Raw genomic sequence first — 113,512 nt, forward strand, 5'->3', positions numbered from 1 at the left:
AGCACGACATGACCACTACGGACCAGCGCTGGTTCCACCGCCGGGGCGACCTCGCCCGCGACGGGTGGGAGAGCGTCGTCGACGCGACCACTCCCGGGTGGGAGCACACCGGCATCCGCATCGCCGACCTCCACGAGGGGGAGACGCTGCCCCTCGAGGACCGCGGTGTCGAGCGCATCGTGGTGCCACTCGCCGGTGAGTTCCGCGTCGTGCACCACCACTTCCCTGGGGAGTGGGAGACGCGCCTGCACGGTCGCGCGTCGGTGTTCGACGGCCCGACCGACGTGCTGTACCTGCCCACCGGCACGACCGCCGAGGTCCGCGGCCACGGACGTGTGGCGGTCACCGAGGCTCCGACGGCGGAGGCCCGCCCGTGGCAGTACATCCCGGCATCCGACACCCCGGTCGAGCTGCGGGGCGCCGGTCGCTCGAGCCGCCAGGTGCACAACTTCGGCACGCCGCAGGCGCTGGACGCTGCGCGGCTGATCGTGTGCGAGGTGATCACGCCGGCCGAGAACTGGTCGTCGTACCCGCCGCACAAGCACGACGAGCACGTGCCGGGTCACGAGTCGCGCCTCGAGGAGATCTACTACTTCGAGACGGCGCCGATGGCGGGATCGGATGCTGCGGCCGAGGCCTCGTTCGGCATGTTCAGCACGTACTCGTCCCCGGCGGGCGACATCGACATCAACGCGATGGTCCGCACCGGCGACATCGCGCTCGTGCCCTACGGCTATCACGGCCCGGCTGTCGCCGCCCCGGGCTACGACCTCTACTACCTGAACGTCATGGCCGGCCCCGATCCCAAACGGGAGTGGCTGATCAGCGACGATCCCGAGCACACCTGGGTGCGCGACACCTGGACCGGACAGGCATTCGACGACCGACTCCCGTTCACGAACGACAAGGAAGGCGACCGCTGATGGGCGCGACGAGACGGATGACGGTCAGCCAGGCGCTCGTGGAGTTCCTTGCCCGCCAGTGGACCGTGGACGGCGACATCAGGGAACGGACGATCCCCGGCATGTTCGGCATCTTCGGCCACGGCAACGTGGCCGGCATCGGGCAGGCGCTGAAGCAGTTCAACGTGCAGCAGCCCGACCTCATGCCGTACTACCAGGCGCGCAACGAGCAGGCGATGGTGCACCAGGCCGTCGGCTACGCCCGTATGCACCGCCGTCGCGGCACCTACGCGTCAGCCGCGTCAGTCGGCCCGGGCGCTGCGAACATGCTCACCGCCGCGGCCCTCGCCACCACCAACCGCCTTCCGGCGCTGCTGCTGCCCAGCGACACCTTTGCGACGCGCGTCGCCGACCCGGTGCTGCAGCAGCTCGAGCAGCCGTGGGACATCGGCCTGCAGGTCACGGACGCGTTCCGCCCGCTGTCGCGCTTCTTCGACCGCGTGCAGCGCCCCGAGCAGCTCTACTCGATCGCCCTCGGCGCGATGCGCGTGCTCACCGACCCGGCCGAGACCGGCGCGGTGACGATCGCGCTCCCCGAGGATGTGCAGGCCGAGGCGCTCGACGTTCCGGTGGAGTTCCTGCAGGACCGCGAGTGGCACCTCCGCCGCCCGCTGCCCGAGCGCGGGCCGCTCGCCCGCGCCGTCGCTGCGATCCGAGGCGCGAAGAACCCGTTCATCGTCGCCGGCGGCGGCGTGATCTACTCCGGCGCCGAGGACCAGCTGCGCGCACTCGTCGAGGCCACCGGCATCCCCATCGGCACGTCGCAGGCCGGTGGTGGGGTGCTGAACTGGGACCACCCGCAGAACCTCGGCGGCGTGGGCGCGACCGGCACCCTCGCGGCCAACCGCCTCGCGGCAGAGGCCGACGTCATCATCGGCATCGGCACGCGGTACAGCGACTTCACGACCGCGTCGCGCACCGCGTTCCAGAACCCCGACGTCATGTTCGTCAACATCAACGTCGCCTCCTTCGACGCGTACAAGCACGGCTCGCAGCTGCCGGTCATCGCCGACGCCCGCGAGGCTCTGGCGGAGCTCGCCATCGAGCTCGAGGGCTTCGAGATCTCGCGCGAGTACAGCGGGCGCATCGCGCGTGAGAAGGCCGAGTGGGACAAGACGGTCGACAACGCCTTCGCGCCGTCCGGCCTCGAGCTGCCCGGCCAGCCCGAGATCATCGGGGCGGTGCAGTCGACCAGCGCACCGGAGGACGTCATCGTGCAGGCGGCCGGGTCGCTTCCCGGTGATCTGCACAAGCTGTGGCGCGTGCGCGACCCGCTCGGGTATCACGTCGAGTACGCCTTCTCCTGCATGGGATACGAGATCGCCGGCGGCCTGGGCGCCAAGCGCGGTCTGCTCGCCGACGGCGACGACCGCGACGTGATCGTGATGGTCGGCGACGGCTCGTACCTCATGCTCAACACCGAGCTCGTCACGGCGGTGGCCGAGGGCATCAAGCTCATCGTCGTGCTCATCCAGAACCACGGCTACGCGTCCATCGGCCACCTGTCCGAGACCGTCGGCTCCGAGCGCTTCGGCACCTGGTACCGCGAATACGACGGCGAGGCCCGCAACTTCCAGGGCGAGAAGATCCTCCCCGTCGACCTCGCGATGAACGCCCGCAGCTACGGCCTCGACGTCATCGAGATCACCCCCGGCGCCTCGGCCATCGACCACTTGAAGGCAGCCGTGGCGCAGGCGAAGGCCTCCGACCGCTCGACCTTCATCCACATCAACAGCGACCCGCTCGTCTACGCGCCCGACGGCGCCGGCTGGTGGGATGTGCCGGTGCCGGAGGTCTCGACCCTCGAGAGCACGCAGCGCGCGCGCGACGAGTATCTGACCCAGCAGGCGAATCAGAAGCCGCTGCTCGGCTGACCGAACCACCTCAACGGAGACTGAAATGACTGACACTATCCCCGCCGACTCCGACATCGTCGTCACCGACGGTCCCGGCCTGCGCATCGGCACCGCCCCCGACTCGTGGGGCGTCTGGTTCCCGGACGACCCCAAGCAGGTGCCGTGGCAGCGGTTCCTCGACGAGGTCGTCGCCTCGGGGTACACGTGGATCGAGCTCGGCCCGTACGGCTACCTTCCCACCGATCCGCACCAGCTGGAGGACGAGCTCGGCTCGCGCGGCCTGAAGCTGTCGGCCGGCACCGTGTTCACCGGCTTCCACAAGGGCGAGGACCAGTGGCAGCGCGCCTGGGACCAGGCACTCAAGGTGGCCGGCCTCGCCTCGAAGCTCGGCGCCGAGCACCTCGTCGTGATCCCCGACCTGTGGCGCAGCGACGCGACCAGCGAAGTGCTCGAGTCGCGCACGCTCACTGACCAGCAGTGGGCGAAGCTCGCCGCCGGCCACGACCGCCTCGGCAAGGCGCTGCTCGAGGAGTTCGGCATGAAGCAGCAGTTCCACTCGCACGCCGACAGCCACGTGGGCACCACGCGCGAGGTGCTCCGCTTCCTCGACGAGACCGACGTGCGCTACACCAACCTGTGCCTCGACACGGGGCACTTCGCCTACTACGGCGGCGACAACGTCAAGCTCATCGAGGAACGCCCCGAGCGGATCGGCTACCTGCACCTCAAGCAGGTCGACACGTCGCTGCTGTTCGACGTGCTGAAGAACGACGTGCCGTTCGCGGATGCCGTCACCCAGGGCATCATGATCGAACCGCCGCACGGCGTGCCCGACCTGGCACCCATCATCGAGGCCGTTGCCGCGATCGACCACGACATCTTCGCGATCGTCGAGCAGGACATGTACGGCTGTGACGTCGACTACCCGTTCCCCATCGCCAAGCGCACGCGCGAGCACATCTTCAGCTGCACGCACTTCGCCCGGGCCCACTGATGACACTCACTCTTCCCGCACCTCTCGAAGGAACCAAGGACATGACCACCGATCTCCGCATCGGCGTCGTCGGCGCAGGCCTGATGGGCGCCGACCACATCGCCCGCATCACGCACCGCATCGCCGGCGCCGTCGTCTCGGCCGTCATCGAGCCCGACCAGGGCCGCGCCCAGGCGGCCGCGGCGAACGCGCCGGGCGCGGCATCCTTCGCCCGCATCGAGGACGCCATCGCCGAGAACGCCGTCGATGCGGTGCTCATCGCCGTTCCGGGCCCGTTCCACGAGCCGGTGCTGGTGCCCGCCCTCGAGGCGGACCTGCCGATCCTCTGCGAGAAGCCGCTCACGCCCGACTCGGACTCGTCGTGGCGCGTACTCGAGCTGGAGCAGAAGCTCGACAAGCCGCATATCCAGGTCGGCTTCATGCGCCGGTTCGACGCGGAGTACGCGGCGCTGCGCGAGCTCGTCGCCTCGGGCGACGCGGGCGAGCTCATGCTGCTGCGCTGCGCGCACCGCAATCCCTCGGTGCCCGACAGCTACACGCAACCGATGCTGATCAACGACTCCGTCGTCCACGAGTTCGACGTCGTCCCGTGGCTCGCCGGCTCGCCGATCAAGACGGTCGAGGTCAAATACCCGCGGCGCAACTCGCTGTCGCCGGAGCACCTGCGCGAGCCGATCCTCGTGATCATGGAGCTCGAGAACGGCGTGCTCGTCGACGTCGAGATGAACGTCAGCGTGCAATTCGGCTACCAGGTGGCCACCGAGGCCGTGTTCGAGAAGGGGCTCGCCCGCATCGGGCAGCCGTCGGGGCTCCAGACCTGGCGCGACGGCGCGTTCTCGATCGCCGACCACACCAGCTTCGTCACACGCTTCGCGCGCGCCTACGACGAGCAGATCCAGCGCTGGGTGAACGCCGTGCGCGGTGGGACGCTCGTCGACGGCCCCAACGCCTGGGACGGCTACCTCGTCGCCCTCGCCTGCGAGGCCGGCGTCAAGGCGCTCGACGGTGGCGTGATCCCCGTCGACGCCCCCGCCCGCCCCGCGTTCTACGCCTGACGACCGCCCAGGAGACACCATGGTCCGCATCGCGCTCGACCCCACGCCGTTCCACCACGACTTCTCGCTGCTCGAGTTCCCGGAGGTGGCCGCGCGCCTGGGATATGAGCACCTGCAGCTCACGCCGCACGTCGACCTCTCGCCGTTCTTCCGCTACCCGAAGGCCGACGATGACCTTGTCGCGCGCTTCAAGAAGGCAGCGAAGGACGCCGGAGTCGGCGTGCCGGCCATCCTCCCCGTGCAGCGGATCTCGTGGCCCGACGAGCCGCAGCGCGAGGCGGCGGTGCGCAACTTCCGGCGGATCATCGAGCTCGCCGTGCAGCTGGAGATCCCGGTCATCAACACCGAGTTCTCCGGGCGTCCCGAGCGCGCTGAGGACTCCGAGACTGCGTTCTACCGGTCGATGGACGAACTGCTGCCCGTCATCGAGGAGGAGGGGCTTCGCCTCAACATCGATCCTCATCCCGATGACTTCGTGGAGGACGGGCTCGAGGCCTGGCGAGTGCTGCGAGGCCTCAACTCGAAGGCCGTCGGCTTCGTGTACGTCGCCTCGCACACCTTCCATTACGGCGACCGGGCGACGACCCTGCTCCCCGAGATCGGCGACCGGCTGGGCGCCGTGTACGCCGCCGACACGTTCGACCACCGCCGCTCACACGGGTTGCGCTACATCTCGAACCCGCCAGGCAACGAGGCACGTATCCACCAGCACCTGCGCATCGGCGACGGCGATGTGAACTGGGACGAGCTGTTCGACACGCTCCGCATGACCGGCTACCTCGACCGTGAGGACGCGCTCATCGTGTCGAACGTCTTCGCTGAGGACGAGAGGGCCGACGAGGTCTCGCGCTTCCAGCTCCAGCGGCTGCGCGAACTCATCGGCTGACACGACACCTTCCGAACGCCGACGACGCCGAGCGCGACGACACCCTCGAGGAGGTCGCGGCGCTGCCGCGCGAGGTGATCGCATGGTGCACGTGTGCGATGGCCTCGACCTCGACCGCGAGAACGACGTGCCCGATCAGACCGTGCACCGCGACGTCGTGATCGGCGGCGGCGCGATCCCGCCGCAGGAGTGGGCAGGTGCGGTGAAGTCGACCGGCTACGACGGCTGGTGGGCGATTGAGATGTTCTCGACGAAGGCCGCAGAGCACGACCCGGTGCTGGTGGCGTCGACGATGCGCGGGCTCCTCGAGATCTCGTCTCCTGACAGCATGAGATCGGCCCGGGGCGTCGCCCCGGGCCGATCTCATTTGCGGTATCAGATCAGGCGCCGAGGCGCTCGCGACGGGGAACGGTGCGGATCGCCTGGGTGCGGAAGTCCTCCTCGAGGCGCTCCAGCGAGCGGCCCTTGGTTTCGGGCACCGCACGCCACACGAAGACGAACGACAGGGCGTTGACCGCGGCGAACAGCAGGAACGTCGGCGTCGATCCGATGCCCTCGACGATCTGCGGGAAGACGAACGAGATGAGGGCGTTCACCGTCCACAGCACGAACACGGCGAGGCCCATCGCGAGACCGCGGATCGCGAGGGGGAAGATCTCGCTGAGCATCAGCCACACGCCGGTGCCGATGAAGGCCTGCACGAACGCGACGAAGAGCATCATGCCGGCGAGGATCGTGTAGCTCGTGGCATCCGACTGAGACAGCGTGAAGAGGAACGCGAGGAGCAGCTGCGAACCGACCACGCCGCCGAATCCGATCATGAGCATGACGCGCCGCGGCACGAAGCCGAGCAGCCAGATGCCGAGGATCGTCATGACGACGCTCGTGACGCCGACGCCGATGGTGGCGATGAGGGCAGCCTGGTCACCCAGGCCTGACGCGGTGAGGATGCTGGGCGCGTAGTAGTTGACCGTGTTGATGCCGGTCGCCTGCTGGACGGCGGCGAGGCCGAAGCCGATGTAGAGGAGACGGCGCATCCAGCGGTTGTCGCGCAGCGCGTGCCAGGCATGTTTGCGGCTGTCGCCCTCGGCCTTCGCCGTGGCGACGATGTCGGCCACCTCGACCTCGACCTGCTCAGGGCTGCGGCTGAGAGTCAGCACCTGGCGCGCATCGTCGACGCGGCCGCGCGCACCGAACCAGCGCGGGGACTCGGGCAGCAGGAACATGCCGACGAGGAGCACGACGGCGGGGATCGCGGCGACTCCGAGCATGATGCGCCACACGTGGGTGTCTTCGATGGTGACCGCCAGGAGCGCGTTGATCGCGAAGGCGAGCATCTGACCGGTCACGATCATGAGTTCGTTGATCGTGACCATGCGGCCGCGGCGCTCGGCAGGTGCCATCTCGGCGAGGTAGAGCGGGCACGCGACTGCCGCAGCGCCGACGCCGAAGCCCAGCAGGATTCGGGCCGCAACCATGAGTGCGACGTTAGGGGCGAGCGCGCATCCCAGCGCACCGACGAGGAAGATGATCGCGCAGACGATGAGGCTGTTCTTGCGGCCGAGCCAGTCCGCGATGCGACCGCCGAGCAGCGCACCGAACGCGGCGCCGGGGAACAGCAGCGAGCTGACGACCCACGCCTCCTGCGCGGTCGTCATAGCGAGGTCGTCGCGCATGTAGAGCAGGGCGCCGGAGATGACGCCGGTGTCATACCCGAAGAGCAGGCCACCGAGCGTCGAGATGACCGTGAGCCGGATGAGGAAGCCCTTGCCCGCGGTTCCGCCGACTCGGGCGGTGCGGGAGGGGGTGCTGGTATGCGACACGAGGACGCTCCTTTGCGTGAGTCGATCGTGGGCGGACACTGCCCGAGAACTCTTTGTTAGGACATAATGTCATAACTCCCTCGGCTGATGCAACACCGGTGTCGGATTGACGCCGAAAGACCTAAATGTAAGAATGTTCGGACAAACATCTTCCCGAGAAGGAGACATCAATGCCGCTCGTCCGCATCGACCACAGCGACGCCCGCACAAACTCGGCCGACATCGCCGGTGCCATCCACGACGCGATCGTCGCGGTCTACGGCATCCCTGTTCGCGACCGCTTCCAGGTCATCACCTCGCGTCCCGGCACCGCGATCGTCGCCGAGGACGCGGGTCTGGGCTTCGACCGCACCGACCCCGTCATCATCCAGATCTTCACGCAGCGCGGCCGCAGCGACGAGACGAAGCAGCAGCTGTACGCCGAGATCGCGACGCGCTTGGCCACCGTGGGTGTCGATGGCGAGGACGTCTTCATCGGCTACGTCGAGAACGGCCCGCAGGACTGGTCGTTCGGCTTCGGTCGGGCCCAGTACATGACGGGCGAACTCGCCGTGCCGGCGGCCAAGCCTGTGGTCGCCAGCGTCTGAGGGGGCCGGACCATGACGATCGTCACGGATGCCCCTGCCCGGCCCTTCGTGCAGGCTGCCGAGCGGTTTCGCACCGTGCTGTGGAACGATTCAGCCGACCCCGACGAGCTGCGCCGTTCGATCGCGCTCGGGGCGGTGGGCGCCACCTGCAATCCGGTGATCGCGCTGACCGCGATCCGCACTCACCCCGACGTGTGGACGCCCCGCCTCCACGAGCTCGCCGCCGCGCATCCGACCTGGGGCGAATCCGAGCTCGGCTGGCAGGCCGTCAAGGAGCTCTCGATCGAGGCCGCGCGCCTGCTCGAGCCGGCGTTCGCGGCGAGCGGCGGGCGTGACGGCCGCCTGTCGATCCAGACGGACCCGCGGCTGCACCGCGACGTCGACGCCCTCGTCGCACAGGCGGTCGAATTCTCGCAGCTCGCCGAGAACATCATCGTCAAGATCCCCGCGACCGCGACCGGCATCGCCGCGATGGAGGAGGCCGCGTTCCGTGGCGTCAGCATCAATTCGACGCTGAGCTTCACCGTGCCGCAGGCCGTCGCCGTCGGCGAGGCGCTCGACCGCGCGCTCGCCCGTCGCCGCGAGGCTGGCCTCCCTGAGCGGGAGTTCGGCCACGTCGTGACGATCATGGGCGGCCGCCTCGACGACTGGCTCAAGGTGTGGACCGTGAAGAAACGCATCCTCACGACGCCGGGCACACTCGACTGGGCCGGCGTCGCAGCGCTCAAGAAGGCGCACTCGGTGTTCCAGGAGCGCGGCTTCCGCAGCCGCATCCTGTCGGCGGCCTTCCGCAACCACCTGCAGTGGTCGGAGCTCGTCGGGGGAGACCTCGTGGTGTCGCCGCCGTTCGACTGGCAGCACCGCATCGACGCCAACGGCATCCCCGCCGAAGACCGCATCGGCGAGCCCGTGCCCGCCGCCGTCCTCGACGAGCTGGTCTCGCTCAGCGAGTTCCGCCGCGCCTACGACGTGGACGGCATGCGTCCCGAGGAGTTCGCCGACTTCGGCGCCGCGCGCAACACCCTGCGCCAGTTCCTCGACGCCGACGCGCAGCTCGACGCGCTGGTGCGCGACATCCTCGTCCCCGCCGCCTGAGACCCGTCCGGCCGGGCGCCCGACAGTCCGTCCGGCCGGACGCGCTTAATACGACTGTCCGCACCTTTGCCGCGTGGGTAGCCTGAGGCGACCCACCTCGCACCGAAGGGAGTCCGGGCATGGCAGGCTGGCGCATCCGCGACTATCACGCCGACGACGTCGACGGCATCCTGAGACTCTGGGAGCAGGTCATCGGCGAGGGCGTCGAGCCGGTCTACAGCCTCTCCGAGGTGCTCACGTCGTGCGCGAAGGATCACGCCGTGGTCGCCGTCGTCGGCGAGCAGGTCGTCGGTGCCGCGATCGGCCGTGCGGCGCACGCGCAGGGCTGGGTCGTCTTCCTCGCCACCGCCTCCCACGTCCGGGGCGTGGGCATCGGCTCGTCGCTCCTCTCCGCGCTTGAAGCACGGATGGCCCCCCAGGGCATCTCGAAGCTGTCTGCGCTCATGCCCGCCGCCGAGACCCGTATGGGCGCGTTCCTGCACCAGGGGTTCGAGCTCAAGCAGGACCTCCACTACTTCGAGCGGCACATCCCCGTCCAGCGCGAGGAGCTCAAGCGCCTCGCCGAGCTCGGCGGACGCGTGCTGCCCCGCGGCCTCTGGGACGCGGTCGGCGGCATGAACACCGAGAAGGAGCTGCTCGAACGGCGAGTCGTGCTGCCGCTGGCGCAGTCCGAGCTCGCGGAGCGCTTCGGTGTCGTGCCGCCGCGCGCGATCGTGCTGTTCGGCCCGCCCGGCACCGGCAAGACGACGTTCGCCAAGGCGATCGCGTCGCGCCTGGAGTGGTCGTTCGTCGAGGTCTTCCCCTCCCGGCTCGCGGCGAACCCCGGTGGACTCGCCGGCGCGCTGCGTGAGACCTTCGCGACGATCGCCGAACTCGAGCACGCCGTGGTCTTCATCGACGAGGTCGAAGAGATCGCCTCGCACCGTCAGGGCGAGCCGCCTTCGCCCACGCAGGGCGTCACGAACGAGCTGCTCAAGATCATCCCGGCCTTCCGCGAGCAGCCCGGACGCCTCCTGATCTGCGCCACGAACTTCATCAGATCGCTGGATGCCGCGTTCCTCCGGCACGGCCGCTTCGACTACGTCATCCCGATCGGCCTTCCCGACCAGCAGGCGCGCGACGCGATCTGGCGCCGCTACATCCCGGAGGCCGCGGTGGGCATCGACGTACCCGAGCTGGTCGCGATGACCGACGGGTTCTCGCCGGCCGACATCGAATTCGCCGCGCGCAAGGCGTCGCAGTCCGCCCTCGAGAACGCCGTGGACTCGGGCTTATCCGAGCCCGAGGGCCCGTTCATGGACGACTACACCGCCGCCATCGCGGGCACCCGCGCGACGGTGTCGGCACAGGTGGCCGCGGACTTCCTCGAGGACATCGAGACCGTCGGCCGGCTGTAACGGGCTGGTCCGGCCGGAGAGCCTCGGGCTACGCCGCAGGCACGGGACCCGTCGACTCACGCCACACCACGCGCAGCAGGTCGGTCGGCGCGGGGGGAGCGGGCAGACCCCGCACCGCCGCGATGAGGCGATGCATGGAGTGTGCACCGAGCCGCTCGCGATCCTGCCGCACGCTCGTGAGCGACGGCGCGAGGAAGGCGCTCTGGGGGTGATCGTCCCACCCCGTGAGGGTGAGATCCTCGGGCACGCGCCAGCCGCGCCTCGTCGCGGCGCGAAGCGCTCCGGTGGCGATGAGGTCGTTCGCGGCGATCACGGCGACCGGAAGGATGCCGTCGGGCAGGGCGTTCACGGCATCCTCGCCGGAGCGACCGCTCCAATCGCCGTCGATGACGCCCAAGGACTCGAGGCCGAGCCGCTCGATGGTCGCGAGGTACGCCTCGCGACGCGCCAGCGACGAGCGGAAGTCCCGAGGCCCCGCGAGATGCAGGAACCGTCGCTGACCTCCGGCAGCGAGGTGCTCCATCATCGTCACGATCGGCAGGGCGTCGGCCAACGCTCCGGCGGAGTGCATGTCGTCGTCGAACTCGGCGACGGCGAGGACGACGACCTGGTCGGGTTCGCCCTCCTCGGGTCGCGGATCCGCCCTCAGCTCGCGGGCGGGCCCCGAGCCCGCGTGGGCGGACGGGAGGGGAGTGAACGACAGCACACCCTCGTACTGGCCCGAGCCGATCAGCTCGGCGAGGCGCTCGTCGCGCTCGGTCATCTGGTGCGGGAGGCTCACCACCTCGACGACGTACCCCTCCTCCTGCGCCGCCGCGATCGCGCCCGGGAGCAGCGTCAACGGGGTGAGGGTCGCGATCGGCACGACCACCGCGAGCCGGCCCGTTCGCCGGGTGCGCATGGAACGAGCCGCCAGATTCGGGCGATAGTTGAGTTCGGCCGCGGCGGTCAGCACCTTCTGTCGCGTCGCCGGCGAGATCCCGGCGCGACCGGTGAACACGAACGAGACCGTCGACTGCGACACTCCGGCAGCACGGGCCACGTCATGGCTCGTCGGACGCTTCTCCACGCGACTCTCCTTCCGCCGTCGACCGCCCCTGACCCGCTCGCCCGATGGGAAAGCGCTTGACGAAGCCCACGGCCCCCTGCGATAGTACCTACTACGTCTTAGTAATACGTAGTAGTGCGCCGAGGAGGACGCGACACATGCTCAGGATCGGAATCATCGGCACCGGAGGGATCGCGGACGCGCACATCGCCGGGTACCTCGCCTTCCCGGAGCAGTGCGAGATCGTGGCACTCGCCGACGTCATCCCCGGCAAGGCGGCACTCAAGGCCGCCGCGTTCGAACTCGACGGCGCGACGCCCTATGACGACCCCCTCGAGATGATCGCCGCGGCCGCGCTCGACGTCGTGAGCATCGGCACCCCGCCCTCGACGCACGCCGCGCTCGCCATCGCAGCCCTCGACGCGGGCGTGCACGTGCTCGTCGAGAAGCCGATGGCGCCGTCGCTCGAGGAGTGCGACGCCATGCTCGCCGCGCAGGAGCGTTCGGGCAAGATCCTCTCGGTGGTCGCTCAGAACCGCTTCCGCGACGACGTCGCGACCCTCAAGGCCGTCGTCGACTCGGGCCTGCTCGGCTCGATCTCGCATGTGCGCGTCGACTCGTCCTGGTGGCGCGGGCCGGCGTACTACGACCTGTGGTGGCGTGGCACGTGGGAGAAGGAGGGCGGCGGCTGCACCCTCAACCACGCGATCCACCACATCGACCTGCTGCTGTGGCTGCTCGGCCGGCCGAACGAGATCGTCGCGATGCTCGCCAACGCGCAGCACGACAACGCCGAGGTCGAAGACCTGTCGGTGGCGGTGCTCCGCTACGACCGCGGCCTCGCACAGATCACGAGCTCGGTCGTGCACCACGGCGAGGACCAGCAGATCGTCATCCAGGGTGCGGATGCGAGCATCGCGCTGCCGTGGGCTGTCGTCGCCGAGTCCTCGCGCCCCGACGGCTTCCCTGCGGCCGGCGGCGATGCCGAGCGCGTCGACCGCATCGAGGCGCTCGTGGCCGGACGCGAGCCGCTGCCGCACCGCGGCCACGCCGGGCAGATCGGCGACCTGCTGGCGGCGATCCGTGACGGCCAGGCGCTCGTCGCCGACGGCCGCGACGGTCGCAACGCCGTCGAGGTCGTCACCGCGATCTACAAGGCGGGCTTCGAGCGTCGGTTCACCGCGCTGCCGCTGGGTGCCGACGACCCGTACTACCGCGCCGGGCAGCTGGTCGCGCGCGCACCGCACTTCTCAGAGAAGACCCGTTCCCTCGTCGAGGCCGCGTCGTGACCGCGGCATCCTTCCCCGGAGGGATCTCGCTGTCGCACCTCGACGTCTACGACGGCCCGGCGCCGGACGGCGTCTGCGGCGGCAGCCCCCACATGCACCTCGTGTCGACCGAGGCCTATGCGGTCATCGCGGGCGAGGGCGCGCTGCAGACGCTCGACGCCGCAGGCTTCCGCGAGACCCCGCTCACTGCCGGGACGGTCGTGTGGTTCGCTCCCGGCACGATCCACCGCGCCGTCAACCACGGCGGCCTGCGGGTGATCGTGCTCATGAGCAACGCGGGTCTGCCGGAGGCGGGCGACGCCGTGATGACCTTTCCGACGGAGATCGTGACGGATGCTGCGGCCTACGCCGCCGCGGCGGACCTGGGCGATCCGCTTCGCCGCGCAGAACGCGCCGCCCGCCGGCGCGACCTCGCCGTCGCGGGCTTCGGCATGCTGCGGGACGCGGTCGTCGCAGGTGACCGCGGTCCGCTCGACGCTTTCCGTGAAGCCGCCGGCGCCCTCGTCCGCAGTCGTGCGGAGAAGTGGCCCGACATCGTGCGCGAGGGGCCGCTGGCCGAGGCCGAGCGTTCGCTGGCCCTCGCCGAAGCCGTGGCCGCAGGCTCCGTCGCCCACCTCGCCGAAGCGCGCCTCCACGAGGCCGTCGCCTCGGCGGGGGAACGCGGCTTCGGAATGTGCGGGCGACTGCGCACCTACGATGTGACGGGCCAGGAGGACGCACGATGACCCTGAAGTACACCTTCGATCCGCTTCCCGAGCCCGTCGTCGGCCCCGGAGAGTTCGTCTTCGCGGCCGTCGGCCTCGACCACGGCCACATCCACGGCATGGTCGATCAGCTCGTCGAGGCGGGCGCGACGCTGTCGCTCGTCTACGACCCCGACCCTGACAAGGTCCGCGACTTCCTCGAGAGATTCCCGCAGGCGCGCATCGCGGCGAGCGAGCAGGAGGTGCTCGCGGACCCCGAGGTGCGCCTCGTCGCGAGTGCGGCGATCGCCTCCGATCGTGCCCCCCTGGGTCTGCGCGTGATCGAGGCGGGCAAGGACTTCTTCGCCGACAAGCCGGCGATCACGACGCTCGAGCAGCTGACCGCCGCCCGCGAGGCGACGGCGCGCACGGGACGTAAATTCGCCGTGTACTACGGGGAGCGGGTGCATTCCGAAGCGGCGATCCTCGCCGGCCAGCTCATCGGGCAGGGCGCGATCGGCACCGTGCTGCAGGTCGTGTCCTTCGGTCCGCACCGCATCGGCACCGGCCGCCCCGACTGGTTCTACGACCCGGAGCAGTACGGCGGCATCCTCTGCGACATCGGCAGCCACAACTTCGAGCAGATGCTGTACTACACCGGGGCGACCGACGGCGAGGTCGTGAGCGCGACCATCGCGAACTACGCCCACCGCGAGACTCCTGGACTGCAGGACTTCGGCGACGCCCATGTCGTGCTCGACAACGGGATGACGGGCTACGTGCGCGTGGACTGGTTCACACCGGCCGGTATCGATGTGTTCGGCGACGGTCGCACCGTCATCCTCGGCACGGACGGCTACCTCGAGCTGCGCAAGTACATCGACATCACCACCGACAACGGCGGCGGTCAGGTGCTGCTCGTGAACCACGACGGCCAGCAGCGCTTCGACGCGGACGGCAGGACCGGCTTCCCGTTCTTCGGGCAGCTGATCCGCGACTGCCTCGACCGCACCGAGATCGCGATGACGCAGGCGCACGCGTTCAAGGCTGCCGAGCTCAGCATCCAGGCACAGGCGACCGCGCGCGTGCTCGCCGGCTGACGCGGCCGCGCACGACGCGGAGTGCGGGGGAATCGATCAATCTGCTGAGAGTGCCGACGTCGGGGCGCCGCGCGGGAGGGGCACGCCCCTAGGCTGGATCGCACAAGGGGAGTACTCCCGCCTGCGGCACGCTCGTCACTACGGATCCAGCGCTGGATCCCGGGTTGCCGGCCCTTCGGGGCGGAGGAGACCTTGGCGTTCTTCGTCACGCCACGTCTCCGACCCGGAAGGAAACCCCATGAGCTCCCTCAACCGACTCTTCGGCCTTGCCGCCAAGGCTCTCGACTCGTCCGATTCGAAGGGTGCCAAGCCCGGCAGCGGCACGGACTGGCGCGCGATGGTCCGCGATGTCGCCGGGGCCGTCGCCGGTGACCAGCGCTCCGCGGCAGCACCGCCCGCGGCCGCGCCATGGCAGTCGGCGCCCGCCGCGCCGGCGCCGGCGGCTGCGGTCGGCCTCACGCCTCCTCCGGCGTCGACCGCGCCCGGCGCCGCCGCGCCACCCACCGCCCCGTCGCACACGGCGGCACCCGCGACCGCCGCCGACCGGGCCGCGATCGCCCGCTACGAGTACCTGCTCCAGACCTCCGACCCGCACCAGGTCGAGGCCATCCATCGGGAGGCGTTCGCGCGACTGACGCCCGAGCAGCGGGCGCAGGTGCAGGCCGGCATGCGCACCGAGCTGCGTCCGGCCGAGCAGCCGCGCTCCGCCGACGCGCCGGACCTTGCGCGTGCGGCGGCTCGCACCGAGGCGATGCGTCCGGGGGCGATGGCGGGCCTCCTCGCGCGGGTCGGGCGCGGTGGCCGCGGAACGCCGGCCGGTGGAGGCATGGCGCGCAGCGCGGCACTCGTCGGCGCGGGCGGGGTGCTCGGCGCTGTCGCCGGCGCCGCGGTGGTCAGCACCGTCGCCGTCCCGCTCCTCGCCCAGGCGGCGACGCTGGGCATGGACTTCGACGCCATCGCCGGCGGCCTCGACCTCGACGCGATCGCGGGCGGGGTCGACTTCGGCGGCGCGGGCGACCTCGTCGCCGGAGCGTCCGACCAGCTCGCCGGGGCCGGCGAGGCCGTGACAGGTCTCGGCGAGCAGATCTCGAACTTCGAGCTCCCCGGACTTCGCGACCTCTTCGGCTGAGACAGCGGGATCACGGATGCTGCAGCCCGCGGCATCCGTCATCTCCTCTGCGCGAGACCCCCGCCAGCCGGCCGGGGTCTCGCGTGGAAAGCGGTCGCGTCAGAGCGTGGCGGCCAATGGGTCGAAGTCCGCGGGAAGCGAGCCGACCTCGCCGAGCGTGCTCTCGACGTCGACGTACGTGCGCGACGCGGCCGCCTCCTCGATCGACAGCAGGGTGTCGAGCACGTGATAGCCGAACTCGCCGGTGGCGATGTGCGGGCGGCCGCCGCGGATCGAGCGGGCCATGTCGAGCAGGCCCAGACCGCGACCGACGAGGACGCCCTCCTGCGGCACCTGGATGATCTCCTGCTCGCTCACGGACACGTCGGTGAGCGGGCGCGTGATCGTGATGTCGCCGCCGAAGTAGTTCGGGTCGGGGATCACGATCGTGCCCTCGGTGCCGTTGATCTCGACGATGCCGTGGCGCTTCAGCGGCGAGTCGGTGCTGTACAGGCTCTGTGCCTGGCCGCCCCGCTCGAAATCCATCAGCACCGACAGCGTCGAGGGGATCTCGACCGGGAACTCGGTGCCGGCGAGCTCGCCGACCTGCACCCTGCGCGTAGGAGAGCCCTGCAGGCCGAGGGCTGCGACCGACGCGACGGGGCCGAACACGTGCACCAGCGCCGACACGTAGTACGGGCCCATGTCGAGGAGCGGTCCGCCGCCCTTCGCGTAGAGGAAGGCGGGGTTCGGGTGGAAGATCTCCGGGCCCTGCCATTGGAACGACGTCGTCGCGAACAGCGGACGGCCGATGTCGCCGCGCGCGATCGCGCGCTTGGCCGTCTGCATACCCGGGCCGAGCACGGTGTCGGGCGCGACACCGACGCGCAGGCCCGCAGCGTCCGCCGTCGTGAGCAGTCGCTGCGACTCCTCGCGGTCGATGCCGATCGGCTTCTCGGTCCAGACGTGCTTGCCGGCCGCGATGATCGCCAGCGAGACCTCGACGTGCGCCGCCGGGATCGTGAGGTTCACGACGATGTCGACGTCGGGGTCGTTCAGCACGACGTCGATGCCTCCCACGTGGGGCACGCCGTAGGTCGCGGCCTGCGCCTTCGCGCGATCCTCGAGGACGTCGCCGATCGCGATGACGCGCACATCGGGGAAGCTCGACAGGTGGGTCAGGTACTGGTCGCTGATGTTTCCGGCGCCGATGATGCCGACGCCGACGGCCCCAGAGGAAGACGTGGTCATCGGGACACGGTAGCACGAAAACCTCCATGTGGAGGTTTTTCTTCGGTAGCATTGTGCGCATGGCAGAAGAGGAGCACCAGCCGACCCCGCGCGGGTCGTACGCGAAGGGCGTCGCCCGTCGCCAGGAGATCCTCGATCGGGCCATCGAGGTGTTCGCGAAGCGCGGCTCCGACCGCACGAGCCTGCGCGCGATCGCCGAGGAGGTCGGCGTCACGCACGCCGCACTCACGCATTACTTCGGGTCGCTCGAGGAGCTCCTGATCGCCGTCTACCGCCAGTCCGAGGCCCGCGGCGACGACTGGAAGCCCGCTCCCCCCGACGTGACGCCCACCGAGCTCTTGCGCCGGTGGAGCGACGCCAACCACGAGGTGCAGGGCCTCGTGCAGCTGTACTCGTCGCTCGTCGCGTCGGCCCTGGAGGAGGGGCACCCCGCCGCGCGGGAGTTCGCGACCGAGCGCTTCGTGCGCGTGCGCACCGAGATCGCCGAGCGCGTGCGACACAACCAGCGCACGGGCCGCATCCGCGCCGACGTCGACCCGATGGCGGCCGCCGCGCTCATGATCGCGGCATCCGACGGTCTGCAGACGCAGTGGCTGCTCGACCCCGACGCCCCGCAGGACGCTGCGCTCGCCCTCCTCGACCAGCTGCTCTCCGAGCCGGCGCGGGCCGAAGACCCCGCGGTCTGAGACGGGAGACGGATGCCGCAGCACGGCGCCGGCCGGAGGTTCACGGCCGACCTGACCCATGCGGTGTCGAGCCTGTTCCGCCTGGCGCCGGCGCCGGCGCCGCGGTGGGCGATCGGCCTGCGCGCGGCGATCGCGATGGCGGTGCCGATCGCGGTCATGACGCTGTTCGGGCGCCCCGACCTGGGCTTCCAGGCGGCGACGGGCGCGTTCGTCGCCCTGTACGGGACCCACCTGCCCGTGCTCGAGCGGGCGCGCGTCGTGCCGTTCGTCGCCGGCGGACTCGCCGTCGCGGCGGTCCTCGGAGCTCTCGCCGGGCCGTCGGCGGTGGCGACCCTGATCGGGCTCGCGGTCGTCGCGATCGCGGCGGCCGTCGTGATGTTCGGCTTCGCGGTGGGTCCGCCCGGTCCTCTGTTCGTCGTGCTCGTGTACGGGCTGTCGGCGCACATCGTGGCCTCGGGAGCGGATGCTGCCACCTACGTCGCTGCGGTGGCCGGCGGCATCCTGTTCTCCTCGCTCGTGTCGCTCGCTCCGCTGGTGCTGCCGAGCCGCCGGCGCGTCGCTGCGCGGCCGTTGCGCGAGGTGCTGCCCGGCCCGGCGTGGCCTCCGGGGGAGCGGACGCTGGTCGTCCGCGTCGCGATCGTGACGGTGGTCGGGATCGGGGTGGGACTGTTCGTCGACCCGGACCGTGCGTACTGGATCGTGGGCGCGGCGATCGCCGTCGTGGGCGTCGCCGCCGACCGACAGGCGGCGGTCAGCCGCGGCCTGCACCGCATGGTCGGCACGATCCTCGGCGCGGGCGTCTACCTGCTTCTTGCTCCGCTGCCGATCCCGGCACTGTGGCTCGCCCTGCTCCTGGGCGTGCTGCAGTTCACGATCGAGCTGTTCGTCGTGCGCAACTACGCGCTCGCCCTCGGCTTCATCACGCCGCTCGTGCTGCTGCTCACCGGCGCCGCGACCGGCGCGGTCGACACCGTGGCGGTCGCGACCGAGCGCGTCGTCGACACCCTTGCCGGCGCCGTGCTGGGCGCGGCGAGCGGCGTGCTGCACACCCGTGACGAACCGGCGGCCTGACCTCGCCGCGGGTCATGCTGCCGCGAGAGGGTAGATCCGCCGCAGCACGAGGCGTTGCACCAGCGTCCATGCCACGGTCGTCGCGAGGTACAGCGCCGCGGCGAGCGGCACGAACAGGGCGAACACCGCAGTGGTGAACTGCAGGACGCCCGCGAGTCTCGCGATGCCGGCGCCGGCCAGGGGCGCAGCATCCGTTTCCGTCTCGATCTGCGGACGGAACGCGCGCCGCGTGATCTCGGCCACCACGATGATCACGGCGAGGACGCCCGCGAACACGCCGAGGGTCGCCAAGGACGCCGTCCCCGCGGCGACCGCGCCCACGAGGCTGGTGCCGAGCGGCACCGAGACCAGCTCGTGGGAGAGCAGCGCGTTGGCGTGCCCGGCGATGGCGGTGTGCAGGAAGAGCGCGTACACGATCGCGACCACAGGCGCCTGCGCGAGCATCGGCAGACAGCCCGCGAACGGCGACGCCTTCTCGTCGGCATAGAGCTTCATCGTCTCGCGCTGGAGGCGTTCGGGGTCCTTCTGGTGGCGGCGCCGCAGCTCTCGCAGCTTCGGGGCGAGGCGGCTGCGGGTCTGCTCGGCCTTCGCCTGCGCGATTCCCGCCGGGATGAGCGCCGCACGCACCAGCAGGGTCAGGAGGATGACGGATGCTGCGGCCGCGGCCGATCCGGTGAGGGGTTCGAGCAGGGAGGCGAGCCCCATGAGGAGGGAGTATGCCGCGTCGAGGATCGCGGCGACGGGCGGGAAGGCGTAGAGGTCCATCGAAGTGTCCGTTCGTCGGGTGCTGTCACGTGGCGTGCGGCCACGAAGGCACCGGCGAGCGGTCCTCGAGGGAACGGGCGTCGGGGCTAGGCGGCCAGGGCCGCGGAACCCGGGGCGCGTGGACGAGAGTGTCCGGGAGCGTCGGGGTGGGACGCGGTGAGCCGTGTCGCATCAGCGATCGCGCGGCGCGGATGAGCCGCGGTGGCGATCGCTGGAACGGGGGAGAAGAGGACGGCGACCGCGACGGCGAGGAGCGCGAGCGCTGCGACAACCGCGACGGCGATCACGAGGGCGCCGGTCTGCGGGTCGGACGCGGGTGCGACCTCGAACAGCGATCGCGCTGCGGCGCCGACGAGGTCGGCGGCGGGGCGGAGGGCTGCGGCGAGCACCTCGATGACGAGGCGCAGCACCGCGGTGAGGTTCTCGGCCACGCGCACCCCCTTCGTCGCGGCCACGGTAGCACGGGGCGTCGGCGGAAGGTCGGGTGTCAGGGCCATGGGGCAAGGTTTAAGGGTGACAGCGACCACGACGACCCGCACCGAAGCCCTCGACGTGCTGCGCACCCTCGTCGGCCGCGACGATGCCGACTTCCATGAGGGCCAGTTCGAGGCGATCGAGGCGCTCGTCGACGACCGCCGGCGGGCGCTCGTGGTGCAGCGCACCGGATGGGGCAAGTCGGCCGTGTACTTCGTGTCGACGCTGCTTCTCCGGAGACGGGGATCAGGGCCGACCGTGCTGGTGTCGCCCCTCCTCGCCCTCATGCGGGATCAGATCGCGGCGGCCGCGCGCGCGGGCGTGCGCGCTGTGAAGATCGACTCGACGAATGCGCACGAATGGGGTGACGTGCTCGCCCAGCTCGACCGCGACGAGGTCGACGTGCTGCTCGTGTCGCCCGAGCGCCTCAACAACCCCGCGTTCCGCGACGAGCAGCTGCCTCAGCTCGTCGCCCGCATCGGTCTTCTGGTGGTCGACGAAGCGCACTGCATCAGTGACTGGGGGCACGACTTCCGCCCGGACTACCGGCGCCTGCGCGACCTCATCGCGCGCATGCCCGCCGGCGTGCCGGTGCTCGCCACCACCGCGACCGCCAACAGCCGCGTGGTCGCCGACGTCGCCGAGCAGCTCGACGCCGGCATTGCGCAGACGGATGCCGCGACCCCGGGCGTGCTCACCATTCGCGGTCCGCTCGCGCGGGCGTCACTGCGGCTCGGCGTACTGCGCCTGCCGAACTCGCCGAGCCGGCTCGCCTGGCTCATCAGCCACCTCGGCGCTCTACCGGGGTCGGGCATCATCTACACCCTGACTGTGGCGGCGGCGAACGACACCGCACGCCTGCTGCGCGAGCGCGGGTACGACGTGCGCGCCTACACCGGGCAGACCGACACCGACGAGCGCGAGGAGTCCGAGGCGCTCCTCAAAGACAACCGCGTGAAGGCGCTCGTCGCGACGAGCGCGCTCGGCATGGGGTTCGACAAGCCCGATCTCGGATTCGTGGTGCACCTCGGCGCCCCGTCATCGCCGGTCTCGTACTACCAGCAGGTGGGCCGCGCCGGCCGCGCGACCGACTCCGCGGACGTGCTGCTGCTGCCGGGCACCGAGGACCGCGAGATCTGGCATTACTTCGCGACGGCGTCGATGCCCGACCGCGACCGCGCGGAGCGGGTGCTCGCCGCGCTCGCTGCCGCGGCGGGGCCGATGTCGACGCCCGCGCTCGAGGCGGTCGTCGACATCCGCCGCACGCCGCTCGAGCTGCTGCTGAAGGTCCTCGACGTCGACGGGGCCGTCGGCCGCGTGCGTGGCGGGTGGATCGCGACCGGCGTGCCGTGGACCTACGACGAGGACCGCTACCGGCGCATCGCAGCCGAGCGCGTCGCCGAGCAGCAGCACATGATCGAGTACGAAGAGACGTCCGGCTGCCGTATGGAGTTCCTGCAGCGCTCGCTCGACGACGACACGGCGGCGCCCTGCGGCCGCTGCGACAACTGCGCGGGCGCGTGGTTCGCCACGGCGATCGCCTCCGGCGCGACGGATGCTGCGGCCGCCGCACTCGATCGAGTCGGCGTGCCGATCGAGCCGAGACGGCAGTGGCCGACGGGTGCCGACCGGCTCGGCGTTCCGGTGAAGGGACGCATCGCCGGGGACGAGCAGGCCACGGAAGGCCGCGCGCTCGCGCGTCTCACCGACCTCGGCTGGGGCGGTGCGCTCCGCGACCTGCTCGCAGTGGGCGCCGCCGACGCGCCCGTGCCGCAGAACGTGCTCGGCGCGTGCGTGCGGGTGCTCGCCGACTGGGGCTGGGAGAACCGGCCCGTCGCGGTCGTCGCGATGCCCTCGCGGACGAGGCCACAGCTCGTCGACTCACTCGCGCGCGGCATCGCCGAGATCGGCCGACTGCCGTTCCTCGGAACGCTCGACCTCGTCGACGGCGGGCCGACCGGCCAGCCCGGCGGCAACAGTGCCTTCCGCGTCGCCGGGGTCTGGGGCCGGTTCTCCACGGCCGGGCTCGACCTCCCGGCCGGACCGGTGCTGCTGGTCGACGACCGCGTCGACAGCGGCTGGACCCTCACGGTCGCCGCCCGCGAGCTCCGCCGCGGCGGCGCGACCGAGGTGCTCCCCTTCGCCCTCGCCCTCCGCGGCTGAACCCTCACCGCTTCCGCCTTTCCGCCCCGCCTCTCGGTATTCCCCCGGTCGTTGAGCGAGCGAGGAACGAGCGAGTCGAAACGTCGCGAGCGCGGCGCAGAACTCACGGCTCCGCGGGAGGCTTCGGCCGCGGCCGGCGCACGATGAGGTAGATCACCGCGGCCACGACCAGCAGCGCCACGACCACGACCCACGGCACCCAGTTGATCGGCGCGGCGGCGTCGTCGCCCGCATCAGCCGTGGGCGAGGGCGTCGCCGTCGGGCTCGGCGTCGCCGTCGGCTCCGGCGTCGGGGTCGGGGTGGAGGTCGGCGTCGGCTCGGGCGTGGCAGTCGCCGTCGGCTCCGGCACGACGGTGGGCACCGGCACGGGCGTCGTGGGTTCGGGTGTGGGCTCAGGCGCGACGGTCGGCTGCGGGGTGGGCTCGGTCGTCGGCTCCGGCGTCGGCGCGGGGGAGCGCGTCGGGAGGACCCGTGTGGGCTCGGGCGTCGGCTCGATCGTCGGCTCCGGGGACGCCGTCCGGGTCGGCAGGTTCGTCGGCAGGGTCGTGGGCAGATTCGTCGGGAGCGCGGTGGGAAGCGGGATTCCGCCGTTCCCGCATCCGGCGAGGAGTGCGAGGCCCGCCACCAGGACGATTCCAGCGAGCAGCCGAGCTGCGCGGGGACGCCGCGGAGCCCGGGATTCACGTGTCGCGCGAGGGTGCGGCATCCGTTCCTCCATCGGTTCTGGCGGAATCGTACGGCCGGGTGGCCGGCCCGACCCGGATTCGCATCGAGACACTCCGTGCGGGCCAGCCCGTCGCGTCGCCCGCGACGACATCACGGATGACACTGCGTATGACCGCGTGTGACGCTCCGTGTCGTCGCGTCGCGGCGTGTGTCGTCACGACATCCCGGCCGGTCCGCGGCCGGGCGAGCATGGCCGCATGGCATCCCCACTCATCTCGCCGACGGAGCTCGCCGACCTGATCCGCAGCGGCACCCCGCCGCGGATCCTCGACGTGCGCTGGCGGCTCGACCAGCCCGAAGGCCGGCCCGCGTACCTCGACGGGCACCTGCCCGGGGCGGTGTACGTCGACCTCGATCACGAGCTGGCCCGCCGCGGCGACCCGCGCGAGGGGCGTCACCCGCTGCCGCCGCGCGAGCAGCTCGAGGCCGCGGCGCGGCGGTGGGGCATTCGGGGCGGCGACACCGTCGTCGCGTACGACGACGTGCACTCGGTCGCCGCCGCGCGCGCGTGGTGGATGCTGACGCGGTCGGGACTCGCCGACGTGCGGGTGCTCGACGGCGGCCTGCGCGGCTGGCTGGCCGAGCGACTCCCGCTCGAGACGGGCGACGTGCTGCCACGGCCGCCGGGGGATGTCGTGCTCGACGAGATCACCGAGGGCGTCGCCGACATCGACGGCGTCGAGGAGTGGCCCGACCACGGTCTGCTGCTCGACGTGCGCGCGCCCGAGCGCTACCGCGGCGATGCCGAACCGCTCGACCCGGTCGGCGGGCACATCCCGGGTGCGGTGAACCTTCCGACGACGGTGCACCTGACCGCGGGCACGTTCCGCTCGCCCGACGAGATCCGTGCCGAGTTCGCTGCTGCGGGCGTCGTCGACGGCGTCTCGGTGGCGGCGTACTGCGGCTCGGGCATCGCGGCGACGCACACGGCGCTCGCGGGCGCGCTCGCCGGCATCGACGTCGTGGTCTACCCGGGGTCGTGGAGTCAGTGGTCGCGCTCGCGCGGCCGGCTGGCCGCCGTCGGCCCGGCACCGTCGCTCGACGTGATCCCGCTGTGAGCGGCGCCGTCGACAGGCCCGCGACCGGGCCGCTCATCGTCGGCGCCATGGTGCGAACGCTCGGCGCCTACCCGTCGGGCTGGCGGCAGCCGGGGGCGCACGCGGATCCGCAGACGGATGCCTCGATCCTGCGTCGCGTCGCCCGCCTGGCAGAAGACGCCGACCTCGACTACCTCTTCTTCGGCGACTGGCTCGCCACCGGTCCCGACCTCGAGTTCCGCGACCCGTACCTGCTCGCCCGCATCGACCCGGTGAGCGCTGTGCTGTACCTCGCGGGGGTCACCGAGAAGATCGGGCTGATCGCCACCGTGAACTCGACCTACGCCGACCCGTACGCGACAGCGCGGGCGACCGCCTCGCTCGACCTGCTCACCGGCGGTCGTGGCGGGGTGAACCTCGTCACCGGCGCCGAGCCGCGGGCGGCGGCGAACCACGGCCGCGACGCACACGCCGACAACGAGGCGCGCTACGACCGCGCCGAGGAGTTCGTTCGGGCGCTGCGCCTCTTGTGGGAGTCGTGGGACGACGACGCCTGGATCGCGGATCGCGACAGCGGGGTCCTCATCGATGCGGAGCGCCTTCGCACTGCGGCCTTCGTGGGCACGCAGGTGCGGGTCGAAGGACCGCTGAACGTCGCCCGCCCGCCGCAGGCGCACCCGCCGATCGTGCACGCCGGCACCTCGCCCCGCTCCCGCGCGCTCGCTGCGACCGAGGCCGACCTCGCGCTCATCGCCGCCGCAGACCCGGCGTCGGCTGCGGCCACTCGCACCGAGCTGCGGGCTCTGGCCGAGGCATCCGGTCGCGATCCCGACGACCTGAAGGTGATCGTGCCGGTGCTGCCGGTCGTGGCGGAGACGGATGCCTCGGCCCGCGCCGTCGTCGACCGCCTGCTGCTGCTCGTGCCCATCGACGACGGGGCTTCCGGCCATGCGGAGCGTCCGGGTTTCCCCGCGAACCGGTCGCTCGCCGCGTTCCTCGACGCGGCCGGGCTGCCGGCCGACGACCCGGCGCGGCGCGCCGCGGTCGACGACGTCGTGGCCGCGGATGCCGCGGCGCGGTTCGCCGAGGCGGGCGCGCGTGTGCTGGACCTCGTGCGGTTGCGCACCGGGCGAAGCGTCGGCGGCGAGCACCCCGTGACCTGGCGGCACCTCATCGCGGCGCACGCGGTGCCGGCGAACTTCGTCGTCGGAGGGCCTACCGTGATCGCCGATCACTTCGAGCTCTGGCGCGCCGCCGGCGCCGCCGACGGGTTCAACGTGCTCTCGGCGTTCCAACAGGCCCAGTTCGAGGCGTTCGCGCAGCTCGCGGCCCCCGAGCTGCGACGTCGCGGACTGCTCGGCCGCGCCGGTGCGACGCTGCGCGAGCGGTTGTCGCTCGGCGCGCCCCGGCTCGCCTACGCGCCCGCGCTCGCGACCCGCTGAGCAGGCCCCGGGTCGCCGAGCGGACAGGCTCAGCGCCCGGGGGACTGTTACCCCCGATGACCCCCGGTGACGCCCGCTTGCGGACGGTGAACGGGCGTGACATCCCGATCCGTCGGCTCCGCCGGCCCGTCCCTAGCGTTGCCAGCACCTCTTCACCGCACACCCGATCCCACCAGGAGCACCACATGTCCCGTCCCGCATCGCGACTCGTCGCCGGTGCCCTCGCGGCCGCCGTCGCGGCATCCCTCGCCGGCTGCGCCACGCAGCAGGCCGCGAGCACCGACCCGAGCGCCTCGGCCGGCGAGCCCGTCACCGGCGGCACGCTCACGTACCTCGAGCACCAGACCTACACGAACCTGTACCCGCCGCAGGCCGGCTTCTACCCGAACGGCGGCATCGTCAACAACATCACCGCGCGCCTGACGTGGCAGAACCCCGAGACGCTCGAGATCGAGCCGTGGGTCGCCACCGAGTGGACGGTGAACGAGGACGCCACCGAGTACACGTTCGAGCTGCGCGACGACGTCACGTTCTCCGACGGCACAGCGCTCGACGCGGCCGCCGTCGCGAAGAACTTCGACACGTACGGCCTCGGCAACCCCGACCTCGGCCTCACGGTCTCGGAGGCGATCAACAACTACGCCTCGAGCGAGGTCGTCGACGCCGACACCGTGACGTTCCGCTTCTCGGCCCCCTCCCCCGGGTTCCTCCAGGCGACGTCGACGATCAACTCCGGCCTGCTGTCGCCCGAGACGCTCGACAAGTCGCTCGAGGAGCTCGGCGCGGGCAACGCGACCGACATCATCGGCTCGGGCCCGTTCGTGATCACCGACGAGGAGCTCGGCACCGCGCTGACCTTCGAGGCGCGTGACGACTACGACTGGGCGCCGCCGAGCTCCGAGCACCAGGGTCGCGCCTACCTCGACACGATCAACCTGATCGTGACGCCGGAGGACAGCGTGCGCATCGGCTCGCTGCTGTCGGGCCAGGCCGACTACATCCGCTACGTGCAGGCATTCGACGAGGCCCGCGTCGAGTCGAGCGGCTTCGACCTGTACGCGCCGCAGACGCGCGGGGTGAACAACGCGCTGAGTCTGCGGTTCACGAACCCGATCCTCAGCGACATCGCGGTGCGCCAGGCGCTCGTCGCCGGCGTCGACAGCCAGGAGGTCGTCGACACGATCTTCACCGGCAACTACCCGCGTGCGACCTCCGCCCTCAGCTCGTCGGCCCCCGGCTACAAGGACGAGTCGGAGTTCTACGAGTACGACCCCGAGAAGGCCGAGGAGCTGCTCGACGAGGCCGGCTGGGAGCCGGGTGCCGACGGCATCCGCGAGAAGGACGGCCAGCGCCTGTCGCTCGACGTGTACGAGGCGAAGCCGCAGCCGCTGTCGAAGCAGACCCTCGAGCTGGTCTCGCAGCAGCTGAAGAAGATCGGCGTGGAGCTGAACGTGAAGTCGGCGGACGCCGGCACGTACGCCGAAGACATCAAGGACCCGCTGAAGACCCCGCTCTACCACTCGATGGTCGGCCGTGCGGACCTCGACGTCATCAAGAGCCAGTACTTCACGAAGAACCGCAACACGCTGCTGTCGGACGACGCCGAGCTCGACGCGCTGCTGCTCGCGGTCGCCTCGACGCCCGACGCCGACGAGCGGGTCGCCGCATCCGAGGCCGTGCAGGACTACCTCGCGGAGCAGGCGTACGTGATCCCGCTGTTCGAGGAGCCGCAGGTGTACGGCGCCGCGCCGTACGTCCACGGCATCGAGTTCGAGTCGGTCGCGCGTCCGCTGTTCTACAACGTGTGGCTCGACAAGAAGCAGTAGGACACGGGGAACCAAGCCGATGAGCTACGCGCTCCGACGCGCCGGGCAGGCCGCGATCGTTCTGATCGCGGCCTTCACGGCCACCTTCATCCTCCTGCAGCTGCTGCCGGGCGATGCGATCCTGATCAAGTACGAGAACCCCGAGCTCGGGCTCACGCCCGAGCAGATCGAGGCGATCCGGGTCGCGTACGGCGCCGACTCGACGTGGTGGGAGCAGTACTGGGTGACCCTGACCGGCTACGCGCAGGGTGACTTCGGCTACTCGACGCAGTACGGAACGGGCGTGCTGCAACTCATCGGCGAGGCGCTGCCGCCGACCGCGGCGCTCGCCACCCTCGGCTTCCTGCTCGCGGTGGTGATCGCTGTGGCGATCGCCTTCCTCTCGACGCTCGCGCCGTTCGCGTGGCTGCGGCAGGCGCTGCAGGCGCTGCCCGGCGTGTTCGTCGCCATCCCGGTGTTCTGGCTCGGGATCCTCCTCATCCAGGTGTTCTCGTTCGGGCTGGGGTGGGTGCCGATCGTCGGGGCCGACCCGGTTCAAGGGCTGATCCTGCCGGTGATCACGCTCGCGGTGCCGATCTCGGCGCCGCTGGCGCAGATCCTGGTGCGCAGCATCGACGAGGTGCAGCTGCAGCCGTTCGTGACGGTCGTGCGCGCCAAGGGCGCGTCGCCGTCGTGGGTGCTGTGGCGATCGGTGGCGCGCAACGCGCTGCTGCCGACCCTCACGATCGCCGGCGTGCTGTTCGGCGAGCTCATCGGCGGGGCGGTCGTCACCGAGACGGTCTTCGGGCGACCTGGCATCGGCCGCGTGACCGAGCAGGCCGTCGCCAACCAGGACATCCCGGTGCTGCAGGGCATCGTCGTGCTGGCCGCGTTCACCTTCGTCGTCGTGAACCTCGTCGTCGACCTGCTGTACCCCGTTCTCGACCCGCGGCTGCGCAGCGCCAAGCGCGCGGCGCGCACCACGTCGAACCCCGCGCTGCAGGAGGCCCCCGCATGAGCACCCCCCTTCGACAGGCTCAGGGATCGGTGGTGGCGCAGGAGACGGGTGCCGCGACCGCCGCACTCGCCCGGGACGAGGCATCCGGGACCGTCCTCGACCCGGTCGCGCAGGACGCCGGAGCCCCCGGCGGGCAGCCCGAGCGCCGTTCCTCGGTCGCGCGGCTGTTCGCGCTGGGGCGACGCCCCTCATGGACCCTCGCCGCGTCGATCGCCGTCATCGTGATCGCGGTGCTGTGGGCGGTGACGCCCTGGCTGTTCACCTCGTACGATCCGATCGTCGGCGTGCCGGCAGACAAGCTGCTGCCGCCGAGCACCGCGCACTGGTTCGGTACCGACGCGATCGGGCGCGACCTCTACGCCCGCGTCGTCTACGGCGCGATCCACTCGCTGTCGGGGGCACTGATCGCCGTCACCGTCGGCCTCGCCGCGGGCACGCTCATCGGCGTGCTCGCAGGTTCCGTGGGCGGGTGGGTCGACGACGTGCTGATGCGGCTCGTCGACGTGCTGCTGTCGATCCCGGGCCTGCTGCTGATGCTGTCGGTCATCATCCTGCTCGGGTTCGGCACCGTCAACGCGGCGATCGCGGTGGGCGTCGTGAGCGTCGCGTCGTTCGCGCGTCTCTCGCGCTCGGAGGTCGTGCGGGTGCGGCGCTCGGACTACGTCGAGGCCGCGTTCGGCACCGGCGGATCGTTCGCCTCGGTGCTGCGCCGGCACGTGCTGCCCAACTCGCTCACCGCCGTCGTGGGACTCGCCGCCCTGCAGTTCGGCACGGCGATCCTCGCCATCTCGACGCTCGGCTTCCTCGGCTACGGCGCTCCGCCGCCCACGCCGGAATGGGGCCTGCTCATCGCGGAGGGCCGCAACTACGTCGCCACCGCGTGGTGGCTCACCACCCTGCCGGGCCTCGTCGTGCTCGTCGTGGTGCTCAGCGCCAACCGCATCAGCCAGTCGATCGGAAGGGGTTCGCGATGAGCGTCCTCGATGTCCAGGACCTTCGCGTGTCGTACGAGACCCGCAGCGGCCGCCGCGAGGTCGTCCACGGGGTGGACGTGTCGATCGGCGAGGGAGAGGTCGTCGCGCTCGTCGGCGAGTCCGGCTCAGGCAAGTCGTCGACCGCACACGCGCTCATCGGGCTGCTGCCCGAGGGTGGGCGCGTCGACGGCGGGACGATCGCGATCGGCGGCGTCGACATCACCGGGTGGAGTCAGAAGCGCCTGCGTGCGGTGCGCGGCGTGCAGGTCGGGCTCGTGCCCCAGGACCCCGTGTCGTCTCTCGACCCGGTGCGCCCGATCGGCGTGCAGGCGGGCGAGATCCTGCGTCTTCACGGCGTGAGGGATGCCGCCACCCGCCGCACGCGCGTGCTCGAGCTGCTCGAGCGAGTTGGCCTCGACGACCCCGCCCTGCGGGCGAGGCAGTACCCGCACGAGCTGTCGGGTGGAATGCGCCAGCGCGTGCTCATCGCCACCGCGATCGCCCTGCGACCGCGGCTGATCATCGCGGACGAGCCGACGAGCGCGCTGGACGCCACCGTGCAGCGCCGCATCCTCGATCTCATCGACGACCTCCGGCGCGAAGAGGGCACGTCGGTGCTGCTGGTCACGCACGATCTCGGCGTCGCGGCCGACCGCGCGCAGCGCATCGTCGTGCTGAATCAGGGGCGGGTCGTCGAGCAGGGGCCGAGCTCCGGCATCCTGTCGTCGCCCGACGACCCGTACACCCGACAGCTGCTCGCCGACGCGCCGGCGCTCGCGACCGAGGGATTCCGTCGCCCCGCGCCGCCGCTGTTCATCCGGGATGCCGCGGCCGCCGCCGCGGAGAATCCCTATGCCATCACCGCCGAGGGACTCGTGAAGGAGTTCGCGGTCCAGGGGCGCGGGCGCGCGCCGTTCCGCGCCGTCGACGACGTGTCGTTCCAGGTGCGCCGCGGCACGACGCACGCCCTCGTCGGCGAGTCGGGCTCGGGAAAGACGACGACCGCGCGGCTCGTGACGCGGTTCCTCCACCCCGACGCCGGCCGCATCGAGCTCGCCGAGGCGTCCGGCGTGCCGGCCGACATCGCGGGCCTGCGCGGCGAGGGGCTTCGCCAGCTGCGCCGCCGTGTGCAGCTCGTCTATCAGAACCCGTTCTCGTCGCTCGACCCGCGTCAGAGCGTCGCGCAGATCGTGGCCGAGCCGCTGCACAACTTCCGTGAGGGCACGCGGGCCGAGCGCCGGGCGCGCGCCGCCGAGCTGATCGAGCGCGTCGCGCTCCCGGCCGACGTGCTCGAGCGCTCGCCGCGGGAGCTCTCGGGCGGCCAGCGGCAGCGCGTCGCTATCGCCCGGGCTCTCGCGATCCGCCCCGAGGTGGTCGTGCTCGACGAGGCCGTCTCGGCGCTCGACGTCACGGTGCAGGCGCGCATCCTCGAGCTGCTCGAGTCCCTCCAGCAGGAGCTCGGGCTGACGTACCTGTTCATCTCGCACGACCTCGCGGTCGTTCGCCGCATCAGCCACACGGTGTCGGTGATGCGCCGAGGCCGGGTGGTCGAGTCGGGCACCACCGAAGCCATCTTCACGTCGGCGACCCATGACTACACGCGCGAGCTGCTCGCGGCCGTGCCCGGACGATCGGAGGTCGCGGCATGACCGTGTCGTCTCTCGCCTTCTTCACCCGACTGCTCGACGACGCGCCGGCCGCCGAGCGCTACCGGCTCGCGACCGACCAGATCCGTCACGCCGAGCGCTTCGGCATCGGGCGCGCCTGGGTCGCGCAGCACCACTTCCACGCTGCGGAAGGAGGACTGCCCGCCCCGTTCGTCTTCCTCGCGCACGCCGCCGCCGCGACCAGCGAGATCCGCCTGGGCACCGGAGTCGTGACGCTCCCGCTCGAAGACCCGGTGCGGGTCGCCGAGGACGCCGTCGTCGCCGACCTGCTCTCCGGTGGCCGGATCGACCTCGGCCTCGGCAGCGGAGGCACGCCTTCGTCGTTCATCCCCTTCGGGCAGGACGTCGTTGCCAAGGCCGCCGTCTACGACCAGAAGCTCGCGGTGCTGCTCGACGCGCTCGCGGGCCGCGAGATCGGCGGCGGCAACACGCTCTACCCGCCCGTGTCGACAGACGGCCCGTCGCTGGCCAGGCGCGTCTGGCAGGCGACCTTCTCGGCGCCGGGCGGCGCGCGTGCCGGAGTGCACGGTCACGGCCTCCTGCTGTCGCGCACCCAGCCGCGCCCCGCGGGCCGGCCAAAGGCGACGCTCGCCGACCTGCAGCAGCCGATCATCGACCGCTACCTCGACACGCTCCCTGCGGGCGCGAGGCCGCGCATCACGGCCTCGCGGACGGTGTTCGTCGCCGACGACCGCGCCGACGCGCTGCGCTTCGCCGAGGCCGGGCTGCGTCGCGCCGCGGAGGGCTTCCGCCGTTCCGGCCAGCACATCCCCGGCGACTCCCTCGCCGAGCTCATCGAGGCGACGGACACCCACCTCGGAACGCCCGAGGAGGTCGCCGCCTCGCTCGCCGCAGACTCCACCCTGTCGCGGGCGACCGAGGTCGCCTTCCAGGTGCATTCGGTGGATGCCCCACACGACTTCGTGCTGCGCTCCATCGAGCTCTTCGCGACCGAGGTCGCCCCGACGCTCGGCTGGGGTGTGCCCGACCGATCTCTCGAACCACTCGGCCGTCTCGGAAAGGAGACCCCATGACCACCCCGACCATCGATGTCGTCGACGAACTGGTAGGCGTGCGTCCCGGCGACGCGCTCGACGAGCTGCGCCGCCGGCGCCCCGTCACGCGCGACCAGCTGCAGGCGAGCTACGACGCGCTGTTCGCCCCGCTCGACGAAGCCGATTTCCCGCTGGATGAGCGGCTGCTCGTCGCGGCGTTCGCGACCCGTTCGACCGCCGACGACGCCACGGCCGACTTCTACGCGGATGCCGCGCGCCGAGCCGACGCCGAGCGTGCGGCGATCGTGCTGACCGAGGCATCCGTCGCCGCCACGGCCGGTCCGTTCGGCGCGTACCGCGAAGAGGGGCTCCGCGACGAGAGCACCGATGGTCGCCGGTATGAGGCCGGCGGTGAGGTGCGCGAGGTGCTGGGGGAGCGACTCGCCGCGGCTCTCGCGCACACGCACCTGCTCACGTTCCGCCCGCGAGAGGCGGACGTCACCGACCAGAGCCGACTGCTCGACGCGGGCTGGAGCATCGACGGCATCGTGACGCTGTCGCAGCTCGTCTCGTTCCTCGCTTTCCAGCAGCGCGTCGCCGTGGGGCTGCGCGCACTCGCCGCTTCCCCGGAGGTCTCCGCATGACTGGCACCACGACCGAAGTCGTCGTCCTCACCCACGACGCTGCGCACCCTCACGCGTTCACGCGCGCGGAGGTGGGCTGGCTCCCGTGGCTCGAGCCGCTTCCGGTCGACGAGCTCACCGAGCGCCACTACGACGGTCTCGTCGACCGCCCGCGGGCGTCGAGCGACTACTTCCGTCTCCTCGCGCGCGACCCCGAGATCCTCCGGGCCCGCACTCTCGTCGACAAGGACATCTTCTACAACCTCGCCGAGGGACTGCCGCGCGCCGATCGCGAGCTCGCCGCGACCGCGGCGTCGCGCGTCAACGGCTGCGTCTTCTGCGCGTCGGTGCACGCGCGGTTCGCTGCGCACTACTCCAAGGCTCCGGAGCTTGTCGATCGCCTGCTCGACGAGGGCATCGACGCGGAACTGGGGGACCGGTGGGACGCGATCGTCGCGGCGGCGACGGCGCTGACCGCCACACCGGTCGTCTTCGACGAGACCCATGTCGAGCGCCTGCGAGCGGCCGGTCTCGACGACCTCGAGATCGCCGATGTCGTGCACGGCGCCGCCTTCTTCAACTGGGCGAACCGGCTGATGCTGTCGATCGGGCGTCCCGTCGCGCCGCCGGAGGAGCGACCGTGACCGGTCCGGATGGGCGAGTGACCCTCGAGGTCGGTGCCGGCGCCCAGGGAACGCACGTGCCCGAAGCCGCCTCGGCTGCGCCGTCGGCAGCGACCGGCGCATCACGACCGCTGAAGGTGGTGGGGGTATCGGGCTCGCTCCACGAGCCGAGTCGCACCACCGCCCTGGTGCGGACGATCCTCGCTACCGTCGCCCGGCAGCTCCCGGCCGAGACTGAGCTCGTGGAGGTCGCCGCGCTCGGCGCGGGTTTCGCCGGCGCCCTCACGCGCGAGGAGGTCGCGCCCGAGGTCGAAACCGCCCTGCGGGCGATCGAGTCGGCCGACCTACTCGTCGTGGCGAGCCCCGTGTATCGGGCCTCGTTCACGGGGCTGTTCAAGCACCTGTTCGACTTCGTCGGCCAGTACGACCTCGTGGGAACGCCCGTGCTGCTCGCAGCCACGGGCGGCGGCGAGCGGCACGCGCTGATCATCGAGCATCAGCTTCGGCCCCTGTTCGGCTTCTTCCAGGCGCTGACCCTGCCGATCGGCGTCTACGCGTCGAACAGCGACTTCGTGGACTACCAGCTCACCTCACCCGACGTCGCGCGTCGCGTCGTACAGGCAGTCGACCGTTCGCTGCCGCTCATCGAGCAGGCGGCGCTCGTCCGCCGATCGGAGTATGTCGCGACCTGGTGACCAGCGCGCACGGCAAAGGGCTGCGCGCAGTGGCGCGCAGCCCTTTACGAATGCGTCGCGGCGGGAGCCGCGAACCACACCGAAGCTCAGAGCGCGACGGCTGCGGGACGCAGCAGCGGCAGGAGCTGGGAGCCCTGGCGCTCGATCTCGCGTAGGTACGGGGTGTCGGAGAGCACGAAGTGCGTGACGCCGAGCGCCTGGTAGCGGCGCAGGGACCGCGCCACATCTTCAGCGGAACCGACGAGCCACGTCGTGCCCGCACCGCCGCCGCCGAATCTTCCCGGCGCCGTGTAGAGGTTCTCGTCCAGCACGTCGCCGCGCTCGGCCAGGTCGTGCAGCCGCTGCTGGCCGACGGCGGCGGGGCGGTCGCGCGGTAGCCACCCTTCGCGAGGGCCCCGCTCGGCAAGCTCGGCGACCTTGGCCTCGGCATCCGCCCACGCCTGTTCTGTCGTATCGCGCACGAATGTCGTGACGCGGAGGCCGAACTCGAGCGGGGCGTGCTCGCGCCCCAGCTCCGCGCTCAGCCGCTTGAGCCGGTCGATGCGCTCGGCGACGCCGTCGAACGGCTCGCCCCAGAACAGTTGCACGTCGGCCTGCGTCGCGGCCATGCGCTCGGCGGCCGCCGACGCACCGCCGAAGTACAGCCGCGGGTTCCGACGCGCACCACGCACGACCGGCTGCGGTCCGAGGGTCGCGTGGTCGACCGAGAGATGCCTGCCGGTGAACGACACGTGTTCTTCGGTCCACGGGCGGCGCACGATCTGCAAGAACTCGCTGGTGCGCTCGCCTCTCGCCGACTGCTCCTCTTCGGCCTCGCCGTACGCCGCGAGGTCGTCCTTGCCCGACACGATGTTGACGAGCACACGGCCGCCACTGAGATGGTCGAGCGTGGCCGCAGCCGCAGTGAACTGCGCCGGCCGCCAGTATCCAGGACGGATGGCGATAAGCGGCTGGAACGTCGTCGTGCGCGCCGTGAGCGCTGTCGCCACCGTGAACGTGTCGGGGCGACCCCACCCCGTTCCGAGCAGCGCACCCTCCCACCCGTGGCGTTCCAGCGCTTCGGCGTGGGAGGTGAGCGTGTCGAGGCTGTTGTGGTCTTGCACGGTGTCGTCGCCTCGATGACCTGGGCGCACCTGGTTCGGGATGTACCAGAGATGGTGGGCCTGCGGCTGCGGGGTTCGTGCGGCAGGGGACGGGGTGAGGTCGTCGGTCAGCCCCGCACATCGCCGGCGGCTAGCGCGCCGGTCATGCGCGCGCGTCTTCGAGCTCGCGCGCCTGGGCGACAGGCCGGGCCGGGTCGCCCGGCGCGGCGGTCGCGTAGCGGCTCGCCGGGCGGGCCAGCCCGTAGTGGTCGCGCAGCGTTGTGCCCTCGTACTCCTCGCGGAACAGTCCGCGCCGGCGGAGCACGGGCAGCACGTGGTCGACGAACTGCTCCAGGCCCGACGGCAGCACGGCCGGCATGATGTTGAAGCCGTCGGCTGCCTCGGCGTCGTACCAGTCCTGGATGGCGTCGGCCACCTGCTCCGGCGTGCCGGCGAACGTGCGGTGTCCGCGGCCGCCGCCGAGCCGGCCGATGAGCTGGCGCACCGTCAGCCGGTCGCGCCGCGCGAGCTCCACGATGAGCGTGTAGCGGCTCTTCGCGCCCTCGATCTCGTCTTCGGCGGGCAGGTCGGCCGGGAGCTCGCGGTCGAGCGGAAGGTCGTCGGGTGAGAGGCGCAGCGTCTTCGCGAGCTGCACGCGGGCGTACTCCGGCACGATGAGCTCGTCGAGCTCGCGCTCCTTGGCGAGGGCCTCGGCCTCGGTCGACCCGATCACGGGGACGATGCCCGGCAGGATCTTGATGTCGTCGGCGCTGCGGCCCGCAGCGATCGTGCGCGCCTTGAGGTCGGCGTAGAACGCGCGCGCGTCGCCGAGCGTCTGGTGCGCCGTGAACACGGCCTCCGCATACCGCGCCGCCAGCGCCTTGCCGTCGTCCGACGAGCCCGCCTGCACGATGAGAGGGCGCGCCTGCGGCGAGCGGGGCGTGGTGAGCGCGCCGCCCACCGAGAAGTGCGTGCCGACGTGCTCGGCCGGGTGGATCTTCGTCTTCTCGGCCCACACGCCGTTCGCCTTGTCGGCGAGCACGGCGTCGTCGTCCCACGAGTCCCAGAGCTTGAAAGCCACCTCGAGGAACTCGTCGGCACGCTCGTAGCGCACCGCATGGGCGGGCTGATCGTCGAGGCCGAAGTTGCGGGCGATGTCGGGCCCGGCCGTCGTGACGACGTTCCACCCGGCACGGCCACCCGACACGTGGTCGATCGACGCGAAGCGCCGCGCGAGGTTGTACGGCGAGTTGTACGTCGTCGACGCGGTCGCGATGAGGCCGATGCGCTCGGTCACGGCCGCGATCGCGGTCAGCACGATCAGCGGATCCAGGGAGCCTGCCGGCCGGCGTCCGACGTCGGAGCGCAGGCCCGGGCCGTCGGCGAAGAAGATCGAGTCGAGCTTGCCGCGCTCGGCGAGCTGCGCGAGGCGCCGCAGGTGTTCGATGTTCGTCGAGGTCCACGACGGGTCGCTCTCCGGCAGTCGCCACGACGCCTCGTGGTGCCCCGTGCTCATGAGGAAGGCGTTCAAGTGCAGTCGTCCCGGGCGGTGGTTCGCGCTGGCGTATCTCGGTTCGGTCATGGAGGTGCCCTTTCGGCTCGAGTGCGGTGTCGACATCTGCGGGCGGAACCCTCTTCGAGGTGGGCTCACGCGGGCACCACATTGACAGCGCATCCGCGCCCGCCGGAGCGAGATGACCCGGGATGCCGCTTCATGACGCCGCGAAGCGCGGTGTTACCGACGATGACGACGGGGGCTCTCACCCGCATCGTGGACTCGCGCATCATCGCTCCAACGAGTTCCCCCCACCCGCCCTGAAAGGACGAAATGACCGAATCAACGCGCGCATCGTCAGCCGCCAGAACGATCTCGCTGCTCCTGGCGAGTGCGGTGGTCATGACCCTCGCAGGGTGCGCCTCCGCCAGCGCCGCGCCGGCGACCACCGAGTCGTCGGCAGCGCCATTGCCCACCGGAGCGCCGGACCCCGACACCAGCCTGAGTATCGCCGGGCGCACGACGCAGCTGCAGCTCGAGGCGGCCGGCTCGGAGATCGAACCGCTCGACTTCACCGTCGCCGAGTGGGTGAACGTGGGCGCCGGACCGGACGTCATCCAGGCGTTCCGTGCCGGTTCCCTCGACATCGCGTCGAACGCGATCATCCCGCCCATCCAGGCGCACGACATCGACTTCGACGCCACGATCGTCGGGGTGCTCGAACGGCCAGAGCCTTCTTACGTGTTCGCCACGGCGCCGGGCTCCGACATCTCCGACTTCTCCGACTTCAAGGGCAAGAAGATCGCCTTCTCGCAGGGCCAGTCGCAGGGCGACACCGTGCTGCGCACCCTCAAGACGGCGGGTATCTCCAACGACGAGGTCGACTTCGTCGAGCTTCCGAGCACCCAGTTCCTCACGGCGCTGCAGTCGGGGCAGGTCGACGTCGCACCGCTGGGAGAGCCGGCCGTCACCAAGTACATCGATCAGTACGCGCAGGACGGAGCCGTCGCGATCCCGTCGGAGGAGCCCGACCTGCTCACGATCCTGTGGGTGCCGACCGCGGTGCTCGCCGACGAAGACAACGTGCGTGCGGTCCGCGACTACATCCGCGCCTGGGCGCAGGGACAGGTCTGGGCGTGGGAGAACGCCGACGAGTGGAAGCAATTCCACTATGTCGACACCGAAGGTGTGACGGCGGAAGACGCCGACCGCATCTGGGCGAAGGCGAACAAGCCGTTCTTCCCGGCTGACTGGGACAACGCGGTCGATTGGGCGCAGTCCTCGATCGACCTCCTCGTCGAGGGCGGATTCGTCTCGGACTTCGATGCCGAGGTGCTGTTCGACCGCCGGTTCGAAGGCGACGCGGTCGCCGCCGTGGCGGAAGAGTATCGGGGGAACTGATGACTACCACCATCGCACCGTCCGCCGGGCGGACCCACGTCGACACCGCAACGGCTCGCGCGGCAGGCGAGGTCCCGGCCGGCCTCGTCCGCCAATCACGACGCCGGCAGCTCGGGCGCCGACGTCTGATCCCGGGATCGCGCCTGCTGGGACCGTTCATCATCCTCGTCATCTGGCAGTCGGCCGCCTCGTTCGGGCTGCTCGACCCGCGGCTGCTCACCGGTCCCGACGTCGTGCTGGGCACCGCGTGGAGCCTGATCCTCGACGGGCGGCTCGGCGAGAACGTCGCCGCATCGCTCAGCCGTGCCCTGCTCGGCCTCGTGATCGGAACGGTGAGCGGCGTGGTGCTGGCGGTGGTCGCCGGCCTCAACCGCCTCGGCGACTCGCTCATCGACGGCACTCTGCAGGTCAAGCGGGCGGTCCCGAACCTCGCCCTGATCCCGCTGCTGATCCTGTGGCTCGGCATCGGGGAGGAGTTCAAGGTCACGATCGTGGCGCTGGGCGTGCTGATCCCCGTCTACATCAACACCTACAGCGCCCTGACAGGAATCGATCAGCGATACATCGAGCTCGCCGAGACGCTCGGGCTCAGCCGCTGGCAGTACGTCCGGTCAGTGCTGCTCCCCGGCGCGCTCCCCGGCTTCTTCGTCGGGTTCCGGCTTGCCGTGGTCGGGTCGTGGACGGCGCTGATCGTCGTCGAGACCATCAACGCGACCTCCGGAATCGGCTACATGATGTCGCAGGCGCAGCTGTATGCGCAGTCCGACATCATCCTGGTGGGCCTCGTCGTTTACGGCGTGTTCGGCTTCACCTCCGACGCCCTCGTGCGACTGCTCGAGAGGAAGGTGCTGTCATGGCGACGCACGCTGGCCAGCTGACCGCCGCGGTCGAGATCACGGGGCTCACCCGTTCGTTCGGGGACCGCACGGTGCTCGACGCCGTCGACCTGCGGATCCACCGGGGCGAGTTCGTCGCCCTCATCGGGCGCAGCGGCTCCGGCAAGAGCACCCTGCTGCGCGCGGTCGCCGGTCTGGACGACGGAGTGGACGGGTCGGGCGAGGTGTTCGTGCCGCGCAGAGTGTCGCTGGTCTTCCAGGACTCGCGGCTGCTGCCGTGGCTGCGGGTGCTCGACAACGTGGTGCTCGGCCAGTCGGGCTCTGGCGTCGCCGCGCGCGGGCGGCAGGTGCTCGCCGAGGTCGGTCTGGCCGGCCGCGAGCGGGCGTGGCCGCACGAGCTCTCGGGCGGCGAGCAGCAGCGCGCGGCGCTGGCCCGCTCGCTCGTCAGCGAGCCCGAGCTGCTGCTGGCCGACGAGCCGTTCGGCGCGCTCGACGCGCTGACCCGCATCCGCATGCACGCGCTGCTGCGCACGCTGCTGAACGTGCATCGCCCGGCCGTGCTGCTGGTCACACACGACGTCGATGAGGCCGTGCTGCTGGCCGACCGCGTGCTCGTCATCGACGAAGGGCGCTTCGCCCTCGACCTCGAGATCGACCTGCCCGGCGAGCGGAGCGCGCAGCATCCCGACTTCATCCGATATCGCGAGCAGCTGCTCGAGTCGCTGGGCGTCACCACGGCGCACCCAGCACCTGACGCGAACACCGATCACGAGGAGACACGGTGAGCGCGCGGACGGATCGACGCCTGCACTTCAACCTGTTCCTGCACGACACCGGGCACCACGAGGCGTCGTGGCGACTGCCGGAGGCCGACCCGCACGCGCTGCTCGACCTGGGCTACCACCAGCGGCTGGCGCGCATCGCGGAGGACGCGAAGTTCGACTCGCTCTTCCTCGCCGACTCGCCCGCACTGTTCGGCGACGTCGGGCGGCGTCCACAGGGATCGATCGAGCCGACCGTCCTGCTCGCCGCGCTCGCCGTCACGACGTCGAGGATCGGGCTGATCGCCACCGCGTCGACGTCGTACAACGAGCCGTTCAATCTCGCGCGCCGGCTGTCGTCGGTGGACTGGATCTCGGGCGGCCGGGCCGGATGGAACATCGTGACGACGGCGGGCGAGGCCGCCGCGCGCAACTTCGGGCTCGAGGATCAGCCGCTGCACAGCGACCGATATGCACGGGCGTCGGAATTCCTCGAGGTCGCGACGCGGCTGTGGGACTCGTGGGAAGACGACGCGATCGTCGCCGACAAGGAGGGCGGCGTGCACGCGCTCGCCGACAAGGTGCACAGCATCGACCACCGGGGGCGCTACTTTCGCGTCGACGGGCCGCTCAACGCGCCGCGCAGTCCGCAGGGCTATCCGCTGCTCGTGCAAGCGGGGTCGAGCGAGGACGGCAAGGAGTTCGCCGGCCGCTGGGCGGAGGCCGTGTTCACTGCTCAGCCGACGGTCGAGGAGGCGCGGAGCTTCTACGCCGACGTCAAGCGTCGTGCCGTCGGGAACGGGCGCGACCCCGAGCACGTGAAGATCCTTCCTGGGCTCGTGCCGGTGATCGCCGATACTGAGGCCGAGGCGCGCGAGCTGGATGCGGAGCTTGACCGGCTCATCTCGCCCGAGTACGCGCGCCGCCAGCTGGCCCGGACGCTGCGTGTCGATCCGGAGTCGCTCGCCTTCGACCGGCCGCTGCCGACGGACCTCCCCGACGAGGACGACATCGAGGGCTCGAAGAGCCGCTACACCCTCATCGTCGAGCTCGCCCGCCGCGAGAACCTCACGGTGCGCGAGCTCATCGGGCGGCTCGGCGGCGGACGCGGGCACCGCACCTTCACCGGCACGCCGGTGCAGGTCGCCGACACGATCCAGGAGTGGTTCGAGACGGGCGCCGCCGACGGGTTCAACATCATGCCCGCCGTGCTGCCCTCGGGGCTCGAGGTGTTCGTGGCGAAGGTGCTCCCGATCCTCCGGGAGCGGGGGCTGTTCCGCACCGAATACGAGGGCAACACCCTGCGCGAGCACTACGGGCTGCCACGCCCGGCCAACCGGCGCGTGCTGGCAGGCGTGTAGTCGACAGGCGGATCGAGGCGGCGCCTCCGAAGCGCCGCCTCGATCCGCCGCGACGTGCGTCCCCTCTTGATCCGCGGTGCCGAATTCGCGGCGCCGACCGGTGCCTCCCTGGAAGGAACCGATGGCCCTCGCTCCCCGAGAATCGACGCTCGCGCATTCTCTTCTGCGTCTCTCCCCGCTCGCGAGGCCGGTGGTGCCGCGGCTCGCGCTCGGCATGATCACCGCCGTGGTCGCGAGCGGCGTGGCCCTGGCGATCCCGCAGGCGCTGCAGTGGATCGTGAACGGTCCGCTCTTCGCCACGCACGACGCTCGCGGCCTCTGGGTGGGCGTCGCGATCGTGCTGGGCCTCGGCATCCTCGAGGCGGGTCTGCTCGTGGCCCGGCGGCAGCTCGTGCTCGCCCCCGGAGCCAAGCTCGAATCCGACCTGCGCGTGCGGCTGTACGAGCATCTCGTCGATGTGCCCGCCGCGTTCCACGACGAGTGGGGCAGTGGCCAGCTGCTGTCGCGCTCGATGAGCGACATCCGCCGCTTCCGCCGCTGGATCAGCTTCGGCTTGATCATGATCTGCGTCAACACGCTCACGATCGTCGCGGGCATCGTGCTCATGCTGATCGCGAGCCCGCTTCTCGGGGCCGTCTTCGCGGCGGCCGCCGTGCCGGTCGCGGTGGCGAGCCTCTACTTCCGCCGGAGCTATCGCACGGCGTCGCGCCTCGCGCAGGACCAGGCCGGCGATCTCGCCACGACGGTCGAGGAGTCCGTGCGCGGCATCCGCATCCTCATGGCGTTCGGTCGCGGCCGCGCGGCGCTCGAGTCGTTCTCGACGCAGGCCGACGTGCTGCGCGAGACAGAGATCCAGAAGGCCCGCTCGCTGGCGACCGTCTCGATGATCCTCACCGCGCTCCCCGAAGCCGCGCTCGCCGTGTCGCTCGTGCTCGGCGCGTTCCTGGTCGCGGGAGGACACCTCACCGTGGGCGCCATCGTGGCGTTCTTCGGCACGGCCGCCGTCGTGAGCGGCCCCCTCGGGCGCCTCGGCGAGCAGTTCGCCATGTCGATGGACGCCAAAGCCGCGATCGACCGCTTCTTCGAAGTGCTCGACATCCCCAACACGATCCTCGACCCCGAGAGCCCGGTCACGCTGCCGGAGTCGGCGCGACGACTCGAGCTGCGCGGGGTGACCTTCCGGCATCCGGATGCCGATCCCGGCGTCCCCGCCGTGCTCGACGACCTCGACCTCGTCGTCGAGCCGGGCGAGACGCTCGCATTGGTGGGAGTCGCGGGATCGGGCAAGAGCAGTCTCGCCCAGCTCGTGCCGCGTCTGTATGACGTGACGCAAGGCAGCGTGCTCATCGGCGGCATCGACGTGCGCGACGTGACGCGCACCGACCTTCGCCGACACGTCTCGATCGCCTTCGAGGAGCCGGTGCTGTTCTCCGCCTCGGTGCGCGAGAACATCCTGCTCGGAGTGCCCGGCGCGGGCGACGACGTGCTGCACGCCGCGATCGCGACAGCCGGCGCCGACTTCGTCCGTGACCTCCCCGACGGCGTCGACACCGTGATCGGCGAGGAGGGCCTCACCCTGTCGGGCGGCCAGCGGCAGCGCATCTCGCTGGCGCGGGCGATCGCGGCGGCCCCCCGCATCCTGATCCTCGACGACCCGCTGTCGGCCCTCGACGTGCACACCGAAGAGCTCGTGACGCGGCGGCTGCGTGCGCATCTGCACGAGACGACCACCATCGTCGTCGCTCATCGACCGTCGACCGTCGCACTCGCCGATCGCGTGGCGCTGCTCGACGACGGGCGCATCGCGGCGCTCGGCACGCACGTCGAGCTGCTCGCGTCGAGCGCGCGCTACCGATCGGTGATCACGACGACCCAGGCCGACTCCGCTCCTCTCGTCACCCCGGCCGCGGTCGGCTCGGTCGGCGCCTCGCCCCGGAGCACCGGTCGCGCGGGCTCGAAGTCCACGGCCCTCGCCGCAGCGGAGGCCGTCGCATGAGCGGCGTGGCACTCGAGGACCACGTCGAGCTCGAACGGTCGCTCGCGCGCCGCGTGCGCCGCAGATCGCTGCGGCTGCTCGGGTCGCTGCTGCGGCCGATGCGGTGGCGGTTCGGCCTCATGCTGCTGCTCGTCGCGGCGGCACAGGCCGCGAAGGCCGCCGGGCCGCTGTTCGTCGCGGTGGTGATCGACACCGGGCTGCCGCTCCTGATCGACGGCGACCCCACGTCGGTGCTCGCATCCGGGTTCGGGTACGTGACCGTCGCGCTGGCGAGCGGCGCGCTCACGCTGTGGTCGATCCGGCTGAGCGCGCGCATCGCCCAGGCGGCGCTGTACGAGCTGCGCCGGCGCGTGTTCCGCCACACGCAGCGGCTCAGCCTCGAGTTCCACGAGACCTACACCTCGGGTCGCATCATCGCGCGGCAGACGTCCGACCTCGACGCGGTGCGGGAGCTTCTCGATTCCGGTGTGAACCAGCTCCTCTCGGGCTTGCTGTTCATGGTCTTCGTCGCGGTCATGCTGCTGGCCCTCGATCCCTGGAGCGGGTTCATGCTGGTCGCGGCATCCGTTCCCGTCGCCTTGCTCACCCGCTGGTTCCACACGCGATCGCAACTGCACTACCGCTCGACGCGTGTGGCGTCGGCGCGGCTCATCGTGCAGTTCGTCGAGACGATGGCGGGCAACCGCGCCGTGCAGGCGTTCCATCGCGAGCGCCACGACATCGCGCGCCATCGCGAGCTCTCCGACGACTACCGGTTCGCCGACCAGCGGGCCGTGGGACTGATCGGTGTCTACAACCCCGGTCTCGTGCTGATCGGCAACGTGACGGTCGCGGCCATGCTCGCGGTCAACGGCTACCGGGTCTTCGCCGGGGAGCTGCAGGTGGGGGTGCTCATCGCGGCGCTGCTGTACGCGAAACGGTTCTTCGCGCCGGTGCAGGAGATGGCGCAGTTCTACAACTCGCTGCAGTCGTCGGTCGCGGCGCTCGAGAAGATCTCGGGACTGCTGGAGGAGGAGCCCTCGGTCGCCGCGCCGGCCCGCCCGGTTGCCCTGCCGAGGGCGCAGGGGCGCATCGACTTCGACGAGGTTCGCTTCAGCTACACCCCGGGCGCCGACGTGATTCCGGGCCTCGAGCTGCACGTACAGCCGGGCGAGGTGCTGGCGCTGGTCGGCACGACCGGCGCGGGAAAGTCGACGATCGCGAAGCTCGTCGCGCGGTTCTACGACGTGACGGGGGGCACGGTGCGCCTCGATGGCGTCGACGTGCGCGACCTGTCGTTCTCCGATCTGCGGCGCGCCGTCGTCATGGTGACGCAGGAGAGCTTCCTGTTCAGCGGAACCATCGCCGAGAACATCGCGATTGGCCGGCCCGAGGCATCCCGCGACGAGATCCAGGCGGCGGCGCGGGCCGTCGGAGCAGACCGCTTCATCGACGCGCTGCCCGACGGGCTCGACACCGACGTGCACAAGCGCGGCGGCCGGCTCTCGGCGGGTCAGCGCCAGCTGGTCTCGTTCGCGCGCGCGTTCCTCGCGGATCCGGCCGTGCTGATCCTCGACGAGGCGACGGCCTCGCTCGACCTGCCGAGCGAGGCGATCGTGCAGCAGGGGCTGGCCACGCTCCTCGCCGGGCGCACGGCGCTCGTGATCGCCCACCGGCTGTCGACGGTGGAGTCGGCGGATCGCGTCGTCGTGCTGCGCCACGGGCAGGTCGTCGAGAGCGGCACGCCCGCGGAGCTCCTCGCGGCCGGAGGCGAGTACGCCGCGCTGCACACCGCGTGGCGGGCTTCGATCGACGGCCGGCTCGTGCCTCCGACCCGAACCTGACGCGTGATCGGATATCGACCGCGACGCCGACCTCGGTCTAGACTGACGCACGTGTTGACCTGTCGGTGTTGTCGCCCCTGTTGTTGAAGCGTTCGCTTCACGCAGACCTCAGCGACCCCGACAACCTCCCGCGCACCCGCGCGGCAACACACCAGGACACAACGTGCGTTACGCCCAGAGCGTGGCCGACCTCGTCGGCAACACCCCCCTCGTCCAGCTGACCCGTGTCACCGACGGCGTCGCCGCGACGGTGCTCGCCAAGGTCGAGTACTTCAACCCCGGCGGCTCCGCCAAGGACCGCATCGCCCGGCGCATCATCGACGCCGCCGAACGCGACGGACAACTGCTGCCCGGCGGCACGATCGTCGAGCCGACGAGCGGCAACACCGGCGTCGGCCTCGCGCTCGTCGCGGTGCAGCGCGGCTACCGCATGATCTTCGTGGTGCCCGACAAGTTCGCGGGGCCCAAGGTCGACGTCCTGCGGGCGTACGGCGCCGAGGTCGTCGTCACCGACACGAGCGTGCCGCCGGAGGACCCACGCTCGTACTACAGCGTGTCGGACCGGCTTGTGCGCGAGATTCCGGGAGCGTTCAAGCCGAACCAGTTCGCGAATCAGAACGGGCCTCTGAGCCACTACGAGACGACGGGCCCCGAGATCTGGCGCGACACCGATGGGCGCGTGACGCATTTCGTCGCCGGCATCGGCACCGGCGGCACGATCACCGGCACCGGGCGCTACCTGCACGAGGTGTCGAACGGCGCGGTGAAGGTGGTCGGGGCCGACCCCGAGGGGTCGATCTACTCCGGCGGCCCCATCCACGGCTACCTCGTCGAGGGCGTGGGCGAGGACTTCTGGCCCGAGAGCTACGACCCGTCGGTGCCCGACGAGATCCACCGCATCTCCGACGCCGAGACCTTCGAGATGACGCGCCGCCTCGCCCGGGAGGAGGGACTTCTCGTCGGCGGATCGAGCGGCATGGCCGTGGTCGCCGCCCTGCGGACGGCCCGCGACCTTCCCGCCGACGCCGTCGTCGTCGTGCTGCTGCCCGATCACGGCCGCGGCTACCTCAACCGGTTCTACGACGACGGCTGGATGCGCGACCACGGCTTCGACGTCGCGACCGGCGCGCCCGGCGCGAACACCGGCCCCGCAGCATCCGTCACCCCCACCGAAGGAGCACCCGAATGACCGAGCCCACGAACGACCGCGGCTTCGAGACCCGGGCGGTTCACGCCGGGCAGGCCTTCGACCCGACGACGGGCGCGGTCATCCCGCCGGTGCACTTCTCGACGACGTACGCGCAGGACGGGATCGGCGGACTCCGCCAGGGGTACGAGTACGGGCGCAGCGGCAACCCGACGCGCACCGCGCTCGAGACGCAGCTCGCCGCCCTCGAGGGCGGCGCGCACGCGCTGTCGTTCGCGTCGGGCCTGGCCGCCGAGGACGCGCTGCTGCGCGCCGCGCTGAAGCCCGGCGACGAGGTGCTGCTCGGCAACGACGTCTACGGCGGCACCTATCGCCTCATCGCGCGGGTGCTCAGCGGATGGGGGGTCGGCGTGCGGGTCGTCGACATGAGCGATCTCGATGCGGTGCGCGCGGCGCTCGACGAGCGTCACGCGCGGATCCTGTGGGTCGAGACCCCGAGCAATCCGCTGCTGCGCATCACCGACATCGCCGGGCTCGCCCGCCTGGGCCACGACGCCGGGGCCCTCGTCGTGGTCGACAACACGTTCGCATCGCCCGCGCTGCAGCAGCCGCTGGCGCTCGGTGCCGACGTCGTCGTGCACTCGACGACCAAGTACCTCGGCGGGCACTCCGATGTCGTCGGCGGCGCCCTCGTGCTCAACGACGACGCCTTGTACGCCGAGGTGAAGTTCCTGCAGTTCGCGGTCGGCGCGGTGTCGGGCCCGCTCGACGCGTGGCTCACGACCCGCGGCATCAAGACGCTGGCCCTGCGCATGCAGCGGCACAGCGAGAACGCGCAGGAGGTCGCGGACTTCCTCTCGGGCCACGGCTCCGTCGCGCGCGTGTACTACCCGGGGCTCGCCTCGCACCCCGGGCACGATCTCGCGGCGCGGCAGATGAGCCGGTTCGGCGGGATCGTGTCGGTGGCGCTGGCGGATGCCGCGTCCGCACGTCGCTTCGCCGAGTCGACGCGCCTCTTCCAGCTGGCAGAGTCGCTGGGTGGGGTCGAGTCGCTCATGAACTACCCCGACGAGATGACCCACGCCTCGGTGCGCGGCACCGAGCTCGCCGTCCCGCCGGAGGTCGTGCGCCTCTCGGTCGGCATCGAGTCCTCTGCCGACCTCCTCGCCGACCTCGACCAGGCCCTTTCCGGCCTCTGACGCCCGTCGACTTCTCGTCCGTTCTTCTCACCGGTCACGAGGTGCCGCCGCGGGCAGCATTTCGTGACCGGTGAGTCGTGAGATGCCTGACTCCTCTGCTCGCCTGTCACATCCTGTTGTCGTAGGCAGCAGTTCGTGACAGGTGAGCGAGGGGTGGACGCGCGGGAATCGTGGCGCGAGCGGACGTAGGCTCGGGGCATGACCGCGAGCCCCGGCATCCGTTCGTCCGTCCTCGCGCAGACGCTGCGGATCGGCAGCGTCACCGTGCCGAACCGCATCATGCAGACGGCGCACTCGAAGCAGTACTCCGACCGCGTCGAGTCCGACCGCGAGACCGCGTACTACGTGCGCCGCGCGCTCGGCGGCTGCGGGCTGTTCGTCGCCGGCAACCACTTCGTGCACCCGACCGGGTCGATCCGGGGCTTCGAGGACGCGTATCGCCCCGAGGGGGTCGCCGCTTCCAAGAGCATGACGGATGCTGTGCACGAAGCCGGTGCGAAGATCTTCGTGCAGCTGAACCACCACGGGGCGCAGGCGCAGCCCGACGGGCCCGACGGACCGCGGACGGTGTACGCGCCGTCGCGGCTGATATCGCCGTCGACGGGGCACGCGACCCGGGAGATGGACCACGCCGACATCGCGTCCTTCGTCGAGGGGTGGGCGCTGTCGGCCGAGCACGCGCGCGACGGCGGGTTCGACGGCGTCGAGATCCACATGGCGCACGGGTACCTGCTCCACCAGTTTCTCTCGCCGCTCTACAACTCCCGCCAGGACGAGTACGGTGGCGACCTCGAGGGGCGCACGCGGTTCCCGCGCGAGGTGCTGCGGGCGGTGCGCGCGCGGGTGGGCGACGACTTCACCGTCGGCATCCGCATCGTGGCGAACGAGTTCCACCCCAGAGGCTCCCACGGCGCCGGCATGCGCGAGGTGATCGCGCGCCTGCGGCAGGACGCCCGGATCGACTTCCTCGACCTCGCCGCCGGCGGCTACCACAACGTCCACTACGTCTTCCCGTCGTCGCCCATGCCGTACGCGTGGCTGCGCGACGACGTCGCCGCGGTCAAAGCCGCGAACCCCGACGTGCCGGTGTTCGGCGTCGGCGCTGCTCGCTCGGTCGAGGAGGCCGAGGAGGTCGTCGCCTCCGGCGTCGCCGACATGGTCGCGCTCACGCGCGCGCAGATCGCCGACCCCGATCTCGGCCGGAAGCTCCTCGGACTCGAGCCCGTCGATTCGGGGGAACGCGGCATCCGTCATTGCATCCGCCTGAATCAGGGATGCCTCGGCCGCGGCAGCCGCGGACTCGCGATGTCGTGCACCGTGAACCCGCGCGCGGGCCGCGAGCTCGAACGCGGCGAGCGGCCGCGCGCGGCGTCGCCGCAGCGGTGGATCGTCGTGGGCGGTGGTCCTGCAGGGATGCGCGCCGCCGTCGAGCTGGCGACCGATGGCCACGCGGTCACGCTGCTGGAGCGATCGGACGCACTGGGCGGACAGCTGCGCCTGGCACGCCGCGTGCCGGGCCGCGAGAGCGTCGGACTCCTCGTCGACGACCTCGAGCGCGACCTCGTCGCGGTCGGCGTCGACGTGCGACTCGGTGTCGAGGCGACGGCCGAGACCCTGCGCGGGCTCGGGACGGACGGCATCGTGGTCGCCACCGGCGCCGTCGCTCCTGCGACGACCTCCCTCGCGCTCGGCGGCGCGTACGTAGGCGGGTTCCCGGCCGACGGCACGATCGACGCGTTCACCGCGGTGTCGGGGTCGCCGCTCGGGCGCCGGATCGCGGTGGTCGATGCCGACGGCACCGCGTACGCGGCCGGGATCGTGCTGACCTTGCTCGAGCGTGTCGACGAGCTCGAGCTGATCACGCCGTTCGAGACCCTGTTCCCGCACATCGGCGCCGGGTACGACCGGCCGCTGCTGCTCGAACGCCTCGGCGCGCACGGCGGCTTCCGCCGGAGCGTCGCGCATCGCGTCGAGCGCATCGAACCCGGCGCCGTGACCGCGCGCGACGCGCTGACCGGCGCGGCGGATGCGATCCCCGGCGTCGATGCCATCGTCGCGGTCGAGCCGCGCGCGTCGATCGCCGTCCCCGGTCTGGTGCCGGATCCTGCGGCCGCGGCATCCGGTCCCCGCATCATCACGATCGGCGACGCCTTCGCCCCCCGCACGATCGACGCCGCGATCTTCGAGGCCGTGGAGCTCGCCTACGACGTCGCAGGTCTGGCCGTGCTCCGGGGCTGAGCTTCCGTCGGCCGCAGGTCGCAGCATCCGTCCCCCTCCCGTTCGACAGGTCAACCAGGGTTCCGCAGGAGTTTTCCTGCGCAAACGCTCCTGTCGAGGCCCGGTTGACCTGTCGACGCGGCTGAGGTCCGACCCGCCGGGAGGGCGGTGGCTACGCTGGGGCCGTGGACCCCGTCACCGCAACGCTCGTCATCCTCGTGCTCGCGGTGATCGCGTTCGTGAGCAACCGCGTGCCGATCGGCATCGTCGCGATCGGGGTCGCGCTGGCACTGTTCTTCACCGGCGTGCTGACGCTGCCGCAGGCTCTCGCCGGGTTCGGCGACCCGACGGTGCTGTTCATCGCCGCATTGTTCGTCGTGAGCGAGGCGCTCGACGCAACGGGCGTCACGGCCTGGGCTGGCCAGAAGGTGATCGGCCGCGCCGGCACCAAGCGCACCACGCTCCTCGTCGTGATCGCGCTGCTCGTGGCCGGCCTCACGGCCCTCATCAGCATCAATGGGGCGGTCGCGGCGCTGCTCCCGCTCGTTGTGGTCGTCGCCGCCCGCGCGGGCATCGCCTCGTCGAAGCTGCTCATGCCGCTCGCGTTCGCCGCATCCGCGGGGTCGCTCCTGCTGCTCACCGGCACGCCCGTCAACATCATCGTCTCCGAGTTCGCCGCGAACGCCGGCGGGCGGGAGTTCGGGTTCTTCGAGTTCGCCCTGGTCGGCATCCCCGTGCTCCTCGGAACCGTCGCGATCCTCCTCATCGGCGGCGGTCTCGTGCCCGAGCGCCAGGGCGCGCTGATGCCGCTCGACCTCGTGCGGCACGCGCGCCTGCTGCGTCAGCAGTATTCGCTCACCCTTGACACCGGCGTGCTGCTCGGCCCTCAGACCGGCGTCACCGAGGTGGTCGTGGCGCCCCGGTCGCCGCTCATCGGCAAGCACGTGTGCGCCGGCATGACGACTCCCGACGGCGACCTCGTCGTGCTCGCGGCGCGGCGCGGCGATGAGCAGCTCAAAGGCACCGAGTTCGTCGTGCAGGCCGGCGACGCGCTGCTGCTGCAGGGCGCGTGGGACGACCTCTCCCGCCGCACGAGCGACCCGGGTGTGCTCGTCGTCGACGATCCTGCGCAGCTGCGCCGGTCGGTCCCGCTCGGCAAGGGGGCGAAGCGGGCGATCGGCATCCTGCTCGCGATGATCCTGCTGCTGGCGACGGGCCTGGTCCCGCCTGCGGTGGCCGCGCTGCTGGCCGCGTGTGCCCTCGTGCTCTCCCGCACCGTCACCGTGACGCAGGCGTACCACTCGATCTCGTGGACGACCATCGTGCTCATCGCCGGCATGATCCCGCTGTCGACGGCCTTCATCAGTACCGGGACCGCCGATCTGGTGGCGAACGGGATGCTGTCGTTCCTCGGCGACGCCGGGCCCCACGTCGCCCTGCTCGCCCTCTGCGGTCTGACGGTGGTGCTGGGGCAGCTGATCAGCAACACCGCGACGGTGCTCATCGTCGCGCCCATCGCGATCTCGGTCGCCCAGTCGCTCGACCTGTCGGTGCAGCCCTTCATGATGGCGCTGGCCGTCGCGGGCGCGGCGGCCTTCCTCACGCCGATCGCGACGCCCGCGAACCTCATGGTGATGGAGCCCGCCGGCTACCGCTTCGGCGACTACTGGAAGCTCGGCCTCCCGCTCGTGCTGTTCTTCCTCGTGATCGCGGTCTGGTACGTCCCGATCGTCTGGCCCTTCTGACACCGCAGATCTTGGCGACTCGTCAGAAAGTGGGCCGTCGGGCGCTAGGACTTGGCGACTCGCCAGAACGCGCCAGGACTTGGCGACTCGCCAGAAAGTGGCCGTCGGGTGCTAGGTCTTGGCGACTCGTCAGAACGCGCCAGGACTTGGCGACTCGCCAGAAAGTGGGCCGTCGGGCGCTAGGACTTGGCGACTCGCCAGAACGCGCCAGGACTTGGCGACTCGCCAGAAAGTGGGCCGTCACGCGCCAGGTCTTGGCGACTCGCCAAGAGCGCCTGGGTGCAGAGCGACGCCTCGGCGGATCGATGACTCGGGTCCGCCGAGGCGTCGCGGGTCGGTTCAGGCGGCCGACCAGCCGCCGTCGCTCGCGAGGTTCTGGCCGTTGACGTTGACGCCGTCGTCGCTCAGCAGGAACGTGATCGACGCGGCCAGGCGGTCGGCCGCCACGGGCGGGGTCATCACGGCCATGCCGGCGCGGACGCGGTCGGCGCCGAGCGGCGAGGTGAACTTCGCCTCGATGTTGGTGATCACAGCGCCGGGGGCGACGGCGTTCACGCGGATGCCGCTCGGGCCGTACATGAACGCGCTCGACTTCGTGAGCCCGACCACCGCGTGCTTCGACGCGGTGTAGGCGGCGCCGGCGGACGAACCGCGAAGGGATGCCTCGGACGAGGTGTTCACGATGGAGCCGGTGCCCTGCGCGAGCATCGCGGGGATGACGGCGCGCATCAGCTTCATCGTGCCGGTGACGTTCACGCGGAAGACGCGATCCCAGACGGCGTCGGTGACGTCGCCGACCGGGGTCATGTCGTCCATGATCCCGGCGATGTTCGCGAGGCCGTCGATCCGGTCGCCGGCCGCCTCGACGATGCGGGCAACACCCTCGTCGTCGGTGATGTCGGCGGTGAGCGCGACGACGTCGGCGCCGGCGTGCGCCGCGACGAACTCGTCGAGGCGCTCCTGGCTGACGTCCACGGCGATCACGCGACCGCCCTCGCGCGCGACGCGCGACGCGGTGGCGCGGCCGATGCCGGAGCCTGCGCCCGTCACGATGACGGTCTGGCCCGTGAAGCGGCCGGCGGTGACCTTCTCGGCCCACACGGCCTTCGTGGTCTCGGCAGCGGCTTCGGCTTCCGCGGGGACGCCGTCGGGGTTGACCTCTGCGACGAGCGCGTCGAGGGCAGCCTGCGGGAAGGCGCCGCCGCTCATCGCGACGAGGTTGTTGATCGGAAGGCCCGCGACGGGTGCGAGGGCCTCCGCGCTCTGGCCGCCCTGGGCGAGCAGGCCGCGCAGGGCGGCGCCGCCCGCGGGATCGTCGAGCCACGTCTGGATGGTGGATGCTCCGGTCAGGGGAGCGGCGGTGGTGCTCATTTCTGTCCCTTCTTCATGCAGTTCAGCGGGGCTGCGGGTCCGGGGGATGAGGATCCTTCGGGGCGGCTCCTACCGGACAACAGTGTCCGGTACTAGGCTACACCCGTGCCGAGCACCGCATCCCCCCGTGCGCTCCCTCGCCAGAACCGAGGCCCCGCCGCAGCAGCCGACAACCGTAAGGCGTTGATCGCCGCTGCGCGTGAGGTCTATGCCGAAGGAGGGCTCCAAGCCCCCTTCAGCGCCGTCGCCAAGCGCGCCGGTGTCGGGCAAGGAAGCCTGTACCGTCACTTCCCCGACCGGACCGCCCTCGCCGTCGCCGTCTTCGAAGACAACGTGCGCGACCTCGAGGAGTACACCGCGTCGTCCGATCGCACCATCGACGATCTGCTCGACCGCGTGGTCGATCAGGCCGTCGCGTCGACCGCGCTCATCGAGCTGATCACGGCAGACCTCTCCGACCGCCGGGTCGCGTCGCTGGGCGCCCGATTCCAGGCGCTCGTGGAGCGTCTCGTCGCGCGCGATCGCGCCGCCGGGCGCATCGGAGCGCATATCGAGACCGAGGACGTCACCCTCGCGACCGGGATGCTGGCGACCGAACTCGCGCGCGCGGATCCGGCGCAGCGGCCGGCCGTCGCACGCCGTGCGCGAGCGCTGTTCGCGGCGGCGTTCGCACCACGCTGATCAGGCATTCGCGCGCTGCTGATCCGGCACTAGGCTCCTGCCATGGGCCGGTTCATCTACGACACCAACGCCAACTCGGTCGACATCGAAGACCGCACGCTGGCGCACCTGCGCATCGTCATGATGAACAAGCTGCGCCGCTCGGAGCCGTTCATGTTCGACGTGGAGATCGGCGACGGCAGCGGCCGGCGGAGCTTCTGGATCCACCCCTCGGTGCCGATCCAGTTCCACTTCTTCGGCAGCCGTCAACCTCGTATCAACCGCCGTTGGGTCGAGGCGCTGATGCTCTCGGCCAGCGGGCCCAACGGGCTCGCGATCCTTCCGGAGCCCGACGACGACGACACCCCGCCGCCGCCTGCTGAGGGCTGAGCCCTAACCGCTGACATCGTCGGGCGTCACCTCGGTGCCGCCGACGGTCAGCCGCTCCACGTCGAGGTGATCGACGTCGACGTTGCCGAGTGTCACGTCGGGCGCCTCACCCTCTTCACCCAGCTGTTGAACGGGGACGGGGCCGGTGTCGAAGTGCTCGGCGAACAGCATGATGCCGCCGGTCGAGCTGGCCGAGTTGGCGAGCTCCTCGATCCACGCGCGGCTGAGCTCCGTGGGCTCGGGATCGTCGAACACGAACCGCAGCGGGATCGACGGATGCAGCCAGATGGTGCTGCGACCGCGCGGCTGGTCGTCGGGGTGCTTCCACGACACCGTGAAGCTCTCGTCGCGTCGCAGCTTGGTCGCGATGACGACCTTCAGGTGCGCGAGAGCGCGGTCCTCGATATGGATCGGCATCGCGCCGCCGCCGTAGTAGATCGTGCCCACGCGCCAACCATAACGCCGTTCCTCTGCGCGGTGGTGGCGTCAGAGCCTCGTCCACGCCTCCGTGAGGACGCTGCGCAGGATCTGCTCGATCTCGTCGAACTCCTTCGGTCCGATCGTGAGGGGCGGCGCGAGCTGGATGACGGGGTCGCCACGGTCGTCAGCGCGGCAGTACAGGCCCGCCTCGAACAGCGCCTTCGACAGGAACCCGCGCAGCAGCCGCTCGGATTCGTCGTCGTCGAAGGTCTCCTTGGTCGCCTTGTCCTTGACGAGTTCGATGCCGAAGAAGTACCCGTCGCCGCGCACGTCGCCGACGATGGGCAGGTCGGTGAGCTTCTCGAGGCTCGTGCGGAACAGCGGCGAGTTCTCGCGCACGTGCTCATTGAGGCCCTCCTCCTCGAAGATGTCGAGGTTCTCGAGCGCGACGGCGGCCGAGACCGGGTGACCACCGAACGTATAGCCGTGGTAGAACGCGCGGTCGCCGTGGGCGAACGGCTCGTAGATCTTGTCGCTCACGATGGTGGCGCCGATCGGCGAGTAGCCGCTGGTCATGGCCTTCGCGCACGTGATCATGTCGGGGACGTATCCGTACGCGTCGCACGCGAACATGTGGCCGATGCGCCCGAAGGCGCAGATGACCTCGTCCGACACGAGCAGCACGTCGTACTTGTCGCAGATCTGGCGCACGCGCTGGAAGTAGCCGGGAGGCGGCGGAAAGCAGCCGCCCGAGTTCTGCACCGGCTCGAGGAAGACCGCGGCGACGGTGTCGGGGCCTTCGAAGAGGATCATCTCCTCGATGCGATCGGCCGCCCAGACGCCGAACTCCTCGAGGCTGCCCGACGGCGCGCCCATGTCGTCGGCGCGGTAGAAGTTGGTGTTCGGCACGCGGAAGCCGCCGGGGGTCACGGGCTCGAACATCGACTTCATGGCCGGGATGCCGGTGATCGCGAGCGCGCCCTGGGGCGTGCCGTGGTACGCCACCGAGCGCGAGATCACCTTGTGCTTGGTGGGCTGCCCCTGGATCTTCCAGTAGTACTTCGCGAGCTTGAACGCGGTCTCGACCGCCTCGCCGCCGCCGGTCGAGAAGAACACCTTGTTGAGGTCGCCCGGAGCGTAGTCGGCGAGCCGGTCGGCGAGCTCGATCGCGGCGGGGTGCGCGTACGACCAGATCGGGAAGAATGCGAGCTGCTCGGCCTGCTTGGCTGCGACCTCGGCGAGGCGCTTGCGGCCGTGGCCCGCCGCGACGACGAACAGGCCGGCCAGGCCGTCGATGTACTGCTTGCCCTGCGAGTCCCAGATGTGATGCCCCTCGCCCTTGACGATGATCGGCACACCCGGTCCGTCGGTCATGACGGACTGGCGGGCGAAGTGCATCCACAGGTGGTCTTTCGCCATCTGCTGCAGTTCGGCGTCGCTGCGGGCAGGGCGTCGGGTCACGGACTGCGCGGTAGTGGACATGTGGAGCCTTCCGTCGGACGTGCTCCCACGCTACTCGCGCGCCCCGCGCGTCGACATGCGACGTTTCGTCCGGAACGGATGCTGCGACCAGCGGTCCGTCCGGACTCTCACGTGGAGCCGCGGGCGATGAGCGCGGTCGGCAGCACGATCGGCGAGGGCGGCAGTGCAGCGCCGGCGGCGTCGGCGAGCGTCGCGCGAGCAGGCATGCGACCAGTTTTGCGCAAGATCTTCGACCGGCACGAGCCCCGATGGCATCGTCGGTTCCGGGAAGGGACACCACGATGACGACGACGACATCCCCGCTGCGGATCGCACTGATCGGCACCGGCTTCATGGGCCGCATGCACACGCAGGCCTGGCGCACCGCGCCGCACTTCTTCGACCTTCCGCGCGCACTGCAGCGCGCGCTTCTCATCGGCCACCGCGCCGACGCGACGGCCGAGGCGGCCGCGCGCTGGGAGTGGCCGGAGCACGGGGTCGACTGGCGCGAAGCCGTCGAGCGCGACGACATCGACGTGATCGACATCTGCACGCCCGGCGACACCCACGCCGAGATCGCGCTCGCGGCACTCGCCGCCGGCAAGCACGTGCTGTGCGAGAAGCCGCTCGCGAACTCGGTCGCCGAAGCGCAGGAGATGACGGATGCTGCGGCCGCAGCGTCCGTCCGGTCCGGCGTCGTCGCGATGTGCGGCTTCAGCTACCGCCGCACGCCCGCGCTGACCCTCGCCCGCCGGCTCATCGCCGAAGGGCGCATCGGTGAGATCCGCCACGTGCGCGCGCAGTACCTGCAGGACTGGCTGAGCGACCCCGATTCGCCCCACACGTGGCGCCTCGACCGCGACCGCGCGGGCTCGGGCGCCCTCGGCGACATCGGCGCGCACAGCGTCGACACCGCGCAGTGGCTCGCGGGCCAGGCGATCACCGCCGTCTCGGCCACCATGCGCACGTTCGTCGCCTCGCGCCCCCGCCGCTCGTCGGTCGAGGGGCTCGGCGGGGTCGCCGCCGACACCACCGACCGACTCCCGGTGACCGTCGACGACGCCGCCGCGTTCACCGCGCACTTCGACGGCGGCGCCCTCGGCGTCTTCGAGGCGACCCGTATGGCGACCGGACGCCGCAACGCCAACCGCATCGAGATCAACGGCGACCGCGGAGCGATCGCGTTCGACTTCGAGCGCATGAACGAACTCGAGGTGTACGACGCCGCCGCCGATGTCGCGCAGGGCTTCCGGCGCGTGCAGGTGACCGAGGCGCAGCATCCCTATGCCGGAGCGTGGTGGCCCGCAGGCCACGGGCTCGGCTACGAGCACCTGTTCGTGCACCAGGCCGTCGACTTCGTGCGCGCGGTCGCGGGCGAGATCCCGGTGTCGCCGAGCTTCGCCGACGCGACGCAGGTGCAGCGCGTCCTCGCCGCCGTGGAGCAGAGCGCCGCCCACGACAGCATCCTCACGCCGGTGGCAGCCACCGCGTTTCGACTCGCAAGCTCGCTCAACGAGCGGGATGACGCAAGCTCGCTCAACGAGCGGGATGACGCAAGCTCGCTCAACGAGCGGGATGACGCAAGCTCGCTCAACGAGCGGGATGACGCAAGCTCGCTCAACGAGCGGGATGAAGAAGGGATCCCCGCATGACCCGCACCGCCCTCGTCGTCCGCGGCGGATGGGACGGCCACCATCCGATCGAGGCGACCGACCTGTTCCTGCCGTTCCTCCGCTCCAGCGGCTTCGACGTGACCGTCGAGGACGACCCCCAGGTGTACGCCGACGCCGACCGTATGGCGACCGTCGACCTCGTGCTGCAGTCCGTGACGATGTCGCAGGCGTCGCACGAGGCGATCCACGGCCTCCGCGACGCCGTCGCGGCGGGCACCGGCCTCGCCGGCTGGCACGGTGGCATCGCCGACTCGTTCCGTGCGAGCTCGGACTACCTGCAGCTCGTGGGAGGCCAGTTCGCGACCCACCCGTCGAAGCACCCCGACGAGGTGCACGGCGACCAGACCGACAACTACCTCGACTACACCGTCGAGCTCACCGAGCTCGGGCGCACGCACGACATCATGGCGGGCCTCGACGACTTCACACTGACGACCGAGCAGTACTGGGTGCTGCACGACGACCTCATCGACGTGCTGGCGACCACCACGCACCCCGTGCAGCCCTATCACCCATGGCATCGGCCGATCGTCTCGCCCGCGGTGTGGACGCGGGACTGGGGTCAGGGCCGCGTCTTCGTCTCGACGCCGGGGCACAGCCTCGACGTGCTGCAGGACGCGAACGTCCGCACGATCATCGAACGGGGGATGCTGTGGGCCGCGCGGTGACCGACATCGGAATCGTCGGGCTCGGCGTCATCTCCCGCCAGTACCTCGACACGCTGCTCCCGGCATCGAGCGTGCGCATCGCGGCCGTCGCCGACCTCGACGTGGCCCGTGCCGAGGCCGCTGCCGAAGGCATCCCCGGGTGCCGCGCGCTCACGACCGGCGAGCTGCTCGAGGATCGCAGCATCCGTGCCGTGCTGAACCTCACGATCCCCGCGGCGCACGCCGATGTCGCGCTCGCCGCCATCGCACACGGCAAGGACGTGTACGGCGAGAAGCCGCTCGCGGCGACCTTCGCGGACGCTGCGCGGATCACGGATGCTGCGACCGCCGCGGGCGTCCGCGTCGGGGGTGCGCCCGACACGGTGCTCGGCACCGGCGTGCAGACCGCGCGGGCGGCGATCGACGGCGGACGGATCGGGCGAGCGGTGTCGGCGTCGGCGATGTGGGTCTCGGCGGGCCACGAGTCGTGGCATCCGCAGCCCGACTTCTACTACCGCGAGGGCGGCGGGCCGCTGCTCGACATGGGGCCTTACTACGTGACGTCGCTCGTGCAGCTGCTCGGGCCCGTGACCGCGGTGTCGGGCGCGTCGTCCCGATCGCGCGACGAGCGCGTGATCGGATCCGGCCCGCGGGCGGGGGAGAGCGTGCCGGTCGAGGTCGACACGCACCTCACGGGAATCCTGCACCACGCGTCGGGCGCGATCTCGACCGTGACCATGAGCTTCGACGGCGTCCGCTCGACCGCCGCACCGATCGAGGTGCACGGCATCGACGGGTCGCTCATCGTTCCCGACCCGAACAACTTCGCCGGCGACGTGCAGCTGCATGCGCGCGGCGGCTCGTGGGAGACGCTCGAGCCCGCCGCCGGGTACGTCGACTCCGGGCGCGGCATCGGGCTGCTGGACCTGGTCGCGGGCGACGGGCGTGCGAGCGGCGCCATGGCGCTGCACGTACTCGAGATCATGACCGCGCTCGCCGCATCGGCCGCCTCGGGTGTGCGGGAGACGCTGACGACGACGGTGGAGCGGCCCTCGCTCGTGCCTCTTACCGCCGCGGAGGTCTGGAGGAGCCTCTGAGGGCGGTCGCCGGGGCGTCCCCGCGAACGACGAAGGGCCCGGAATGCCGCTCACGGCATTCCGGGCCCTTCTCGATCAACGAGGGGCGGGGACCAGGGCCGACACGATCGCCGTCGCCGTTCGCGGCGAGTCCGCGGTGATCGGGTGCACGGCTCCGACGAGCTCGATCCGGGTCTCGGTGTCGCGCTCGGCGCACGATCCGCCGACCCACAGATCCACCGCACCCGGCTCGACGATGCGATGACCGTCGCGCCCGGTGAAGGCGAGACGCGACGTCGGCACCGAGAACGCGACGGTCGCCGACTCTCCCGGCTCCAGAGTGACGCGCTGATACGCGAGCAGCTGTGCAACGGGGCGCGTGACCGAACCCACGATGTCCCGTGCGTAGAGCTGGACGACATCGGTGCCCGTGCGGTCGCCCACGTTCGAAAGACGCACCTGCGCGGTGATCGTGCCGTCGGTGGCGGCATCCGAAGCCGTGAGATCCTCCCTCGCGAACGAGGTGTACGTCAGCCCGAACCCGAACGGCCGCGCCGGGGTGTTGTCGGCGCTCGTGATCTCGGTGGGGCCGCCGAGCACCGGGTGCAGGTACGTGTACGGCTGCGCGCCCGCCGACCGAGGGAGCGAGACCGGCAGGCGGCCCGACGGCGCGGCCGCACCCGACACGATGCGTGCGATCGCGGGTCCGCCCTCCTCGCCGGGGAAGAAGGCCTGCAGCACCGCGGCGGCCGCGGTGGGGCCGTCGAGCATCCAGCCGATCGCGTACGGACGCCCCGACACGACGACCACGACGGTCGGGGTGCCGGTGGCGACCACTGCCTCGACGAGCCGGCGCTGCACACCCGGCAGCTCCAGGTCGTCCACGTCGTTGCCCTCGCCGACCGTGCCGCGACCGAACAGGCCGGCGCGGTCGCCCACGACCACGATCGCGACCTCGGCGTCTCCCGCCACGCGGGCGGCGGCAGCGATGCCGCGCTCATCGTCGCCCTCGACGTCGCAGCCCCGTTCGATTGCGATGTCCGCGTCGCGGAACTCCGCGCGCAACGCCTCCGCGATCGTGGGGATCTCGAAGCCGAGCGGCGTGCCGGGATGATGCGCGAGCACGTGGTTGGCGAACGAATAGCAGCCCATCAGCGCCTCTGCCGCGTCGGCGTTGGGACCGATGAGGGCGATCGTGCGCGGAGCGGCCAGCGGGAGCACGCTGTCGTTGCCGAGCAGGACGACCGACTCCTCGGCCGTCCGGCGGGCGAGATCGCGCAGCTCCGGGCCGTCGAGATCGACCTGCGTCGGCGGCGACGAGAAGTCCTCGTCGAGCAGGCCCAGCTCCTCCTTCTGCGAGAGCACGCGGAGCACGGCGCGGTCCACATCGGCTCGCCCCTGGGCGTTCGAGTCGAGGAGGGCCCGCAGGGGCTCGACGAACGCGTCGCCCGTGGGCAGCTCCACGTCGATCCCCGCGCGCAGCGCCAGCAGCGCGGCCTCGCCGAGATCGCCCGCGACGCCGTGCAGGGCGTGGAGGAAGGCGACGGAGAAGTAGTCCGCCACGACGGTGCCGTCGAATCCCCACTCGTCGCGCAGCAGCCCGGTGAGCAGCTCGGGGTTGGAGGCGACGGGCACGCCGTCGATCTCGGCGTACGAGTTCATCACCGACCGCACGCCGCCGTCGCGGACCGCCATCTCGAACGGCGGGAGCATGGTGTCCTGCAGTCGTCGGCGCCCCATGTGCACGGGAGCGTGGTTGCGGCCGGCCTGCGACGCGGAGTAGCCGGCGAAGTGCTTCAGGGTGGCGTGGACACCCGCCGATTGCAGTCCCTTCACGTACGCGGTGCCGATCGTGCCGACCACGTAGGGGTCCTCCGCGATGCACTCGTCGACACGACCCCAGCGGGGATCCATGATGACGTCGAGCACCGGCGCGAGCCCCTGGTGGATCCCGAGCTCGGCCATGGAGCGACCGATCGCCGCGCCGAGCTGCTCGGTGAGCTCCGGATCGAAGGCCGCGCCCCAGGCCAGCGGCGTCGGGAAGGTCGCCGCCTTCCACGCGGCGAGCCCCGTGAGGCACTCCTCGTGCACGATGGCGGGAATTCCGAGGCGCGTCTGCTCGCGCAGGCGCCGCTGCTCGGCCCAGAGCCACTCGGCTCGAGCGACGGGGTCCACCGGCCGCGTGCCGTACACGCGGGTGAGGTGCCCGATGCCGTTCACGGTGGCGTCCTCGTACCGGGTCGACGTCACCATCTCGCCGGCCATCGGCGCGACGACCTCGTTCCCCTGGTCGACCCAGTAGCCGACGAGCTGTGCGAGCTTCTCGTCGACGGTCATCCGTGCGTGCAGCGCAAGGACGCGCTCCGAGACGGCGCGCAGTTCGTTGTCCGTCATCCCTTGACCGCTCCCGTCAGTCCGCCGACGATCCGTCGCTCGAAGAGGCTGAAGAACGCGAGCGCGGGGATCATCGACAGCGACGTGAAGGCGAGCACCTTCGCGGTGTCGACGGAGTACTGCGACGAGAATGCCTGCACGCCGAGGGGGAGCGTGAAGTTCGCGTTGTCGTTGAGGAGGTACAGCGGCAGCAGGTAGCTGTTCCAGCTTCCGATGAACGCGAGGATCCCCACGGTGATCACCCCGGGCACCGCGAGCGGGACCACCATGCGCCAGAAGAAGCCGAGCCGGCTGCAGCCGTCGATGAAGGCCGCCTCCTGGATCTCGTCGGGGATGGCCCGCAGGAACGGCACCAGGATGATGATCGTGGTCGGCAGGGCGAAGGCGATCTGCGGGAGGACGACGCCGGCCAGCGTGTTGATCAGTCCCATGTCGCGCACCACGATGTACAGCGGCGTGATCGCGACGGTGATCGGGAACATGAGCCCGGCCGCGAAGAGCGCGTACAGCGCGCCGCGCCCGCGGAAGTGATAGCGGGCGAGGACGTAGCTGGCCATGAGGCCCAGCACGATGACTCCCAGCGTGGTGGCCACCCCGACGATCGTCGAGTTGAGCACGAGCGTCCAGAACGTGCTCTCGGTGAGCACGTCGAGGTAGTTCGTGAACACCCAGGGGTCGGGCAGGCCGGCGGGGTTCGTGGTGATCTGCGAGTTCGAACGGAAGCCGCCCAGGATGATGTAGATCACCGGCCCGAGCATCAGCGCGATCACGACGAGCGCGACGAAGTAGACGGCGGGGGTGCCGGCTCGCATGCGCTGACGCCGCGGCCCGTGCGGTGGCGTGTTCGCGACAGCGTCGGTCGCGACGGCGACGGCGGTCATCCGTCGGTCCTTTCGGTGAGTGCTCCCGCCGTGTCGCGGCGCAGGACGAAGCGCTGGTAGATGAGCGCGACCACGAGGGAGATGAGGAAGATGACGACGGCGACGGCGTTGCCGTACCCGAAGTTGCCCGCATTGCGGCCGTTGGCGACCATGTAGGTCGCCATCGTCGAGGTGCCCGCGACGGGTGCCACGTACTGGCCCCAGATGATGTACACCAGGTCGAAAAGCTGGAGTGCGCCGATGATCGACAGGAACGCCCAGATGCGCAGCGTGGGGCCGAGCAGCGGGATCGTGATCCGTCGCTGGATCTGCCAGTAGGTGGCGCCGTCGATGGCGGCCGCCTCGTAGAGCTCCTCGGGGATCCCCTGCAGGCCCGCCAGGAAGAGGATGACGGCGAAGCCGACGTACTTCCAGGTGAGGATCGCCATGAGCGTCCAGATCGCGATGCTGGGATCTGCCAGCCAGTCGCGCGTGAGCTGGTCGAGGCCGAGGTTCTCCAGCAGTCCATTGAGCGCGCCGTTGGTGGCGAGCATCAGGCTGAAGCCGGTGCCCACGACCACCTCGGCGATCACATAAGGGACGAAGATCAGCACGCGGATGATCGACTGCCCGCGCATCTTGCGGTTGAGCAGGAGCGCCAGCAGCAACGCGACCGGCCCCTGCAGCACCAGCGACATCACCATGATGAAGCCGTTGTGGCCCAGTGCTTCTTGGAAGTCCGGGTCGGTGAGGATCGTGACGTAGTTCTTGAGACCGATGAAGTCGGTCGGCGGGCCGTAGCCGTGCCAGTCGAAGAAGCCGTAGTACGCCGCCATGATCACCGGGAAGATGACGAAGCCGACGAAGAAGATCAGTGCGGGTCCGACCAGCACGGCGATCTCCAGGCGGCCCGACCATCCGATCCCGCGGCGCCGGCGGCGCGGCGATGCCGGGGGCGGCGGCGTGTCGCCGCCGCCCCCGGTCCGCTGCGCGAGATCCGTCTCCGGGCGATCGTCCGTGCTCGGTGTCGCGCTCTTGTGCATGCGGAGTGTTCCTTATCCCTTCGCGCCGGCCGAGTTGGCGGCAGCGATCATCTCTTCGGGCGTGCTCTGGCCGGAGAGCATGTCGACCACGGCGACGTTGAGCGCGTTGCCGACGTTCTGCCCGAGGATGGTGTCGAGCCACTGCGAGACGAACGGGGCCGCGTTGTAGGCCTCGAGGATCTGCTGGAGGTAGGGCTCGGTGACCTCGGCCTGCGCAGCCTGGTTGACGGGCGGCGAGTTGAACGCCTTGTAGTACGCGGTCTGCTGAGCGTCCGAGGCGATGAAGTTGAGGAAGTCGACACACTCCTTGGGCGCCTGCGCGGAGCACGAGTAGCCGTCGAGGCCTCCCATCATCGAGCCCGGCTCGCCCTCACCGCCCGGCACCTCCGGGAACGGGTACCACGCCAGGTCGGGGAGAGGCTTCTCGTCGGGGGTGAGCGAGGCGATCACGCCCGGGTCCCATGCCCCCATCAGCTCGCCGCCCGCCTGGTGGTTGGCGACGAGGCCCGCCGAGCTGCCGGCGCCCTGCTGCGCGGACGTGGTGAGGAAGCCCTCGTTGAACGGCTCGGTCGCGGCGAAGTCCGCGAGGTCCTCGGCGGCCTTGAGCCAGCACGGGTCGCTGAAGTCCTTCGAGTCGCCGGTCTCCTCCACGGTCTTGGGGGAGCACTCGCGGAGGGCGAACCAGTAGAACCAGTGGGCCGCCGGCCATGCGTCCTTCGCGCCGAGCGCGAGCGGTGCGACGCCGGTGGCCTTCAGCTTGTCGTTCGCCGCGACGAGCTCGTCGATGGTGGTCGGCGTCTCAGTGATGCCTGCGGCGCTGTAGAGGTCCTGGCTGTAGAAGATGCCGCCGGGAAGCACCGACAGGGGCATCGCCCACACCTTGTCCTGGTAGGTCTCGGCCTTGAACGAGCCCTCGGAGATGTTCTCCTTCGCCTCGCCCTCGATCTTGCCCGTCAGGTCCATCAGCTGACCTGCCTGCACCATGGCGGCCATCTTGCCGCCGCCGCGCTGCAGGAAGATGTCCGGCGGGTCGCCCGCGTTGAGCGAGGTCTGCAGCTTGCCGTCCATGTCCTCGTTCTGGATCGACTGCATCTTGATCGTGACCCCGGGGTTCTCCTCCTCGAACGCGGCGATCGCGTCCTTCCAGAACTGCTGGCCGGGGCCTGTCGTCGAGTTCTGCCACAGCGTCATCTCGACGTTGCCGTCTGCGCTCTCGTCGGATCCGCCGGCACCGCAGCCGGCGAGCGCGAGCGCGCCGATGACCAGTGCTGCAGAACCCGCGAGGATTCTCTTGCCCATCATGTGATTCCCGTCTCTTCTTCGAGTGCACCTCTGCCGCGAGGTGCTGATGGTCGACGCGATCGGGTCGCGCACCGCCCGGCGTGCAGCCCGGGCGAGAAAAAGTCTGCGTCGACAACAAAACTCTTGTCAAACGTTTTCAATAACGGTTTCGAAGCCGTTATGATTCCGAGATATGAGCCGTCGTCCCACCATCACCGACGTCGCCGCAGCCGCAGGCGTGTCGGTCGCTACGGTCTCGAAGGCGGTGAACGGGCGCTACGGCGTGGCGAGCGAAACGGTGGATCGGGTCCTCGCCGTCGTGGCCGAGCTCGGGTACGAGTCGAGCCTCATCGCCAGCAGCATGCGGTCGCGCAAGACCGGTGTCATCGGCGTGCTGGTCGCCGACTTCGAGCCCTTCAGCGCCGAGATCCTCAAGGGCGTCGGCGAAGCGCTGCGCGACTCGCGGTACGACCTGCTCGCGTACTCGGGGTCCCACGGCGCGGCGGAGGGGTGGGAGCGGCGTTCGCTGTCGCGACTCAGCGGCACGCTCATCGACGGCGCCATCATGGTCACCCCCACGGTGGTGAACGTCGGGGCCGAGGTGCCGGTCGTCGCCATCGACCCGCACACAGGTCCTGCCGATCTGCCGACCGTCGAATGCGACAGCTTCGGAGGCGCGCTGCAGGCCACACGGTATCTCATCGAGCTCGGCCACTCGCGTATCGGCTTCATCGCCGGTCGCCGGGATCTGCGCTCGTCGATCGCGCGTGATGCCGGCTACCGGCGAGCGCTGGCCGACGCGGGCATCCCGCTCGACCCGGCGCTCGTCGGCTCGGGAAGCTACCAGCAGGACGCCGTCCGCGTGGCCGCGCTCGAGATGCTACGCCGCCCCGACCGGCCGACCGCGGTCTTCGCCGCCAACGACATCTCGGGCCTCGAGATCGTCAAGGTCGCGTCCGAGCTCGGCATCGATGTTCCCGGCGAGCTGTCGGTCATCGGATTCGACGACGTGCCCGAGGCGTCCCAGGCGACGCCGGCCCTCTCGACGGTGCGCCAGCCCATGCAGGTGCTCGGCGCCGAGGCGGTCGGAATGCTCCTGGGGCTCATGGAGGGCAGGGCGCCCGCGGTCACCCACGTGAAGCTGCCGACGCGCCTCGTGCCGCGGGACACCACCGCGCCGCCGCCGTGAGGTCAGCTCCGGGCGGCGCCGCCCGGATCCCGGAGCAATTCGGCGAAGGCGGCTTCGGCGGCCCCGATGAGAAGGCGATCCTCGGCCAGTGAGGCGACACGGATGAGGAGCTCTTCGCTGGTCGCCGACATGGTCTGCTCCCGCACCATGGCCCCGAGTCCCGGCATGTCGACCGCAGCGATGGTCGCGAGGAAGCCGCCGAGCACGACGATCGAGGGGTTGAGCGCATTCACGGCGTTGGCGAGCGCGGTCGAGAGGATGCGGCGCTGGCGCGCGACCTCCTCGGCTGCGGTCGGGCCGGCTGCGGCGACAGCCGCCGCCAGTGCGGGCTCGTCGGCGGTGTGGAGTCCGACGGCGGCGAGCAGCCGGGACCTGCTGACCTCATCCTCGAGGACGCCGTCGTCAGCGCGACGGTCTGTCGCCGACGCGATGCCAGGGCGGTTCTGCCCGAACTCGCCCGTGTAGCCGCCGGCACCGAGCAGGGGCTGCCCGTGCACGATGAGGCCGCCGCCGATGCCGCTGGCGCCGCCGTTGAGGTACACCACATCGTCGAAGCCGGCGGCGGCGCCGAAGAGGTGCTCGGCGATCGCGCCCAGAGTCGCGTCGTTGCCGGCGACGGTCGGCAGACCTGTGGCATCGGCGACGAGGTCGCGCACCGGGGCGTCCGCCCAGCGCAGGTGCGGGGCGTTGCGGACCAGTCCGTCCGCTGCCCTGACGAGCCCCGGCACGGCGAGGCCGACGCCGACGATGCGCGCGTCGGCGAGTTCGCCGGCCCGCCAGGTCTCGATGCGCTCGGCGATGAGCCGCGCCGTCTCATCCGGCGACAGCAAGTGGTCGAGTTCGATGCGCTCGCGGACCGGGATCCCGCGGTCCAGCCCCACAGTGGCGATCGTGAGGGCGTCGACCTCGGGGTTGGCGGCGATCGCCATCACGCGTGTGTCCGCGGCGACGACAGGGGAGGGGCGTCCGACACGACGCGACGGATCGGGTGCGCGCTCCACGACAAGGCCCTCGCGCACCAGCTCGCCCACGAGGTCGGCGATCGTCGACCGGTTGAGCCCGGTGGACTCGGTGAGTCGCGCGCGGGAGAGCGGGCCCTCGAGGTGTACGAGGCGCAGCAGTCGGGCCAGGTTGCGCTGACGCACGCCCTCGGCTGCCGACGGATCGCTCACCGTCTCACTGTAGGGGGCGGCGGCGCGACGCCCGGGATTTGTTGCGCGAGGCTCTAAACCGGCGACACCGCGCGGTTCTGAGGATCAGGCGGTCGGGCGCTCGGCGTCGGGTGGCGAGATCGCCTCGACCGCCACGGCGAAGTCGAGCGTCTGGAGCGCTTCGACAGCCCGGTCGTAGCGAGCGCCGGCGAGGGCGACGAACACCGCCCCGACGACGTCGATGAAGCCGACGGTCACTCCGGCGGCGCGGACCTCGTACCGATCGATGTCGATGCGCTCCCACCTGATGACCGAGTCGTCGGGCGCGGGGGGCGCCGGGCGTCTCGGCGGCAGATCGCGCAGAGGCGGTACGACGCGTGATCGCAACGCACTTCGCCGTGCGGGTGAGGACGGCCTCTCGAGCACCATTGGTGAGACTCCTCTCGTCGTGCCCCGAGCCTCCGCCTGGCGGGCGGCCCGCGCAGGGGGTGACGCAGGTGGGAAGGGCCGACTGGTGGCTGACGCCGACGTCGCTGCGAACCGGATCGCGTTCCCGAGATCATTGTCCGTCCTGTCTGCCGCGCATCGTGTTAATGCCCGATGAACTTCCTGTCACAACCGGACACCGCCGCCCGCGCAGGCACCGTTCGGCGGACCATTCCGTCTTGCCGGGCGCGAATCGTGGTGGACGCAGCATCCGTTCTGGTATAGGTTGTCGGCAGCAACATTTCTCGCGAAGGAGCGTCATGCCCACCCCCACCCGCGCCGACAAGTTCTCGTTCGGTCTCTGGACCATCGGCTACAACGGGACCGACCCCTTCGGCGGTCCGACCCGCAACCACCTGGACGTCGTGCACGCCGTCGAGAAGCTCGCCGAGCTCGGCGCCTACGGCCTCACCTTCCACGACGACGACCTGTTCGCGTTCGGGTCGACGGATGCCGAGCGCCAGACGCAGATCGACCGCCTGAAGGGCGCGCTCGACGACACCGGCCTCATCATCCCGATGGTGACCACCAACCTCTTCTCGGCCCCCGTCTTCAAGGACGGCGGCTTCACCTCCAACGATCGCCAGGTGCGCCGCTTCGCGCTGCGCAAGGTCTTCCGCCAGCTCGACCTCGGCGCCGAGCTCGGTGCCAAGACGTTCGTCATGTGGGGTGGCCGCGAAGGCGCCGAGTACGACTCGGCCAAGGACATCCGCGCCGCCCTCGAGCGCTACCGGGAGGCCGTGAACCTGCTCGGCGACTACGTCACCGACAAGGGCTACGACATCCGCTTCGCGATCGAGCCGAAGCCGAACGAGCCCCGCGGCGACATCCTGCTGCCCACGCTCGGTCACGCGATCGCGTTCATCGACTCGCTCGAGCGCCCCGAGCTCGTCGGCCTCAACCCCGAGGTCGGCCACGAGCAGATGGCGGGCCTGAACTTCGCCGCCGGCATCGCGCAGGCGCTGTACCACGGCAAGCTCTTCCATATCGACCTCAACGGCCAGCGCGGCATCAAGTACGACCAGGACCTCGTCTTCGGCCACGGCGACCTGCACAACGCGTTCGCGCTCGTCGACCTGCTCGAGAACGGCGGCCCCGGCGGCGTCCCCGCCTACGACGGCCCCCGTCACTTCGACTACAAGCCCTCGCGCACTGAGGATGAGACCGGTGTCTGGGACTCGGCCGCCGCGAACATGCGGACCTACCTGCTGCTCAAGGAGCGCGCCGCGGCCTTCCGCGCCGACCCCGAGGTGCAAGAGGCGCTCGCCGCCGCGAAGGTCGACGAGCTGTCGGTGCCGACCCTCAATGCGGGCGAGTCGTACGACGACTTCCTCGCCGACCGCTCGGCCTACGAGGACTTCGACCCGTCGGTGTACCTGGGTGGCAAGGGCTTCGGCTTCGTCCGCCTGCAGCAGCTCGCGACCGAGCACCTGCTCGGCGCCCGCGGCTGACACATCCGTTCCTGACCGCGAGAGTACAGCTGACGGACGAGAGGTAGGGAAGTTCCCCACCTCTCGGCGACCAGCTGTACTCTCGCGGTCATCTCGAGGAGGAGTAGCGATGACGCTCGTCATGGGTGTCGACTCGTCGACGCAGTCGTGCAAGGTCGTGATCACGGATGCTGCGACCTCGGCCGTCGTCCGGCAGGGGCGCGCGTCGCACCCTGACGGCACCTCGGTCGACCCCGAGGCCTGGTGGACGGCGCTGCAGGCGGCGATCACCGACGCGGGCGGGATCGACGACGTCGCGGCGTGGGCGATCGGCGGGCAGCAGCACGGCATGGTCGCGCTCGACGCCGAGGGGCGCGTCGTGCGCGATGCGCTGCTGTGGAACGACACCCGCTCGGCGCAGGCGGCCGCCGACCTCACGGGCGAGTTCGGCGCCGACGAGCTCGCGCGGCGGACGGGCCTCGTCCCCGTAGCGTCGTTCACCATCACCAAGCTCCGGTGGCTGCGCGACAACGAGCCCGAGAGCGCGGCGCGGGTCGCCGCCGTCGCCCTGCCGCACGACTGGCTGACGTGGCGGCTGCGAGGGTTCGGGCCCGAAGGTGAATCGCCCCGCGGCCCCGTGCTCGACGAGCTCGTCACCGACCGCTCGGACGCCTCGGGCACCGGCTACTGGAACCCCGCCACGGACGGCTACGACCGCGACCTCCTCATCGCCGCCCTCGGCCACGACGCCGTGCTCCCGCGCGTGCTCGGACCGTACGAATGGGTCACGGATGCCGCGGCCCGGCGCGTCGGCGGCGGCGCCGGCGACAACGCGGGCGCGGCGCTGGGACTCGGGGCCGGTCCCGGCGACGTGGTGGTGTCGATCGGCACCAGCGGCACCGTCTTCGCGGTGAGCGAGGATCGCACGATCGACCCCACGGGCACGGTCGCGGGCTTCGCGGACTGCACCGGCCGGTTCCTGCCGCTCGTCGCCACGCTCAACGCCGCGCGCGTGCTCGACGCGATCGGGCGGGTGCTCGGCGTCGACCACGCCGAGCTGTCGCGGCTGGCACTCGCTGCCGAGCCGGGCGCCGCCGGGCTCACCCTCGTGCCGTACTTCGAGGGCGAACGCACCCCGAACCTTCCCGACGCGACCGCTTCGCTCATGGGCATGACGCTCGCCTCGACGACGCGCGAGAACCTCGCGCGCGCCGCGGTCGAGGGCATGCTCTCGGGGCTCGCCGCCGGGCTCGAGGCGCTGCGCGGCCTCGGCGTGCCGCTCGAGCGGGCACTGCTCGTCGGGGGCGGCGCCCAATCCGAGGCGGTGCGCGAGATCGCGCCGCTCGTGCTGGGTCTGCCGGTGGAGGTGCCCGAGTCGGGTGAGTACGTGGCTCTCGGCGCCGCGCGGCAAGCAGCATCCGTCCTCGCGTCCTGACCAGAGGGGAAGCGCGGACCGAATCATGCAGACCGCCGTCCCGGCCTGCAGGGCACGGCCGCCCCGCCCCGACGCGGTGACGGCGGTACGATTCCGGCATGGCGGACGAGACCGCCGTGCTGGAGCGAGCACGGACGGCATATCGGTCCGGTGACTGGGAGGCGGCGCGGGAGGCGTTCGAGGGGGCCTGCCGCACAGCCGAGGCCACCGGGGCCGACCTGCGTGCGCTCGCGTCGTGCGAGTGGTGGCTGGGCCGTCAGGACGCCTGCCTCCAGCACCTCGAGTCCGCGTTCCGCATGCTCTCCGACGAGGGCGAGGCGATGGGCGCTGCCGAGACGGCCCTCGTCATCGCACTGGTGCGCCTGACGCGCGCAGAGATGACCGTCGGGACTGCCTGGGTGCGACGAGCGCGCCGCATCCTCGCGGATCTTCCCGACGGACGGGGGCATGCGTACGAGGTGAGCTTGAGCGCGAGCATGGACCTCGACGGAACGGGGATCCTCTGGCCGGCCGAGAGCGTGTCGCGCATGCAGGAGCTTGCCGCTGTGCTGCGGCTTCCCGAAGTGTCTGCACTCAGTTCCGTCGTATCGGGCATGCACGCGATCCGCGGGGGCCGTACCTCCGAGGGTTTCGCCCTGCTCGACGAGGCCATGCTGTGCGTCGTGTCGGACGATGTCATGCCCGAGTGGGCGGGCGACGTCATGTGCACCACCATCCACGTGTGCCATGAGCTCGCCGATTTCCGCCGCATGGCCGATTGGACCCGCGCCACCGAAGAGTGGTGCGCATCGCGCGGCGCGGACGTCGTCTACGCCGGCGTCTGCCGCGTGCACCGGCTCGAGCTGCAGTCGGCGAGCGGGGAATGGGATGCTGCGGAGGCGGCGCTGCAGCGCGCGTGCGACGATCTGAGCTCCGACCATCCGTGGGTGGCCGGCGAGGGCTGGGCTCAGGTGGGTGAGATCCGCCGGCTGCGAGGGGACGCTGCCGGAGCGCGTGATGCCTACGGCCGGGCGCGGTCGGCGGGCGTCGATCCCGTCCCGGGCGAGGCGCTGCTCGTGCTCGCGGAAGGTGACGCCGAGCGCGCCGAGGCGATGATCGCGGCATCCCTCGTTCGACGCGACCGGATGGGACGGGCCCGGTTGCTGCGCCCCGGCGTCGAGATCGCGCTCGCGACCGGGCGGCTCGAGGAAGCGCAGCGTCGGCTCGAGGAACTCCAGGAGGACGCCCAGGACTTCGGCAGCGACGGGTTCCGCGCCTGGGCGGCGCACGCCACGGGCATGATCTTGGTGCACGCGGGCGACGCAGACGGCGCGATCAGTCGGCTGCACGCCGCCCTCGACCTCTTCCGACGGCTGCGGCAGCCGTGGGAGCAGGCGAACGTCCTGAGCTGGCTCGCGTCCGCCCACGACCTGCGCGGCGAGATCGCACTCGCCGCCCGGCTGCGCGAGGACGCCGGGGTGATCTTCGAGCGCCTGGGCGCGCCGCCCGTCGTCGTCCGGCAGATGTCGAGCCCGTCGGACGACGGCCCGCTGACGGCGCGAGAGAAGCAGATCGTCGAGCTCGTGGCGGAAGGCAAGGCCAACCGGCAGATCGCCGAGGAACTCTTCATCAGCGAGAAGACGGTGAGCAGGCATCTCGCGAACGTGTACGTCAAGCTCGATGTCGGGTCGCGCACCGCGGCGGCCGCGTGGTGGCACGAGCACGCCGGGCGGCGCGTCCGCTGAACCGGACCTGACCGGCACCTCCTGCGCGGTGTGCATCGAATGGTGCAGAGCCGTCCGGAGAATTGCGCGATCCTGCCGACGCGCGCGCCTGCGCGCGCTTCGTACCGTCGCCTGTAGCAACCGATGGTGCCTCACGAAGGAGACGGCAATGTCCACGATCACGATCACCGAGACCTCACAGGACGCGACCACCGCGTTCGCGGATCGGATGATGAGCGCCACACTCGGGTGGGTCGACCTCATGGCCGTCCATCTGGGTTCTCAGCTCGGCTGGTACGCAGAGCTCGCCACGGGCGACGGCGTCACAGCGGGCGAACTCGCGCAGCGCACGCGCACCGACGCCAGGTACGCCCGCGAATGGCTGGAACAGCAGGCCGCGACCGGCATCCTGAGTGCCGAAGAGGGCACGGATGCCTCCTCCCGGCGCTTCCGCCTCGCTCCCGGGGTCGCCGAGGTGCTGCTCGACCGCAGCAGCCTGTCGTACCTCGAGCCCCTCGCACGCATGGCTGCGTCCGCAGCCGTGCAACTCGACGCGCTGCTGGACGCCTACCGCACGGGCGGCGGGGTGAGCTGGGAGCAGCTCGGCGAGCATGCGCGCGAGTCGCAGGCCGACATGAACCGTCCCTGGTTCGACCAGCTGCCCTCGCTGTTCGCCGGAAACGAGCGCATCCACGAGGTCCTGCGTCGCTCGACCGCTCGCATCGCCGATCTCGGCGCCGGCGGCGGGTGGTCGTCGATCGCACTCGCGCAGGCGTATCCGCACCTGCGCGTCGTCGGGTTCGACATCGACGAGCCGTCGGTCGAGGCCGCGAGGCGAAACGCCGCCGCGGCCGGAGTCGCCGATCGCGTCGAGTTCCTGCTCTGCGACGCCGCGCTCGTGGCCGAGCACGGGCCCTTCGACGCCGTCTTCGCCTTCGAGTGCCTGCACGACATGCCCCATCCCGTGGACGTGCTGGCGTCCGCGCGCGGCGCGGTGAGCGAGGACGGGATCGTCGTGATCATGGACGAGGCCACCGAGGAGCACTTCACCGCCGACGCGAGCGAGCTCGAGCGGCTGCTGTACGGGTTCAGCCTGTTCGTCTGCCTGCCCGACGGGCTGTCGCACCGGCCCAGCGCCGGGACCGGCACCGTGATGCGTCCGTCCACGCTGCGCGGGTACGCGCGTTCGGCCGGGTGGAGCGACATCCGCGTCCTCATCCCGGAGTTCGGGCTGTGGCGCTTCTACGAGATCGTCTGAGGCGCGGCATCCATCGTCGCGTGGTTCGCAACTCAGGATGGATCCCGGAGACCAGCCGATCTGCGGCACCCGGGAGACAACCATCCTGAGTTGCGGACCTGTCGTGCGTGAGAATGGGCGCATGCCGCAGACCGACGTTGACGGAGAGCTCGACGCGATCGCGGCCGAGCTCTACGCCCTGCCGCCGGCGGAGTTCACGGCCGCGCGCAACGCGCGCGCCGGGCTGGCGGCGCCGGCGCTCGCCCAGCGGCTCAAGGCCCTGCGCAAGCCCACCGTCTCGGCGTGGGCCGTGAACCTGCTGGCGCGCGACGGCCAGCTCGCCGACGCGGTGGAGCTGTCGGCAGCCCTCCGCGAAGCACAGGACGACCTCGACGCCGCCGAGCTGTCGCGCCTGAGCCGGCATCGGCGTCAGCTGGTGGCCGCCCTCGCGAAGCAGGCGGTCGGGCTCGCCGAAGAGGCGGGGGGCACCTTGAGCGCGGCGGCGCGTGACGACGTGGCGGCGACGATCAATGCGGCGGTGATGGATGCTGCGGCCGCCGCCGCCGTCCTCACCGCGCGGCTCGTCAAGCCGCTGGAGGCCGGCGACATCGACCCGGCCGCGCTCACCGATGCCGTCGGCGGCTCCCTGCCCGGGGCCGTGGCGCCGCCACCCCGCGACGACCTCGCCGAACGCCGCGCCCGCAAGGCGGCCGAGAAGGCGGCACGCGAGGCCGAGCGACTCGCGAACGAGGCCGAGCGCGAGCTTGCGCGCGTGGACGCGCGCCGCGCGAAGGCGCAGGAGCGGGTCGCCCACGTGCGCGAGCGCATCGACGACCTCCGCCGCGACCTCGCCGCCCTCGAAGCCGACGAGCACGCCGCGGTCGAGAAACTCGATGCGGTCGAGGGTGAAAGGTCCGAGGCGGCGGCGAAGGCCCGCGACGCCGCGCAGGCATCGGAGCGCGCGCAGCGGGCCCTCGACGACGTCTGATCGACGCGGGGGCGCAGCATCCGTTGCTCACAGGACTCTCGTAGAACTGCCGCATAGCGTGAACGGCATGGCGACTCCCGCACCTCTGGTGACCGCGACGGCGTCCGACGAGGGCGAGATCACGGTCTCACCGAGCGAGCTGCGGGAGCTGAGGGACGAGCTGCAGCGCTTCATGATGGAGTACCGCTTCGGCCTGCAGGAGGTCGAGACGAAGATCGGCATCCTGCGCGACGAGTTCCTGCTGACGCACGACTACAACCCGATCGAGCACGTCTCGAGCCGTGTGAAGTCGCCGGACAGCCTCGTCGAGAAGGTGCAGCGCAAAGGCATCGACGGGGATTTCGCCTCGATCCGCCGCAACATCACCGACATCGCCGGCATCCGCATCACGTGCAGCTTCACCGCCGACGTGTACCGCCTCTTCGACCTGCTGAGCACGCAGGACGACGTGCGCGTGCTCCAGGTGAAGGACTACATCGCGACGCCGAAGTCCAACGGGTACAAGAGCCTGCACGCGATCCTCGAGGTGCCGGTGTTCCTCTCGACCGGTCGGATCAATGTTCCGGTCGAGGTGCAGTTCCGCACCATTGCGATGGACTTCTGGGCGAGCCTCGAGCACAAGATCTACTACAAGTACGCGACGCGTGTGCCCGACGAGCTGCTCGAGAGCCTCAAGGACGCGGCCGAGACCGCCGCCGAGCTCGACGCCCGCATGGAGCGCCTGCACCGCGAGATCCGCGGCGGCAGTGCCGGCCAGACCGCGCCCGTGGCCGTCCGCGAGATCACGGCGGTCGCGGCTCCGGCCGAGACGGCTCCGGATGCTGCGCCCCCGCGCAGCGGCGACGCCCAGGTCCGCCCGGTCTGAGCCGGCGGGGTCAGCTCGCGAGGACGGCGGCGGCGCCCTCGAGGTACTCCTCGACCGTGCGCGGGCCGAATACCGCCGTGTTCGCGATGTACCCCTGGGCCAGGGCCGCGATGGACCGCGCGGTCTCGGCGGCGAGGGACGCGGCATCCGTGTCGTCCGAAGCCTGCGTGCGCGCCCACGGTCCGATCGCGAGGGCCAGAGAGGCGCGCAGGTGGCCGGCCGTGCCGAGCAGCTGATCCTGCAGGCCCGGCTCGACCATGGCCTCGCCCCAGAACTGCAGGACGAGCGAAGGTGACAGTCCCTCCTCGGCGAACACGGAGAGCAATCCCTGCAGTGCCTGCCGAGGCGTCACGACCTGACCGCTCGTGCCGGCCGCCTCCAAGGCGTCGATGCGGGGGAGGAGGAAGCGGCCGACGACGTACCGGGCGAGCTCGGCCTTGTTCGAGAAGTGCGAGTAGATCGCGCCTGTCGAGAGGCCCGACTCCTCGACGATGTCGGCGATCGAGGTGTCGCGCACGCCCTTGCGGGTCAGAACGCGCAATGCCGCGCGGGCGATCTCGTCGCGGCGGGCCTCGCGATACTCCTTCGACACCTTGGGCATGGAAACAGAATAGCCATTCTGTTATTCTCGCAAACAGAATCTCCATTCTTTTTAGGAGGACGCGATGAACGCTCATCGTGAACCAGCCGCTCGTGACGCCGCCCCCGCTCGCCCGACCCGATGGGGCATCGCAGCCCTGTTCGGCGTGGTCGGTGCGCTCGTCGTCGGGATCGTCGTGATGGCGTTCGTGTGGCCGGCGGCCACGTCGCAGCCGCAGAACCTGCCCGTCGGCATCTCCGGGCCGGCCGAGGCCGTCACCGCCGTCGAGGACAGGCTCGCCGAGCAGGACCCGGCGCCCTTCGACCTGCACGAGGTCGATTCTCGTGACGACGCGGTCACCCGGATCGAGGACCGCGAGCTGTACGGCGCGATCCTGCTGGGCGAGACGCCGGAGGTGCTCATCGCGACCGCGGCGAGCCCCGCGTCGGCCGCCGCTCTCCGGAACGTCGCCACCCAGCTCCAGCTCCAGATCGACGACGCCGCCCAGAGCGCACTCACGGATCAGCTCACCGCGATCGTCGGCGCCCTGAAGTCCGGCCAGCCGCCGCAGCTTCCCGACGCGGCGGCCCCGGGCGGGGCCTCCGAGGTCCCGACCGTGCAGGTCACCGACCTCGTGCCGCTCGCCGAGGGCGATGCGACGGGCGCGGGGCTCGCAGCATCCGTGTTCCCGCTGGTGCTGGGCGGCATGATCGGCGGCATCCTGCTCTCGCTGCTGGTGCAGGGCGTCGTGCGGCGGCTCGTCGGGCTGGTGGTGTTCGGCATCGCCGCGGGCGCGGCCATCACGCTCGTGATGCAGACGTGGTTCGGCATCATCCAGGGCGACTGGGCGCTCAACGCGGCGGTGATCGGGCTCGGCGTGACGGCGACCTCGGCGCTCATCGTGGGGCTCGCGGCGGTCATGGGCCCGGCCGGAATCGCGGTCGGAGCCGTGATCACCATGCTCATCGCCAACCCGATGGCCGGTGCCGCCGCGCCGCCGCAGTTCCTGCCCGAGCCCTGGGGTGCGGTCGGCCAGTGGTTCGTGCCGGGCGCATCGGCGACGCTGCTGCGGTCGGTCGTGTACTTCCCGGATGCCGCCACCGCTGTGCCGTGGCTGACTCTGGCTGCGTGGCTGGTCGGCGGCGTGATCCTCGCCGTCATCGGGCACCGGCGCACCCGGGCCGAGCTCACGCCGCCCGCGGAGCAACTCGAGGCGGCCCCGGTCGGGTGACCCGGCTGGCTAGTCTGTTCGGGTGGACGGTCTCACACCCGCGACGCTTCTGCTGATCCCGCTGATGGCCGTGCTCGCGCCGCTCCTGGCGCGAGGACTCGGGCACTGGATCCGCGTGCCGGTCGTGGTGTTCGAGCTCGTGCTCGGCATCCTGATCGGCCCGGCGGTGCTCGGATGGAGCGGGCCGCACCCGTTCCTCGACACACTGGCGAACTTCGGTCTGGCCATGCTGTTCTTCGTTGCCGGCACCGAGATCGAGTTCGGATCGTTCCGCGGTCGTCTCGGGCGCCGTGCGTCGTTCGGCTGGCTGATCAGCCTCGCCGCGGGCATCGCCGCCGGCTGGCTGCTCGCGCCGGGCGAGGCCGCCATCGTGATCGGCGTCGCACTGTGCTCGACGGCGCTGGGCACGCTCCTGCCGATCCTGCGAGACGCCGGCGAGCTGCGCACCCCGTTCGGTCGGGCCGTGGGTGCGATCGGCGCGATCGGCGAGTTCGGCCCGCTCATCGCGATCTCGATCTTCCTCGGCGGGCGTGAACCGGGCCTGTCCACCATCGTGCTCGTGCTCTTCGCCCTATTCGCCGGATTCGCCATCTGGCTCGCCTTCCGGGTGCCGCGCGGCGCGATGCATTCGTTCGTGAGCTCGACGCTGCACACGTCGGGACAGTTCGCGATCCGCGTGGTGTTCGTGATCCTCGCGGCCCTCGTCGCGCTCAGCGTCATCCTCGACCTCGACATGCTGCTCGGGGCCTTCACTGCCGGCATCATCTGGCGCCTCCTCATGCGGGACGCCTCCGAGCACGACCGTCACGCCGTGGAGAGCAAGATCGAGGGCGTCGCCTTCGGCTTCCTCGTGCCGATCTTCTTCATCTACACCGGCATCACCTTCGACCTGCAGTCGCTGCTCGACGACCCGGTGCTGTTCTGGCTCGTGCCCGTGGTGCTCGTCGCGCTCTTCGTGGTCCGCGGGCTGCCGTCGACCCTCGCGGCGCCCGAGGGGTCGTCCCGCCGTGAGCGCCTCTCGATCGCGCTCCTGGGGGCCACCGGGCTCCCCATCATCGTCGCCGTGACCCAGATCGGCGTGGATGAGAAGATCCTCGACACCACGCAGCAGACCGTGCTGGTCGCCGGCGGCATGCTGTCGGTGCTGCTGTTCCCGCTCGTCGGCATGGCCTTGCGCGGCGAGCGACTGAAGGCGAGCCCGTCCCTCCTGGACGACATGGCGTGAGCACACTCGAGATCCTCGACGCCGCGCGCTCGCGGCTCGCCGACGCACCCCGCGAGGCGCTCGGCGAGCTGGTCGTCCCGAAGCGGTTCCTCGGGGTGGCGCGCGCGCCGCGCATCGAGCGCCGTGGGGCGGCGTGGCACCTCGGGGTGCTGCTGCTCACCGACGACGCCGTCTTCGCGACCGGCGACATCCTCCGCGCCCGTCAGGAGGCCCGTCGCGGCTACACCGCCGAGTCGCAGCGGCACCGCGCCGAGCTCGCCGCCGCCGCGCGCCGCGGCGGCTTCGCGGAGGGCGAGACCGTGCACATCGGATGGCGGATGCTGCAGCCCGGCGCGGTCGACAGGGGCGAGGCATCCGCTCCGCTGTTCCCTGCCGATGGCGTGCCCAGCGTGAGGTGGAGCGCCGCCGGGGGACTCATGCCCCTCGAGGCGTATCTCTCGGAGCGGGTCGCCCTGCTGCTCGACCCCCCGCGCGGTGCGTGAGGCGGCTCGATAACCGCCGCGAGACCTCCTGTCAAGAGCCCTCACCGAGGGCTGACGCCCGGCCTACCGTGTCGGTATGACCGCCAAGGACCTCGCCCGGCAGATCATCGTCATCAGCGCGTTCTGCTTCATGATCATCGCCGCGATGGTCGGCACCGGACTGTTCGGCGGCACGCCCGTGCAAGATCTGCAGGACGGCGCGCTCGACCAGGACGGCTCGTACCTGGCACCGGCGCGACCCGCCTTCTCGATCTGGACCGTGATCTACCTCGGCCTGTTCGCGTACACGGTGTGGCAGGCGTTGCCGCGCCAGCGCGGCAGCGAGCGGCAGCGAGCGCTCGGGTACCTTATCGCGGGCACGATGGCGCTCAACGGCCTGTGGCTCGTGACGGCCCAGTTCGGCTCGCTCCCGCTCACGGTGCTCGCGATCATCGTGCTGCTGGCGATCCTGGGTGTCACGTTCAGCCGCACCGTCGTCGAGCCCGCCGACGGCTGGGCCGACCGGCTGCTCGTCGACGGGGTAACGGGCCTGCATCTCGGCTGGGTGACGCTCGCGACTGTCGCGAACATCGCGGCGTGGCTGACGGCCGTCGGCTCGCCGGACTGGGAGTCGTCGGCGGATCTGTGGGGTGTCGTCGTGCTGATCGCCGTCGCCGTCATCGGACTCGGGATCGAGATCGCGAGCCGCTGGCGGCTCGGGCCCGCGCTCGCGCTCGCATGGGGGCTGGTCTGGCTCGCGGTCGGCCGACTCGAGGGCATGCCGCACAGCACCGCGATCGGGGTGACGGCGATCATCGTCGCCGCCGTGATCCTCGGTGCCGCGCTGATCGGCACGGCCGCGCGCGAGATGACGGCGGTCCGCAACGCCGAGGTGTGATCAGCCGGCCGCGAAGCGGTCGGCGAACGCCCGCAGCAGACGCGTGGGTTCCGTGACGGATGCCGCGAGCACGCGTCCGGCGATGGCGTCGAAGTCCGCCGAATCGAAGTAGCCGTCGTCGCGGTAGACCGCCATGCGCTCGGTGAACGCCTTCGTGGTCGGCTCGGGGTGGAACTGGGTCGCGTAGAGGCGGTCGCCCACGCGGTACGCCTGGACGGGGCATCCGTCGTTCCTCGCCAGCAGGACCGCACCGGGCGGCAGGCTCTCGGTCCCCTCCTTGTGGGCGGTGAGCGCCGTGAAGCGGTTGGCGAGAGCACCGAACAGCGGGTCGGACGAGGCCTGCTTCGTGAGCTGCACCGCGACGGGGCCGGTGTCTTCGGGGAAGGCGCGGCTCACCGTGCCCCCGAGCGTGCGCGTGGCGATGCCGATGCCGTAGCACGTGAAGAGTGCGGCCGGCCCGTCGCCCGTCGCTGTGCGTTCCGCGATCCGAGCGAGGCCCGCCTCGAGGCGCCGCTGCGCGTCGGTCTTCGTCGATTCGGGGTCGGTGACGTTGAACGGGCTGCCGCCTACGAGAAACCCGGCGTAGCGGTCGAACACGTCGTCGGGGAGCGGTTCGCGCACCAGGTCGAGATGGTCGAGGCGGCTCTCCTCGAGGTGCATCGCGGTGCGGAAGGACTCGTATTCGGCGGCCGCCGCACCCAGCTGCGGGCGCACGCAGACGTAGAGCAGCGGCGCGGTCGTCATGCACGCAGTCTAGGTCTCCGCTCGGCCGAGCTGGGAGACGGCCGAAACCGTGGGTATTCGCACGGTATCCGTGTATCAAACCCGCACTATCGCGCTCGGGCATGGTGTGGACAGAATGGGCGCTATGACGCAGGCTGGCGCCGAACCATCCGTCGACTCCGTGGAGCCGGCGCGATGGGAGCGCGCGGCCGCACTCTTCGTGCGGTGGCGTGAAGGGGACAGCCGTGCGATGGATGAACTCGTCCGCCTGATGACGCCGCCGCTCTGGCACGTCGTGAGGGCGTACGGGCTCGATCATGCGTTGGCGCAGGACGTCGTGCAGACGACCTGGCTGACGCTCGTGCGCCGTCACGAGACCATCAACGACCCCCTCGCGGTGTCGGGATGGCTCACGATGTGCGCGCGCCGTGAGGCGTGGCGAGTCGGCAAACAGCATCGGCGTGCCGATGCCACGGAGGCCGAGTCGCTCGAACCGCACCTTCCGGTCCACGAATCCGCCGAGCAGACCGCCGCGCAGGACGACGAGACCCGTCGCCTCTGGACTGCGGTGGCGACGCTCAACGACCGATGCCAGCGCCTGCTGCGGATCGTCGCGTTCGAGGACCGCCCCGACTATGCCCGCATCGCCGAAGATCTCGCGATGCCCATCGGATCGATCGGACCGACCCGCCAGCGCTGCCTCGCAAAGCTACGCGCCGTACTCGAGGGAGACGGATGGAGAGGTGACGACGATGGAAACTGAAGACTTTGCGGCCGACGCCGCGCTCTTCGCACGGATGCGGCGCATGTGGGAGGACGTCGATCCTGTGCCCGCCGACCTGATCGACCAGATGGTCGCCGCGGTCGCCGTCGAGGACCTGTCGCGGGAGTACGCCCTCCTGACGCTCGTCGAGGGGACGTTCGCCGCCGTGCGCGGCGAGACCGACACCGCGACGCTGCAGTTCAGCGACGGGACGACCACTGTGCTGCTGCACGTGACCGCCACCGAGGACGGCGGCAGGCGGGTGGATGGGTGGGTGGATGCTGCGGCCCTCGCCATCCGCCTCATCCAGGGCGACCGCGAGTGGTCGGCCGAACCGGGCGAGCACGGACGCTTCGCCTTCGACGAGGTCACGCCCGGGATGGCGCGGCTTCGCCTGGTGGTGCGCGACGCCGACGGTGCGCTGCGCGACTTCCAGACCCCGCAGTTCGAAGTCTGACAACCAGTTCGAGATACGAGAACGGATGCCGCGGCCTGGGGGCCGCGGCTCCCATGTGTGTGAGGAGAAGACATGCCGAAGGGCGAGAGCAGGCAGCGGCGCACCTGGCGAGAGCGAGAGGTCGCGGGTGAGCCGAAAGGCGTCGTCCTCGACCCGCGCCGTGAGCCGGTCCCCGGCTTGCAGGCTTACGACACGGTCTACGTGCCCGGGCACCTGGTGATTTCAGGAGACCCCGGCGCCGCCGAGGAGGCGCTCAAGGGGGCGGGAGCAAAACTCGGCTGGGACGTGGAACTGGAGTCGCTGCCGAGCGGGAAGGGCACGGCGGCGCTTTCGCGCGCCCGGATCGTCCAGGCGCCGAAGGAGGGCCGCGACGACGAGCCCGTGCCGCCCGTGGACGCCTGGCGCCTGCTGCAGCAGGCACGCCGGGACGTGCTCATCGCCGAGCGCATGGGTGTCGAACCCCGCAGCCTCGCCCGTCGCGAGGCCGGCGCGGAGGATACTGACTCCACCGCCCGGGCCGCCGCCACGCGGAGCGTGTCACTGGAAGCGGCCATCGCGAACGACCCGCCGCACCGCGCCGAAGCCGCGGCGGAGTCCGACGTCAAGGCGCGCAGCGTGAGGGCCACCGACGACCCGGTGCTGGCGCAGGTGAGCCTCGACCACGTCCTCGGGGTGGACCCCATCGACATGAATCCGCATGGGCGGACGAATCCGCACGGACGCACGAACCCGCACGGCCGGACCAATCCGCACGGCCGGACGAACCCGAGCGGCACCGACGGCTATGCGTACCCGGGCTCCGGCGGGCTCGAGCTGGTGACCTTCATCGGCGCACCGCCGGTCGACCGGCACACGCTCGCGGAGGGCGGGCGGCGGCCGGTGATCGCCTTCGTCGACACCGGCTGTGGCGAGCATCCGTGGTTCACGGCGCCGGACGGACGGCCCGTCGTGCGCACGATCGATGCCACCGACGGCTCCGGTGTCATCGGCGTCAACGACCCCGCGACCGACCCCGAGCGCTCCGGCGACCTCGCCGGTCCCCTCGACGGCTTCCTCGATGATGCCGCAGGGCACGGGACGTTCGTCGCGGGCGTTCTCCGTCAGGTGTGCCCGGACGCCGAGCTCATCGCGATCCGCGTGGCCGACAGCAACGGCAGCGTCCTCGAGACCGAGCTCATCACGGCGCTCGAACAGCTCGCCGACTGGATGGACGCGGGGACCAAAACCGACCCCCATGACCTGGACGTGCTGAACCTCTCGCTCGGCTACTACCACGAGACCCCGGAGGACGGCCGGTTCAGCCTCCGCCTGTTCGACGCGCTGCGGAACCTGCGGTCGAGAGGATGCGTCATCGTCTGCTCGGCGGGCAACGACGCGACCGAGCGTCCCACCTTCCCCGCGGCGCTGTACAACTGGGGCGACCCGCTCCTCCACTTCGACGAGCCCAGCGGAGGAGCGAAGCACTTCGCCGTCGGTGCGCTCAACCCGCAGCGGACGTCGGTCGCTCTGTTCAGCAACATCGGAGACTGGGTGAACCTCTATGCGCCGGGCACATCGGTGCTGAGCGTGTTCCCCTCCTTCGAGGGCGGCCTGCAGGCCGGATCCCGCAACGACCGCGGCCAGCGCCGCCGCCAGAGTCTCGACCCGGACGACTTCGACAACGGCGACGAGGGCGGCTTCGCCGTATGGAGCGGCACCTCGTTCGCCGCGCCGTATGTGGCAGGAAGCGTCGCGGCGAAGCTCGCCCCGCGGCTGATGGCTCCCACGGTCGCCGGCGGCGGGAAGGACCCCGTGGAGGAGGCCATCGACGCGATCACGGCGTTGGACCGCTCGCGGCTGCCCGTCGGGTAGCGCCGGAGGCGGGTCCGTCATGGCCCCGCGGGCGCTCTTCGCGCCATGATTGCTCCATGGGGACTCGTGTCGACGCGGCCGCGTCGTACGCCCGTGGGGTCGAGCTCGCCAATCTCGGTCGCTACTCCGACGCCCGACGCGCGCTCGCCGAGGCGAGCACGGCGGCCGAGCGTGACGGCGACCGCAACCTGATGGCGCGCATCGTGGGCACGACGGCGTACGTGCTCGCGCGCACCGGCGACGTGGATGCCGGCGAGCGACTGTGTCTCGAGGCGCTCCTCCAGGACGGGCTGGACGATGCGACGATCGCGCAGCTGCACGGGCAGCTCGGCGCTCTCGCACTGGAGCGCGGTCTCCTCGACGACGCGGCCGCATGGCTCGACAAGAGCATCAGTGGGCTCCGGGACGAGCCGGTACGACAGGCCAACATGAGGATCAACCGCAGCCTCGTCGACATGGAGCGCGGTCACCTCGAGATGGCGATGGCCGACCTCGCCGCCGCCGAGCAGGCCTACCGCGAGGCCGGCATGACGACCGAGGCGAACCTCGCCGTGCACAACCGCGGGTACACCTTGATGCTCGCCGGCGATCTCGTCGCCGCCCTGCAGACGATGCAGTCCGTCCGGGAGCCGCTGGACGGTGAGTCCGAGATGTGGGCGGCCGTGAACGAGCTGGACCGCGCCGAAGTGCTGCGTGAGGCCGGCCTCGTGACGGAGGCCGAGCGGAGCCTTGCGGCGGTATCGGAAGCGTTCGGACGCCATCGTGCGCCGCGCGATCGCGCGACGGCCGACTACAACCTCGCCCGGTCCCTGCTCAGTCACGACCCGGCTCGCGCGGCGCGTGCGGCGGCCGCTTCTGCGCGGCGCTTCGCTGCGATCGGAAGTTCGGGCTGGGCGGTTCGCGCCGAGGCGATCGGCCTTCGCGCGCGTCTCACGCTGGGGCGCGTCGACCGCACCGGCGGCCCGGTGCGAGCCGGGCGGCGCCTGCCGCCGCGCACGAAGGTCGCCGAGGTCGTCGCCGGACTCCAGGCTCACGGATTCAGCTCCGAGGCGGAGGCGCTCAGGCTCACGGACGCGCTGGCGAGACTTCGGACGGATCGGCGTGCTGCCCCGCCGGTGGCGCGCGTCGGGCGTCGCACCCCGCTCGAGGTCGGCCTCCTGGCACACGAATTGCGGGCAGCGTACGCCGCCGTCGAGGGCCGTGAAGCAGCTGCCCGGCGCCACGCGGCGGCGGGTCTTGATCTCCTCGACCGCACCCGCCGTGCGGTGGGCAGTCTCGACATCCAGGTTTCCGCCTCGATGAGGGGGGCTGGACTCATCACGACGGGGCTGGCGTCGGCACTCCGGTCGGGCGATCATGCCGCGGTCTTCGAATGGTCGGAGCGAGCACGTTCGGTCAGCGGATCCTTTCCACCGCTGCGCCCGCCACCCGACCCCGAACTCGCGGCCGATCTGGCCGAGTTGCGCGTCCTGCGCACCGCGGCGCCCGACGGCGATTGGCTCGCCACGCCACGGGCGGCTCTGCTCAGCGACCGCGCCCGTCAGCGGCAGTGGTCGCAGACAGCCGCCGGCGAGCTGCGAGTCCGTGCGACTCTCCGTGACGCGATCGCCGAATTGGACGCCGGCGATGTGCTCGTGTCCTACGTGTTCGACGGCGTCGAGCTCGCTGCGCTCGCCGTCTCGCACCAGGGGACAGAGCTGGTTCGGCTGGACTGGGCTGCCGCCCGGTCGGCGCTGAGAGGCTTGCGCGCCGACCTGGACATGGCCGCCACGGTCACCGCCGGACCGATGGCAGCGGTGGTGCGCCGCGGGCTGGATGACCGTCTCGCGACGCTGTCCCGGATTCTGTGCGCACCCGTCGACGCACTGTCGGGCGCCGAGCGGATCTTGATCTCCGCCGCGGGCATCCTCGCCGGCGTCCCGTGGATGATGCTCCCGGCGATCGCGCATCGCCCGCTTTCGGTGGCGACCTCGGTGACAGCCTGGATCGCGCAGCGCTCGCGCGGGGCTCGTGCGCCGAGCACCGCAGGCTTCGCCGTCGGGCCGCGCGTCGCTCGTGGAGAGGAGGAGGTCTCAGCGGGCTCCGCCGCATGGAGTCGTGCGGCGGTGAAGGCCGGTGGCGACGCGACGGTCACGGAAGTCACCGCGCTCGCTGCCGAGGTGGACGTCCTGCATGTCGCCGCACACGGCCGGCACGCGCTGGACAATCCCATGTTCTCCGGCCTCGAACTCGCCGACGGAACGCTGTTCGGGTACGACATCGATCTGATCCCACGCCTTCCCTCGACCGTCGTGCTGTCTGCGTGCGAGGTGGGTCGCTCCTCCGTGAGATGGGGCGAGGAGGCGCTGGGCATGACGCGGATCTGGCTCCATGCCGGCGTTCGGAACGTCATCGCGGCACCTGTCATCGTCGCCGATGACGCGGCGTGCGAACTCCTCGCCGCGATGCACGAGAGCCTCGCAGCGGGCATCGCGCCCTCGGAGGCGCTGGCCGCAGCATCCGTTCGCACCGGCATCGTGGCCCCGTTCCAGGTGCACGGCGCGGGTTTCTGAGATTTCCTCGAGATCCGTGTATCAGGACGGATGCCGCGGGCTCCTGGTCATCGGAACGGCTTGCGCTTCGCCGACGGGGGTCGGAGAGCGCTGACTGAAGACCCGCTTGGGGACGCAGAATCGATCGCGGGTCTTCGCCGCCGATCCTTGAGGGGTGCTGCACAAGACTGGGGGCGGCACCCCTCGTTCCCGCGCTCTCGCGGAGTGCGGTTCATCCCCGCGACGAGTTCGCGGTGCGGCCGCGCACGATGCCGACGAACGCCTCGACCGCGGGACTGGTCCGTTCGGCGTCCCACGCGAGCGCGACCGTCGAGAGCGGGCCGCCACGGAGCGCGCGGTAGTCGACGTCCTTGCGGTGATGCAGCCGCGCGACCGACATCGGCACCACCACGATCCCGACGCCTGCCGCGACGGTGGCGATCGCCTCGCCGGTGTCGGCCGGCGCGGCGAACTGGGGCATCACCGTGCCGGGAAGATGGATGCCGAGGACGTCGTCCTGCGGGACGATGAGCACTTCGCCCACGAGATCCGCGGCGTCCAGTTCCTCGTCGGCCGCGGTCAGGTGCGAGTCCTTCGCGCACACGACCACCGGGACCTCGTCGTACAGCGGGATGACGTGGAGGCCTTCCTTGTCGAGCGGCAGACGGACGATGGCCGCGTCGATCTCGCCGTCACGGAGCGCCCGACGCTGATCGGCGACGGCCAGCGGTACCAGTTCGAGGGTGGTCTGCGGCATCCGTTCGTTCCAGATGTCGATCCACTTGCCGGGAGTCGCGCCCGGGATCGCGCCGAGCGCGAACGTCGCGGGCATCGCGGGCTCGACGGGAGGTGCCGGGGACGGGCCGGGCGACGGCTGCGGCCGACGCTGCTTCGCCGGCTGGGCCTTGCCGGGCTTCGCCTTCGGGGACCCGGATGCTGCGCCCGGACGCCTGCCCGATGCGCCGCGTCCTCGTCCGCCTGTGCGCGACCCGCCCTTCGCCATGCTGTTCAGCGTAGCCGGGGCGATATGGTTCGCTCATGGTGACGATTGTGGCTACGGTCTTCGCGGCGCTTGCGGCGCTCCTTCACGTCTACATCTTCGTGATGGAGAGCGTCCAGTGGACCCAGCCGAAGATCTGGAAGCGGTTCGGCGTCGCCGATCAGGCGGCCGCCGACACGACGAAGTCGATGGCGTACAACCAGGGCTTCTACAACCTGTTCCTCGCCATCGGCGTCGTGATCGGGCTCGTCCTGCTCTTCGCGGGCGCGGACACCGCACCGGTGCAGGCCGCGGGGCTCGCGCTCGTGCTGTTCGCCCTGGGCTCGATGGTGGCAGCGGCGCTCGTGCTGCTCACGACCGGGATGCGGTACCTGCGGGCGGCGCTCATCCAGGGCACACTGCCCCTCATCGGGTTCGTTCTCTTCCTGTTCGCGTGACCGCGTTCGTCTGACGGTTCAGCCGCAGGCGCCCCACTGCCCCGCGGACGCGGCGACGGCGGCGGCCTCGAGCGAGCGCAGCAGGGCCTCCTGGGTTCGGTTGGGCGAGTACACCTCAACGCGCGCGTCGCCCTGCGCGACGAGTTCGCCGTTCACGAAGCGGCCGTCGGGCGTCCAGACGTAGAGCAGCGTCCTGCCGTACTGGTCGTGCACCTCCGCGTCGGGAGCGACCCAGATCGTCGACGCCACGGGGACCAGCGAGGTGAGCTTCGCCGTCGCTTCCGCGGCCCAGCAGTCGAGCTCGGGGGATGTCTCGGGGGTGTCGATTCCCAAGAGGCGCACGCGCGTCGACTCGAGATCGCCGACGACCGCGTTGGGGGTGGCGACGCGGGCGCGCAGCGTGTCGCCGTCGTGGACGCTCTCGACCGTCATCTCGAAGGCGTCGGCCGGGATCCCGGGCATCGAGACGGAGGCAGGGGGAGTCGTCGGTTCGACGTCGGGGGCGCCGTTTTCGCGCCCGATGAACCACCAGTACGCGGCGCCCGCGATCACGAGCAGCAGCAGGCCGACGAGGAGGCGTCTGATCACCCCGCGAGCCTATGCGGTGGCGCCGACGCGCCACCGCGGAACTCAGGCGGCCAGGCGGAGCCCTCGCTTGTCGGTGGCGACGCGCTCGCCGTCGGCGATCGTCTCGTCGTCGCCGATGAGCGAGCCTCCGGCCACACGGGCGTCGTGGCCCACCTGGGTGCGCACGCCGATCTTGGCGCGCGGGCCGATGGCCGCGCGCGGCCCGATGTGGGCGTGCGGTGCGATCTCGGCGTCAGGCCCGATGACGGCATCCGTCTCGACCCACACGCCGCGGCCGACGTGCGCGCCAGCGGCGATCTGCACGCCCGGTTCGACATACGCCCCCGCTTCGACGATGGCGCTCGGGTGCACCTTCGCTCCGTGCGCGATGAGGCCACGACCATTGACGTGCTTGCGGTAGCGCAGCGTCTCGCCCTGGTCGTTCTCGATGTCGATGTAGTTCTTGCCCACGTTCCCCTCCTGGAGCAGCACATGGTGCTGAGTACAGAAATAACGGTGGGCGGAAGTGATTCATTCCCACGCATCGGAACGATTCGGTCACAGGCGTGAAACGGCCCCGCGTCCTCATGGACGCGGGGCCGGAAACAACCGCTGATCAGCGCGAGACGTGCTCGTCCGCGGCGGAGAGAGCCCGGTCGATGACGTCCAATCCGCGCACCAGCTCGTCCTCGGTGATCACCAGCGGAGGCGCCACGTGCACACGGTTGAAGTGGGTGAAGGGCCAGACGCCCTCGCGCTTGCACGCCGCGGCGACGGCGGCGATGGGCGCAGCATCCGCCCCGCTCGCGTTGAAGGGCACGAGCTGCTCGCGGGTCTCGCGATCCTTGACGAGCTCGATCGCCCAGAAGAGGCCCCTTCCCCGCACATCGCCGACGGACGGATGCCGCGACGCGAGGTCGCGCAGCCGCGGCCCGACCACGCGCGAACCGAGGTCGCGCACGCGATCGAGGATGCCGTCGCGCTCGAACACCTCGAACGTGGCGACTCCCGCCGCGCACGCCAGCGGGTGACCCGAGTACGTGAGTCCGCCGGGGAACGACACGGTGTCGAAGTGGGATGCGATCCGGTCGGAGATCACGACGCCGCCGAGCGGCACGTAGCCCGAGTTCACGCCCTTCGCGAAAGTGATGAGGTCGGGCTGCACGTCGAACGCCTGGAATGCGAACCACTCGCCCACGCGGCCGAAGCCGACCATGACCTCGTCGGCGATGTAGACGATCCCGTAACGGTCGCAGAGGTCCCGCACGCCGGCGAGGTAGCCGGGCGGCGGCACCAGCACGCCATTCGTGCCGACGATCGTCTCGATGATGATCGCGGCGATCGTGGTGGCGCCCTCCAGCACGATGGTCTGCTCGAGGTGCTCGATGGCGCGCTGCGTCTCCTCCTCGGCGCTCGAGGAGTGGAACGCCGAGCGGTACGGGTAGGGGCCGAAGAACTTCGCGGTCGAGCCGTCGGCCGGCTCGTTCGGCCAGCGACGCGGGTCGCCGGTCAGGGAGATCGCGGTCGTGGTGTTGCCGTGGTAGCTGCGGTACATCGACAGCACCTTGCGGCGGCCGGTCACGAGCCGCGCCATGCGGACGGCGTTCTCGTTGGCGTCGGCGCCGCCGTTCGTGAAGAACACCTTGTCGAATCCGTCGCCCGCGACCTCCGCGATGCGCCGGGCCAGCTCGCCGCGCACGTCGTTCGCCATGGACGGCTGGATCGTCGCGAGACGGCCTGCCTGATCCTGGATGGCGCGGACGAGATCCGGATGCTGGTGCCCGAGGTTGAGGTTCACCAGCTGCGAGCTGAAGTCGAGGTAGGAGTTGCCCTGGTAGTCCCAGAAGGTCGAGCCTTCGCCCGCCGCGATGGGCAGCGGATCGATGAGCGCCTGCGCGCTCCACGAGTGGAAGACGTGACCGCGGTCGTCCGCGCGCACGCGCGCCTCGGCCTCGGGATCGGGGAGCGGTCGCGTGGCGCCGGTCAGGGTGAGTGTGTCTGTCATGCGGGGGGTCCTCTCAGAATCCCGGTCGTTGAGCGAGCGAGGAACGCGGTCGTTGAGCGAGCTTGCGAGTCGAAACGCAGAGTCGAAACGCTCTGAGCCCGGCGCGCAACGCCCGGTGCGGAAGGGTCAGTTGTTCTGGGGGAAGCCGAGGTTGATGCCGCGGGCTTCTGAAAGGCTGCGCGTGGCGGGGTCGAGCCAGCGGCTGGTGATGGCCTTCTCGCGGGTGAAGAAGTCGAATCCGTGCACGCCGTAGGCTTTCGCGTCGCCGAACAGGGACTGCTTCCAGCCGCCGAAGGAGTGGTAGGCGACCGGGACGGGGATGGGCACGTTGATGCCGATCATGCCGACCTCGACTTCGTTCTGGAACCGGCGGGCAGCGCCGCCGTCGTTGGTGAAGATCGCGGTGCCGTTGCCGAACTGCCCGGAGTTGATCAGCTCCAGTCCCTCGTCGTACGACTGCACGCGGACGACGGAGAGCACGGGTCCGAAGATCTCCTCCTGGTACGCGCGGCTGGTGGTGGGGATGTCGTCGATGAGGGTGGGGCCGAAGAAGAACCCGTCCTCGTGCCCGTCGACGGTGTAGCCGCGGCCGTCGACGACGATCCTCGCGCCGTCCTGCTCGGCGATGTCGACGTAGCTGGACACCTTGTCACGGTGGATGTCGGTGATCAGCGGGCCCATGTCGGGCTCGACACCGTCCACGCCCGCCCCGTTGCCGATGCGCAGCTTCGCGATGCGCTCCTGGATCTTGGCGATCAGCTCGTCGGCGACGGGCTCTACGGCGAGCACCACGCTGATGGCCATGCAGCGTTCCCCGGCGGCGCCGTAGCCGGCGTTCACGGCCTGGTCGGCGACGAGGTCCAGGTCCGCGTCGGGGAGCACCAGCATGTGGTTCTTCGCGCCGCCGAGCGCCTGCACCCGCTTGCCGTGCTTGGACGCGGTCTCGTAGATGTACTGCGCGATCGGCGTCGACCCGACGAAACTGATCGACTGCACCACCGGAGAGGTGAGCAGGCCGTCGACGGCGAGCTTGTCGCCCTGCAGCACCGTGAACACCCCGTCCGGCAGGCCGGCTTCCTTCCATGCCTCGGCAAGCCACAGCGCGGCGGACGGGTCCTTCTCGCTGGGCTTGAGGATCACGGCGTTGCCGGCGGCGATCGCGATCGGCACGAACCACAACGGCACCATCACCGGGAAGTTGAACGGCGAGATCACCCCCACCACACCCAGCGGCTGCTTCAGCGAGTACACGTCGATCCCGGTCGACGCGTTCTCACTGAACGCGCCCTTGATCAGGTGCGGGAACCCGGTCGCGAGTTCGACCACCTCCTGACCGCGGAGGATCTCTCCCATCGCGTCGGAGAGCACCTTGCCGTGCTCCGCCGTCACGATCTCCGCCAGCTCCCGCTTGCGCGCGTTCAGGATCTCCCGGAAGGCGAACAGCACGGCCTGGCGGCGGGCGATCGAGTAATCCTTCCAGATCTGATAGCCGCGCTCCGCGGACGCGATCGCCTCATCGATCTCCGCCTGATCCGCCAGCGCCACCCGCGCCGACACCTGACCGGTCGCCGGGTTGTACACCGGCGCGGTGCGCCCGGAGGTCGAGGCGCGCTCGGCGCCGTCGATCCAGTGCGAGACCACCCGCACATCTGCATCCGTGCTCGCGGTGGCGACGGCGCTCTCGGCAATGCTCATGGGTGCTCCTTCTCGGCGTCGGACAGATCGTGTGGTGATCCCTTAGGCTTGACGGGTCCCAGCCTGTCAGAGAAGAAGAGGCGGCCACGGTGCCCGACCGTCGCGAAGATCGCACGATCCACACGGATCGTCCGACAGATCGATCCGCAGATGAGATCCTCCCGACCGTGCGCGACGTGATCGCGCTCGAGGCTGTCGCGCAGGGTGTCCCCGAGGTGCTCGTCGGCGACGATGCGCTCGATGCGCGCGTGCGATGGCTGCACGTCTCCGACAGTGCGGGGGTCGCGCGCCTGCTGAACGGCGGCGAGATGCTCCTGTCGACGGGGTCGTCGTGGCCGGCCGAGCCTGGAGACCTGCGTCGGTTCATCGACGAGCTCGCCGACGCCGGACTCTCCGGGCTCGTGCTCGAGCTGGGCACCCACTACCGCTACGTTCCCGCCGTGGTCGTGGAGGCCGCCCACGCACGCGGCCTCGCCCTCGTCGTGCTCCACCGAGAGCTCAAGTTCGTCACGGTCACCGAGGCCGTCCACAGCCGCATCATCACGGGCCAGACCGACGCGCTGCGCGCCCGCGACGAGGTGCGCGAGCGCTTCACGGCACTGGTGCTGCGCGGATCGCCCGCGGACTTCATCGTCCACCAGCTTGCGCAGACGCTCGGCGCGCCGATCGTGCTCGAGAACCTGGGCTACGAGGTCGTGGCCGCCGAAGTGCCGCTGGCGATGGAGGAGGAGCTGTTCACCGAGTGGGAGCTGCGGTCGCGCTCCGCGCACCGGCGCTCCGAGCAGCGCCGAGAACGCGCGATCCCGGCCGGCGCGGACGACTGGCTGATCGTGCCGGTCGAGGCACGCGGCATCCGCTGGGGAAATCTCATCGCGCTGCCGGGGCCCGAGCACCCCGCGGGACGCGCGGCCGTGCTCGAGCAGGGCGCGATCGCCCTCGCGGTCGGCCGGCTCGCCGACGGCGATGCCGATGAGTGGGCGCGCATCGGCCGGCGTCGCCTCGTCGACGGGCTGCTCGCCGGACGCTTCGCGGGTGTCGGCGGTGCGGCCGCCCGACTGGAAGCCGCCGGCCTGCCCCTGCGTGGCGGCGCCAGGCTCTACGGGCTGGTCGTTTCGGGCGCGCCTGTCGCGGTGGAGCGAGCGGATGTGGCAGCTCGCGCCCTGCGAGGGCGCGCGCTGGCGGGCTCGGCGCCGGCGGGCGTCGTCGCGCCCGCGGCCACGATGCTCGTCTCGCTCCCGCCGGACGCCGTGTTCGACGATGCCGCCGTGGTCGCGTTCGTGCGCGCGCTCGTCGACCCTGCGGACGTGGAGCGCGTCACGGTGTCGGTGGGACGAGGCGCCGAAGGCATCGACGCGGCGCTCGCCTCGGTGCACGAGGCGGTCGATCTCGCGGGTGGCCGGCGTCGGCGCGCGGGACGCGGTCCGCACCTGCGGCGCGCCGAGAACCGACCGCTCGTGCAGCTGGTGACCGCCCTGCGCGACGATCACCGCGTGCTCGAGCACGGCGAGCGAATGCTGGCACCGCTGATCTCCTACGACCTGTCGCGGTCGGGCGACCTGCTCGACGTGCTCGAGGCGATGCTCGCTCACCCGGGCAACCGCACCGCGGCGGCTGGGGCATCCCATCTGTCGCGGTCGGTGTTCTATCAGCGCATCGCGCTCATCGAGGAGCTGCTGGGGTCAGATCTCGACGACGGCGAGACCCAGACTGCGCTGCACCTGGCGCTGCTGGTGCGGAGGTCGGCAGGACGCTGACGCCTTCAGGTGTTGGGAGACTGCCACGGGTCGACGAGCTCGATGCCGAGATCCTCGAAGTCCCTCGTGTTCCGCGTCGCGAGCGTTGCGTCATGCACTGCCGCGATCGCTGCGACCATCCCGTCCTCCACCGAAAGCGGGCGCCCGGCGATGCGCCGTGCCTCGTGCATGCGCGCATACATGCGCGCGGCATCCTCATCGAATGAGAGCACACGGCTTCCCGACAGGACGGAGTCAATCGCCGCGATCAGCCTTTCGCGGCGTGCCCCGTCCGGGAGCCGCCGGGCGCCGACCAGGAGTTCGGCCACGGAGATCGCGGTGACCGCTGCTTCCGTCTGCGCCTTCATCCAGGCGATGACCGCAGCGTCCGGGCTCGCCCGAATGGGCTCGGAGAGGACATTCGTGTCGAGGACGATCACGACAGATCGAGCTCGCGGGGGGCACTGCGCGCGGGAAGCTCGAGGTCTACGGCGAGACTGTCGGCCGCATCGATCCAGTCGACGATCATGCTGCTGCGCGACACCGCGTCCGTCAGGATCGCCCGCGCTTCTGCCTCCATCGAGCGCCCGTGCGCGGCGGCGCGCTCCCTGAGTCGCTGCTGAACAGCGTCGTCGAGATTGCGGACGGTGATGGCACCCACGGCTGCTCCTTCCGATGCTGGCAATGCTAGCAGTTCGATGTCGGAGGCCGGCGGCAGGCTCTCGCCATGGAATCAGCCATCGACATCCAAGCCGAAACGTTCGTCCGTGACCTTGCCGCCGCCATCGTCGCACCGCGGGAAGGTGAATGCCTCGCGTGCTACCTCGATCGCGTTCTGCGCGACGCGCCCTGCGACGGCTCGCTGCGCCTCTCGCGCACGTATCGCGACGCGCGGGCGCCGCGTGCCGTCGCGCTCGAGGACCGCCTCCAGGACGGAGGCGGATTCTGCGACTGCGAGGTGCTGATGAACGTCTACTGGGCCAAGTCCGATGAGATGGCGCCATGCAGCGGGGCGAGGCGCGGGTCCACGAAGCCGTGCGACCTCTGGTTCCGCCGCAGACGTGGTGACCGGTGGTGAGACCCGAGCTCAGCCTGCGATGTAGACCTTGCGGAGCGTCTCGCGCACTGTCCAGACGGTGCGCATCCCGGCGGTCAGGCGCGCCACGGAACCCGCGCGCAGCTCGATCGACTCGAGTGCGGGATCGTCGAACGACACGGTCGCCGAGCCTGACAGCACGACGAAGACCTCGTCGACCTCGACGTCGGTCGACGCGCCCGGCGTGTGCTCCCACACTCCGATGTGCTCGGTCAGCTCGGCATAACCGGTGGCCGGGGCACCCTCCACCACCTGTTCGGCGGGCAGCGGCTCGAGGTCGAGCGGGAGGGACGCGGCATCGGTCACGATCCCGGGGTTCACGAGTCGAACCCCAGGCCCAGCGCATCGAGCGTCTTCAGCAGGAGGTTGCGCCTGCCCTTGTTGTGGTCGGCGCGGTCGAGCGACCAGCGGGTCGCGTTGATGCCCATCGACGCGACGGGCTCCGGCGGGAACGGAAGCGGGCGCTTGCGCACCATCTCGAGCTGGGTGCGTTCGTTCTCCACCCCATCGAGCAGGTCGAGCATGACCTCGCCGGCGAAGCGGGTCGATCCGACGCCGAGCCCCGTGAAGCCGGCGGCGTACGCGACGCGACGGTCGCGCGCGGTGCCGAAGAACGCCGTGAACTGTGTCGAGGTGTCGATCGCGCCGGCCCACTGGTGCGTGAAGCGCAGTCCCTCGAGCTGCGGGAAGGTGGTGAAGAAGTGGCTCGCGAGCTTGGCCCAGGTCTCGGGCCGGTTCTCGTACTCGGGATTCATCTTGCGTCCGTACCGGTAGATCGCGTCGTAGCCGCCGAACAGGATCCGGTTGTCCTTCGTGATCCGGTAGTAGTGGAACTGGTTCGCCATGTCGCCGATGCCCTGGCGGTCCTGCCAGCCGATCGACGTGAGCTGGGCCTCGGTGAGCGGCTCGGTCATGAGCACGTAGTCGTACACGGGAACCGTCATGAGCCGGTTGCGCTTGATGAGCGACGGGAACACGTTGGTGCCGAGCGCGGCACGGGATGCCTCGACCCGCCCATCGGCGGTCATCACGACCACGCCCGGTCCGCTCGTGTCGAGCCCGGTGACGTGCGAGCGCTCGAAGATCACGACGCCGCGCTCCTCGCAGACGCGCGCGAGCTCGGCGGCCATGCGCGCGGGGTGGAGCATCCCGCAGGCGTTCTTCTCCCATACCGCAGCGAGGTACGTGGGGGAGTGGACGGATGCCTGGGCCTCGGCACGGTCGAGATAGACCACGCCCTCCTCGCCCTCGGCGGCCCACTCCCTCAGCCACTCCACCTGATGGGGCTCGATGGCGGGAGCGAGCTGTCCCGTGCGCTCGAACTGGAAGTCCATGCCGAAGCGGGCCTCCGAGGCCTCGATCGCATCGAGGTTCTCCTGCCCCAGGCGGTCGAGCGTCGGCATCTCCTTCGGCCAGCGGGCCATGCCGTTCTCGTGGCCGTGGGTGAGGCTGGCCTCGCAGAAGCCGCCGTTGCGCCCGGACGCGGCCCACCCCACGCGCTGCGCCTCGACGACCACGACCTTCGTGTCGGGGTCGCGCTCGGTGGCGAGCAGGGCGGTCCACAGGCCCGTATAGCCGCCGCCCACGACGACGAGGTCGGCGCGATGCGTGCCGACGAGCGGGTGCCGATCGGGCAGGAGGTTTTCGGGAAGGTCGTCGCGCCAGAACACCGAGTGCCTCGTGTCGGCGAGGGAGTGCTGGACGACGGATGCTGCCGGCCGCTGTCGTTCGAAGACGGTCGTGCCCACGGTTATCAACTCCGATGCGGTGTGTGGTCCTCCCATCCTCACCCGTCGGCCGTGCCCCGGCAGGGCGTGGCGTGTCGGAAGTTGCCCGGCGGACCGGACAGGTTGTCGCAGCGACGCCCCTGCGGGTGTCAGGCCCCGACGAGTTCGCCCACGAGCGCGTCGACGTCGGCGACGCGGGCGTACGTGCCGTCGAGCGCCGCCATGAACGCCAGGTGCACCTGGGCGCCCGGCACGGTGCGGCCGTCGTAGGCGAGGTCGGGTGCGGCGCAGGCATCCTGTGCAACGGCGATGCGGAAGCCGAGGTCGGACGCCGCACGCACGGTCGCATCGACGCACATGCTCGACATCATGCCGGCCACGACGACCTCGTCGGCGTCCGCCGCACGCAGCAGCGACTCGAGCCCCGTGCCGAGGAACGCGTTCGGCTCGTGCTTGACGATGACGTGCTCCTCGCCGTCGGGCGCGACCCGCGGATCGAACTCGACCCCGGGGGTTCCGGGGGCGAAGAACGCGGCATCCGGTCCGTCCCACACGTGCTGCACGTGCACGACCCGCTCACCCGACGTGCGGAAGCCGGCGAGCAGTCGCGCGGCGGCATCGGCGGCGGCGTCCGGGTCGATCAGCGGATGCCGCCCTCCCGGGAAGTAGTCGCGCTGGATGTCGATGAGGAGCAGGAGTCGGGTCACCGGAACAGCATAGGGTCGCGCAACCGGATCAGCCGCCCGTCATCGTGCGGGCGATCTGCGTCGCGGAATCGCCCGCACGCTTGAGCACGAGGGCGACGAGGGCGAGCGCCACGAGGGTCAGCAGCAGCATGATCGTCGACACGGCCGCGATCTCGGGACGCAGACCGGTCCGCAACGCGCTGAGCACGTACACGGGCCACGGCGTCGTGCCCGACACCTGGACGAACGCCGCCACGATCGTGTTGTCGAGACTGAGCGTGAACGCCAGCAGGAAGCCGGCCAGCACCGCCGGCATCGCGAGGGCGAGCGTGACGCGGCGGAAGGTGGTGAACGGCTTGGCGTAGAGGTCGGCGGATGCCTCCTCCAGCTGCGCGTCCTGCCCCACCAGCCGGGCGCGCACGATGTACGACACCACGGCTGTCGCGAACAGCGACGATCCGACCGACAGCCGCACGATGCCGTCGTTGAACATCGTGATCCCGACGTCCTGTCCGAGGAACACCATGAAGGGAAGCAGGGCGACCGCGTCGACGATCTCGGGCGTCACCGACACCAGGAGCAGGAGGCCGAGGAACCACCAGACCCATTTGCCGGGGTGGCGCGCCATCGCGATGCCAGCCAAAGTGCCCAGCGCGGTCGCGATGATCGCCGCGATCAGCGCCGTGATGAGAGAGACCCGCACGGCGTTCTGGATCGCCGGCTTCACCAGGATCGACGCGAACGCGTCGAAGCCGAAGCCGTCCCACACCGCCAGCAGGCGCCCGGTGTTGAACGAGTGGACGACGATCACGATGATGGGCAGGAACAGGAAGAGCATGACGAGCACGCCCCACACGCCGAAGGCGATGTCCGACCACGACTTGTGCTCGCGCCGACGGGGTACGGCACCCTGACGGGTCCCGCGCGCCTCCGCCTGCAGGATCGTCTCCGTCTCGGTCTGCGTGGTCACGTCGTCACCTCCAGAACAGCTGCGGGCGCAGCATCCGTCTTCGCCGTCTCGGGGGCCGGCCCGAGGACCAGCCGGTTGCGTGAGCGGAACGGCAGCGCGACGAGCCAGATGATCACGGCGCACACCCCGATCGTCACCATGATCAGGAGCATGAGCAGCACCGCCATCGCCGATCCCAGGGCCCAGTTCTGCGCCGTCTGGAACTGCCCGGCGACGAGCTGACCCACCATGTTGCCCTTCGCCCCGCCCAGCACCGTGGCGGTGATGTAGTCGCCCATCAGCGGGATGAACACCAGCAGCACCCCGGCGATGATGCCGGGCTGCGACAGCGGCAGCGTGACGCGGAGGAAGGTCGTGATCTTGCCCGCCCCCAGGTCTTTGGAGGCCTCGCGCAGCGCCGGACCGACCCGGTCGAACGCGACGAACAGCGGCAGGATCATCAGCGGCAGGTAGTTGTAGACCACGCCGATGATCACCGCGGTGCGCGTGTACAGGATCTCGAGCGGGCCGTCCAGCACCCCCATGCCCTGCAGCAGGGTCGACATCCACCCCTCGGGGGCGAGGATCACCTGCCAGCCGATCGTCCGGACGAGGAAGTTGGTCCAGAACGGGACGAGGACAAGGGCGATCAGGATGCCTCGGCGCTGCGGCTTGACCTTGAAGGCCATCCAGTACGCCACCGGGGCCCCGATCGCGAAGCAGAGGACCGTGCCGATGATCCCCACCCACAGCGTGTTCGTGAACGTCGCGAGGAAGGTGGGCGAGATCGCCTCGACGTATCGGTCGAGCGAGAGGATGTCGTTCGCGTGGGTGCCGAAGACGCCGGGTTTGTAGCCGAAGCTGAACCACACCACCATCGCGACCGGCGCGACGAAGAAGACGAGCAGCCACGCCCAGGCGGGGAACGCGAGCGCGGGCCCCACCGCACCGGTGGCGCGATTACGCACCGGCGGCAGCCTTCACCTCGTTGTAGATCTCCACACGCGTGCTCAGCGAGTCGTTGAGCACCTGCTCGTGCATGGTCTCGAGCTGCTCGGGCGTGAAGAAGATCATGTCGAGACGCTCGACCTCGGCTTCCTCGGCCGCCGCCTGCATGTCCTTGCCGCCGACGTTGTAGCCGACCCACTCGAGGTTCAGCAGCTGGTTCTCGGGGACCATCGCGAAGTTGATGAACGCGTGGGCCGCCTCGGGGTGGGCTGCGCCGGTCGCGATCGCCCAGTTGTCCATCCACAGCTCGGTCTGCGGGCCGGGGAGGACCCACTGCCAGCGATCGGGCTCGGACGACTCCTGGATGCCGAGCCGCGCGTCGCCGTTCCAGGCCATGAGCAGGGCGTGCGTGCCCTGCGGGATCGTGTTCGCGCCGGCCGCGGAGTCGAAGGCCGCGACGTGGGGTGCGATCTTCTCGACGAGGAACGCACGCGCCGCCTCGAGCTCGTCGGGGTCGTCGGTGTTCCAGTCCAGGTCGTTCGCCCAGAAGTACGACCCGACGACGCCGGCAGGGTCGTCCGACATCGCCGTCTTCCCGCTCGCCTCGTTCTGCGCGGCATCGAAGTAGTCGGCCCACGTGGTGAGCTCGCGGGTGATCACCGTCTTGTCGTAGACGTACCCCGTCGTCCCCCATGCCTTGCAGACCGAGTAGTCGTTGCCCGGATCCCACGCGCGGCCGAGGAACGCCGGGTCCATGTTCGAGATGTTGGGGAGCAGGTCCTTGTTGAGCTTCTGCAGCAGTCCCTGCTCGATCATCTGCGGAATGAAGACGCCCGTGGGCACGACGATGTCGTAGCCCGACGTACCCTTCGCCGCGACGAGCTTGGCGATGAGCTCCTCGTTCGACCCGTACGAGTCGAGCGTGACCTTCGGTCCGAGCTCGGCGGTGAACGCCTCGACGACCTCAGGGGCGTCGTACTCGGCCCACGTGTAAACAGAGAGGCTGTCCTCGAGGGCGCCGCCGGTCGCCTGCGGGGCGGGCGAGCCGCTGCCGCCGGGCGCGCAGGCCGCCAGGACGGTGGCACCACCGGCGAGCGCGGCGAGACTCAGGAACCGCCGACGCGACAGCTCACGCGCGATCAGGGGCGCGGCACCCTCGGGAGCGAGGATGCGGAGCGGGGTGCGTGGCTGAGTCATCGGATACTCCTGGTTTCGAAACGGGAGCCGGGCGAGCGGATGCTGCGGCTGCGGGCGTGCGGCGGGTCTGCAGGTCGTGCGGGTCGTGCGTCGGGTCGTCGGGGCAGGGTGGTTTCAGACGGTCGGCGGTGCGATGTAGCCGCCCTGCTTCGCCGCGTCGTCATCGGCTGCGGGGAAGAGCAGCACGTGGTGCGCCGCCCACGTGCACACGACGGGATCTCCGACGGAGAGCGCGGGGGCATCGGGGGTGGGCCGGCGGACGATCAGGCTCTGGTCGGCGCCGAGCCGAACGAGGTACTGCATCGCGTCGCCGAGGTGCGAGACACCGAGCAGTTCGCCGCGGGCGGTGTTCGCCCCGGGAAGCGCCTCGGCCGCCGACCCCGCAGGGGCATCCTTCTCGATGCGGATGAACTCGGGTCGCACCGCTGCCTCCCCGAGGTTGGTGCTCGTGAGCACCGGTGACGCGGCCCGCACGAGCGCGTACGGCGAGGTGATGGCGGCCCCCGCCTCGGCGGCGGGGCCGCGGAAGAAGTTCTGCTGCCCGACGAAGGCCGCGACATACGCAGAAGCGGGGCGCGCGTACACGGTGTCGGCGTCGGCGAGCTGCTCGATGCGGCCCGCGCGCATGATCGCGATGCGGTCGCTCATGGACAGCGCCTCCCCCTGGTCGTGCGTCACGAAGACGAACGTGATGCCGAGCCGCGACTGCAGCAGCTTGAGCTCGAGCTGCATCTCTTCGCGCAGCTGACGATCGAGCGCTCCCAGCGGTTCGTCGAGCAGGAGCACGGCGGGTCGGTTCACCAAGGCGCGCGCCAGCGCGATGCGCTGCTGCTGTCCGCCCGACAGCTGCGTCGGCTTGCGGTCGCCGAACCGGCGCATCTGCACCATGTCGAGCGCCTGTGTGACGCGCTCGCGCACCTCGGACTTCGGGGTACGACGCTGCTGCAGCCCGTAGGCGACGTTCTCGGCGACCGACAGGTGCGGGAACAGCGCGTATGCCTGGAACACCGTGTTGACGTCCCGCTTGTACGGCGGCGCCGCGAGCACCGAGCGACCGGAGATGCGGATGTCACCGGCATCCGGCCGTTCGAATCCCGCGATCATCCGCAGCGTGGTCGTCTTGCCGCAGCCCGACGGCCCGAGCAGCGAGATGAACTCGCCCGGCTGGATCTCCAGCGACAGATCGTCGACGGCGAGCTGCTCGCCGTAGTACTTCGTGATCCCCGACAGGGTGACGGCCCCGCGCGCGCCGTCGCCGTCGGGGGGAATCTGCTCCGCCGAAGCCTGCGCTGCGGTCGCCGTGCCTGTGGACATCGTCACCTCGTGATGGGTCCTTCTGGTGCGGGCCGCGCGACGATGCACGGCCTATCGGGTGTGGAGGTATTCAATATCCCTCGGTGGCCACCCGCAATGCGCGCCGGATCGAACCAGACGATCCGGGCCGCCCATCAGGTCTGGTCGGACAGATCGTCCGGGCTTATGTAACGGCGAGGAAACCGCGGGGTTTCAGCATGGACACGAAGAAGCGGGACGGATGCCTCGACCCCGCGCGACACTTCGTCCGCCGCGCATCGTGACCAAAGCGTGCTGGAACCCGGGTTCAGGGGTGCCGGTATCCAGGTTCAGCGCTGGCAGGTGGGGCACCAGAACACGATGCGCTCCCGCGTCGGATCGGCGCCCAGGCTGCCGCCCAGGATGAGAGTGCCGCATCGGCGGCAGGGGCGGCCTTCCCGCCGATACACCCACGTCGATCGGCCGGCGCGCGCGTCACCGGTGAAGGTGCGTCCCGAACGGTTGCGGTTCGCGCGGATCATGCGCGCTCCGAGATCCACGATGGCCGCGGCATCCGTCTCGTTCGCGGGCGTCGTGGGCAAGACGCCGCGCACGAACAGGATCTCGTTCGCGTACTCGTTGCCGAATCCCGCGATGTTGCGCTGGTCCTGCACGGCGACGTGCACCGCGCGGGTGTCGGCGGCCAGCCGGCGGGCGGCCTCCTCGGGATCCCACGAGTCGGTCAGCGGATCGGGACCGAGATAGCCGACGAGCTGGTCTTCGTCCTCGGTCGGGACGAGCCTGATGTCGGCGAGGTCGAACCCGACGGTCTCCCACTCGAGGCCGTCCGGTGCCGTGGCGCCGATGATCGCCCGGGCACGGAAGGCCGGGGCGTGCCAGCGTTCGCCTCGCCGGTAGACGTGCCATTCGCCCTCCATCTTGAGGTGCGTGTGGAGCGTCCATGACCCGATGCGGTGGAGCAGGTGCTTGCCGCGCGAGACCACGTCGTGCACCATTTCACCGCGGAGGTCCGCGGTGGCCAGCTGTGGGACCCGCAGTTCGAAGCGCGTCACCGTCGCCCCGGCGAGCGCTGCATCGAGCCGCCGGGCAGCGCGGTAGACGGTGTCGCCCTCAGGCACGCGCGCCTGCCCTGTCCTCCGGTCCCTGCGCGCCTCCCCGTCCCTGAGCCTGTCGAAGGGCGTCGCCGGCCGTGAGGCGGCGCAGCGTGAGCCCGCGGGGGGACTCCACGAAGCCGGCCTCCCGCAGCGCGCGGCCGACGTACGTGCCGTAGACGAACGCGCCGTTCACCTGCTCGATGGTGAGGGTGTCGAGGCGCCGCGCGCGAGCCGTCGCCGCGAGGTCGCGAGTGGCGGCGGCCAGCGCCGCTTCGTCGCCGGTGAAGGCGAGTGCGGACTTGCCGCCCCGCTCGAGGTACAGCGCGAGCGCGCCGTCGACGAGCACGACGAGGGCGCCCGCCTTGCGCCCGGGGCGGTGCGAGACCCCCTCGAGCGCCGGCCAGGCGAGTGCGGCGCCGTAGGGGTTGGCGGGGTCGGTGGCCGCCATCGTGACGGCCCGGAGCGGCGGCGGGTCGGACAGTCCGGCGAACTCGCGCAGCCGGTCGACGGTCGCCGACGCCGCGAACTGCGCCGCGCCCAGCTTCTCGATCACGTAGCCGCGCCGGCAGTGGCCCGCCTCCTCGAAGCCGGCCAGCACGCGGTACGTCTGGGCGAACCCGCCCGGCACTCCTTCGGACTGCACCGCCCCGCGCGTGACGACGCCGTAACGATCGAGCAGCAGGCTCGCCGTCGCGGTCGCCCGCAGGGCGGGATCAGGCTCGGCGGCGGGCAGCAGCGACCATCGGCCGCCGATCGCGGGCGGACGCGCGGGAACGGATGCTGCCACCGCCCGCACCGCCGCGCCCCGGTAGAGCCGTGCCCGGGGTGTGCGGCGGCTCACGCGGTGAGTCTGGGATCCGCCGGAGACGAGCGCGCGGACCGGCGCGAACGTGTCGTTTGTCACGAGCCCCGCCCACGTCAGCCGCCACAGCGCGTCGACCACGGACTGCTCGTTCTCGGCACCGGTGGACTGACGCAGCTGGGCGGCGAAGTACGCGCCGCCGCCGCCGAGCGCGGTGAGCAGTTGCGCATCGAGCGATCCCGGAGCGACCTCTTCGGCCTCGTCGGGGAGGGCGAGCGTGAGCGGCACGGCATCAGCCGGATGCAACGCGATCCAGCCGTCGCGGCCGGGCAGGCTGCCGTGCCCCGACCACACCACTTCGCCGGTGGCGGTGAGCTCGTCGAGCATGCCGGGCGTGTAGTCCGCGACGCGGGCCGGGAGCACGAGCGACTCCCACGCGCTCGCGGGGATCGGCACACCCGCGAGCTGCTCGACGACCGCGGCGACGCCGTCGATCCCCTCGAGCGGTCGCGTCACGTGCTGCCACACCGGAAGGAATCGTGCGTACGCGTGCTGCGGCACCGGTTCGACGCTGCCGCGGATCGCCGCGAGCGAGCGCATGCGCAGCCGACGCAGCACCTCGGTGTCGCACCACTCAGCCTCGTCGGCGCGCGCCGTCGTCGACGACTCGGGAAGGAAGAAGCCGCTCGTGACGCGTCCCTGCGACTCGAGTCGCTGCAGCGTGAGTCGCGCGACCGCCACGCCCACTCCGAGACGGTCGGCCGCAGCATCTGCCGTGAACGGTCCGTGGGTGCGCGCGTACCGCGCCACGAGATCGCCGAGCGGGTCGGTGACGGGCTCGAGGAACGCGGTCGGGATGCCCACGGGCAGCGCCGCGCCGAGCGCATCGCGCAGCCGCCCGGCGTCTTCGATCGCCGCGACGCGGGTGATGCCGGCGATGGTGACGGGGATCGCGCGCCGCGCGGAGATCAGCGCGTCGAGGAGGGCGGATGCCTCGGCCTCGGTCGCGTGACCGGCCCCGCCGCCGTCGGGCTCGCGGGCCGGCTCGAGACGCGCCGCGACCTCGGCCGCCTCGAGCGGACCGAGGAGGCGCAGGAGGTCGGCGACGCCCTCGAGGCCGCGCGCCCGGCGCTCGGGGTCGAGCCGCTGGGCCTCGCGCTCGAACTGAGCGATGACGTCGGGGTCGAGAAGCTCGCGCATCTCGACTTTGCCGAGGAGTTCCGACAGGAGGGCCGGATCGACGGAGAGAGCCGCCGCGCGGCGTTCGGCGAGCGGCGAGTCGCCCTCGTACATGAACGCGCCGACGTACCCGAACAGCAGATCGCGGGCGAACGGCGAGGGCTGCGCCGGTTCCGTCTCGATGAGCCGGATGCGCCGCTCGCCGATCCCGCGCATGAGACGCAGCAGCGATGGCACGTCGTAGACGTCCTGCAGGACCTCGCGGAGGGTCTCGAGGATGATCGGGAAGGTCGGGTAGCGCCGGGCGACCTCGAGCAGCTGTGCCGATCGCTGCCGCTGCTGCCACAGCGGCGTGCGCTTGCCGGGGTTGCGGCGGGGCATCAGCAGGGCGCGGGCCGCGCACTCGCGGAACCGGGAGGCGAACAGGGCGGAGCCGCCGACCTCCTCGGTGACGATCTGGTCGAGCTCGTCGGGATCGAAGACGAAGAGGTCTGCGCCCGGAGGCTCGGCCGTAGCATCCGGAATCCGGGCGATGATTCCGTCGTCGCTCGCGACCGCCGACCCGTCGACGCCCAGCCGCTCCCGGATGCGCGCGTTCACCGCAAGAGCCCACGGTGCGTGCACCTGCATGCCGTACGGGGAGTGCAGGATCACACGCCAGTCGCCGACCTCGTCCCGCCCGCGTTCGACGGTCAGCTGGCGGTCGGTCGGCAGGGTCCCGGTGGCCTCGCGCTGTTCGGCGAGGTAGGCCAGCAGGTTGTCTTGCGCGAACTCGTCGAGTCCCGCTTCGCGCAGTCGCGATTCGGCTTTCTCGGGCTTCGCCGACGACACCTCGCGCGAGAACCTCCCCAGCGCCTCGCCGAGCTCGGCAGGGCGGCCGATGCCGTCGCCGTGCCAGAACGGCACCTTGCCCGGCTGCCCGAACGCGGGCACCACGTTCACACGGTCGTGGGTGATCTCGACGATGCGCCAGCTCGTGGTGCCCAGGGTGAAGACGTCGTTGACGCGCGATTCGTAGACCATCTCTTCGTCGAGCTCGCCGACGCGTGCGTTCTGGGACTCGCCCGCGATGAAGACGCCGAACAGACCGCGGTCGGGGATGGTCCCGCCGCTCGTCACGGCGATGTGCTGCGCGCCGGGGCGCCCGGTGAGCACGCCGAGGTCGCGATCCCAGATGACGCGCGGGCGCAGCTCGGCGAACTCGTCGGACGGGAACCGGCCGGCGATGAGGTCGAGCGTCGCCTCGTACGCGGAGCGGGGGAGCGAGCGGAACGGCGCGCTGCGCTTGAGCGTCTCGTACCAGCCCTCGACGTCGACCGGTCCGATGGCGGCCGCGGCCACGGTCTGCTGCGCCAGGATGTCGAGCGGGTTCTGCGGGATCACGATCGCCTCGATCTGGCCCGCGAGCATGCGCTCGGTGACGATCGCGGTGTGGAGCACGTCGCCGCGGTGCTTCGGGAACAGAGCGGCGCGGCTCACCTCGCCGACCTGGTGGCCGGCACGGCCGATGCGCTGGAGGCCCGAGGCCGCGCTCGGCGGCGCCTCGACCTGGATCACGAGGTCGACCGCTCCCATGTCGATGCCGAGCTCGAGGCTCGACGTCGCCACGACGCAGCGGAGGATGCCGGACTTCAGCTCCTCCTCGACCTGCGCCCGCTGCTCCTTCGACACCGAGCCGTGGTGCGCCTTGGCGAGCACCGGGTCGGCGCCCGCCGTGGCGCCGGCCTGCGCCATCATGGCGGCGGGCACCGTCTGCTCGGGCAGATCGAGGCCGAGGCGCTCGGAGTAGATCTCGTTCAGCCGGCCGGTGAGCCGCTCGGCGAGGCGCCGCGAGTTGCAGAACACGATGGTCGAGCGGTGCAGCAGGATGCGGTCGACGATCGCCTCCTCGACGTGCGGCCACACCGACCCCGTCATCTCGGCCTCGCCGGCGCCACGTGCCCGCGGCCCCGCGTTCGCCGACTGACCGTCGGCGAACCAGTCCTCGTCGATCGGCTCGTCCGCAGCTCCAGGCTCTCCCCACGATCCGTCGCCGTCGGACGTGAACGGGCTCGGCGGCGGAGGCGGGTTCAGCATGTCGCCGATCGGCACGACGACCTTCATGTCGAACGCCTTGCTCGCCCGCGGGGCGACGATCTCGACCGGCTCGGCACCGCCGAGGAACCGCGCCACCTCATCGATCGGGCGCACCGTCGCCGACAGCCCGATGCGCTGAGCCGGGGGAGAGTCGGGGGCGAACGCGCGCCTCAGGGCGTCGAGCCGCTCCAGGCTCACCGCAAGATGGGCTCCGCGCTTCGTCGCGGCGACGGCGTGCACCTCGTCGACGATCACCGTGTGCACATCGCGCAGCGTCTCGCCCGCGCGGCTCGTGAGCATGAGATACAGCGACTCGGGCGTGGTGATCAGGATGTCGGGCGGGGTCTGCACGAGCTTGCGCCGGTCGCCCGCGGGCGTGTCCCCTGACCGTACTCCCACCGTGACCTCGGGCACGGTCAGCCCGAGGCGCCGCGCCGACTGCCCGATCCCGACGAGCGGCGACCGGAGGTTGCGCTCGACGTCGACGCCCAGGGCCTTGAGCGGGGAGATGTAGAGGATCCGGGTCGCCGGGGGCGCAGCATCCGTCCGCCGCTTCTTCTTGCCGTCGGGAGCCGCTGGTGCCGCGGCCTTGTCGTGGAACACGCGGTCGATCGCCCAGAGGAAGGCCGACAGCGTCTTGCCGGAGCCCGTCGGGGCGACCACCAGGGCATGCTTGCCGGCGGAGATCGACTGCCACGCGCCCTTCTGGGCGTCGGTGGGAGCGTGGAACGCGCCGCGGAACCAGTCCTGCGTGGCAGGACCGAACCGCTCGAGGACGTCGCCCATCACTCCATCTTCGTCGCGATCACCGACATCGGGCCAGGTTCCGTCCAGGAGGGTCGCGTAGGCTCCCTGCGTGCGTGCACCCCCGGCACGCACTCACCGCCGAGGACCGTGATGGAACCGATGCCCTCGAGCGAGCCCACGGCCCCGGCTCCGCTCACCCGCCGTACCAATCCGGCGCTCGCCGACCGCTCATGGATGCGCTCGCGCTGCGTGCAGACGTTCGGGCTGGGCGCGCTGTGCGGTGCGCTGAGCCTCTCCCTCCTGGTCGTCGTCACGACGATCCTCGGTGCGTCGCAGAACCCGTCCCCGCTCGGGCCCGCAGACCCCGCGCCCGTCTCCGAGCCCCGGCTCCCGGCATCCGTTCTCACCACTACACCGTCGCCTTCGTCGACACCGACGGTCGAGCCCGTGGAGCAGACGGATGCGGCAACCGAACCCGAAGAAACCGCCGAGGAGCCGGCCGTCTCGGTGCCCGCCCCGGCACCCGCACCGACAGAGACCCAGCCTCCGGCGGACGAGACCGAGGACAGCCCCGGCAACAGCGCGAACGCCCCGGGTCAGCAGAAGAAGCCCTGAGCGGCGAGCTCAGCGCTCGTCCGGCATCAGGATCCAGAGCACCAGGTACAGCAGGATCGAGATGCCGAAGAACACGGTTGCGCCGACCGTGAGCACACGCACCGGCACCACGCTGCAGCCGAAGCGGTCGGCGATGCCCTGGCAGACTCCCGCGATCATGCGTCCTTTTACAGGGCGGACCAGGCGATGCATGCGTTCATCATGGCGTGGGGAACCCCACCGCGCCAGGGTCAGCGCTCGGAGGGCACGATGATCCAGAGCAGGATGTAGATCCACAGCGACAGCCCGAAGAACACGACGGCGATCGCGGTGAGGATGCGCACGAGGGTGACGTTCCACCCGAAGCGGTTGGCGATGGCGGCGCAGACGCCGGCGACCCATCGGCCCTGCTGAGGTCTCACGAGTGCGTTCATGTCTCCATCCTGCTCGCGTCGGCGGGTCACCGCACGGGTGCAGGCCCCCGATCCGCGCGGGGGCGGGCCGCAGCATCCGTCCCCTTCCGGAGATGACGGATGCCGCGACCCGGCGTCAGCGCTCGGTCAGCGTGCCGTCGCGGTCGAGCTCGAGCACGAGGTCCACGCCGATGCGCTCGAGGAACGCGTCGTCGTGGCTCACGACGAGCACCGCGCCGCGGTAGGCCGCGATCGCCTCGACGAACCGGTCGACCGTGTCGAGGTCGAGGTTGTTCGTCGGCTCGTCGAACACGAGCAGCTGCGGCGGCGGGTCCGCGAGCATGAGCCGCGCGAGCGCGACCCGGAACCGCTCGCCGCCCGACAACGTCCCGACCGGACGCTCGACTGCCGCCCCTCGGATGAGGAACCGCGCGAGCCGGTTGCGCAGCTCGACGAGCGTCACGTTCGGCGCGGACGGGGCGACGTTCTCGAGCACGGATGCCGCGTCATCGAGCCCGTCCACGCGCTGCGGGAGGTAGCCGACGCGGTCGGTGTGCAGCTGCGCTCGTACAGAACTCCTCCAGAATCGGCTGTCGACAGGCGCCCCGGCGGTGTCGGCGCCGGTACCGGCCACTTCTGAGGAGTTCGTGTCGGCGGGTTCGACGAGCTTCTCGAGCAGCGTCGTCTTGCCGGCTCCGTTCGGGCCGATCAGCGCGACCCGCTCGGGTCCCTGGATGATCCACGAGTGCGCGCCGTCGCCGAGGGTGGCGATGCGACGCCCCGCGGGCACGCCGGGGTCGGGCAGGTCGATCTTCACGATGTCGTCGTCGCGCACACGGCGCTCGGCGGCATCGAGCGCTTCGCGGGCGGATGCCTCGCGGTCGGCCTTCTCGCCGCGCAGCTTGCCCGCCGACACCTGGGCGGCCATGCGGCGGCCGCCTGCGACGATCTTCGGGACGCGCTTCTCCTCGAACGCCTTCTTCCCCGTCGCCGCTCGGCGCGAGATCGTGGTCTCGGCCTCGATGCGCTGGCGCTTCTCGCGTTTGACGGCCTGGCGGGCGGCGCGCTCCGCGTCGCGGGCGGCACCCTGCTCGGCATCCAGCCACGCGCGCCATTCGGAGTACGGGCCGCCGAACACCGACAGCTCGTTGGCGTACAGCTCGGCGGTGTCGTCCATCAGCTCCAGCAGCGACGTGTCGTGGCTGACCACGACGAGTGCACCGCGCCACGAGCGCACCATGTCGTGCAGGCGCGCACGCGCCTCGCGGTCGAGGTTGTTGGTGGGCTCATCGAGAAGCGCGATGGACGAACCGCGCAGGCGGATGCCGGCGATCGCGGTGAGCACCGCCTCGCCGCCCGACAGCTGACCGACGCTGCGGTCGAGCATGTCGGGAGCGAGCCCGGCGTCGGCGAGCGCCGCGTGCGCACGCGCTTCGATGTCCCAGTCGGAGCCGACCGCATCGAAGTGACGGGGATCGGCGTCGCCGGACTCGATGGCGCGCAGCGCGCGGAGCGTCTCGCCCACGCCGAGCAGGTCGGCGACGGGCCGGTCCACGTCGAGCGTCAGCCGCTGCGGAAGGTATGCAGCATCCGCTGTCCGCGTGATGTGGCCGGCGGACGGCGTGAGCTCGCCGGCGATGAGCCGCATCAGCGTGGACTTGCCGGAGCCGTTGCGGCCGACGAGCCCCGTGCGGCCGGCGCCGAACGACCCGGAGACGTCCGAGAGCGCGGTGGTGCCGTCGGCCCACGTGAACGTGACGCGGTCGAGGACGATGGCAGGGGTGAGGGTGTGTGCGGGCATGAGGCCTCCTGTGTCAGACGTGCGCTGACACCGAGGGCCGCGGCTACCGGCGCCCGGTCATGCCGGAGCGGGGCGGAGAAGCGGCGGATCGACGGCAGCGCGAAATGTTCCAGCGCCGGCACGTCGAGAGTCGACGGAGCAGCGCGATTACAGCGCGGTCGCGTCGATCAGCTTCAAGGGAGTTCCTCACGGAGGGGACAAGGCCGTCAGCCACCATAGCCGACATCCCTGGGCGTGGCCAGGGGAGGAGCGGTCAGGCGTCAGCGGTGGTGAGCTCTTCGAGCTGCTTGTCGAGGAAGACCCGCACGTCGGCGAGCTCCTGCTCGGAGACGCTGTGCGTGAGGCCCGGGTACACGCGGCCGCTGAGCTCGACGCGTTCGGGAAGCCACTGCGTCGTGTGGTCGACGAGGAAGCCGGGGATGACGTCGTCGTTCGTCCCGCGACCCCAGAACACGGGCGGTCGCCGTTCGGCGAGCTCGGCGTCCTTCGGGAGGTCGCCGGGCGTGACGTAGCCCGAAAGGTTCACGGCGAACGCGAAGCGCTGCGGATCGAGCCGCATGGTCTGCAGCGACACCGCTCCGCCTTGCGAGAAACCGAGAAGGCCGACCGATGCTGCGGCCCCCGCGTGTGCGTCGACCCAGGCGATGACGGCCTCGGCCGCGCGCGTGACGTGCGAGGGGTCGCGACCGTCCAGACCGTCGATCGGGTACCAGGAGCGGCCGGGCGCCGGCCACGGCGGAACCAGGGGAGCTGCGAGGCTCGCGACGGCGAGGGCCTCCGGGAGATAGCCGCGGAGGGGGTACAGGTCGTGCTCGTCGGCGCCGTAGCCGTGGAGGAGCAGGAGGAGGTGGCGGCCTGCGAGCGCCGACCGATCGGTCGACCACAGCACGGCGTCGGCGTCGAGGACGAGCGCTTCCGGCATGCCCTCATCCTGACATGCGGCGCCGACACGGCCGAGGCCCGAACGGGTGCGGTCCTCGTCGCGGGCGGGTTCCGCGGGGTATACAAGAGGCATGTCCGTGCGCACTCCCGACCCCGAACCTGCGGGCGACGAGCCGTTCGGCCCGCCGGCCGGCAACGTCTCGAACCCCGCGTGGCTGAGCGACATCGAGCTCGAAGAGGCCCGTCGACGCCTGCCGATGCTCTACGTCGAGGGCGTGCCGGTGCGCACCGACGGCATGGGGCAGGTCACCCAGGTCGGCATCCTGCTGCGGGCCACGCCCATCGGCGAGATCTCGCGCACCATCGTCTCGGGCCGCGTGCGGTACGGCGAGACCATCCGCGACGCCCTGTTCCGCCACCTCGAGAACGACCTCGGCCCGATGGCCTTCCCGATGCTGCCGCCGCAGCCGACGCCGTTCACGGTGGCCGAGTACTTCCCGCTCCCGGGCGTCAGCGCCTACCACGACGACCGTCAGCACGCCGTCTCGCTCGCGTTCGTGGTCCCCGTCACCGGCACGTGCGAGCCGCGCCAGGACGCTCTCGAGGTGACCTGGCTGACACCCGAGGAGGCGGCATCCGATGCCCTCTCGGCCGAGATGGAGGGCGGACGCGGCACCCTCGTGCGCATGGCGCTCGCGAGCGTCGGCGCGCTGCGCTGACCCGTCGGCGCCCATGGGGATCTCACTCTCGCGCGGTGTCGACGCCCGCGCATAGGCTCGCAGGGTGACTCCCGCACCCCTGCCCTTCCCCTCCGACGCCGCCGGCTGGTCGGTCTTCGTGACCGAGCGCCCCGCAGAGCGCATCGCGCGCGTGGGCGAGATCGACGCCCGCCTGACCTCCGGGGCCGCGCTGACCACCGCAGAGCGCCTCGAGCTCTGGAACGACGCCGACATCGCGCTGGCGGAGGCCCTCAGCGAGGCCTATGTCGTGAGCGAGGCGCACCCCGACGCCGAGGTGCGCGAGACCGCGGAATCGCAGGTGCAGGCGGTCGAGTCGCTGTCGGCGGCGCGCCTCTTGAACCGCGCCCTGTGGAGTGCATTCGCGGATGCCTCGACCGAGGGTCTCGACGACGATCAGGCGCGTCTGCTCACGCATCTGCTGCGCGACTTCCGTCGCGGGGGCGTCGAGCTCGACGACGCCGATCGCGAGCGGGCGCGCGAACTGGCCGACCGCGACACCGAGCTGTCGCTCGCCTTCTCGCGCAACATCCGCGACGGGCGCCGCGAGATCACCGTTCCGGCGGACGGCCTCGCGGGGATGCCGCAGGACTTCATCGACGCGCATCCGGCCGATGACCAGGGACGGGTCACCCTGTCCACCGACTACCCCGACCTCATGCCGGTGCGCGACTACGCGCACGACCGTGCGACCCGGGTCGCGCTCGTGAGCGCCTACAACGACCTCGCCTGGCCCGAGAACGACGCGATCCTCGCCGAGCTGCTCGAGGTCCGCGCCGAGCGCGCCCGCCTCCTCGGCTACCCGGACTGGGCCGACTACGAGACCGAGACCCGCATGATCGGCGCGGGCGCCGAGATTCCGGCATTCCTGTCGCGTCTCGACGAGGCCTCACAGGCGGCGACGGATGCTGAGTACCCGATCCTGCTCGAACGCCTGCGCCGCGACCTCCCCGACGCCGATGTCGTGTCGATCGCCGACTTCTGGTACCTGCTCGGCGCGATCAAACGGGAGCAGTACGACGTCGACGCGCAGCTCGTGCGGTCGTACTTCCCGTTCGAGCGCGTCGTCGCGGGCGTGCTGGACGTGACCGGGCGTCTGCTCGACGTCGAGTACGTGCCCGTCGACGTCCCCGCGTGGCACGACGACGTGCGGTCCTTCGATGTGGTGCGAAGCGGCGATCGACTCGGCCGGATCCACCTCGACCTGCACCCGCGCGAGGGCAAGTTCAGCCACGCGGCGTGCTTCCCTCTGGCACCGGGCGTCACCGGCCGCGTGCTCCCCGAGGCGGCACTGCTGTGCAACTTCTCGCGCGGGCTCCTGGAGCACGACGAGGTCGTGACGTTCTTCCACGAGTTCGGGCACCTCGTGCACGACATCCTCGGCGGCCGGCAGCGATTCGCCCGCTTCAGCGGCGTGGCCACCGAGTGGGACTTCGTCGAAGCGCCCAGCCAGCTCCTCGAGGAATGGGCGTGGGATGCCGATGTGCTCGCCTCGTTCAGTGCGAACGCCGACGGCGAGCCGATCCCCGCCGACCTCGTCGAGCGCATGCGCACCGCGGACGCTTTCGGTCGCGCGCTCGAGGTGCGCCGCCAGTTGGGGCACGCGAACGTGTCGTACCACCTGCACGTCGACCGGCCCGCCGACCTGCAGGCCGAGACGGAGCGCCTGTACGCGGCATCCAGTCCCGTGCAGCCGCTGGGCGGCCTGCACTCGTATGCGGGATTCGGGCACCTGACGGGTTACGGCGCCTGCTACTACACGTACCAGTGGAGCCTCGTGATCGCCCGCGACCTGCTGAGCGGTTTCGCGGCCGGATTGATGGACCCCGAGGCCGCGCGCCGCTATCGCACCGAGGTGCTGGAACGGGGTGGCTCGCGGGACGCGCGGGAGCTCGTCGAGGCCTTCCTCGGGCGTCCGTCGTCGTTCGACGCGTACCGGGACTGGCTGGCGGGCGAATGACGTTTCGCGCACACAGCCGCGCGATGTAGGGTTCACCTACCCCCGAAGCGCAGTCACCCGCGACACACCCCCCGGTGTCGTCGAGGACGGTGCGGTCACTGATGCTCGCGCGCGGCGACACTTCGCCGGTGCGGCGGGCGCGGTACCGCACGCCTCCGCCGCGAGCACTCGCCGACGTCGCACCACCCTCGCCACAGAAAGCGGAGATACCGATGTCCGACCACGCCCAGAGCGCCGGAAACACGGGTCAGGACGACCCGACCCCGTTCGACAACCTCATCGGCGACACGGCGACGACCGCGTTCGGGTCGGGGTTCACGACGACCTTCCGCGGGTACGACAAGGAAGAGGTCGACGCCGCCATCGCCGGGCTCGATGCGCGCATGCGCGCCGCCACCGACGAGGTCGCGCAGCTGAAGCAGCACCAGCGTCGCGCCGGTGCGGCGGTCGCGC

The 113,512-nt window shown here is 71.0% G+C and carries 101 protein-coding genes and 1 pseudogene (1 of these 102 only partly in view); 62 read left to right on the top strand and 40 right to left on the bottom strand.

Annotated features, from left to right (window positions below; genetic code table 11):
• Positions 1–8 precede the first annotated feature (8 nt).
• The 5 genes from iolB to ACEYYH_RS03190 are packed head-to-tail and all read left to right on the top strand — an operon-like array spanning position 9 to position 5,753.
• Entirely contained in the window at positions 9–923 is a 915-nt protein-coding gene (iolB, locus tag ACEYYH_RS03170) for a 5-deoxy-glucuronate isomerase (protein WP_374976841.1), read from the top strand.
• The gene (gene iolD / locus ACEYYH_RS03175) at positions 923–2,836 is read left to right on the top strand and encodes a 3D-(3,5/4)-trihydroxycyclohexane-1,2-dione acylhydrolase (decyclizing) (protein WP_374976842.1); all 1,914 of its coding nucleotides are present in this window, start codon (positions 923–925) and stop codon (positions 2,834–2,836) included. Before iolB ends, iolD begins: the two co-directional genes overlap by 1 nt.
• Before the next feature lie 25 nt (positions 2,837–2,861).
• Positions 2,862–3,812 carry a sugar phosphate isomerase/epimerase family protein gene (locus tag ACEYYH_RS03180; RefSeq protein ID WP_374976843.1) on the top strand — a complete coding sequence of 317 codons (951 nt, stop codon included), beginning with the start codon at positions 2,862–2,864 and terminating at the stop codon, positions 3,810–3,812.
• Between the two features lie 41 nt (positions 3,813–3,853).
• Positions 3,854–4,867 carry a Gfo/Idh/MocA family protein gene (locus ACEYYH_RS03185; RefSeq protein WP_374976844.1) on the top strand — a complete coding sequence of 338 codons (1,014 nt, stop codon included), beginning with the start codon at positions 3,854–3,856 and terminating at the stop codon, positions 4,865–4,867.
• 19 nt (positions 4,868–4,886) lie between these two features.
• Complete coding sequence (locus ACEYYH_RS03190; protein ID WP_374976845.1) at positions 4,887–5,753, top strand: sugar phosphate isomerase/epimerase family protein; 867 nt, start codon at positions 4,887–4,889, stop codon at positions 5,751–5,753.
• 380 nt (positions 5,754–6,133) lie between these two features.
• On the opposite strand, the gene ACEYYH_RS03195 is transcribed toward ACEYYH_RS03190, so the two are convergent.
• Positions 6,134–7,576 (bottom strand): sugar porter family MFS transporter, encoded by a 1,443-nt coding sequence (locus tag ACEYYH_RS03195; protein ID WP_374976846.1) that lies wholly within the window; start codon positions 7,574–7,576, stop codon positions 6,134–6,136.
• 170 nt (positions 7,577–7,746) lie between these two features.
• Here ACEYYH_RS03195 and ACEYYH_RS03200 point away from each other — a divergent pair, with 170 nt between their 5' ends.
• The 3 genes from ACEYYH_RS03200 (at position 7,747) to ACEYYH_RS03210 (ending at position 10,655) form a co-directional block, all read left to right on the top strand.
• Complete coding sequence (locus tag ACEYYH_RS03200; RefSeq protein WP_374976847.1) at positions 7,747–8,163, top strand: tautomerase family protein; 417 nt, start codon at positions 7,747–7,749, stop codon at positions 8,161–8,163.
• A 12-nt stretch (positions 8,164–8,175) separates the two neighbouring features.
• Positions 8,176–9,258 (top strand): transaldolase family protein, encoded by a 1,083-nt coding sequence (locus ACEYYH_RS03205; RefSeq protein ID WP_374976848.1) that lies wholly within the window; start codon positions 8,176–8,178, stop codon positions 9,256–9,258.
• 119 nt (positions 9,259–9,377) lie between these two features.
• Positions 9,378–10,655, top strand: coding sequence for an ATP-binding protein (locus tag ACEYYH_RS03210; protein WP_374976849.1), 1,278 nt, complete (start codon positions 9,378–9,380; stop codon positions 10,653–10,655).
• A 28-nt stretch (positions 10,656–10,683) separates the two neighbouring features.
• Here the strand turns inward: ACEYYH_RS03210 and ACEYYH_RS03215 are convergent, their stop codons facing one another.
• Positions 10,684–11,724, bottom strand: coding sequence for a LacI family DNA-binding transcriptional regulator (locus ACEYYH_RS03215; RefSeq protein ID WP_374976850.1), 1,041 nt, complete (start codon positions 11,722–11,724; stop codon positions 10,684–10,686).
• Positions 11,725–11,861: 137 nt separating this feature from the next.
• Between ACEYYH_RS03215 and ACEYYH_RS03220 the strand changes: the two genes are divergently transcribed.
• The 4 genes from ACEYYH_RS03220 (at position 11,862) to ACEYYH_RS03235 (ending at position 15,904) form a co-directional block, all read left to right on the top strand.
• Positions 11,862–12,992, top strand: a complete 1,131-nt coding sequence (locus tag ACEYYH_RS03220; RefSeq protein ID WP_374976851.1) for a Gfo/Idh/MocA family protein — start codon at positions 11,862–11,864, stop codon at positions 12,990–12,992.
• The gene (locus ACEYYH_RS03225) at positions 12,989–13,717 is read left to right on the top strand and encodes a cupin domain-containing protein (protein WP_374976852.1); all 729 of its coding nucleotides are present in this window, start codon (positions 12,989–12,991) and stop codon (positions 13,715–13,717) included. The genes ACEYYH_RS03220 and ACEYYH_RS03225 overlap by 4 nt, the downstream gene beginning before the upstream one ends.
• Positions 13,714–14,775, top strand: coding sequence for a Gfo/Idh/MocA family protein (locus ACEYYH_RS03230; RefSeq protein WP_374976853.1), 1,062 nt, complete (start codon positions 13,714–13,716; stop codon positions 14,773–14,775). The genes ACEYYH_RS03225 and ACEYYH_RS03230 overlap by 4 nt, the downstream gene beginning before the upstream one ends.
• A gap of 238 nt (positions 14,776–15,013) precedes the next feature.
• Entirely contained in the window at positions 15,014–15,904 is an 891-nt protein-coding gene (locus ACEYYH_RS03235) for a cation-transporting ATPase (RefSeq protein WP_374976854.1), read from the top strand.
• A 99-nt stretch (positions 15,905–16,003) separates the two neighbouring features.
• On the opposite strand, the gene ACEYYH_RS03240 is transcribed toward ACEYYH_RS03235, so the two are convergent.
• A complete protein-coding gene (locus ACEYYH_RS03240; RefSeq protein ID WP_374976855.1) occupies positions 16,004–17,134 on the bottom strand; it encodes a Gfo/Idh/MocA family protein in 1,131 nt (376 codons plus the stop codon).
• 59 nt (positions 17,135–17,193) lie between these two features.
• Between ACEYYH_RS03240 and ACEYYH_RS03245 the strand changes: the two genes are divergently transcribed.
• Both ACEYYH_RS03245 and ACEYYH_RS03250 read left to right on the top strand, forming a co-directional pair.
• On the top strand, positions 17,194–17,820 hold the full coding sequence (locus ACEYYH_RS03245) for a TetR/AcrR family transcriptional regulator (RefSeq protein ID WP_374976856.1): 627 nt from the start codon (positions 17,194–17,196) through the stop codon (positions 17,818–17,820).
• Between the two features lie 12 nt (positions 17,821–17,832).
• On the top strand, positions 17,833–18,891 hold the full coding sequence (locus tag ACEYYH_RS03250) for an FUSC family protein (protein ID WP_374976857.1): 1,059 nt from the start codon (positions 17,833–17,835) through the stop codon (positions 18,889–18,891).
• A 12-nt stretch (positions 18,892–18,903) separates the two neighbouring features.
• Here the strand turns inward: ACEYYH_RS03250 and ACEYYH_RS03255 are convergent, their stop codons facing one another.
• On the bottom strand, positions 18,904–19,656 hold the full coding sequence (locus ACEYYH_RS03255) for a YidC/Oxa1 family membrane protein insertase (RefSeq protein WP_374976858.1): 753 nt from the start codon (positions 19,654–19,656) through the stop codon (positions 18,904–18,906).
• An 86-nt stretch (positions 19,657–19,742) separates the two neighbouring features.
• Positions 19,743–20,153, bottom strand: coding sequence for a DUF6412 domain-containing protein (locus tag ACEYYH_RS03260; RefSeq protein WP_374976859.1), 411 nt, complete (start codon positions 20,151–20,153; stop codon positions 19,743–19,745).
• On the opposite strand from ACEYYH_RS03260, the gene ACEYYH_RS03265 reads away from it, so the two are divergent.
• Positions 20,152–22,293, top strand: a complete 2,142-nt coding sequence (locus ACEYYH_RS03265) for a DEAD/DEAH box helicase (RefSeq protein ID WP_374976860.1) — start codon at positions 20,152–20,154, stop codon at positions 22,291–22,293. The two genes, ACEYYH_RS03260 and ACEYYH_RS03265, sit on opposite strands and share 2 nt — an antisense overlap.
• 103 nt (positions 22,294–22,396) lie before the next feature.
• Here ACEYYH_RS03265 and ACEYYH_RS03270 read toward each other — a convergent pair whose 3' ends face one another.
• Positions 22,397–22,918 carry a hypothetical protein gene (locus ACEYYH_RS03270; protein WP_374976861.1) on the bottom strand — a complete coding sequence of 174 codons (522 nt, stop codon included), beginning with the start codon at positions 22,916–22,918 and terminating at the stop codon, positions 22,397–22,399.
• A gap of 298 nt (positions 22,919–23,216) precedes the next feature.
• On the opposite strand from ACEYYH_RS03270, the gene ACEYYH_RS03275 reads away from it, so the two are divergent.
• From ACEYYH_RS03275 to msuE, 10 genes are all read left to right on the top strand, one after another.
• Positions 23,217–24,077: a sulfurtransferase gene (locus tag ACEYYH_RS03275; RefSeq protein WP_374976862.1), complete on the top strand. Its 861-nt coding sequence runs from the start codon at positions 23,217–23,219 to the stop codon at positions 24,075–24,077.
• Entirely contained in the window at positions 24,074–25,498 is a 1,425-nt protein-coding gene (locus ACEYYH_RS03280; protein WP_374976863.1) for an NtaA/DmoA family FMN-dependent monooxygenase, read from the top strand. Before ACEYYH_RS03275 ends, ACEYYH_RS03280 begins: the two co-directional genes overlap by 4 nt.
• 185 nt (positions 25,499–25,683) lie before the next feature.
• Positions 25,684–27,324 (top strand): TIGR04028 family ABC transporter substrate-binding protein, encoded by a 1,641-nt coding sequence (locus ACEYYH_RS03285; protein WP_374976864.1) that lies wholly within the window; start codon positions 25,684–25,686, stop codon positions 27,322–27,324.
• 19 nt (positions 27,325–27,343) lie between these two features.
• Entirely contained in the window at positions 27,344–28,321 is a 978-nt protein-coding gene (locus ACEYYH_RS03290; RefSeq protein WP_374976865.1) for an ABC transporter permease, read from the top strand.
• Positions 28,318–29,295, top strand: a complete 978-nt coding sequence (locus tag ACEYYH_RS03295) for an ABC transporter permease (protein WP_374976866.1) — start codon at positions 28,318–28,320, stop codon at positions 29,293–29,295. Before ACEYYH_RS03290 ends, ACEYYH_RS03295 begins: the two co-directional genes overlap by 4 nt.
• On the top strand, positions 29,292–30,944 hold the full coding sequence (locus tag ACEYYH_RS03300) for a dipeptide ABC transporter ATP-binding protein (RefSeq protein ID WP_374976867.1): 1,653 nt from the start codon (positions 29,292–29,294) through the stop codon (positions 30,942–30,944). Before ACEYYH_RS03295 ends, ACEYYH_RS03300 begins: the two co-directional genes overlap by 4 nt.
• Positions 30,941–31,996 (top strand): putative FMN-dependent luciferase-like monooxygenase, encoded by a 1,056-nt coding sequence (locus ACEYYH_RS03305; protein WP_374976868.1) that lies wholly within the window; start codon positions 30,941–30,943, stop codon positions 31,994–31,996. Before ACEYYH_RS03300 ends, ACEYYH_RS03305 begins: the two co-directional genes overlap by 4 nt.
• Positions 31,993–32,601, top strand: coding sequence for a CMD domain protein (locus ACEYYH_RS03310; protein WP_374976869.1), 609 nt, complete (start codon positions 31,993–31,995; stop codon positions 32,599–32,601). The genes ACEYYH_RS03305 and ACEYYH_RS03310 overlap by 4 nt, the downstream gene beginning before the upstream one ends.
• Positions 32,598–33,224 carry an alkylhydroperoxidase domain protein gene (locus ACEYYH_RS03315; RefSeq protein WP_374976870.1) on the top strand — a complete coding sequence of 209 codons (627 nt, stop codon included), beginning with the start codon at positions 32,598–32,600 and terminating at the stop codon, positions 33,222–33,224. Before ACEYYH_RS03310 ends, ACEYYH_RS03315 begins: the two co-directional genes overlap by 4 nt.
• Positions 33,221–33,898: an FMN reductase gene (gene msuE / locus ACEYYH_RS03320; RefSeq protein WP_374976871.1), complete on the top strand. Its 678-nt coding sequence runs from the start codon at positions 33,221–33,223 to the stop codon at positions 33,896–33,898. The genes ACEYYH_RS03315 and msuE overlap by 4 nt, the downstream gene beginning before the upstream one ends.
• 86 nt (positions 33,899–33,984) lie before the next feature.
• Here the strand turns inward: msuE and ACEYYH_RS03325 are convergent, their stop codons facing one another.
• The 3 genes from ACEYYH_RS03325 to ACEYYH_RS03335 all read right to left on the bottom strand — a co-directional run bounded on the left by ACEYYH_RS03325 (position 33,985) and on the right by ACEYYH_RS03335 (position 36,879).
• Entirely contained in the window at positions 33,985–35,031 is a 1,047-nt protein-coding gene (locus tag ACEYYH_RS03325; RefSeq protein ID WP_374976872.1) for an LLM class flavin-dependent oxidoreductase, read from the bottom strand.
• A gap of 112 nt (positions 35,032–35,143) precedes the next feature.
• A complete protein-coding gene (locus tag ACEYYH_RS03330; protein ID WP_374976873.1) occupies positions 35,144–36,562 on the bottom strand; it encodes an LLM class flavin-dependent oxidoreductase in 1,419 nt (472 codons plus the stop codon).
• 65 nt (positions 36,563–36,627) lie between these two features.
• Entirely contained in the window at positions 36,628–36,879 is a 252-nt protein-coding gene (locus ACEYYH_RS03335; protein WP_374976874.1) for a hypothetical protein, read from the bottom strand.
• On the opposite strand from ACEYYH_RS03335, the gene ACEYYH_RS03340 reads away from it, so the two are divergent.
• From ACEYYH_RS03340 to ACEYYH_RS03385, 10 genes are all read left to right on the top strand, one after another.
• Positions 36,878–37,876: an ABC transporter substrate-binding protein gene (locus ACEYYH_RS03340; protein WP_374976875.1), complete on the top strand. Its 999-nt coding sequence runs from the start codon at positions 36,878–36,880 to the stop codon at positions 37,874–37,876. The two genes, ACEYYH_RS03335 and ACEYYH_RS03340, sit on opposite strands and share 2 nt — an antisense overlap.
• A complete protein-coding gene (locus ACEYYH_RS03345; RefSeq protein ID WP_374976876.1) occupies positions 37,876–38,754 on the top strand; it encodes an ABC transporter permease in 879 nt (292 codons plus the stop codon). The genes ACEYYH_RS03340 and ACEYYH_RS03345 overlap by 1 nt, the downstream gene beginning before the upstream one ends.
• Positions 38,730–39,497: an ABC transporter ATP-binding protein gene (locus ACEYYH_RS03350; RefSeq protein WP_374976877.1), complete on the top strand. Its 768-nt coding sequence runs from the start codon at positions 38,730–38,732 to the stop codon at positions 39,495–39,497. Before ACEYYH_RS03345 ends, ACEYYH_RS03350 begins: the two co-directional genes overlap by 25 nt.
• Positions 39,494–40,834 (top strand): LLM class flavin-dependent oxidoreductase, encoded by a 1,341-nt coding sequence (locus tag ACEYYH_RS03355; protein ID WP_374976878.1) that lies wholly within the window; start codon positions 39,494–39,496, stop codon positions 40,832–40,834. Before ACEYYH_RS03350 ends, ACEYYH_RS03355 begins: the two co-directional genes overlap by 4 nt.
• A 121-nt stretch (positions 40,835–40,955) precedes the next feature.
• Positions 40,956–42,830, top strand: a complete 1,875-nt coding sequence (locus ACEYYH_RS03360) for an ABC transporter ATP-binding protein (protein WP_374976879.1) — start codon at positions 40,956–40,958, stop codon at positions 42,828–42,830.
• Entirely contained in the window at positions 42,827–44,653 is a 1,827-nt protein-coding gene (locus ACEYYH_RS03365; protein WP_374976880.1) for an ABC transporter ATP-binding protein, read from the top strand. The genes ACEYYH_RS03360 and ACEYYH_RS03365 overlap by 4 nt, the downstream gene beginning before the upstream one ends.
• A gap of 163 nt (positions 44,654–44,816) precedes the next feature.
• Positions 44,817–45,842: a pyridoxal-phosphate dependent enzyme gene (locus ACEYYH_RS03370; protein WP_374976881.1), complete on the top strand. Its 1,026-nt coding sequence runs from the start codon at positions 44,817–44,819 to the stop codon at positions 45,840–45,842.
• The gene (locus tag ACEYYH_RS03375) at positions 45,839–46,999 is read left to right on the top strand and encodes a cystathionine gamma-synthase (RefSeq protein ID WP_374976882.1); all 1,161 of its coding nucleotides are present in this window, start codon (positions 45,839–45,841) and stop codon (positions 46,997–46,999) included. The genes ACEYYH_RS03370 and ACEYYH_RS03375 overlap by 4 nt, the downstream gene beginning before the upstream one ends.
• Positions 47,000–47,197: 198 nt before the next feature.
• The gene (locus tag ACEYYH_RS03380; protein WP_374976883.1) at positions 47,198–49,237 is read left to right on the top strand and encodes an NAD(P)-binding protein; all 2,040 of its coding nucleotides are present in this window, start codon (positions 47,198–47,200) and stop codon (positions 49,235–49,237) included.
• A 164-nt stretch (positions 49,238–49,401) separates the two neighbouring features.
• A complete protein-coding gene (locus ACEYYH_RS03385) occupies positions 49,402–50,961 on the top strand; it encodes an SLC13 family permease (protein ID WP_374976884.1) in 1,560 nt (519 codons plus the stop codon).
• Positions 50,962–51,300: 339 nt separating this feature from the next.
• On the opposite strand, the gene ACEYYH_RS03390 is transcribed toward ACEYYH_RS03385, so the two are convergent.
• Complete coding sequence (locus tag ACEYYH_RS03390) at positions 51,301–52,332, bottom strand: SDR family NAD(P)-dependent oxidoreductase (protein WP_374976885.1); 1,032 nt, start codon at positions 52,330–52,332, stop codon at positions 51,301–51,303.
• A gap of 105 nt (positions 52,333–52,437) precedes the next feature.
• Here ACEYYH_RS03390 and ACEYYH_RS03395 point away from each other — a divergent pair, with 105 nt between their 5' ends.
• Both ACEYYH_RS03395 and ACEYYH_RS03400 read left to right on the top strand, forming a co-directional pair.
• Positions 52,438–53,013, top strand: coding sequence for a TetR/AcrR family transcriptional regulator (locus tag ACEYYH_RS03395; protein ID WP_374976886.1), 576 nt, complete (start codon positions 52,438–52,440; stop codon positions 53,011–53,013).
• Between the two features lie 42 nt (positions 53,014–53,055).
• Positions 53,056–53,382, top strand: a complete 327-nt coding sequence (locus tag ACEYYH_RS03400; RefSeq protein WP_374976887.1) for an ATP-dependent DNA ligase — start codon at positions 53,056–53,058, stop codon at positions 53,380–53,382.
• Positions 53,383–53,526: 144 nt separating this feature from the next.
• Here the strand turns inward: ACEYYH_RS03400 and ACEYYH_RS03405 are convergent.
• Together ACEYYH_RS03405 and ACEYYH_RS03410 are read right to left on the bottom strand one after the other, a co-directional pair.
• Positions 53,527–53,829, bottom strand: a pseudogene (locus ACEYYH_RS03405) (hypothetical protein); the annotation flags it as partial.
• 39 nt (positions 53,830–53,868) lie between these two features.
• Complete coding sequence (locus tag ACEYYH_RS03410) at positions 53,869–55,284, bottom strand: aspartate aminotransferase family protein (RefSeq protein ID WP_374976888.1); 1,416 nt, start codon at positions 55,282–55,284, stop codon at positions 53,869–53,871.
• A gap of 281 nt (positions 55,285–55,565) precedes the next feature.
• Here ACEYYH_RS03410 and ACEYYH_RS03415 point away from each other — a divergent pair, with 281 nt between their 5' ends.
• The 3 genes from ACEYYH_RS03415 to ACEYYH_RS03425 are packed head-to-tail and all read left to right on the top strand — an operon-like array spanning position 55,566 to position 58,680.
• Positions 55,566–56,915, top strand: a complete 1,350-nt coding sequence (locus ACEYYH_RS03415) for a Gfo/Idh/MocA family protein (protein WP_374976889.1) — start codon at positions 55,566–55,568, stop codon at positions 56,913–56,915.
• Complete coding sequence (locus ACEYYH_RS03420; protein ID WP_374976890.1) at positions 56,912–57,604, top strand: ThuA domain-containing protein; 693 nt, start codon at positions 56,912–56,914, stop codon at positions 57,602–57,604. The genes ACEYYH_RS03415 and ACEYYH_RS03420 overlap by 4 nt, the downstream gene beginning before the upstream one ends.
• The gene (locus ACEYYH_RS03425; protein ID WP_374976891.1) at positions 57,601–58,680 is read left to right on the top strand and encodes a Gfo/Idh/MocA family protein; all 1,080 of its coding nucleotides are present in this window, start codon (positions 57,601–57,603) and stop codon (positions 58,678–58,680) included. Before ACEYYH_RS03420 ends, ACEYYH_RS03425 begins: the two co-directional genes overlap by 4 nt.
• A gap of 75 nt (positions 58,681–58,755) precedes the next feature.
• Here ACEYYH_RS03425 and ACEYYH_RS03430 read toward each other — a convergent pair whose 3' ends face one another.
• The 4 genes from ACEYYH_RS03430 to ACEYYH_RS03445 are packed head-to-tail and all read right to left on the bottom strand — an operon-like array spanning position 58,756 to position 64,258.
• Positions 58,756–61,053 (bottom strand): glycoside hydrolase family 3 N-terminal domain-containing protein, encoded by a 2,298-nt coding sequence (locus ACEYYH_RS03430; RefSeq protein WP_374976892.1) that lies wholly within the window; start codon positions 61,051–61,053, stop codon positions 58,756–58,758.
• Complete coding sequence (locus ACEYYH_RS03435; RefSeq protein WP_374976893.1) at positions 61,050–61,934, bottom strand: carbohydrate ABC transporter permease; 885 nt, start codon at positions 61,932–61,934, stop codon at positions 61,050–61,052. Before ACEYYH_RS03435 ends, ACEYYH_RS03430 begins: the two co-directional genes overlap by 4 nt.
• Complete coding sequence (locus tag ACEYYH_RS03440; RefSeq protein ID WP_374976894.1) at positions 61,931–62,956, bottom strand: carbohydrate ABC transporter permease; 1,026 nt, start codon at positions 62,954–62,956, stop codon at positions 61,931–61,933. The genes ACEYYH_RS03435 and ACEYYH_RS03440 overlap by 4 nt, the downstream gene beginning before the upstream one ends.
• Before the next feature lie 12 nt (positions 62,957–62,968).
• Positions 62,969–64,258, bottom strand: coding sequence for an ABC transporter substrate-binding protein (locus ACEYYH_RS03445; RefSeq protein ID WP_374976895.1), 1,290 nt, complete (start codon positions 64,256–64,258; stop codon positions 62,969–62,971).
• 172 nt (positions 64,259–64,430) lie between these two features.
• Between ACEYYH_RS03445 and ACEYYH_RS03450 the strand changes: the two genes are divergently transcribed.
• Positions 64,431–65,426 carry a LacI family DNA-binding transcriptional regulator gene (locus ACEYYH_RS03450; RefSeq protein WP_374976896.1) on the top strand — a complete coding sequence of 332 codons (996 nt, stop codon included), beginning with the start codon at positions 64,431–64,433 and terminating at the stop codon, positions 65,424–65,426.
• A 2-nt stretch (positions 65,427–65,428) separates the two neighbouring features.
• Here the strand turns inward: ACEYYH_RS03450 and ACEYYH_RS03455 are convergent, their stop codons facing one another.
• Both ACEYYH_RS03455 and ACEYYH_RS03460 read right to left on the bottom strand, forming a co-directional pair.
• Entirely contained in the window at positions 65,429–66,598 is a 1,170-nt protein-coding gene (locus ACEYYH_RS03455) for an ROK family protein (protein WP_374976897.1), read from the bottom strand.
• Positions 66,599–66,682: 84 nt separating this feature from the next.
• A complete protein-coding gene (locus tag ACEYYH_RS03460) occupies positions 66,683–66,964 on the bottom strand; it encodes a hypothetical protein (protein WP_374976898.1) in 282 nt (93 codons plus the stop codon).
• 359 nt (positions 66,965–67,323) lie between these two features.
• On the opposite strand from ACEYYH_RS03460, the gene xylA reads away from it, so the two are divergent.
• The 6 genes from xylA (at position 67,324) to ACEYYH_RS03490 (ending at position 74,721) form a co-directional block, all read left to right on the top strand.
• A complete protein-coding gene (xylA, locus tag ACEYYH_RS03465; RefSeq protein ID WP_374976899.1) occupies positions 67,324–68,514 on the top strand; it encodes a xylose isomerase in 1,191 nt (396 codons plus the stop codon).
• A gap of 109 nt (positions 68,515–68,623) precedes the next feature.
• On the top strand, positions 68,624–69,928 hold the full coding sequence (gene xylB, locus ACEYYH_RS03470) for a xylulokinase (RefSeq protein WP_374976900.1): 1,305 nt from the start codon (positions 68,624–68,626) through the stop codon (positions 69,926–69,928).
• Between the two features lie 98 nt (positions 69,929–70,026).
• Complete coding sequence (locus ACEYYH_RS03475) at positions 70,027–71,652, top strand: LuxR C-terminal-related transcriptional regulator (RefSeq protein WP_374976901.1); 1,626 nt, start codon at positions 70,027–70,029, stop codon at positions 71,650–71,652.
• 148 nt (positions 71,653–71,800) lie between these two features.
• The gene (locus ACEYYH_RS03480; RefSeq protein WP_374976902.1) at positions 71,801–72,889 is read left to right on the top strand and encodes a class I SAM-dependent methyltransferase; all 1,089 of its coding nucleotides are present in this window, start codon (positions 71,801–71,803) and stop codon (positions 72,887–72,889) included.
• Between the two features lie 121 nt (positions 72,890–73,010).
• Positions 73,011–73,856 (top strand): transposase, encoded by an 846-nt coding sequence (locus ACEYYH_RS03485; RefSeq protein ID WP_374976903.1) that lies wholly within the window; start codon positions 73,011–73,013, stop codon positions 73,854–73,856.
• 67 nt (positions 73,857–73,923) lie between these two features.
• The gene (locus tag ACEYYH_RS03490) at positions 73,924–74,721 is read left to right on the top strand and encodes a GTP pyrophosphokinase family protein (RefSeq protein WP_374976904.1); all 798 of its coding nucleotides are present in this window, start codon (positions 73,924–73,926) and stop codon (positions 74,719–74,721) included.
• A gap of 10 nt (positions 74,722–74,731) precedes the next feature.
• Here ACEYYH_RS03490 and ACEYYH_RS03495 read toward each other — a convergent pair whose 3' ends face one another.
• A complete protein-coding gene (locus ACEYYH_RS03495; protein ID WP_374976905.1) occupies positions 74,732–75,322 on the bottom strand; it encodes a TetR/AcrR family transcriptional regulator in 591 nt (196 codons plus the stop codon).
• Positions 75,323–75,386: 64 nt separating this feature from the next.
• Between ACEYYH_RS03495 and ACEYYH_RS03500 the strand changes: the two genes are divergently transcribed.
• From ACEYYH_RS03500 to ACEYYH_RS03515, 4 genes are all read left to right on the top strand, one after another.
• Entirely contained in the window at positions 75,387–76,532 is a 1,146-nt protein-coding gene (locus ACEYYH_RS03500) for a hypothetical protein (RefSeq protein WP_374976906.1), read from the top strand.
• Positions 76,533–76,554: 22 nt separating this feature from the next.
• The gene (locus tag ACEYYH_RS03505) at positions 76,555–77,757 is read left to right on the top strand and encodes a cation:proton antiporter (protein WP_374976907.1); all 1,203 of its coding nucleotides are present in this window, start codon (positions 76,555–76,557) and stop codon (positions 77,755–77,757) included.
• On the top strand, positions 77,754–78,239 hold the full coding sequence (locus ACEYYH_RS03510) for a glutaminase (protein ID WP_374976908.1): 486 nt from the start codon (positions 77,754–77,756) through the stop codon (positions 78,237–78,239). Before ACEYYH_RS03505 ends, ACEYYH_RS03510 begins: the two co-directional genes overlap by 4 nt.
• 76 nt (positions 78,240–78,315) lie before the next feature.
• Complete coding sequence (locus ACEYYH_RS03515) at positions 78,316–79,116, top strand: TspO/MBR family protein (protein ID WP_374976909.1); 801 nt, start codon at positions 78,316–78,318, stop codon at positions 79,114–79,116.
• Here the strand turns inward: ACEYYH_RS03515 and ACEYYH_RS03520 are convergent, their stop codons facing one another.
• Positions 79,117–79,860, bottom strand: a complete 744-nt coding sequence (locus ACEYYH_RS03520) for a GMP synthase (protein ID WP_374976910.1) — start codon at positions 79,858–79,860, stop codon at positions 79,117–79,119.
• Between the two features lie 124 nt (positions 79,861–79,984).
• Here ACEYYH_RS03520 and ACEYYH_RS03525 point away from each other — a divergent pair, with 124 nt between their 5' ends.
• The 4 genes from ACEYYH_RS03525 to ACEYYH_RS03540 all read left to right on the top strand — a co-directional run bounded on the left by ACEYYH_RS03525 (position 79,985) and on the right by ACEYYH_RS03540 (position 85,462).
• Positions 79,985–80,602 (top strand): RNA polymerase sigma factor, encoded by a 618-nt coding sequence (locus tag ACEYYH_RS03525; RefSeq protein ID WP_374976911.1) that lies wholly within the window; start codon positions 79,985–79,987, stop codon positions 80,600–80,602.
• A complete protein-coding gene (locus tag ACEYYH_RS03530) occupies positions 80,592–81,059 on the top strand; it encodes a hypothetical protein (protein WP_374976912.1) in 468 nt (155 codons plus the stop codon). Before ACEYYH_RS03525 ends, ACEYYH_RS03530 begins: the two co-directional genes overlap by 11 nt.
• A gap of 72 nt (positions 81,060–81,131) precedes the next feature.
• Positions 81,132–82,910: a S8 family serine peptidase gene (locus ACEYYH_RS03535; RefSeq protein WP_374976913.1), complete on the top strand. Its 1,779-nt coding sequence runs from the start codon at positions 81,132–81,134 to the stop codon at positions 82,908–82,910.
• Positions 82,911–82,966: 56 nt separating this feature from the next.
• A complete protein-coding gene (locus ACEYYH_RS03540) occupies positions 82,967–85,462 on the top strand; it encodes a CHAT domain-containing protein (protein WP_374976914.1) in 2,496 nt (831 codons plus the stop codon).
• Positions 85,463–85,673: 211 nt separating this feature from the next.
• Here ACEYYH_RS03540 and ACEYYH_RS03545 read toward each other — a convergent pair whose 3' ends face one another.
• Positions 85,674–86,444, bottom strand: a complete 771-nt coding sequence (locus ACEYYH_RS03545) for a LysR substrate-binding domain-containing protein (protein WP_374976915.1) — start codon at positions 86,442–86,444, stop codon at positions 85,674–85,676.
• 35 nt (positions 86,445–86,479) lie between these two features.
• On the opposite strand from ACEYYH_RS03545, the gene ACEYYH_RS03550 reads away from it, so the two are divergent.
• The gene (locus ACEYYH_RS03550) at positions 86,480–86,878 is read left to right on the top strand and encodes a DUF1304 domain-containing protein (protein ID WP_374976916.1); all 399 of its coding nucleotides are present in this window, start codon (positions 86,480–86,482) and stop codon (positions 86,876–86,878) included.
• An 18-nt stretch (positions 86,879–86,896) separates the two neighbouring features.
• Here the strand turns inward: ACEYYH_RS03550 and ACEYYH_RS03555 are convergent, their stop codons facing one another.
• The 4 genes from ACEYYH_RS03555 to ACEYYH_RS03570 form a co-directional block, all read right to left on the bottom strand.
• A complete protein-coding gene (locus ACEYYH_RS03555; protein ID WP_374976917.1) occupies positions 86,897–87,466 on the bottom strand; it encodes a thermonuclease family protein in 570 nt (189 codons plus the stop codon).
• 42 nt (positions 87,467–87,508) lie between these two features.
• The gene (locus ACEYYH_RS03560; RefSeq protein WP_159847092.1) at positions 87,509–87,916 is read right to left on the bottom strand and encodes a transferase; all 408 of its coding nucleotides are present in this window, start codon (positions 87,914–87,916) and stop codon (positions 87,509–87,511) included.
• Between the two features lie 145 nt (positions 87,917–88,061).
• Positions 88,062–89,450, bottom strand: a complete 1,389-nt coding sequence (locus ACEYYH_RS03565) for an aspartate aminotransferase family protein (RefSeq protein WP_374976918.1) — start codon at positions 89,448–89,450, stop codon at positions 88,062–88,064.
• 126 nt (positions 89,451–89,576) lie between these two features.
• The gene (locus tag ACEYYH_RS03570) at positions 89,577–91,145 is read right to left on the bottom strand and encodes a CoA-acylating methylmalonate-semialdehyde dehydrogenase (protein WP_374976919.1); all 1,569 of its coding nucleotides are present in this window, start codon (positions 91,143–91,145) and stop codon (positions 89,577–89,579) included.
• 167 nt (positions 91,146–91,312) lie between these two features.
• Here ACEYYH_RS03570 and ACEYYH_RS03575 point away from each other — a divergent pair, with 167 nt between their 5' ends.
• On the top strand, positions 91,313–92,899 hold the full coding sequence (locus tag ACEYYH_RS03575) for a PucR family transcriptional regulator (RefSeq protein ID WP_374976920.1): 1,587 nt from the start codon (positions 91,313–91,315) through the stop codon (positions 92,897–92,899).
• Positions 92,900–92,904: 5 nt separating this feature from the next.
• Here the strand turns inward: ACEYYH_RS03575 and ACEYYH_RS03580 are convergent, their stop codons facing one another.
• Together ACEYYH_RS03580 and ACEYYH_RS03585 are read right to left on the bottom strand one after the other, a co-directional pair.
• Positions 92,905–93,318: a type II toxin-antitoxin system VapC family toxin gene (locus ACEYYH_RS03580; RefSeq protein WP_374976921.1), complete on the bottom strand. Its 414-nt coding sequence runs from the start codon at positions 93,316–93,318 to the stop codon at positions 92,905–92,907.
• Positions 93,315–93,539, bottom strand: a complete 225-nt coding sequence (locus tag ACEYYH_RS03585; protein WP_374976922.1) for an Arc family DNA-binding protein — start codon at positions 93,537–93,539, stop codon at positions 93,315–93,317. Before ACEYYH_RS03585 ends, ACEYYH_RS03580 begins: the two co-directional genes overlap by 4 nt.
• Before the next feature lie 66 nt (positions 93,540–93,605).
• Between ACEYYH_RS03585 and ACEYYH_RS03590 the strand changes: the two genes are divergently transcribed.
• Positions 93,606–93,956 carry a DUF2695 domain-containing protein gene (locus ACEYYH_RS03590; protein WP_374976923.1) on the top strand — a complete coding sequence of 117 codons (351 nt, stop codon included), beginning with the start codon at positions 93,606–93,608 and terminating at the stop codon, positions 93,954–93,956.
• Between the two features lie 9 nt (positions 93,957–93,965).
• Here the strand turns inward: ACEYYH_RS03590 and ACEYYH_RS03595 are convergent, their stop codons facing one another.
• The 9 genes from ACEYYH_RS03595 to ACEYYH_RS03635 all read right to left on the bottom strand — a co-directional run bounded on the left by ACEYYH_RS03595 (position 93,966) and on the right by ACEYYH_RS03635 (position 106,711).
• The gene (locus tag ACEYYH_RS03595) at positions 93,966–94,295 is read right to left on the bottom strand and encodes a cupin domain-containing protein (RefSeq protein ID WP_374976924.1); all 330 of its coding nucleotides are present in this window, start codon (positions 94,293–94,295) and stop codon (positions 93,966–93,968) included.
• On the bottom strand, positions 94,292–95,722 hold the full coding sequence (locus tag ACEYYH_RS03600; protein WP_374976925.1) for an NAD(P)/FAD-dependent oxidoreductase: 1,431 nt from the start codon (positions 95,720–95,722) through the stop codon (positions 94,292–94,294). Before ACEYYH_RS03600 ends, ACEYYH_RS03595 begins: the two co-directional genes overlap by 4 nt.
• Positions 95,723–95,850: 128 nt before the next feature.
• Entirely contained in the window at positions 95,851–96,408 is a 558-nt protein-coding gene (locus ACEYYH_RS03605) for a cysteine hydrolase family protein (protein WP_374976926.1), read from the bottom strand.
• Between the two features lie 28 nt (positions 96,409–96,436).
• The gene (locus tag ACEYYH_RS03610; protein ID WP_374976927.1) at positions 96,437–97,357 is read right to left on the bottom strand and encodes an ABC transporter permease; all 921 of its coding nucleotides are present in this window, start codon (positions 97,355–97,357) and stop codon (positions 96,437–96,439) included.
• Positions 97,354–98,304 carry an ABC transporter permease gene (locus tag ACEYYH_RS03615; protein WP_374976928.1) on the bottom strand — a complete coding sequence of 317 codons (951 nt, stop codon included), beginning with the start codon at positions 98,302–98,304 and terminating at the stop codon, positions 97,354–97,356. Before ACEYYH_RS03615 ends, ACEYYH_RS03610 begins: the two co-directional genes overlap by 4 nt.
• Positions 98,297–99,481 carry an extracellular solute-binding protein gene (locus ACEYYH_RS03620; protein WP_374976929.1) on the bottom strand — a complete coding sequence of 395 codons (1,185 nt, stop codon included), beginning with the start codon at positions 99,479–99,481 and terminating at the stop codon, positions 98,297–98,299. The genes ACEYYH_RS03615 and ACEYYH_RS03620 overlap by 8 nt, the downstream gene beginning before the upstream one ends.
• Before the next feature lie 114 nt (positions 99,482–99,595).
• On the bottom strand, positions 99,596–100,795 hold the full coding sequence (locus tag ACEYYH_RS03625; protein WP_374976930.1) for an ABC transporter ATP-binding protein: 1,200 nt from the start codon (positions 100,793–100,795) through the stop codon (positions 99,596–99,598).
• Positions 100,796–101,103: 308 nt separating this feature from the next.
• Positions 101,104–101,892, bottom strand: coding sequence for a DNA-formamidopyrimidine glycosylase family protein (locus ACEYYH_RS03630; protein ID WP_374976931.1), 789 nt, complete (start codon positions 101,890–101,892; stop codon positions 101,104–101,106).
• Positions 101,885–106,711, bottom strand: coding sequence for a DNA glycosylase AlkZ-like family protein (locus ACEYYH_RS03635; RefSeq protein ID WP_374976932.1), 4,827 nt, complete (start codon positions 106,709–106,711; stop codon positions 101,885–101,887). The genes ACEYYH_RS03630 and ACEYYH_RS03635 overlap by 8 nt, the downstream gene beginning before the upstream one ends.
• A 111-nt stretch (positions 106,712–106,822) precedes the next feature.
• Between ACEYYH_RS03635 and ACEYYH_RS03640 the strand changes: the two genes are divergently transcribed.
• Positions 106,823–107,287, top strand: coding sequence for a hypothetical protein (locus ACEYYH_RS03640; protein ID WP_374976933.1), 465 nt, complete (start codon positions 106,823–106,825; stop codon positions 107,285–107,287).
• Between the two features lie 9 nt (positions 107,288–107,296).
• Here the strand turns inward: ACEYYH_RS03640 and ACEYYH_RS03645 are convergent, their stop codons facing one another.
• The 4 genes from ACEYYH_RS03645 to ACEYYH_RS03660 all read right to left on the bottom strand — a co-directional run bounded on the left by ACEYYH_RS03645 (position 107,297) and on the right by ACEYYH_RS03660 (position 110,402).
• Positions 107,297–107,479, bottom strand: coding sequence for a PspC domain-containing protein (locus ACEYYH_RS03645; protein ID WP_220292480.1), 183 nt, complete (start codon positions 107,477–107,479; stop codon positions 107,297–107,299).
• Positions 107,480–107,517: 38 nt separating this feature from the next.
• A complete protein-coding gene (locus ACEYYH_RS03650) occupies positions 107,518–107,700 on the bottom strand; it encodes a PspC domain-containing protein (RefSeq protein ID WP_116194548.1) in 183 nt (60 codons plus the stop codon).
• Between the two features lie 115 nt (positions 107,701–107,815).
• Positions 107,816–109,480 carry an ABC-F family ATP-binding cassette domain-containing protein gene (locus ACEYYH_RS03655; protein ID WP_374976934.1) on the bottom strand — a complete coding sequence of 555 codons (1,665 nt, stop codon included), beginning with the start codon at positions 109,478–109,480 and terminating at the stop codon, positions 107,816–107,818.
• A gap of 253 nt (positions 109,481–109,733) precedes the next feature.
• On the bottom strand, positions 109,734–110,402 hold the full coding sequence (locus ACEYYH_RS03660) for an alpha/beta hydrolase (protein WP_374976935.1): 669 nt from the start codon (positions 110,400–110,402) through the stop codon (positions 109,734–109,736).
• A 91-nt stretch (positions 110,403–110,493) separates the two neighbouring features.
• On the opposite strand from ACEYYH_RS03660, the gene ACEYYH_RS03665 reads away from it, so the two are divergent.
• The 3 genes from ACEYYH_RS03665 to ACEYYH_RS03675 form a co-directional block, all read left to right on the top strand.
• Positions 110,494–111,081 carry an NUDIX hydrolase family protein gene (locus ACEYYH_RS03665; RefSeq protein ID WP_374976936.1) on the top strand — a complete coding sequence of 196 codons (588 nt, stop codon included), beginning with the start codon at positions 110,494–110,496 and terminating at the stop codon, positions 111,079–111,081.
• 64 nt (positions 111,082–111,145) lie between these two features.
• Entirely contained in the window at positions 111,146–113,059 is a 1,914-nt protein-coding gene (locus tag ACEYYH_RS03670; protein WP_374976937.1) for a M3 family metallopeptidase, read from the top strand.
• Positions 113,060–113,271: 212 nt separating this feature from the next.
• Positions 113,272–113,512, top strand: the beginning of a protein-coding gene (locus ACEYYH_RS03675; protein WP_374976938.1) for a hypothetical protein. It continues 1,307 nt past the right edge of the window; the window shows 241 of its 1,548 coding nt (coding positions 1–241); its start codon is at positions 113,272–113,274; its stop codon lies off the right edge, out of view.

This window comes from Microbacterium trichothecenolyticum (assembly GCF_041938625.1).
Taxonomy (GTDB): domain Bacteria; phylum Actinomycetota; class Actinomycetes; order Actinomycetales; family Microbacteriaceae; genus Microbacterium; species Microbacterium trichothecenolyticum_D.

Excerpts from the sequence above, each read along its gene's own strand:
- ACEYYH_RS03330 (WP_374976873.1), bottom strand. The coding sequence starts at position 36,562 with ATGACCGAACCGAGATACGCCAGCGCGAACCACCGCCCGGGACGACTG.
- ACEYYH_RS03390 (WP_374976885.1), bottom strand. The coding sequence starts at position 52,332 with ATGAGCACCACCGCCGCTCCCCTGACCGGAGCATCCACCATCCAGACG.
- ACEYYH_RS03475 (WP_374976901.1), top strand. The coding sequence starts at position 70,027 with ATGGCGGACGAGACCGCCGTGCTGGAGCGAGCACGGACGGCATATCGG.
- ACEYYH_RS03200 (WP_374976847.1), top strand. The coding sequence starts at position 7,747 with ATGCCGCTCGTCCGCATCGACCACAGCGACGCCCGCACAAACTCGGCC.
- ACEYYH_RS03285 (WP_374976864.1), top strand. The coding sequence starts at position 25,684 with ATGTCCCGTCCCGCATCGCGACTCGTCGCCGGTGCCCTCGCGGCCGCC.
- ACEYYH_RS03185 (WP_374976844.1), top strand. The coding sequence starts at position 3,854 with ATGACCACCGATCTCCGCATCGGCGTCGTCGGCGCAGGCCTGATGGGC.
- ACEYYH_RS03485 (WP_374976903.1), top strand. The coding sequence starts at position 73,011 with ATGCCGCAGACCGACGTTGACGGAGAGCTCGACGCGATCGCGGCCGAG.
- ACEYYH_RS03500 (WP_374976906.1), top strand. The coding sequence starts at position 75,387 with ATGAACGCTCATCGTGAACCAGCCGCTCGTGACGCCGCCCCCGCTCGC.
- ACEYYH_RS03240 (WP_374976855.1), bottom strand. The coding sequence starts at position 17,134 with ATGACCACGTCTTCCTCTGGGGCCGTCGGCGTCGGCATCATCGGCGCC.
- ACEYYH_RS03515 (WP_374976909.1), top strand. The coding sequence starts at position 78,316 with ATGACCGCCAAGGACCTCGCCCGGCAGATCATCGTCATCAGCGCGTTC.
- ACEYYH_RS03490 (WP_374976904.1), top strand. The coding sequence starts at position 73,924 with ATGGCGACTCCCGCACCTCTGGTGACCGCGACGGCGTCCGACGAGGGC.
- ACEYYH_RS03545 (WP_374976915.1), bottom strand. The coding sequence starts at position 86,444 with ATGGCGAAGGGCGGGTCGCGCACAGGCGGACGAGGACGCGGCGCATCG.
- ACEYYH_RS03440 (WP_374976894.1), bottom strand. The coding sequence starts at position 62,956 with ATGCACAAGAGCGCGACACCGAGCACGGACGATCGCCCGGAGACGGAT.
- ACEYYH_RS03210 (WP_374976849.1), top strand. The coding sequence starts at position 9,378 with ATGGCAGGCTGGCGCATCCGCGACTATCACGCCGACGACGTCGACGGC.
- ACEYYH_RS03275 (WP_374976862.1), top strand. The coding sequence starts at position 23,217 with ATGGCATCCCCACTCATCTCGCCGACGGAGCTCGCCGACCTGATCCGC.
- ACEYYH_RS03250 (WP_374976857.1), top strand. The coding sequence starts at position 17,833 with ATGCCGCAGCACGGCGCCGGCCGGAGGTTCACGGCCGACCTGACCCAT.
- ACEYYH_RS03430 (WP_374976892.1), bottom strand. The coding sequence starts at position 61,053 with ATGACGGACAACGAACTGCGCGCCGTCTCGGAGCGCGTCCTTGCGCTG.
- ACEYYH_RS03300 (WP_374976867.1), top strand. The coding sequence starts at position 29,292 with ATGAGCGTCCTCGATGTCCAGGACCTTCGCGTGTCGTACGAGACCCGC.
- ACEYYH_RS03335 (WP_374976874.1), bottom strand. The coding sequence starts at position 36,879 with ATGACCACCGCACTCGCCAGGAGCAGCGAGATCGTTCTGGCGGCTGAC.
- ACEYYH_RS03435 (WP_374976893.1), bottom strand. The coding sequence starts at position 61,934 with ATGACCGCCGTCGCCGTCGCGACCGACGCTGTCGCGAACACGCCACCG.
- xylA (WP_374976899.1), top strand. The coding sequence starts at position 67,324 with ATGCCCACCCCCACCCGCGCCGACAAGTTCTCGTTCGGTCTCTGGACC.
- ACEYYH_RS03410 (WP_374976888.1), bottom strand. The coding sequence starts at position 55,284 with ATGTCCACTACCGCGCAGTCCGTGACCCGACGCCCTGCCCGCAGCGAC.
- ACEYYH_RS03570 (WP_374976919.1), bottom strand. The coding sequence starts at position 91,145 with ATGAGCATTGCCGAGAGCGCCGTCGCCACCGCGAGCACGGATGCAGAT.
- ACEYYH_RS03625 (WP_374976930.1), bottom strand. The coding sequence starts at position 100,795 with ATGTCCACAGGCACGGCGACCGCAGCGCAGGCTTCGGCGGAGCAGATT.
- ACEYYH_RS03255 (WP_374976858.1), bottom strand. The coding sequence starts at position 19,656 with ATGGACCTCTACGCCTTCCCGCCCGTCGCCGCGATCCTCGACGCGGCA.
- ACEYYH_RS03535 (WP_374976913.1), top strand. The coding sequence starts at position 81,132 with ATGCCGAAGGGCGAGAGCAGGCAGCGGCGCACCTGGCGAGAGCGAGAG.
- ACEYYH_RS03190 (WP_374976845.1), top strand. The coding sequence starts at position 4,887 with ATGGTCCGCATCGCGCTCGACCCCACGCCGTTCCACCACGACTTCTCG.
- ACEYYH_RS03205 (WP_374976848.1), top strand. The coding sequence starts at position 8,176 with ATGACGATCGTCACGGATGCCCCTGCCCGGCCCTTCGTGCAGGCTGCC.
- ACEYYH_RS03295 (WP_374976866.1), top strand. The coding sequence starts at position 28,318 with ATGAGCACCCCCCTTCGACAGGCTCAGGGATCGGTGGTGGCGCAGGAG.
- ACEYYH_RS03525 (WP_374976911.1), top strand. The coding sequence starts at position 79,985 with ATGACGCAGGCTGGCGCCGAACCATCCGTCGACTCCGTGGAGCCGGCG.
- ACEYYH_RS03380 (WP_374976883.1), top strand. The coding sequence starts at position 47,198 with ATGACCGCGAGCCCCGGCATCCGTTCGTCCGTCCTCGCGCAGACGCTG.
- ACEYYH_RS03650 (WP_116194548.1), bottom strand. The coding sequence starts at position 107,700 with ATGAACGCACTCGTGAGACCTCAGCAGGGCCGATGGGTCGCCGGCGTC.
- ACEYYH_RS03565 (WP_374976918.1), bottom strand. The coding sequence starts at position 89,450 with ATGACAGACACACTCACCCTGACCGGCGCCACGCGACCGCTCCCCGAT.
- ACEYYH_RS03540 (WP_374976914.1), top strand. The coding sequence starts at position 82,967 with ATGGGGACTCGTGTCGACGCGGCCGCGTCGTACGCCCGTGGGGTCGAG.
- ACEYYH_RS03550 (WP_374976916.1), top strand. The coding sequence starts at position 86,480 with ATGGTGACGATTGTGGCTACGGTCTTCGCGGCGCTTGCGGCGCTCCTT.
- ACEYYH_RS03315 (WP_374976870.1), top strand. The coding sequence starts at position 32,598 with ATGACTGGCACCACGACCGAAGTCGTCGTCCTCACCCACGACGCTGCG.
- ACEYYH_RS03660 (WP_374976935.1), bottom strand. The coding sequence starts at position 110,402 with ATGCCGGAAGCGCTCGTCCTCGACGCCGACGCCGTGCTGTGGTCGACC.
- ACEYYH_RS03290 (WP_374976865.1), top strand. The coding sequence starts at position 27,344 with ATGAGCTACGCGCTCCGACGCGCCGGGCAGGCCGCGATCGTTCTGATC.
- ACEYYH_RS03415 (WP_374976889.1), top strand. The coding sequence starts at position 55,566 with ATGACGACGACGACATCCCCGCTGCGGATCGCACTGATCGGCACCGGC.
- ACEYYH_RS03445 (WP_374976895.1), bottom strand. The coding sequence starts at position 64,258 with ATGATGGGCAAGAGAATCCTCGCGGGTTCTGCAGCACTGGTCATCGGC.
- xylB (WP_374976900.1), top strand. The coding sequence starts at position 68,624 with ATGACGCTCGTCATGGGTGTCGACTCGTCGACGCAGTCGTGCAAGGTC.
- ACEYYH_RS03220 (WP_374976851.1), top strand. The coding sequence starts at position 11,862 with ATGCTCAGGATCGGAATCATCGGCACCGGAGGGATCGCGGACGCGCAC.
- ACEYYH_RS03495 (WP_374976905.1), bottom strand. The coding sequence starts at position 75,322 with ATGCCCAAGGTGTCGAAGGAGTATCGCGAGGCCCGCCGCGACGAGATC.
- ACEYYH_RS03305 (WP_374976868.1), top strand. The coding sequence starts at position 30,941 with ATGACCGTGTCGTCTCTCGCCTTCTTCACCCGACTGCTCGACGACGCG.
- ACEYYH_RS03365 (WP_374976880.1), top strand. The coding sequence starts at position 42,827 with ATGAGCGGCGTGGCACTCGAGGACCACGTCGAGCTCGAACGGTCGCTC.
- ACEYYH_RS03235 (WP_374976854.1), top strand. The coding sequence starts at position 15,014 with ATGAGCTCCCTCAACCGACTCTTCGGCCTTGCCGCCAAGGCTCTCGAC.
- ACEYYH_RS03640 (WP_374976933.1), top strand. The coding sequence starts at position 106,823 with ATGGAACCGATGCCCTCGAGCGAGCCCACGGCCCCGGCTCCGCTCACC.
- ACEYYH_RS03520 (WP_374976910.1), bottom strand. The coding sequence starts at position 79,860 with ATGACGACCGCGCCGCTGCTCTACGTCTGCGTGCGCCCGCAGCTGGGT.
- ACEYYH_RS03665 (WP_374976936.1), top strand. The coding sequence starts at position 110,494 with ATGTCCGTGCGCACTCCCGACCCCGAACCTGCGGGCGACGAGCCGTTC.
- ACEYYH_RS03340 (WP_374976875.1), top strand. The coding sequence starts at position 36,878 with ATGACCCTCGCAGGGTGCGCCTCCGCCAGCGCCGCGCCGGCGACCACC.
- ACEYYH_RS03450 (WP_374976896.1), top strand. The coding sequence starts at position 64,431 with ATGAGCCGTCGTCCCACCATCACCGACGTCGCCGCAGCCGCAGGCGTG.
- ACEYYH_RS03180 (WP_374976843.1), top strand. The coding sequence starts at position 2,862 with ATGACTGACACTATCCCCGCCGACTCCGACATCGTCGTCACCGACGGT.
- ACEYYH_RS03350 (WP_374976877.1), top strand. The coding sequence starts at position 38,730 with ATGGCGACGCACGCTGGCCAGCTGACCGCCGCGGTCGAGATCACGGGG.
- ACEYYH_RS03530 (WP_374976912.1), top strand. The coding sequence starts at position 80,592 with ATGGAAACTGAAGACTTTGCGGCCGACGCCGCGCTCTTCGCACGGATG.
- ACEYYH_RS03400 (WP_374976887.1), top strand. The coding sequence starts at position 53,056 with ATGGGCCGGTTCATCTACGACACCAACGCCAACTCGGTCGACATCGAA.
- ACEYYH_RS03590 (WP_374976923.1), top strand. The coding sequence starts at position 93,606 with ATGGAATCAGCCATCGACATCCAAGCCGAAACGTTCGTCCGTGACCTT.
- ACEYYH_RS03260 (WP_374976859.1), bottom strand. The coding sequence starts at position 20,153 with ATGGCCCTGACACCCGACCTTCCGCCGACGCCCCGTGCTACCGTGGCC.
- ACEYYH_RS03310 (WP_374976869.1), top strand. The coding sequence starts at position 31,993 with ATGACCACCCCGACCATCGATGTCGTCGACGAACTGGTAGGCGTGCGT.
- ACEYYH_RS03360 (WP_374976879.1), top strand. The coding sequence starts at position 40,956 with ATGGCCCTCGCTCCCCGAGAATCGACGCTCGCGCATTCTCTTCTGCGT.
- iolB (WP_374976841.1), top strand. The coding sequence starts at position 9 with ATGACCACTACGGACCAGCGCTGGTTCCACCGCCGGGGCGACCTCGCC.
- ACEYYH_RS03375 (WP_374976882.1), top strand. The coding sequence starts at position 45,839 with ATGACCGAGCCCACGAACGACCGCGGCTTCGAGACCCGGGCGGTTCAC.
- ACEYYH_RS03420 (WP_374976890.1), top strand. The coding sequence starts at position 56,912 with ATGACCCGCACCGCCCTCGTCGTCCGCGGCGGATGGGACGGCCACCAT.
- ACEYYH_RS03480 (WP_374976902.1), top strand. The coding sequence starts at position 71,801 with ATGTCCACGATCACGATCACCGAGACCTCACAGGACGCGACCACCGCG.
- ACEYYH_RS03655 (WP_374976934.1), bottom strand. The coding sequence starts at position 109,480 with ATGCCCGCACACACCCTCACCCCTGCCATCGTCCTCGACCGCGTCACG.
- ACEYYH_RS03345 (WP_374976876.1), top strand. The coding sequence starts at position 37,876 with ATGACTACCACCATCGCACCGTCCGCCGGGCGGACCCACGTCGACACC.
- iolD (WP_374976842.1), top strand. The coding sequence starts at position 923 with ATGGGCGCGACGAGACGGATGACGGTCAGCCAGGCGCTCGTGGAGTTC.
- ACEYYH_RS03230 (WP_374976853.1), top strand. The coding sequence starts at position 13,714 with ATGACCCTGAAGTACACCTTCGATCCGCTTCCCGAGCCCGTCGTCGGC.
- ACEYYH_RS03245 (WP_374976856.1), top strand. The coding sequence starts at position 17,194 with ATGGCAGAAGAGGAGCACCAGCCGACCCCGCGCGGGTCGTACGCGAAG.
- ACEYYH_RS03265 (WP_374976860.1), top strand. The coding sequence starts at position 20,152 with ATGGGGCAAGGTTTAAGGGTGACAGCGACCACGACGACCCGCACCGAA.
- ACEYYH_RS03645 (WP_220292480.1), bottom strand. The coding sequence starts at position 107,479 with ATGCATCGCCTGGTCCGCCCTGTAAAAGGACGCATGATCGCGGGAGTC.
- ACEYYH_RS03620 (WP_374976929.1), bottom strand. The coding sequence starts at position 99,481 with ATGACTCAGCCACGCACCCCGCTCCGCATCCTCGCTCCCGAGGGTGCC.
- ACEYYH_RS03635 (WP_374976932.1), bottom strand. The coding sequence starts at position 106,711 with ATGGGCGACGTCCTCGAGCGGTTCGGTCCTGCCACGCAGGACTGGTTC.